Origin of the sequence: Paucibacter sp. B51 (genome assembly GCF_027863535.1) — a bacterium.
Taxonomy (GTDB): Bacteria; Pseudomonadota; Gammaproteobacteria; order Burkholderiales; family Burkholderiaceae_C; genus Paucibacter_A; species Paucibacter_A aquatilis.
This window is the reverse complement of the sequence record NZ_JAPIVN010000002.1, coordinates 625,699-739,550: the sequence shown is the minus strand read 5'-3', so window position 1 is coordinate 739,550 and position 113,852 is coordinate 625,699. Positions and strand designations below refer to the sequence as shown.

The following is a 113,852-nucleotide window of genomic DNA, read 5'->3' as shown; positions in this document are numbered from 1 at the left end:
GGCTTCCAGAACGCCGAGCGCTTTCTTTCTTCGCTTTCTGCCGCTGGACTTTGACGCCAGGGTGGAAACTGCGCTATACTGCTAGCTTCAGTCGCGGGGTGGAGCAGTCTGGTAGCTCGTTGGGCTCATAACCCAAAGGTCGTAGGTTCAAATCCTGCCCCCGCAACCAAATACCAGTGTAGTGCGGCCCGCTTTGAGTGGCGCCCGTGCTGACAGCAAGATCCATGAAACACGCAAGGCTGCCGCATTCGGTGGCCTTTGTTTTCATCACCCATCAGTCGCGGGGTGGAGCAGTCTGGTAGCTCGTTGGGCTCATAACCCAAAGGTCGTAGGTTCAAATCCTGCCCCCGCAACCACCATCAAGTCGCAGCGCCAACCGTGAGGTTGGCGTTTTGCTTTGTGCCTTCGTTTTGCTGGCTGATGCACTGGGATTCGGACGCACTTCCGCGGGTGCCGCGGCGCCCGCTGCTCGCCCAACAGCCGTGCTTTTCTTTGCGCTGTCACACAAGCCCAAGGATGCCCAGGGGCTACGATGCGAGCTTCGCCGCCAGCAGGCGCAGCCGGGTTGTTTAGAGGCTTGCACCTAGAATGCCGGCCCGCGCTGATTTCGCAGCTCCGATCCCTCCACCGACCCTGATTGATGACCCGGCCCTCGAATCTTCTCCTCCGTCTGCTGCCGGCGCCTGTGCGCGGCCTGCTTGCCAGCGTCTTGCTGGCTCTGAACACCGTGATCGGCGTGGCCTTGATGATGCCGCCGGCCCTGTTCAAGCTCATCCTGCCTCTGCTGCCGGTGCGCCGCCTGTGTGACCGCACCCTGAACGCCATCGCGGCCGGCTGGGTGGCTTTCAACAATGGCTGGATTGCCGCCTTGAATCCGCAGGTCTGGGATGTCCAGGGCATGGACGGCCTGCACGAGCGCGGCTGGTACCTGGTCTCGCCCAACCACCAGACCTGGGTGGACATCCTGGTGCTGCAGCGCGTGTTCCATGGCCGCATCCCCTTTTTGAAGTTCTTCCTCAAGCGCGAGTTGATGTGGGTGCCGGTGATCGGCCTGGCCTGGTGGGCGCTCGACTTTCCGTTCATGAAGCGCGGCCGCAACGCCAGCTCCCAGGCGGACGATCTGGAGACCACGCGCAAGGCCTGCGAGCGCTTCAAGACCATCCCGACCACGGTGATCAATTTCGTCGAAGGCACACGTTTCAGCGCTGCCAAGCAGCAGGAGCAGAACAGCCCGTACGAGCATTTGCTCAAACCCAAGGTCGGTGCGCTCAGCATGGCCCTGGCCACCATGGGCGATCAGTTCGAAGCCATGCTCGATGTGACCTTGGCCTACCCCGAGGGAACGCCCAGCTTCTGGGATCTGCTCTGCGGCCGCTGCGGCTCCGTGGTCGTGCGGGTGCAGCAACGCCCGATTCCGGCCGAGCTGGTGGGTGGCAACCCCATGGCCGACAAGCGCCTGCGTGCCGGCATCTCGATGTGGATCAAGCGTCAATGGACCGACAAGGACGAGGTCTTGAAGGGCTTGCTGCCGCCGCGCTGATGCGGCATGTCACTGAACGTCCGAGGGGGCGCTGACCCACCGTCCCACCGGCAAGCGGTGGCTCAGAGTTCTTTGATGTGGTTGTTGGAGCCCACACCGTCCACCTGGGTCTTGAAGCCCTTGGGTACAAAGACGGTGTTCTTGCTGCCCGTGAACTCGATCCGTTCGACCTTGGCGCTGGCCGGGATGCGAACGGTGTTGCCCACGCCGGTGATCAGCAGGCGCTGGATGGTGTTGCCTTCACCGATGGTGACATCGCAGTCGATGCCGTTGATGTCCACGTCATACAGGCCCGGCCGGTCGATGGTGGACTTGACGCGCACCCCGTCCACCTCGGTCAGAGAGCCGCTGCTGCTGGTGCCGCCACAGCCGCCAAGCGCCAGGGTGACGGCGCTCCCCAAGGCCATGAGCAAGGTCAATGCAGTGCGCCGGGACTGCGGGGTTTGCGTGGCAGGCGAGGCGTGATTCAGGTGAAGAGGATTCATGCTGGATGGCTCCGAAATCAATGGGCGGGTGGCGCCGGGACAGCGACCACAACGAGCGTCCGCCCGGCAGGGCTTAGGACGGGCCGCAGTCTGGCCCCTGACGCATGAACACGGGATGAAGGCGCGAGACCTTCGCGCGTCCAGGAAGGCGCTGCGGTCTCGGTCGAAGGGGGGGGCTCAGGCTGGCCATGGGCGTTGGATCGTCTTTGGCAGATGCATTGAAGGCTGGGAATGGCCTCGGAAACCCGGCTACTCCGGGCTGGCGCGGGTGCGCTGAATCTCTACACTAGGCACAGCTCGTGCCCCGCGCCGCTTGCGCGTCCATCACCCGAACTTCCCCTCATGCCCGGCCTGCGTCCGCTCTCTGGTGCAGCCCTTGCCGCCGCCTTGCGACGGCAGCTGCGTCATGGCGGGCCGCGTGCCAGTTTGGCGGCGCTGGGCTTGCTGTTGGCTGGCTTGGCCTTGACGGCCGTGCTCAGCGTGGGCAGTGCGGAGCAGGCCGAGCGCGATGCGCTGGCGCAATTCGACCGCCTCGTCGGCCGCATCGAGCGCGAGATTGAGCGCCGCCTGCTACAGCCCATTTATGGGCTCAAGGGCGCGCGCGGTGTTTACGCCGCCAGCGACGAGGTGTCGCGCATCGACTTCCGCAACTATGTGGATTCGCGCCAGCTGGCGCAGGAGTTTCCGGGCATTCGTGGCTTCGGTTTCATCGAGCGTGTGCCGCGCCCGCATCTGGATCGCTTTCTGGTCCAGGCGCGTGCCGACGGCATGCCGGATTTCCAGGTGAGAACCTCGGGTCAATGGGCCGATCTCTACGTCATCAAGTACCTCGAACCTTTGAGTGACAACCTGGCGGCCCTGGGCTATGACCTGGGCCAGGAGCCGCTGCGGCGCGAAGCCATCGAGCGTGCCGTGCTGACGGGCGAGGACACCATGAGCGGCCGCATCAGCCTGGTGCAGGACGAAGCCAAGCGCCCCGGCTTCATGCTCATGGTGCCGGTCTACCGGCGTGGGGCCGACCCACAGACCGAGGGGCAGCGCCTGCGTGCACTGGTGGGCGTGGTCTATGCCCCGGTGGTGGCGGATGAGCTGTTGGGCCGGGTTGCCGAGGTCGGAGAGCAATTGCTGGATTTCCGCCTGCTTGCCGACGATGGCCCGCAAGCCCAGGATCTGTTGTTTGCATCGGCCACCGGCGCTGCGAATGAGGCCCGTGCGGCGAGACCGTCTCTTGAGCAAGAGCGCCGCATCGATTTCGCCGGCAAGCGTCTGCGCTTGCAACTGGCCAGCACGCCGGCCTTTGAACAGCGCGTGCATCGCGGCGCGCCCTTGTGGATCGCTGTCAGTGGCGCCGGGCTCAGCCTGAGCCTCGCGTTTGCCACCTGGCTGCTGATCTCCGGGCGTCTGCGTGCTGAAGCCCTGGCGGCGGCGCGAACCGCCGATCTGGCCCGGGCCCTGGGCGAGAACCGCTCGTTGCTGGAGACGGTGCATCAGCATTCCATCGTCTCCGTGACCGATGTGGCGGGCACCATCATCGATGTCAACGAAGCCTTCTGCCGCATCAGCGGCTACAGCCGCGACGAGCTGCTGGGCGCCAACCACCGCCTGATCAACTCGGGCCACCATGGCCCGGAGTTCTGGCGCGGCGTCTGGGCCGAGCTGCTGGCCGGGCGCAGCTGGCGAGGCGAGCTCTGCAATATGGCCAAGAGCGGCCAACTCTACTGGGTGGACAGCATCATCGCGCCCATTTTTGACGCCCAGGGCCGCATCGAAAAATACATCTCCATCCGCAGCGACATCAGCGCAGCCAAGCGTGCGGCGCTGCGCCTGCTCAACAATCAGGTGGTGCTGGACCGGGCCGAACGCCTGGCCGGATTGGGGGCCTGGGAGCTGGCGGTGGACACGCAAAAGCTCAGTTGGTCCGACCAGACCTACCGCCTGCACGATGTACCTCTGGGCACGGAAGTGACACTGGATTTGGCCTTGTCCCATTTGTCGGACAGTGGCCGTCGCGCCTTGCAAGACGCGGTCCACCAGGCCGCGTCGGGCCGAGCCTGGGATCTGGAGTTGAGCCTGCGAACAGGTGCGGGGCGCGAACTGTGGGTGCGCTCGGTCGGCGAGTCGTCCTTTGATGACCAGGGCGCGCTGCGTATCTTCGGCACCTACCAGGACATCACCCAGCGCCGCGCCCTCGAGGCGCAGACGCGGCAAGCCAACCAGGTGCTGCGCAGCGTGCTGGAGAACCTGCCTTGTGCGCTCAGCGTCTTCGACGCCGACCTCAATCTCCTGGCTCACAACGGTCAATTCAGGCGTCTTCTGGAATTCCCGGATGAGCTGTTCGCAGGTCCGAACACCACCTTCGAGCAGATCATTCGCTTCAATGCCGCGCGTGGCGAGTACGGTGAGGCCGAGGATGTCGAGGCAACCGTGCAGCAGATCATCGAGCGCGCGCGCCATCCCAGCCTGCATCAGTTCGAACGCACGCGACCCAATGGCCGTACCTTGGAAGTGCGTGGCGCGCCCATGCCCGATGGCGGCTTTGTCACCACCTATGTGGACATCAGCGAGCGCAAGCGTGCCGAGGCCGAGGTGCGCCGCGCCGAGGCTTTGTTGCGCGGCTCCATCGACGCGGTCAACGAGGGCTTTGTGCTCTACGACCCCGAGGATCGCCTGGTCTTCTGCAACGAGAAATACCGCCAGATGTACCCCCGCTCGGCCGATCTGATCGTGCCCGGCGCCAGCTTCGAATCCATCGTGCGGGGCGGAGCCGAGCGCGGCCAGTATGTCGAGGCCATCGGCCGCGTCGAAGAATGGGTGGCCGAGCGTATGGCGGCACATCGAGTCGCCCAGGCCACCTTGGTGCAGAAGCTCGATGACGAGCGCTGGGTGCGCGTGATCGAGCGGCGCATGGACGATGGCCATCTGGTCGGCTTCCGCATCGACATCACCGATCTGATGCGCGCCACCGAAGAAGCGCAAAGCGCTTCACGTGCCAAGAGCCAGTTCCTGGCCAATATGAGCCATGAGATCCGCACGCCCATGAACGCCATCCTGGGCATGCTCAAGCTGCTGCAGAAGACGCCGCTGAGCGAGCGCCAGCAGGACTACGCCAGCAAGACCGAAGGGGCTGCCCGCTCCTTGCTGGGTCTGCTCAACGACATCCTGGACTTCTCCAAGGTCGAGGCGGGCAAGATGACGCTGGACCCGCAGCCTTTCCGCCTGGAGCCCCTGTTCCGCGAGCTCTCGGTCATCCTTTCGGCCAATCTCGGCGCCAAGCCGGTGGAGTTGCTGTTCGATCTGGAACCCGGGCTGCCCGCCCAACTGCTCGGCGATGCCCTGCGCCTGCAGCAGGTGCTGATCAATCTGGGCGGCAATGCGCTCAAGTTCACCCCCCAGGGCGAGGTGGTGCTGGGCTTGCGCCTGCAGGCTTTGACGCAGGACCGTGCGATGCTGGAGTTCTCGGTGCGCGACAGCGGCATCGGCATCGCGCCCGAGCACCAGGCACAGATCTTTTCCGGCTTCACCCAGGCCGAGGCTTCGACGACGCGGCGATTCGGTGGCACGGGCCTGGGCCTGGCCATCAGCCAGCGCCTGGTGCAGCTGATGGGCGGCGAATTGCGCCTGGACAGCGCCCCGGGACGCGGCAGTCACTTCAGCTTCAACTTGCAGCTGCCCGTTCTGCCGCCGGATGCCGAAGCTGCCGGTGGGCCAGCGGCAGCCCGCGTCTTGCGGGCCTTGATCGTGGACGACCACGAAGAGGCCCGGGCGGTCCTGGCCCGCATGGCCACCGCACTCGGCTGGACCGTGCTTCAGGCCGACCGCGGTGAGGCGGCCCTGCTGCAGCTGCAGCAAGCGGCGGCGCAAGGCCAGGCGCTGGACCTGGTCTTGCTGGATGGGCAGATGCCTGGCCAGGATGCGCTGGCCTGCGCGCGCCGGATGCGCGAGTTGCAGCCGGGCTTGCGCGTGCTGCTCATGGTCAGCGCCCATGGCCGCGAGCAACTGGGCCAGCGCAGCGCCGCCGACGCGGAGCTGCTGGAGGACTGCCTGGTCAAGCCCCTGACCCCCGGCATGCTGGCGGATGCCGGGCATGGCGCCGACGCGGCGCCGCGAGCCGGGGCTGCGCCGCAGGCAGCGGCTGCGCTGCCCCTGCTGCCACGGTCCGACCCGCCATCGCAGGCCTTGCAGGGCTTGCGCTTGCTGGTGGTCGAAGACAACCTCAACAACCAGCAAGTGGCACAGGAGCTGCTCGAGGACGCCGGTGCGCGGGTGAGCCTGGCCGCGCATGGCCAGCGCGCCGTCGAGCTCTTGCGCGAGCGGCCGCGTGATTTCGATCTGGTGCTGATGGATGTGCAGATGCCGGTGATGGATGGCTACACCGCCACCCGCTGGATTCGCGAGCAGCTGGGCCTGCGCGAGCTGCCCATCGTGGCCATGACGGCCAATGCCATGGCCTCGGACCGGGCCGAATGCCTGGCCGCCGGCATGAACGAACATGTGGGCAAACCTTTCGATCTCGAGCCGCTGACGCGCTTGATCCTGCAGCTGTGCGCGCCGGCCCGTGCGCCCGGGGCTCAGGCCGACGCGCCCGTGTCGGCGGCAGACCCGGTTGCTGCGGCCGAGCCCGTTGCGGCCTCCAGGAAGCCCCGCAGCTTTCCGACCCTGGCCGTGCCTGCCGAGCTGCGCCAGCGCGCCTTGGCTCAAGGCATCGAGCTGCAGTCGGCCATGGACCGATTCATGGGCAAGATCTCCCTGTTCCAGCGCATGGCCCAGACCTTCGGGCCCTCGGCCGAGGACTTGCAAGCGCAGCTGCGGCAGGCCTTGAGCGACGGTGACGCCGCCGCCGCGGGCATGGCCTTGCACAGCCTCAAAGGCCTGGCGGCCACCCTGGGGGCGCAAGCTCTGGCTGCGCTGGGTGCCGAAGGTGAGGAGCGACTCAAGCGCGGCGAATCGCTGGACCCCGACTGGCTGCAGGGTCTGGCGCAGCAGCTGGAGCGGGGCAGTGCCGATCTGCGCCAGCTGGCCGATGAACTGGCGCGTCACGCTCAGGCCGCGGCCGCGCCGGGCGCGGCGGCTGTTGCCCCCGAGGCGGTGGCTGTTGATGGCGCAACCGTCCCCCCGGCCGCGGCCGAGGCAGCGTTTGCGGCGGAGCTGGCGCAGCTGCGCCAGATGCTGCGAGACTTCGACATGGCCGCCACCGACACCTTGAACCAGATGCTGCAAACCCATGCCTCCCGATTCGCTGCGGTTCGCGATCCGCTTGAAGCGGCCGTCATGGCCCTGGACTTTGAGCGTGCGCTGGCGCTGACCGACGGGCTGCTGCCCGCACCGGGTCTGGCGGAAGGGGCCGCCCGGTGAGTTGGCCCAGTCCTGCCTCGGGCAGCCCTGGCGCCTCGCCCGAGCCCTTCAATCTGCAGCAGCAGCTGGGCCGGCGACCGCGCCTGCTCATCGTCGACGACCAGCCGGCCAATATCCAGGCGCTCTACCAGGTGTTCGCGCAGGACCACCAGGTCTTCATGGCCACCTCGGGCGCGCAGGCCCTGCAGCTCTGCCGTGACAAGCAGCCCGATCTGCTGCTGCTGGACATCCAGATGCCGGGCATGGATGGCTACGAGGTCTGTCGCCAAATCAAGGCCGACCCGGAGCTGGCGGCGCTGCCGGTGGTTTTTGTCACCGCCCACAGCGATGCCGAGGCCGAGACCCGCGGCCTGGACATGGGCGCCGTCGATTTCATCAGCAAGCCCTTCAGCCCGGCCGTGGTGCGGGCCCGTGTGCGTGCCCATCTGACGCTCAAGGTGCAGAGCGATCTGTTGCGCGAGCTGGTCTTCATCGATGGCCTGACGGGCGTCTACAACCGCCGGCATTTTGATGAGCGCCTGGCGCGTGAGTTCCAGCGCGCGCGGCGCCAGGGCAGCAGCTTGGCGCTGATGATGATCGACGTCGATTACTTCAAGCGCTTCAACGACCGCTACGGCCATCTGGCCGGCGATGACGGCCTGCGCCGCGTGGCGGCGACGCTCAAGGCCCAGCTCAAGCGGCCGGCCGATCTGCTCAGCCGTTATGGCGGCGAGGAGTTCGCCTGTGTGTTGCCCGATACCGAGCTGCCCGGCGCGCTGGCGCTGGCCGACGAGATGGGCGCGGCGGTGCTGGCCCTGGGCATTGCGCATGCCGATTCGGATGTGGCGCCCAGCCTCAGTGTCAGCATCGGTGTGGCGGCGCTGCGGCCGCATGGCCCGCTGGGCCCGTCCGAGCTGGTGGTGGCCGCCGATGAGCAGCTCTACCTGGCCAAATCGGGCGGGCGCCGCCGCGCCAGCGGCATCACGCTGTAGCCAGGCCGGCCTCGCGGCTGGCTTCCGTCCCGCTGCTCAGGCGCTTGTAGTAGAGCGCCGAGCCATGCAGCCGGCCTTCGGCACAGGCCTCGTGGTCGGGGATCTCGCCGGCGCGCTGCCAACCCAGGTGCACGAACACCGCCTCGGCCTGCGACGCCGCCGGCGCTTCCAGCACCAGCAAGCTTCGGCCTTGGGCTTGGGCCGTGCACTCGAGTCGGCACATCAGGCGGCTGGCAATGCCTCGGCCGCGCGCCTGGCTGTGCACCATCAGGCGCTGCACCTCACCGCGGTGGTGCGCGTTGCCGTGGGGCGCCAGCGAGAGCTGCACCGCGCCTTGCAGCGGGCCGCAGGGCTCGTGGCCGTCCTGGTCGCCATGCTCGCTGTCGCAGGCGATCCAGAGGCTGTGCTGGGGGCCGAGGCGGGCGAACACGCCGTGCCAGTAGGTCAGGGCGGCATAGCGCGACAGCGGGGCCAGGAAGCCCAGGCTGGCGCCGCGGTGCACGCCGTCGATCAGCAGGTCGCACAGAGCGGGCAGCCACTGCAGGTCTTGCGGGCCGATCTTGCGCACGGTCAGTGCCTGCTGGCCGGCCAGGCTTTGGCGGGCGTGGGCGGTCAGGGATTTGCGCGCCGGCTCGGCGGCCGTGAAGGCGCTGCGCGAGGTGTAGGCGCTGGCGGCGGGTTTGGCAGAGAGCGTGGTGGAAAACATGGCCTGGCCTCCTTGACTTGCATGCGATCGGGTCGGGAACTCGGAGAACGACGCTCCGGGTTTGCCCGAGTTGCATGCAAGCGGCGTGCCAGGCTCAGTCGGCCACCCCGGGTTCGGCCTCCAGGCGGGCGCGGCCACCGCGTTTGGCCTCGTAGAGCGCGGTTTCGGCACGGCGTTTGAGGTCTTCGATGTCGCGGTCGCCATGCCTCAGCTTGGCCCAGCCGCCGCTGTAATCGAGCTCAAAGCCGAGCTCTGCTGGTGCACGCTGCGCCAGGGCGGTGCGCAGGCGGCCGTCCAGGGCCTCGGGGCCTTGGGCGTCGCAACGCGCCATCAGCACCGCAAACTCCTCGGGGCCGATGCGGCCGGCCAGGTCGCCCAGGCGCATCTGCGATTGGATGCAGCTGCCGAACAGGGCCAGGGCGCGGTCGCCGGCCTCCTGGCCGTGGCAGAGGTTGATGCTCTTGAGGTGGTCCAGATCCAGCAGCACCAGGGCCAGCGGCTCCTGGTGGCGGCGCGCCATCGAGATCAGGTCCACCGAGCGGCTGGCAAAGGCCCGCGCATCGACCAGCCCGGTCAGCGGGTCGCTCTGGGCCAGGCGTGCGAGTTCGGCTTCCACCTCGCCGCGCCAGGCCAGCACCAGGCCGAGCAGGGCGGCCGTCAGGCTCCAGTGCACCGCCAGGCCGAGCAGGCTGTTGGCGGCGCTGGCGCCATGCAGGCCGGCCAGGCTGCCGGCATCGATCAGGCCGGCGCTGGCCAGGCCGGCGCGGCCCAGGCAGATCAGGCCGATGGGCAGCACCGCTGCCAGCAGCAGGGCGCGCCAGCGCAGGTTCTGGCTGGCCGGCTGCGCCTCCAGCGGGGCGCGGGCCAGGGCCGGGTGCAGCTCGGCCGCTGGCCTCGGCAGGGCCAGGCTCAGCGTCAGCATCAGGCACTGCAGGCCCAGCCAGCCCTGGCTCCAGGCCAGGCGGAAGGGCACGCTGTCGTGAAAATGGATGGCATAACCCAGGCTCAGTAGCACGGGCGCCGCCAGCATCAACCAACGCCCGGGCCGCGGCGTGAGCCACAGGCGCAGCGCCCACCAGAGCAGGCTCAGGCTGGCGCTGAAGGCCAGCATGGCCAGGCTGTGCAGGCCGCGCGCCAGCTCGGGCAGGCTGGCGCTGGCCTCGATCAGCAGCCAACCCAGGGCCTGGGCCACGGCAAAGCCCTGGGCCCAGCGGGTGGCCGGGCTGGGCCGCCAGCCGGTCAGCAGCAGCAGGATCAGCGCGGCGGCCAGGGCTTGCACCAGAAGCAGATTGAACAGCGTGGGGTTGTCAAACAGCATGGTGCTTTCGAGGCTGGTGGTGTTCTTGTGGAGGGGGTGTTGCCTGCAGGCAGCTGGCCTGATTCTCTACTGGAAGGCCACCTCGGCAAAGCTGCGCAGCTTGCGGCTGTGCAGCTGCGCCGCCGAGCCCTGACGCAGCAGTTCGACGGCACGCAGGCCGATCTGCAGATGCTGGTCGACGCGGGCGCGGTAGAACTGGTCGGCCATGCCGGGCAGCTTGATTTCGCCGTGCAGGGGCTTGTCGCTGACGCAGAGCAGGGTGCCGTAGGGCACGCGCAGGCGCAGGCCGTTGGCGGCGATGGTGGCGCTCTCCATGTCCAGAGCCACGGCCCGGCTCTGGCTGAAGCGGCGCTCGGGGCCGCCGTGGCGGGTCTTGGGCAGCAGCTCCCAGTTGCGGTTGTCGGTGGAGGCCACCGTGCCGGTGCGCAGCAGGCGCTTGAGCTCCAGGCCGCTGAGCTGGGTGATGTCGGCCACGGCGGTTTCCAGCGCCACCTGCACCTCGGCCAGGGGCGGGATGGGCACCCACAGCGGCAGGTCTTCATCCAGCACATGGTCCTCGCGCACGTAGGCATGGGCCAGCACATAGTCGCCCAGTTGCTGGCTGTTGCGCAGGCCGGCGCAGTGGCCCAGCATCAGCCAGGCATGGGGGCGCAGCACGGCCACATGGTCGGTGATGGTCTTGGCATTGGCCGGGCCGACGCCAATATTGATCAGGCTGATGCCGCTGCGGTCGCGCCGGATCAGGTGGTAGGCCGGCATCTGCGGCAGACGCGGTGGCAGCTGGCCCAGGGCGTCGGCGTCCTCGGGGCTGAGGCCCACGCGGCGGGTGATGCGGTTGCCCGGCTCGACCAGGGCGATGCAGTCGTCCAGCTCATGCGGGCGGGCCGGGTCGGGCCGCTCGCGCATCAGCGCCTGGCCCAGTTTGACGAACTCGTCGATGTAGAACTGGTAGTTGGTGAAGAGCACGAAGTTCTGGAAGTGCTCGGGGTTGGTGCCGGTGTAGTGGCGCAGGCGGTGCAGGGAGTAATCCACCCGCGGCGCGGTGAACAGGGCCAGGGGCTGGGGTGCGCCTGGTGGCAGCTCCTGCGTGCCGTTGGCAATGCCGTCGTCCATATCGGCCAGCTCGGGGAAGTCGAACAGGCTGCGCAACAGGCGGCGGCGCTCGGGCGCCAGCTGGCTGTCCAGGCTGGCCTGCTCGTCGAGCGCGAAGTGCAAGGGGATGGGCTGTTTGCTGCTGCAGACTTCCAGCTCCACGCCGTGGTTCTGCAGCAGCAGCTCGAACTGCTCCAGGTAGTAACGCGCAAACAGCTCGGGGCGGGTCAGCGTGGTCTCGAACACGCCGGGGCCGGCTACAAAACCGTAGGCCAGGCGCGAGACCTGGCGCTGCTCGCGCGCGCTGCTGCCCACACGCAGGCGCAGCAGGGGGTAGCAGGCGCGCACCGGGGCGATGTCCTGGCCGGCGAGAAAGTCCTGCAGCGCGCGGCGCAGCTGCTGCAGGCCGGCCTGGTAGATCTGCTGCACATAGGCCAGGGCCGGGGCGGCCTGGTCAAAGGTCTGGGGCGCGAAGAACAGTGAGTCCATGGGCTTGGGTCGGGCGGGCTGGGCGCGGCCGAGGCGCTGCGCCATCGGCCTTGATTGTGGCCCCGGCCAGCACGGCCTCAACCTCTCCGCGACCCAGGGCCAGATCGTTCAGCGCCCGGCCATCCATCTCGCGCAGCTCGGCCCTTGCGCGGCAGGCTTGGCGGCGGGCTTGCCGGCCTTGCGCCAGTAGGCGCAGCAGAGCATGTAGGAGCTGGGCGTGTAGGCGCTGGGATATGGGCTTGGGGTTCATGGCGTTCACCGTGTGGCTTGGGAGTGATCGCCATCTTGGGTTTTGAGGTATGGTTTGAAAAGTTGAATGAACTGATTGGAAAGATCAGGAAACCTGATGCGATGCCTGAGCCTGGACCAGATCCGCACCCTGGTGGCGATTGCCGACCTGGGCAGCTTTGCCGCCGCCGCCCAGGCCCTGCATCTGGCACCGCCGACGGTGAGCCTGCACATCAGCGAGCTGGAGTCGCGCCTCGACGCCACCCTGCTGCTGCGACGCAAAGGCGCGCCACGCGCCGATGCGCGGGCCGCCGGCCTGAGCCTGACCCCGGCCGGCCAGGAACTCGTGCAGCGCGGCCGCCAGCTTTTGCGCGATGCCGAGGACGCCGAGGCCCAGGTGCGCCGCCATGCGCGCGGCCTGGTCGGCCGGGTGCGTCTGGGCACGGCCACGGGCGTGGTGGTGCATTTGCTGCCGCAGGTGCTGGAGTCGCTGGCGCAGCAGCATCCGGGCATCGATGTGGAGCTCAGCGTGCTGGGCTCGGCCGACACCTTGGCGCGGCTCGACGCCGGGCGCCTGGACATCGGCCTGGTCACCTTGCCCCTGCCCGGCGGCACCGGCCTGCGCTGCACGCCCTGGCGGCGCGATCCCATGGTGGCATTCCTGCCGGCCGACTGGGAGGCGCCCGCGCAACTGGATCCGGCCTGGCTGGCCGACAAGCCGCTGATCTTCAACGACAGCAGCACCCAGATGTACCGCATGACCATGGCCTGGTTCGGCCAGGCCGGCTTCAACCCCAGCGCCCGCATCGAGCTCAATTTCACCGAGGCGATGAAGAGCCTGGTGGCGGCCGGTTACGGCGCGGCCCTGCTGCCGCTGGAGAGCGAGCAGGAGGCGCAGCGGCTGGTCGGCCACGAGCGCATGCAGTTGCGCCCCCTGAACCCGCCGCTGAGCCGCGAGCTGGCCCTGGTCCATGCCGACGAGGCCCTGCTGCCGCCGGGCGCGGCGCCGGTGCTGGAGGTGCTGCGGGCTTTTGCTCAGGCTTGAGGGGCGAGGCCTTCGTCAGGTCTTTACACAGTCTTTAGGCGCATGGCTTGTGGCCCGAGCTCCGGGCCGCGATAGTGCGGGCGCATCTGTTCGCCATGAACAGGCCCACCTCCCTTGTTTGCCCATGAGCTCATCCTCGACATCCTCGCGACCCCATGCCCAGTCCATGACGTCTCAGCCTGCGGCCTGGCCGGCCTTGCGCAGCGGCCGCATCCTGGCCATCGACATCTTCCGGGCGCTGACCGTGCTGGTGATGATCACGGTCAATTTCTGGGGCGGGGTGGCGGGATTGGCGCCCTGGATGAAGCACATGCCGGCCCAGGCCGATGCCATGAGTTTTGTCGATGCGGTGTTCCCAGCCTTTCTCTTCATCGTCGGCATGTCCATTCCTTTCGCCCTGCAGCAGCGCCAGCGCCTGGGCGACAGCACCTTGCAGCTGCAACTGCATGTGCTGCAAAGAGCGCTGGGCCTGGTTCTGATCGGCGTTTTCATGGTCAATGCGGAGGGCGGCTTTCATGCGGCGTCCATGCCGCTGCCTGTCGCGGCCTGGACGCTTCTGATCTACCTGGCGGCCTTTCTGGTGTGGGGCTCGCTGCGTGGAGGGGCGCCATTCGGGCGCGCCTGGCGCTGGGCCGGCCTGGGCCTGTTCGCGGGGCTGGCCTGGCTGTACCGTGGTGGTTCCGAAGGGCAGGGCGGCATGAGCCCACAGTGGTGGGGCATTCTGGGTCTGATCGGCTGGGCCTACCTGATCGGCTGCGCGGTCTACCTGCTCGCGCGCGGGCGCCTGGCTGGCGTCTTGCTCGGCCTGTTGTTCAGCGTGGCTTACGCCACCCTGCACTGGCTGCCTGCGGTTCAGGCCTCACCGGGCCTGGCTCTCGTGTTCAGCCAGAACGGCCATTTCGCGCATGCCGTGCTGGTGCTCAGTGGCTGTGCCACGGCCTTGCTGTTCTACGGTGCGCAGCGTGATTCACAACGCGCCCGCCTCTGGCTCCGGGCCTTGATCTTTGCGGCCGTGCTGGCGCTGGCGGCGGCCTTGCTGCGGCCGGAGTTCAAGGTGTCCAAGATCCTGGCCACGCCGAGCTGGGCCTTGTACTGCGCGGCGGCCTGCGTGCTGATCTTTGCCGCGCTGGCGCAGTGGGTCGATGGCTGGGGGCGTTCGCTCTGGCCGGCGCTGCTGGAGCCGGTGGCGGCCCATCCCCTGCTGGCCTATCTGATCCCCTTTGTCATCGGCGCGGCCATGAGCTGGGGCCAGCTGGGCTGGCCCAGCCTGCTGCGCAGCGGGGCGCCGGGGGTGCTGGCGGGAGTGCTCTATGCCTTGCTGGTGGCCGGCCTGGTCAAGTGGCTGGCGGCGCGCGGCGTGCGCCTGCGCATCTGAGCGGGCGCTTGGCGCGACCGATTCAGCGCAGCGCCTGCGGCGCAGGTCGGTGCACCGGCGCGTGAACCAAGGCAATGCTCATCCAGACCGCGACGCTGAAGTAGGCCGACATCCAGAGCATCTCGCCCTGCCAGTCTTCCTGGCGGTGTGACACCACCCAGCGGCCGGCCACATCGATCCAGCCCTGGCTGAGGCTCAGATAAGTGCGACCGGCCAGCTCGTCGGCCAGCCAGCGGCTCCAGTACATGGGCACATCGACCATGAACATGAAGGCCACGTAGACCACACCGGCCGCACACCAGGCCGCCAGCAGGGGGCGCTGGCGCGGGCTGCAGCGCGGCCAGATGGCCACCAAGCTGAGCACCAGCAGGCCCGCGCACAGGCCCCAGATCGACTCTTCCAGCACATGGCCGATATTGGCCGTGGTCAGCACCGAGTACCAGGAGCAGGTCTCCGCCACCGCGATCAGGGGCACGATCCAGAAGGAGGTGATGTGCCCGACCCGGCTGCCAGTGGCCCGGGACACCTCGCGCAGCATCAGCGCCCACTGCGCCACAAAGCAGAGCTCGGCGAGGGTGGCCACCGAGCGGCCCATCAGCACGCTGGACATCCAGCTGTCCACCAGCACAAGGCGCGGCACATCGAAGACCGGCAGAAAGGAGCGGTAGGCACAGCCGAAGACATAGCCGGCCGAGAGCAGCAACTGCCAGCGCCGCATCAGGAAGAGCTCGTCGCCAAGGGCCGCTCGGCGCCGCTGCAGCAGCGCCGTGGCCAGCAGCCAGGCCAGGATGTTGAAGATGGCGACCGTGCTCAGCAGGGTGCGCCATTCGGCGACGGTCAATGTCATCATTTCGTCATGGTGTCACTCCAGGCCCGCGTGGGCAAGCCCGAAACAGGCCGGGAGAGCGCTGTTTCATGAGCCCTTGACGGCAGCCGCGGCCGGCCGATGATGGTGCTTCCCTTCCTGCTCACGCCCCGCCATGCCCGCTTCGGACCCCCATGCCGTCAGCCCGCGCGTGCAGCGCCTGCATCAGATCCTGCTCTGGCCGCTGCGCCTGATGCCGCTGGGCGATGCGCCCGGTGCACCGCGCCGGCCCTGGGAGCGTCTGGCCGCCGTGGCCGACAGCCCCTGGCGCGAAGTCGCTGACGAGTACACCGGCGGGCCGCAGAACTTCCACGAGCGCCACTACCAGGAGTTCGTCACCTTTCTGCCCTATGTGCAGCGCTTTCTCTACGGAGAGGGCGCCGAGGGCGGCGCCGGCTCGGGCATGAAGGTGTTCCGCCGCCACGACGTCAAACAGCTGCGCGTGCAGACGCGGCCGCAGGACGCGCCGCTGCTGCTGGAGGTGGTCCATGTCGACCTCTACTTCTTCTTCGATGTCGATGTGGTGCTGCTGAATGTCGAGGTCAGCAGCGCCGACCTGAGCTTGTCCCAGGCGCAGGAGCTGATGTACCGCCTGGGCCGCGCCTACCCGCCGGGCTGGGACGCCCAAGGCCTGCCCCTGCATTGCCTGGCCCAGGCCGAATGGCTGGACGGCGAGGGTCAGGTCTTGTCCAGCTCGGACAGCCGCGAGCGCGAGCGCTTCATCGAGCATGTGCACCGCCACCGCGCGCCGCGCCTGGCCCGGCACTGGGACTGGCTGCTGCGCCCCCTGGTCAACCATGCCGGGGAGCCGAGCCCCGGGGCGCTCAGCTACCGCCAGATCGAGTACTACCGCATGCCCATGATGGCCTACCTGGCGGTGGACGATCCACGCGCGCTGACGCGCAGCGATTTCGTGCGCCTGGGCCTGGTCACCGGCTCCGGCCCGGTGGCGCAGGAGGGCAGCCTGCCTTACGGCGAAGACCATCTGAGCGACTTTGAGCGGCGCTATTGCTACGACCGATTCTGGAGCGACGTCGGCGCGGCGCCGCAGACGCGCTATCTGTGCAGCGGCCATGCCCTGGTGGTGGTGGGGCGGGCCGATGCGGATTTCTTCGCCTGTCGCGACCGCGGCGTGCTGGCCCAGTTCCGGCACCAGCATTTCCTGATCTTCCTGATTGCGCATTTCCAGAAGGCGGCCCTGCTGATGTTCTCGGACCGCCTGGTCGAGGCGCTGCGTCGGCTCAATGTGCAAGATCCCGAAAACGTGCGCCGCTTCAAGCGCGCCATCCGCTCGGCTTTCGAGGGCTTTCTGCGCTTCACCCACCGCTACTGGTTCCACGATGTGGCCGAACAGGCGCAGTCACGCGCCTTGTTCCGCATGTGCGCCGAGCATCTGGGCCTGGATGCCCTGCATGCCGAGGTCAAGCAACGCGTCACCGACATGAGCGATTACCTGGAGACCGACAGCATCCGTCGTCAGGCCAACACCGTGGTGCGCCTGACCGTGGTCACCATCTTCGGCCTGGTGGGCACCATCACCACCGGTTTCCTGGGCATGAACTTGCTGGCCGCGGCCGATGCGCCCTGGACCGAACGCCTGGCCTATTTCGTCGGTGTGCTGGTGGTGACCTCGGCTTTGACCGTGTACACCATGGTCAAGTCCAAGCGCCTGTCCGATTTTCTCGATGCCTTGTCGGACGAGCGCCTCGGCGCCTGGGACAAGTTGCGGGCCTTTGCGGCGGTCTGGCGGAGTGGCCCGGGCTGATACACGCTGCGCTGGATTTGGCCCGGCCGGCGCGGTGAATTCGCGAGCCTTTATGCTCGCGCGATGAATCGAAATTCCGCTGCCCCGTTTCGCTTGCCGCCGGCCTTGCCCGCCTGGTGTTTGGTTTCGCCTGTGCTGGCCTTGCTGGGCCTGTGGGGCATCAGCCATCTGGGCCAAGACGTGGCCGGTTGGTGGATGTTGCCCCTGGCCTTGCTGCTGATGGCAGCGGTCTTGTCAGCCGTCCACCATGCCGAGGTGGTGGCCCACCGCGTGGGTGAACCGTTCGGTTCCCTGGTGCTGGCCGTGGCGGTGACGGTGATCGAGGTGGCGCTGATCGTGTCCCTGATGCTGGCTGGCGGCGAGAGCTCCAATGCCCTGGCCCGTGACACGGTGTTCTCGGCCCTGATGATTGTCTGCAACGGCGTGGTCGGCTTGTGCCTGCTGCTGGGCGGCCTGCGTCACAAGGTGCTGGCCTTCCGCGTCGAGGCCACCAGCCCGACCCTGGCCGTGCTGGTGGCCCTGGCCACCCTGACCTTGGTGCTGCCCAGCTTCACCACCAGCACACCGGGCCCGACTTTTTCCACCGCCCAGCTGATGTTTGCCGGCCTGGTGTCCCTGGTGCTTTACAGCGCCTTCGTCTTTGTGCAGACGGTGCGGCACCGCGAGTACTTCCTGCCGATTGAAACCGAAGAGGGTGAGCAGGCGGCCGAGCGCCCCTCGGCCGGCGTGGCGGCCTGGAGCGTGGTGCTGCTGCTGGCCTGCCTGGTCGGCGTGGTGGGCCTGGCCAAGCTGCTGGCGCCGGGCATCGAGGCCGGCGTGCGTGCGGCCGGCGCGCCGCCGTCCGTGGTCGGCGTGATCGTGGCCTTGCTGGTGCTGCTGCCCGAGACCGTGGCCGCCGTGCGCGCGGCCCTGCGCAAGCGCCTGCAGACCAGCCTCAACCTGGCCCTGGGCTCGGGTGTGGCAAGCATCGGCCTGACCATCCCGGCCGTGGCCCTGCTGTCCCTGTTCTTCCCCTATCCCCTGGTGCTTGGGCTGTCCAACACCAGCATGGTGCTGTTCCTGCTGACGGTGGTGGTGGCCACCCTGACCCTGGGCAGCGGCCGCGCCACCGTGCTGCAAGGCGCCGTGCATCTGGTGCTGTTTGCCGTCTTCTGTTTCCTGGCCGTGGTGCCCTGATCGATGGGCGCGTGCTCGCGCCTGCCGAGTGATTTGTGTGGTTGGTTCTTTCCCTGATTGATGCAGCAAACCCGACTTCTTCTCGAAGGCGCCGCCGGCGCGCCCCTGCCTGACTGGGCTTTGCTGGAGCCCGGCTACCGCCTGGGCCACTACGCCCGCGGCGACGATGTGTTCAGCATCGGCCAGTGGCAGCCTTTTGTGTATGTGCTGCGCCAGGGCATGGTCAAGCTCAGCTACAGCAATGAGGCGGGCGAGGAGTGGATCAAGTCCTTCATCGGCGAGGGCGACTTTTTCGCCTGCCCCAATGTGCTGGTGGCCGGAGGCAAGACCGACTATGCCGCCGTGGCCCTGGAGGATTGCCAGATCGAGCAGGTGGACTTTGCCGCCATGCATGCGCTGACCGAGCGCCACCCGGCCTGGCAGCGCGCCATCCGTCAGCTCTTGGCCTGGCACATCGTGCGCAAGGAGCAGCGCGAACGCGAGCTGCTGACCCTGCGCCCCGACGAGCGCTACCAGGCTTTTCTGCGCAGCCAGCCGGCCTTGGCCGAGCGGGTGCAGCAGCGCGACCTGGCGCATTACCTGGGCGTGACGCCCGAGGCCTTGAGCCGCATCCGCAAGCGCCTGCGAAGCTGAGGTTTCCTGCTGCGCCTTCGCCATGCGTCGTTGGCCCTCGCTTCAGCATCCTCACGTACAGGAAGTACGTTCCGGTCCTTCAGCTCCTGCCGCCTAGCCTGCCGAGCGCTCGCGACGAAAACCGGGCTCCGTGAGCACGCGGGTTGACCCAAGTCAAAGCTCCGCCACGCCACTCCGGTCGATTGATCCGGATCATTTGTCAGCCGCCTGCGCGGCGCCAAGCTACGCCCATGCCTTCACCTGTTCCCTGGCGAACGGTGAGGTTCAGCGGATTCCTGAAGGATCGGCTGCCACCCCTGACATGAAAGCGAGCTTTGACATGACCACGCCCCAATCGACCCGCCCCATCGATCCCTCGTTCCGCGCCTACCTGCTGGGCGGCGGCATCGGCTCCATGGCCGCCGCGGCCTTCATGATCCGCGATGCCGGCGTGGCCGGCGCGCAGATCCACATCCTGGAAGCCTTGCCCTTGATGGGCGGCAGCCTGGATGGCGCCGGCGATGCCGAGCGCGGCTACTCGCTGCGCGGCGGCCGCATGCTGACCACCGACAACTACGAGTGCACCTGGGACCTGTTCAAGTCCATCCCCTCGCTGGAACACCCGGGCCAGAGCGTGCTCGGCGAAACCCTGGACTTCAACGAAAAGTACAAGGCCCATTCGCAAGCCCGCCTGGTCAACCGCCACCGCGCCAAGGTGCCGGTCGAGTCCATGGGCTTTTCCATGCACGACCGCCTGGAGCTGCTCAAGCTCTCCAATGCCAGCGAAGAAGAACTGGGCACCAGCGCCATCACCGACTGGCTGTCGCCAGCCTTCTTCGAGACCGAGTTCTGGTTCATGTGGGCCACCACCTTTGCCTTCCAACCCTGGCACAGTGCCGTCGAGTTCAAGCGCTATCTGCATCGCTTCATGATGGAGTTCTCGCGCATCGAAACCCTGGGCGGTGTCAAGCGCACGGTCTACAACCAGTACGACTCTTTCGTTCGGCCGCTGCAGGCCTGGCTGCGCGAGCAGGGCGTGAACTTCGTGATGGACTGCCAGGTCACCGACCTGGAGCATGTCGAGACCGAAGGCCAGTTCCAGGTCACCGCCATCTGCTGCCAGCGCGCCGGCCAGGCCGAGCGCATTGCGCTGGGCCCGCAGGACCTGGTGTTTTTCCAGAACGGCTCCATGACCGATGCCTCCAGCCTGGGCTCGATGCACAGCGCGCCGCCGAAGCTGAACAAGCAGGACAGCCAGGGCTGGGCCCTGTGGGAAAAGCTGGCCCAGGGCCGGCCTGAGTTCGGCAATCCGGCGGCCTTCAACAGCAGCATTGCCGAGTCCATGTGGGAGTCCTTCACCGTCACGCTCAAGGACACGGCCTTCTTCGACAAGATGCGCGCCTTCAGCGGCAATGAGCCGGGCACCGGCGGCCTGGTGACTTTCAAGGATTCGAACTGGCTGATGTCCATCGTCCTGGCCCACCAGCCACACTTTGCCAATCAGCCGGCCGATGTCCAGGTGTTCTGGGGTTATGCCTTGTTCCCCGATCGCGTCGGTGACTTCGTGGCCAAGCCCATGTCCGAATGCACGGGCGAAGAGATCCTGCGCGAGCTCTGCGGCCATCTGCGCTTCGATCTCGGGGCCGTTGCCCAGGCCAACTGCATCCCTTGCCGCATGCCTTACATCACCAGCATGTTCATGCCGCGCGCGCTCAGCGACCGGCCGCTGCCGGTGCCCAGGAACTCGCGCAATCTGGCCTTTGTCAGCCAGTTTGTCGAGATCCCGGACGATGTGGTCTTCACCGTCGAATACTCGGTGCGCGCCGCGCAGATGGCCGTCTACCAGCTGCTGAATGTGCCGCGCCCGGTGCCGCCCATCCTGCGCCACGACCATTCGCTCAAGGTGCAGCTGGACGCCTTGGTCAAAGCGCTGAAATGAGGGCTGGTCCTACTTGGTCGATTCGAATGAGTGTTCAAGCTCTTGACAGTTGGGTGGGCCACGCGTTTCAGGCGGGCTAGCACTTCTAGGAGAGCAAGAGGCCTTGTTGTGGCTGGGCTGGGCTGGGCGTGAGGTGTGTTGCCTCGCGCGCAGTTGCGTCGCCGACTGACGGATGGTTTTAGGCGACCCTTTCTTGGCCGCGTTTTCTGAGCTATCGGGTTTTCTCTGGTGCGTGCTATTTAGGAGTTAGCTAGCATTGAGAAAAATTCTGCAAAGCTCGCCGATTGGCGTTGAAATCTATGATGAGTACGCCTTCGCGGCGAAACCTCCCCCCCGCTTGGCTGGCAGTCATTACGGTGCTGAGCGCGACTGTTCTGATGCAATGGGTGTATGCGGCAAATGCTGACTTTGCTTGGGCCTGGCAGCAGGAGCGAGGCGCTTTGAGTCGGGAGCAGGTCATGAGTGTCCTGGCCGGTAAATCGCTGATGTGGCTGTATCTGAAGCACTACTTCTGGTGGCTGGTGTTCTTGGTTGTAGAGCTTGTTTTCCTGACAGGTGTCGCGGTGGCCAGTGCTCTTTTGCTTGGCGCGCACAACGTTCGCAATGCTGTGGTCGACGTTACCAGGGCGGTGTTGTGGGGTAAGGCGGCCTTGGTCTTCACTGTTGTTGCCAGTATGGTCATGGTGCTTGCAATGCCGCATCCAGTGCGGATGTTGCCTTCGCAGGTGGATCCGTTGTCATGGGCGAGTTTGCTGAATATGCCGGCCAATCGGGCCAGTATTATGTTTGCTCAGGCGCACGGCCCAGTGGTTTTGTTTGCAATGGCACTTACCGTATGGATTCTTCAAATGAGAGGAGTGGTCAGTTTGTCGCGCGCTGTCGTCGTGGCACTGTTCTCTCATGGGTCTTGGGCATTGCTGATGGCCTGGGGTGGTCCGAAGTTGATCCTGCTGTTGGTCAATTGAGGCCGTAGTCCGCTGTATAGACTTTCAAACGATCAGCGAAACAAAATTTGTCAATTAATGAATACTAAACGCGCCGTGTTTCTTTCACTGTTTGCAGTGTTTGTTGTGGTCGGATCGTCAATGGCCGCTCCTGTTGATTGCGCTAAGGCGCTGGAGAATTGCAAGAGCAAATGGTGGATGCCTGATTGGGGCTGTGAAAACTTGTATGAACAATGCATGGGGAAGTAGTAGCAAGATTGCTCGGAATCAACACTCAACCAGCCGAGTTTTGGCTGGTTTTTTTTTATGAACTTTGGATCGATGCAGCACTTGTTCAACTATGCATTTCACTAAGAAACTGCTTCTTGGTTTGCTTTTAGGCTTGGTATTGGCGGCTGGCCTCGGATTTGGATTGGCTCGAACAAAGCAGCCCAGTCCGATTGCGATTGTTCACACGATCGACCGCGGTCCAGTGCACGCCGAGTTTCAAGCCCAAGGCAGTTTTCTGTACGCCGAGCAAGCGCGGCTCTCCCCAGAGTTCATGGCTCGTGTACTCAAAGTTCATGTTCGCGAAGGTGATCTGGTCCGCGCACAGCAGTTGCTCCTTGAGCTTGATCCAGCTTTGCAAAAGTTGGAGGCCGAGCAAGTGAATGCGCAGTTGGCCCAGGCCCAGGCCAAACTGGCGCAGAGCCAACTGGCATGGCGCCAGGCGCAAGAGAAGAAGGACCGTGAGGCCGTGCTCTGGCGGGACGGTATGAGTTTTGCTGATCGCTGGAGTGATGCGCAACTCAAGGAAGAGGACGCACGTCTTGGTGTCGAAGCGGCCAAACAGCATGTGCGGCAGATTGCAGCGCAGCGCGAACGAACCCAGGAGTTGGTGCGGCGAGCAGCGGTGCTTGCGCCGATTGGGGGCCGTGTGATCCGCATCGGCATCAAACCTGGTGAAACAGCGGTGCCTAGTGCGACCAGCTTGGCAGGCAGCGACTTGTTGGTCTTGGCAGATCCCGACAGCCTGGAGGTGGAGGCGCTTGTAGCCGAGCAGGATTTGGCTCGCATTCATCAAGGGCAGCCGATCAAGGCTCGGGCCGTGGCGTTTCCGGAGGTGTTGCTGACGGGGCGCGTCAAGCAGATCAGCCCAGCGCCCAAGCCTTTGGGCCCAGCTCCGCAGGAGGCAAGCAAGATGCGACCGGTGGCCGTACGGATTGCCTTGGATCGAGTCCCCGCAGAGCTGAAGCCGCGACTGTGGAGCGATATGGCGGCTGATGTGAGCTTTGGTGCTGGCGGGAAGGACGCTGCACTGCGTGTGCCTTTGCTGGCCTTGCGCCATGAAGAGGAGTCTGCGCTCAGTTCGATGGAGGCTGCGGCCTTTGGAACCCGGCAGCGACCCTATGTCTGGCTGCTGCGCGCAGGTCAGGCCGAGAAGCGCCTGCTTGTACTGGGCATGGCTGATGCCGAGCACCAAGAAGTCATCGAGGGCCTGTCTGCTGGCGATCAGATTGTCGCGGGCCCGCCCGAGTTGCTTGATCGACTTCGTTCGGGTCAAGCCCTGGCGGGGCCTCGTGCGCCATGAGCTCTGCGCGGGAGCAGGGCTATCGTGAGCACCCGTCCTGGCTGGAGTCATTCGAGACTGCGTGGGTCCAGATCCGGCGACATCGACTGAGGAGTGCGTTGACTGCATTGGGTGTCGTGATCGCAGTGGCCGGTTTGATGGCCCTGGCGGCCACCATGGCCGGGCTGGAGGCCGGCGTCAATCGAGCTTTCAAGCAGATTGGTAGCGATTTGCATCAGGTCGGGCCCAACTACCGAAAGGTGATGGCGGGAAAAACGGTTTCTGCTTTGGATGACGCTCAATGGAGAGTCCTTCAAACGCAGCCGGGACTGCGTTGGCCAGTCGCGACCATGGCCGTCAGTGCCGAACTGCAGAATCGGCAAGGTCGCCCGCTTGTCTTGCAGGTCAAGGGTGTCCAGGGTTCCTGGCTGCAGCTGTATCGACAAAGCCTGAGCGAAGGGCGATTCATCTTGCCCAGTGACGTCGAAGCGCATCAGCGTGTCGCCGTGCTCAGCCGCCCTGCGGCTGCCGCGCTGCAGCTCAGTGCGCCATGGCTGGCGCAGACGGTGGTGATTTCTGGCCGCCGCTTGCGGGTGATCGGCATTCTTGGCGACACCGATGTATCCAGCGAAGCCAGTTGGCGGGCCGAGGTGTTTGTGCCACTCAGCTTGGCCCGCGAAATGTCGCCGAAGGCGCAGGAGCTGGATTTCGCTTTCGCCGTGCAGCCTGCTCAAGACCCGGGGCGCGTGGTGCAGGGCTTGACGCAGGCGCTGCGCCAGTCGATGCAGACACCTGCGGGCGAAGAAAGCGATTTCCGCATTCAGAGTGCTTCTGATCTTCAGCGCACCAACCGGACCATCATCGCCATGGTGTCCAGCGTTTTGGCCGTGGTGGTGGCTATTTCCCTGCTGGTTGGTGGCATCGGCATCATGAACGTGATGCTGGTTGCGGTGCAGGAGCGCGTGCAGGAAATTGGCTTGATGAGGGCCTTGGGTGCGACGCAGCGTTGTATCCGGCGGCAGTTCTTGTGTGAAGCGGGTCTGCTGTCTTTGCTGGGCGCCTTGCTGGGAACAGTGATTGGTATTGCTCTGGGCAATTCCATTGTTTTGCTGCTGCCTCAGGCTGAGTTCAGCTTGCCGCCGCTGTGGGCGGTGCTGCTCAGCCTTGGGACTTCGCTTCTGGTGGGGCTGGCAGCGGGTGCACTGCCCGCTCAGCGTGCGGCAGAGTTGGACCCAGTGCTGGCTTTGCATCAACCGTGAGTAGTGACATGAACCCGGTGTTGATTGAGCTGCAAGGCGTATGCAAGACGCATGTCATGGGTGACGATCAAGTTCACGCCTTGCGGGATCTGAGTTTGCAGATCGGTGCCGGTGAATGCGTTGCCGTGACAGGGGCGTCAGGTTCGGGAAAGTCCAGCCTGCTTAACATTCTTGGTTGCCTGGATCGACCGACCCGCGGGCTCTACCTTTTGGATGGGCAAGATGCGGCATCGCTTGAGGACACATCCCTTTCTCGTTTGCGCAATACCCGTATCGGCTTTGTTTTTCAGACCTTTCATTTGCTCGACCACGCGAGCGCTTTGGAAAACGTGATGTTGCCTTTGCGCTGGCGGAGCCTGTCGCCGCAATTGAAGAGAGAGTTGGCCGTCGATGCGCTTGCGCGCGTGGGGTTGCTTGACCGGATGCAACATCGGCCGCATCAACTTTCGGGTGGTCAGCGGCAGCGCGTGGTGATCGCTCGCGCGCTCTGTGCCTCACCGGCGCTTTTGCTCGCCGATGAGCCGACGGGCAATCTGGATCGAGAAACGGCGCAACAGATTCTTTCACTCTTCAGGTCGCTGCATGAATCCGGGCAGACGGTCGTGATCGTCACCCATGACCCCGAGGTGGCGCGTAGCTGCCAGAGGGAGATTCGGCTTTCAGATGGGCGTGTTCTGAACTTGTAGTCGACGAGAACTGGGTGTCAGTGCTTGCTGTGTGTTTCTGCTGCGTAGTGCTTGAATAGCCGCTCAGGCCTCCATCCCTTGCAGCTGCCGCGCCGAACGCGCCATTTCCTCATGCAGCCAGCTGCACAGGGTGCGCAGGGCGGGTTCGTCCCGCAGGGCCGGTGGGTAGACGATGTGATAGCGGCGCTGCACCGCGCCCTCGAGCGCCGGCCCGGGCAGGCGCACCAGGCGGCCGTCCAGCAAGGCATCGGCGGCCAGCAGTTCGCGCACCAGGGCCACGCCCATGCCGGCCTCGGCGGCCTGCACCAGCAGGCCACCGTCGTTGAAGCTGGCGCTGGGCAGCACCCGGCGTGCCAGGCCGCAGCGGGCGAACCACTGCGTCCACTGCTCGGCGTCGCCCAGCAGGGGTTCATCGGCCAGGGCTGCAGGCGGCGCGCCCGTCAGGCGCTGCGCGAGCGCAGGCGCGGCCACCACGATTTGGCGCGATTCCATCATCACCTCGTTGACCAGGCCGGGCCAAGGGCCCACGCCTTGGCGCACGGCCAGGTGAAAGCCTTCCTGCTCCAGATCGATCACCCTTTGCAAGGTGAAGAGTTTGAGCACGATATGGGGATTCGCCGCTTGCCAGCGGCCCAGGCGGGGGATCAGCCAGCGCTGCGCAAACGAGGGCGTGCAAGTGATGTTGAGGCTTTGCATGGCGCTGCCGCTGGCGGCGCTGGCCGCGCGCAGGCCCAGCTCCAGCTCGGTCCAGGCGCGCTCCAGCGCGTTGTGCAGGGCGCGGCCGGCGGCGTTCAGGCGGATGCCACGCCCCTGGCGCTCGAACAGCGGATAGCCCAGCTGCGCCTCCAGCGACTTGATCTGCTGGCTGACGGCGCTGTGCGTGAGGTGCAGTTGCTCGGCGGCGGCGCGCACGTTCTCGCTGCGGGCGGTGGCACGAAATGCGGCCAGGTATCGCAAGGGAAGGCGGGCGGCAGAAATCATCTGGAAAGTTTAACTATCCAATCCGGCCAGAAATTCCTGCTTTTCCCATGCTTATTGAAAACTTAGCATGTCCAGCCATGACTTTTACGAGATTCAGGAGCTGAACATGACGCCACAACCTCAGACCCGTCGGAAGCCGAGAGCGCGCCATGCATGGACCTTGGTGCTGGGGGCCGCCATGCTGTCGGCTCTGGCGCTGGTACTGGCGGTTCCAAGCGGGGCCGCTGACGGTGTGCTGGGCGCCCTCCAGGCCATGCCACCGGCTGCGGCTGGCTCTGGCCCAGCGCTCCTGCGAGATCGGCGCCTTGCCTTCCGCGAGCCTGTGGCATCGGCCCCGGCGCTGAACTCGACGGCAAGCTCCGCCCCTTCTGCGTCCAACGGCCCCGCTGCAAACGCCTTGCTGCCGGGCGCTGTGCAGCCAGCCGCTTGGTCCGAGCATCGCATTGCCACGCCGGATGGCTCGCTGGCCTATGCCAGCATGGGTCAAGGCCCCGTGCTGGTGGTGCTCCCTGGCGGCCCGGGCGGTAGCGGCTACGGCTTGCGGCCCTGGTTCCGCGTGCTGGCGCAAGAACACACTGTGGTGGTGCTGGACAACATCGGCCGGGGCCGGTCGGCCCGCCTGGCCGATCCCTCGCGCTACACGGTGGAACGCGATGCCGAGGATGTGGAACGACTGCGCCGCCACCTCGGTGTGGCCACGCTGGCGGTTTATGGGCATTCCTACGGCGGCCTGGTGGCACAGGCCTACGCCAGCCGCTACCCGCAAGCGGTGGACCATCTGGTTCTGGGCAATACCTTGCACGGGGCACGCAGCTGGCAGGCGCAGATTGACCATTTCGAAGCGCAATTGCAGCGCCACCATCCTGAGCGTTGGCAGGCCTTGCAAACCTTGCGAGAGCAAGGCCTGCTCAGCGGCAGCCGCGAAGTGCAAGGCCTGCTCGGTGAAGCCTTCGCGCCGCTGTACTGGGCCGATCGGGCTGCCAGTCACCCGAAAGCGGCGCCCAGTGGCGACCCGCGCGATGCTCTGAATCTGGATGTCTATCGCGCCATGCTGGGCCCCGATCCGGAGCGCCGCGTCGGCGGCACGCTGGCCGGTGTGGAACTGCTGCCGCGGCTGAAGGCCGTGTCAGCGCCCACCCTGCTGCTGACCGGCCGCTACGACCCGGTGGCGCCGCCCCAGGTGCTGAACGAGATGCGCGAGGCCCTGGGCCCGCAGGCCCGGGCGGAGACTGAGGTGTTTGAGCAATCGGGTCACCGCCCCTTCATCGAGCAAGGCGCGGCCTGGGCAGCGCGGGTGCAGGCTTTCCTGCGCTCCCCGGCCGCTCAGCGCTGAAGCCTGGCCAGGGCCTGCACCGCGACCACGATCTCGGCCGGCGTCAGGGCGGCAAAGCCCAGCAGCCAGCCGTCCAATCGAGCCGGGCCTCGGTAGAGTGCGCTGAGGCTGGGCGTCAGCAAGCCAGCGCCGGCCGCGCGTCGGCTCCAGCGCGCTTCTTCACCCGGCGGCAGCAGGGCGGCGATCTGCAAGCCGCCCGGGCTGGGCTGTGGGCGCAGCCAATCTCCGACCCGGGCCTGCAGCTCGTTCATCAGCACCTCGCGTCGCTGGCGGTAGAGCTGGCGCATCAGGCGCAGATGGGCGGCGAAATGACCCTGGCTGATGAAGTCGGCCGTGACGGCCTGGGGCAGCAGGGCGCTGTGCCCGTCCTGGATGCTGCGTGCGGTGCACAGCGGCGCCACCAGCTCCGGCGGCAGCACCAGATAAGCCAGGCGCAGCGAAGGGAACAAGGCCTTGGAGAAGGTGCCCAGGTAAAGCACCCGGCCCGGCTCCTGCTCGGGCTGCAGGCCTTGCAGCGCGGGCATGGGTCGGCCCTCGTAGTGGAACTCGCTGTCGTAGTCGTCTTCGATCAACCAGCAGCCTTCGCGCCGCGCCAGCTCCAGCAAGGCCTGGCGTCGGGCCAGGCTCAGGGCCACGCCGCTGGGGTATTGGTGCGAGGGCGTCAGGTAGATCAGGCGCGGGGGCGGCTCTGAGCCCCGCTCGGGCGGACACAGACCGTGCGCATCCACCGGCACCGGCCGCAGCCGCGCGCCCGCTGCGGCAAAGGCGGTGGCGGCGCCGCGGTAGCCGGGCTCTTCCATCCAGACGCGGTCGCCCTCGTCGAGCAGCATGCCGGCCAGCAATTGCAAAGCCTGCTGCGAGCTGGTCAGCACCAGCACCTGTTCGGCACTGCAGCGCAGGCCACGCGCCTGGCGCAAGTAGCCGGCAATCGCCTCGCGCAGGCAGGCCAGGCCTTGGGGGTCCCCGTAGCCCAGCAGCTCGCGCCCGCAGCCATCGCTGAGCCTGCGCTTGCTCAGCTGGCGCCAGAGCGGCAGGGGAAAGGCGCGCAGATCGGGGCTGCCGGCGGCAAAGGGCAGGGGGCGCCGCGGGTCCTCGCAGGCGCCGCCATCGGCGATGCGTTGGCCACGCTGCGAGAGCGGGGGCGGGCGCATGTTCAGGTGCGCGACGCGCGCGCCTGCAGAGGGCGGTGGCGCCGGCTGGGGCGTCTGGGCGAAGGCCACAAAGCTGCCCTGGCCGATGCGACGGCTCAAGTAGCCCTCGGCCTCCAACTGGCCGTAGGCCGCCTCCACCGTCACCCGCGACAGGCCCAGGTCGGCGGCCAGCATCCGGCTCGAGGGCAGGCGCTCGCCCAGCTGCAGGTCGCCCTCGCGCATGGCCTGGCGCAAGCTGGCGCAGAGCTGCTCGCGCCGGCCCAGGCCCGGGGCGGCGCCGCGCTCGAACCATTGAAGCCAGAGGCGGGATGGAGGCATGGGTCTTATCGATTTGAAAAAATTGGACTCAATGCTAAGGCCAATGCGGCGCACAGTGGCCGTGTCGTGTGGCGCAGCGCCGGCTGGCCACCACCGGCTTCACTTCGCAAAGGATGTTTTCTGTGAGCACTGTTTCTGAAGAATCGGGCATGTCCCTGGTCTTGTCTCACCCCGCCCCCAGCCCCGCCGAGAGTGCCGCTTTCATGGCCGCCAAGCTGCGCTTTCATGCCGACGCCTGGGATGTGGCCGAGGACTTGAGTGCGGGCATCGCCGCGCTGGTCGTCATCGACACCCGCTCCGAGGCGCAGTACGCCGCCGGCCATGTGCCGGGCGCGCTGAGCCTGCCGCACCGATTGATGAACGCAGCCAGCACCGCCAGCCTGGACCGCAGCAAGACCTATGTGACCTACTGCGATGGCATCGGCTGCAATGGCTCCACCAAGGGGGCGCTCAAGCTGGCTTTGCTGGGCTTCCAGGTCAAGGAAATGCTGGGCGGCCTGGACTTCTGGAAGCGCGACGGCCACCCCGTGGCGCTGGGCGAGGCGCCCGGCAGCATGCGTGGCCACGCGCTGATCGCCTGTGCCTGCTGAGGCGGCGCTCGGGGTGGAGGGGCGAGCGCGGCTTCGGCCTGCGCCCCTGATCGTGCGACGCGCCGTGCCCGGCGACGCCGAGGCCCTGATGCGCTTGGGCGCGGCCCATGCGGCCTTCGAAGGGATCGTGCTGCCCATGGGCCGCCAAGCAGGCGCTGCGCGCCAGCAGCGGCTGGAGCGGGCTTTGCTGCAAGAGCGCCTGCAGGCCTGGCTGCTCTGGGGGCCGCCGCCGTCTCTGCAGCCAGGCCATGCTGCTCAGGCGCTGGGCTATGCCAGCCTGACGCTGGACTTCTCCACCTTGGCCGCCGAGCGATTCGCGCATCTCGACTGCCTCTACCTGGAGCCGGCCGTGCGTGGCCAAGGTTGGGGTCAGGTCTTGCTGCAGCGGGCCAGCCGCCATGCCCGCGCCCAGGGCTGCCGCGAGCTGCAGTGGCAGACGCCGGACTGGAACGAGGCCGCCGCCCGCTTCTACCGCCGCCAGGGCGCGCAGGAGCTGGCCAAGCGGCGCTTCATCCTGGCGCTGCCGGCCTGAAGGCCGCGGCGGCTGGCGACTTCAGGGCGTGGCCTTGCCGAGGTGAAGGCCTTGTGCGTCGATGCGGATCTGCTCGGCCGGCACCTTCAGCGCAGCCTCCAGGCTGGCGCGCGCGGCGGCGCGGTAGTTCTGTTCGGCCGCTGCTTGGGGTTGTTTCAGAAACGCCAGCCGGGCCACGGCCATGAAGGTGCCTTGCATGGCGCTTTGCTCGTAGAGCTTGCGCTTGGCGGCGCCGCTCATGGTGCTGAAACCGGGGTTGCGCGGCAGCGCTTCGCGCAGCTGGGCGGCCAGGCGCACAAAGCTGGCGTCGGGCACCTCGACCTGGTTCAGCGCCATGTAGTTGCCGGCGATGAAGGCGGCCAGGGCATTGGCCACATCGTTCTCGGGCAGGCCCAGCTTGCGTTCGAGCTGGAGGTAGCCTTCGAAGGCCTGGCTGTAGGCCTGCGCCAGCGCCTCGCGCTGCGCCGGCGGCACCAGGGCGGCCAGCTCGCGCGCATGGGCTTGCACCCGTGCCGGCTCGGCTGCCAGCGTGGCCGCGTTAACCGGGCTGACGCTGCTGCTTTTGCCTGCGCTGGTCTTGCTGGAGCTGCTGCTGCCGGATTGGCCCGAGAAAGGCACGGCCGATGAGCCCGGGAAGAGCGGGAAGATCAGTCCTTGGTACATCGGCGGCGGGGGCGGCGGAATGTCAAAGGCCAAGGCCGATTGGCCCGCGCTGGCCAGCAGCAGCAAGCCACCGAGCGCCAGGCGCATGTGTCGCCATGCCGTCGATCCTGTCTGGATGGCTTCAGTTCCTGGATGTGAGTGCATCTTCAACTCCCGATTGGGCCGCACCCTGCGGCCTGCCAAGCTGGCCCGCAGTCTAGTGGCAGGCTGCGTCGAAGCGGCCACTCGACCTAACGGTTTTGTTACAGGACACTTCAGAAACTCGGGATGGACAAATCGGGCCTGTCTGCGCTTGTGGGTTGCGCGGACGCCGCCCTAGCCCGGGGTGACAGCCGCGATGGCTCGCTCCACAATGTGCTGGAAGCTCCTGGTCTTGGCCTTGAGCGCTTGCCACCCGCATCCCTCATGCCTGCCACCTCCGCTGCCCCATGGATCGCCGTCGTGTTTTGCTGAGCTTGGCTGCCACCGGTCTGGGCGCGAGTCCGCTCAGGGCCAGCCCGCGCCAGATCAGCTACCCGGTGTTTGGCGGCCCGGACGATCCGTTTCGGCAGTACTGCATTGAGGTGTTGAGGCTGGCGATTGCGCATTGCGGTGTCAGCTACAGCCTGCAAGCGGTTCCCCAACCCGTGGGGCAGGAGCGCGCAATCCGCGCCCTGGCCACAGGCCAGGGGGCCTTGAATCTGCTGTGGAGCATGACCAGCGATGCGCGCGAGCGCGACTTGCTGCCCTTGCGCATCCCGCTGGATCGAGGCTTGATGGGCTGGCGTTTGCTGCTGGTGCGCAAGCAGGATCAGGCGCGCTTCGCCAGGGTGCGCCACCTCGATGGCTTGCGCGGCGTGGTGGCTGGGCAGATGCATGACTGGCCTGACACGCAAATCCTCCGGGCCAACGGCTTGCAAGTGGGCACCGGCAGCAGCTACGAAAACCTGTTCGCCATGTTGCAGCGCGGCCGTACCGATTTCTTCCCGCGCTCGGTGCTGGAAATCGAGGACGATCTGCAACGCTTTGGTGTCCCTTACCAGCTTGCGATTGCGCCGGGGCTGATGCTGCGCTACCCGACTGCGTTCTATTTCTTTGTCAGCCCGCGTGACCCGGGGCTGGCTGAGGATCTCAGCCGCGGCCTGGAGCGCATCGTCAGCGAAGGTCTCTGGCAAGCGCTGTTCGCTCAGCACATGCGTCCCCAGTTCAAGCGCCTGGCGCTGCACGAACGCCAGGTGCTGAACCTGCACAATCCCTTGCTGCCGGCCGCGACGCCCTTGCGCCGGGCTGAGCTGTGGGAAGAACCCGGCCGCGTGAGCGGGTGAGCGTTCGACGGTCCATGGTGATCCCAGGTGTTTGCACCGCGAGCCGGTGCTCGGCTGCTTTCTTTGGGATCCGCCCCTGCCCTCCCTCGGGCGGCGCCCCTGCCGGCCTGGGCCGCCCCCTACACTGCGCGCCGTGAAGCCTGTCAACTTGTTCGCGCTGTTCCCCGTACTCTCGGCCTGCCTGGCCCTGCTGCTGAGCTCAGCCGCCTCGGCCCAGGTCCCCGCATCGTCAAGCCCCGCGCCCTTGCTGACCCTGGAGCAGCTGCCGCGCCCCAGCGGCCCGCCGCCCGATCGGGCCCTGGTCGTGCCCTCCCAGGTGCTGCGCTGGCGCGAGGAGGCCAAAGCGCTGGAGCATGGCGCCAACGGCATGCCGCGCGACCCGGCGGCGGCGGCGGCGCTGTACTGCCGCGCCTCGCGCTACGGCGATGCCGAGTCGCAGTACAGCCTGGCCTGGATGCTCAGCCACGACCGCGGCATCGCCCGCAACGACGCAGAAGCGGCCCATCTGTTTGCCGCCGCGGCCGAGCAGGGCATCGCCCAGGCCGAGCGCATGCTGGCTGCCATGGGTGGCACGCCGATGGGCGAGCCGCCGCCCTGCCTGCGCCCGCCCGAGGCCGATGTGCTCCCGCCCAAGCCGGTGATTGCGGCTCAGAAACCTGGCGCAAAAGGGTCAGCCCCGGCTCGCTCGCAAGACTGGCCCGCGATGCCGCCGCCGGCGCAGGCACCGGCGGCCATCGTCGATTTCGTCCAGCAGGTGGCGCCCGAGTACCGGCTGGCTCCGGCCTTGGTGCTGGCCGTCATGGCCACTGAATCGAACTTCGACCCGGCAGCCTTGTCGCCCAAGAACGCTCAAGGCTTGATGCAGCTGATGCCCGACACCGCCCGCCGCTTCAAGGTCAGCCGTCTGACCGACCCGACGCAGAACATCCGTGGTGGCATGGCCTATCTGCGCTGGCTGCTGGCTTACTTCGAGGGCGATGTCGCCCTGGCCCTGGCCGGCTACAACGCCGGTGAACGGGCGGTGGAGCGTTACCGCGGCGTGCCGCCCTACGCAGAGACTCGCGCTTATGTGCGACGCATTCTGACCGCCGTGCATGGGCAGCGAAGCCACCCTTTCGATGCCGCGGTGACACCACCCTCGCCGATGCTGGATTTCTGGCGCCCTGTCGCGCCAAAGAGGCCCTGAAACGATGGCGACCCTCGATAAGTTTGACCGGCAGATTCTGGATCTGATGCAACAGGACTGCCGGCAGAGCGCGGAGCAGATCGCTCACAGCGTCGGCCTGTCGGCGACGGCCGTGCAGCGCCGCATCAAGCGCCTGCGCGAGACCGGCGTGATCCGCGCGGAGGTGGCGCTGGTCGACGCGCAGGCGGTGGGCCTGGGCGTCAGCGTGCTGGTCGAGGTGGAACTGGCCGAAGCCAGCCGTGAGGCGGTGATCGATGGCTTCAAGCGCCGCATGGTTGCGCGGCCCGAGGTGCAGCAGTGCTGGTATGTGGCCGGCGCCAGCGACTTCGTGCTCCTGATCGCCGCGGCCGACCTGGCGTCCTTCGAACGCTTGAGCCGTGAGCTGTTCTTTGACGCCCCCAACATCAAGAAGTTTCGCAGCACCTTTGTGCTTGAAAGTGCCAAGCGGGGCCTGGCGCTGCCCTTGGCCGATTGAGTTTGCGGTTTGGCGGCGCGAAGGCCATCGAAAACGCCGCCGGGCGACGCCGGGGCTTGCCGACACTGAGGGCTTTGGCAGATCGAGCCCCTCATGAACAGCCCCGCCCGCTACGAAATCCTGGATCCCCGTTTTGAAGACTGCATTCGCCTGAGTGCGCAACTGGAGCAGCTCCACACGGGCAACCGTTGGTGCGAAGGCCCGGCCTGGTTTCCTGCCCATCGCTCGCTGGTCTGGAGTGATATTCCCAACGAACGCATGCTGCGCCTGGACGAGGCCTCGAACGCGGTCAGTGTGTTTCGCCAGCCCTCGGGCTACAGCAATGGCAATACGGTGGACCGGGAAGGGCGCTTGATCGGCTGCGAGCATGGCGGGCGTCGCGTGCTGCGCACCGAGCATGACGGCAGCTTGACCGTGCTGGCCGAGCGCTACCAAGGCCGCCGGCTCAACAGCCCCAACGATGTGGTGGTCAAGTCCGACGGCACGGTCTGGTTCACCGACCCCAACTACGGCATCAGCTCGAACTATGAGGGGGTCAAGGCCGAGCAGGAACTGCCGGGCTGCGATGTCTACCGGCTGGACCCCCGCAGTGGCGCGCTCACGGTGGTGGCCGATGATTTCGTCAGCCCCAACGGCCTGGCCTTCTCGCCCGATGAGCGCCATCTCTACATCGCTGACACCGGGCTCGACTGCGGCACCATGCGGCGCTTCTCCGTGGGGGAGGGCGGGGTACTGTCCGGCGGCGAGGTGTTCATCCGCTGCCAAACCGGCTTTTATGACGGCTTCCGTTTTGACGAAGAGGGCCGGCTCTGGACCAGTGCCGGCAGCGCCATTCACTGCCACCTGCCTGACGGAACGCTGATCGGGCGCATCCTCATGCCCGAGCGTGTGGCCAATCTGGTGTTCGGGGGCCCCAAGCGCAACCGACTCTTCATCTGCGCCAGCAGCTCGCTTTATGCGCTCTTGCTCGCGGTCAGTGGCGCCAAAACCTTTTGAGGGCGAGGCCCGTCGGGCGCTCGCCTGCAATTCCAGCCCGAGCGTTGCTGCGGGCGGATCTCAGGCCTTCAGGGTTTCAGTTTCGCCTTGAGGCGGGCCAGGCCGAGTTTCAGCTGCTCACCCGTTTGCTGGGCCTGGTTCAGCACTTGCTCCTGGCTGGGCAGGCGCTCGCTGGCCCAGGCTGCGGCCTGAGCTGCGGCCTCAGCGGCCGCCAGGCCCAGCTGCTCGGCCGTCTGACCGGCCTTGTTGGCGCCGACCTTCAGTCGCTGGGTGGATTGCTCGGCCACCTCGCGCAGTTGCTCGGCGGTGGGTAGTCGCTCGGCGGTCCAGCCGGCAGCGTCCACGGTGGCGCGCTTGACCTGCTCGGCCGCTTCGCCGGCCTTGGCCTTGGCGCTGAGCCAGGCCCCGGACAGCTCGCTGGCGGGCGCGGTCCGCAGGGTCTGCGAGACGCGTGCCAGGGCCAGGCTTTCTTGGTTCGAGAGCGGGCCGGCGGCTTCCAGCATCTGCGCCAGAAAGGCAATCAGCTCCTCGACCATCACCTTCTGATTGCAGTCGGGGTTGGTGTGCAGCAGCTCGGAGAGATCCTGGGCCAGCGCCTCCAGATCCGCCCCCGCGAGCTCGGATTCCACGGCGCCGGTGGCCGCGTCGACAAAGCGTGGGTCCAGCCCCCATTCATCGACCAGGTGCTGACGCAGGAATGCGCGCTCGGCGGCGTCGATCGCACCGTCCACCAGGGCCAGGCGCAGGCTCAGCGGCGCGATCAGGTCGAACAGGGCCAGGCCCAGGGTGTCCAGCGGCGTGTTGAGGAACTTGGGGATCTCGATCACGCGGCTGCCCTTGCTGTGGCCCAGCCAGCGGTAGATGCCGTAGCAGGCGCCGCCCGAGGCCAGGGCGGCAAACGCGACCCAGCCGACCGGCGTGGCGGCCGCGCCAATGCCCATGGCGCCCATCAAACCGCTGGGCGCAAAAAAGGTCGAGGCCACCAGGCTGGATTTCGCAATCGCGGCGCCCGCGCCCGCCGCGCCCAGCACATCCCAGACTTCGCGCGCACGGTTGACCATGCGCAAGGAGGTGTAGGCGTCTTCGCCGATGGCCAGCTTGGCCTTGAAGCGCAGCGGCTCGGCCACCACCCGCGTCACGCCGGAGAAGCGTGTCAGGTCATGGGCGGCGGCATCGGCTGGATCGGTTGAAGCGGTCGGATCGGCGGTCACGGTGCGGCGCTCCTTTCGTGCGGCAGGAGCGCCAGCGTAATCGAGCGGCATGTCAGCGGACCTTTTTGTTGACCAGTCTCTTGCGAAGCCTTGCCGCCTTGGTCGGTCGCGGACCCTGAACCGGGCCGCCTCGGCGAGGAACAAGAAAGAAAGAATGAAGGTCGGGCCGGATGTGAGAAGCGGACACAGAAAGTTGCCCGACAGGTGGCTTGCGGAAGACCGCGCAGGGGCCGACGTCGCGCCAACCAGCGCTGATTGCCGGTGGGCGGCTTGTGCGGCACAGAACAGCCGCTGGTTTTTCTCGTGAGGCCCTGCAGCCCGTGCCGCCACCGGGCTCATGGTTCCGGGGTCGGCCCTGATGGGCCGACTTCCCTGCGCTGCTCGCGCCTCGGGGCTGGCGCATAACTCACTCCGCTCCCTGCGTTCGCTTCGTTCAGACAGAAGCGCCAAGTCAGAACTTGAAGCGCACGAGTACATGCGCGCCCCGAGGCGCTGCGCTGCTCGGCCCGGCACAATTCGCCCGGCAGCGGCACGGGCTGCAGGGCGCTTGCATCGCGGTCGATGTGCCTCTTCCACGGTGGAACACGCCACCTCCGGAGGTGGCTCGGCCCGCCGACGGGCGATTTGTGCGCGGCCGAGGGCGCAGCGGAGCGGCTCAGGCGCGCGTACTCGCGCGCTTCAAGAACTGACTCGGCGCCACTGTTTGACCACAGTGAGCGCAGCGAACGGAGGGAGTTTGGCGCCGCTGAGCCGCGGAGTGAGCAGCGAGGGAAGTCGGCTCTCAGAGCCGACCCGCGAACCATGAGCCCGGCGGCGGGCCGAGCCACCGCAGCGAGAGCGACGAGCACAACGAAGGTCCGCAACGTGTCGATTCCAGCCTCGCTCATTGCCGAGCCGCCATGAAAAAGGCCCCCGCAGGGGCCTGGCGCGGAGTGCAGCGAGGTGGCTTACATGCTGCGCCGGTACTGGCCACCGACCTCGAACAGCGCCGAGGTGATCTGGCCCAGGGAGCAGACGCGCACCGCGTCCATCAGCACTTCGAAGACGTTCTTGTTGTCGATCACGGCCCGCTGCAGGCGTTGCAACATGGCCGGGCTCTCAGCAGCGTGGCGCTCGTGGAAGGCGGCCAGACGCGAGAGCTGGCTTTGCTTTTCTTCCTCGGTCGAGCGGGCCAGCTCGATGCTTTCGGGCACGGTGTCGCCCTGCGGATTGCGGAAGGTGTTGACGCCGATGATGGGGTACTCGCCGGTGTGCTTGAGCATCTCGTAGTGCATGCTCTCTTCCTGGATCTTGCTGCGCTGGTAGCCGGTCTCCATCGCGCCCAGCACGCCACCGCGTTCGGCGATCTTTTCGAACTCAGCGAGCACCGCTTCTTCCAGCAGCTCGGTCAGCTCTTCGATGATGAAGGCGCCTTGGCTTGGGTTCTCGTTCTTGGCCAGGCCCCACTCGCGGTTGATGATGAGCTGGATGGCCATGGCGCGGCGCACGGACTCTTCGGTCGGCGTGGTGATGGCCTCGTCGAATGCGTTGGTGTGCAGGCTGTTGCAGTTGTCGTAGATGGCGATCAGGGCCTGCAGCGTGGTGCGGATGTCGTTGAACTGGATCTCCTGCGCGTGCAGGCTTCGGCCCGAAGTCTGGATGTGGTACTTCAGCTTCTGGCTGCGTTCGTTGGCGCCGTATTTGTCGCGCATGGCCACCGCCCAGATGCGGCGGGCGACGCGGCCGAGCACGGTGTACTCGGGGTCCATGCCGTTGGAGAAGAAGAAGCTCAGGTTGGGCGCGAAGTCATCGATGTGCATGCCGCGCGCCAGGTACGCTTCCACAAAGGTGAAGCCGTTGGAGAGCGTCAGCGCGAGCTGGCTGATCGGGTTGGCGCCGGCCTCGGCGATGTGATAACCGCTGATCGAGACGGAGTAGAAGTTGCGCACATTGTGGTGCACGAAGTACTCGGCGATGTCGCCCATCACCTTGAGCGAGAACTCGGTCGAGAAGATGCAGGTGTTCTGGCCCTGGTCTTCCTTCAGGATGTCGGCCTGCACCGTGCCGCGCACATTGGCCAGCACCCAGTCCTTGATCTTGGCGGCTTCGTCGGCGGTCGGGTCGCGGCCGTTGTCGGCCTTGAACTTGGCGATGTTCTGATCGACCGCCGTGTTCATGAACATGGCCAGAATCGTCGGCGCCGGGCCGTTGATGGTCATGGACACGGAGGTCGTCGGACTGCACAGGTCGAAGCCGTCGTACAGCACCTTCATATCGTCCAGCGTGGCAATCGACACGCCGGAGTTGCCGACCTTGCCGTAGATGTCCGGCCGCGGCGCCGGGTCGGCGCCGTAGAGCGTGACCGAGTCGAAGGCGGTGGACAAGCGCTTGGCCGGCATGCCCTCGGACACCAGCTTGAAGCGGCGATTCGTGCGGAAGGCATCACCTTCACCCGCGAACATGCGGGTCGGGTCCTCACCCTCGCGCTTGAAGGCGAACACGCCGGCGGTGTAGGGGAAGCTGCCCGGCACGTTTTCCAGCAGCAGCCACTTGAGCAGCTCGCCATGGCACTCGTAGTGCGGCAGCACGACCTTGCGGATCTTGGTGCCCGACAGGCTGGTGTGGACCAGGTTGGTGCGGATCTCCTTGTCGCGGATCTTCACCACGTACTCGTCGCCGGCATAGGCCTTTTGCATGTCCGGCCATTGCTTGAGCAACTGGCGGGCGCCGCCCTCCATTTGCGCTTCGCGGGCCTCGGCCAGCTCGGCCAGGGCGGTGCGGGCGCCGTTCTTCTCGGGGTTGGCTTCCAGCAGCATGCGCGAGCTGCCCCAGAGCTGCTGGATCTCACGGGCCAGCGTGGCCTGCTGGCGGGCGCGCTTTTTGTAGCCGCGCACGGTGTCGGCGATCTCGGCCAGATAACGCACACGCGCAGCGGGCACCACCGGGGTTTGGTGGGTGCTGTGGCGGGTGTTGACCAGGGGCAGGCGGCCGTCTTGCAGCTGCAGGCCCAGCTCGGCCAGGCGAGGCTTCATGGCTTGGTAGAGGGCGGTGACGCCGTCGTCGTTGAAGCGGCTGGCCATGGTGCCGAAGACCGGCATTTGATCCGGAGCAGTGGTCCAGGCTTCCTTGTTGCGCTGCACCTGCTTGGCGACATCGCGGATGGCATCGAGCGCGCCCTTGCGGTCGAACTTGTTGATGGCCACGAACTCGGCGAAGTCCAGCATGTCGATCTTCTCGAGCTGGCTGGCGGCGCCAAACTCGGGCGTCATCACATACATGGGCACGTCCACATGCGGCACGATGGCCGCATCGCCCTGGCCGATGCCCGAGGTCTCGACCACGATCAGGTCGAAGCCGGCCACCTTGGCTGCGGCGATCGCGTCGGGCAAGGCAGGGGAGATTTCGCTGCCGAAGTCGCGGGTGGCGAGCGAGCGCATGAACACTCTTTGACCTTGGCTCCAGGGGCCGATGGCATTCATCCGGATGCGGTCGCCCAGCAAGGCGCCACCGCTCTTGCGGCGCGAGGGGTCGATGGAGATGACGGCCACGCGCAGGCGGTCGTTCTGGTCCAGGCGCAGGCGGCGGATCAGCTCGTCGGTCAGGCTGCTTTTGCCAGCGCCGCCGGTGCCGGTGATGCCCAGTACGGGCACCTGGATGTTCTTGGCAGCAGCCTGCAACTCGGCCACCAGGCCGGCATCGGCCTTGTCGTTCTCCAGCGCGGTGATCAGCTGGGCCAGGGCGCGCCAGGCGGCTTCGCTATGGCCTTGCAGGGCGCTCAAGGCCTTGGGTGCGTAGACGCTGAAGTCCTGGTCGGCCTTCATCACCATCTCGCCGATCATGCCTTGCAGGCCCATGCGCTGGCCGTCTTCGGGGCTGAAGATGCGCACCCCGTGGGCGGCCAGGTCGCGGATCTCGGCCGGCACGATCACGCCGCCGCCGCCGCCGAAGACCTGGATGTGCGCGCCGCCGCGTTGCTTCAGCAACTCCACCATGTATTTGAAGTACTCGACATGGCCGCCCTGGTAGGAGCTGATGGCGATGCCTTGCGCGTCTTCTTGCAGGGCGGCGGTGACCACTTCATCGACCGAGCGGTTGTGGCCCAGGTGGATGACCTCGGCGCCCATGCCTTGCAGGATGCGACGCATGATGTTGATGGCCGCATCGTGGCCGTCGAAGAGGCTGGCGGCCGTCACGAAGCGCACCTTGTTCGTCGGGCGGTAATTGGCCAGGGCTTTGTTTTCGGCGGACAAATCGGTCATGGCGAGTCTCCTGCGGGCCTTGCGGTGGCGAAGCCCGGTTCTATCAGCAAAGGTGGGCGGATTCTAGGTGTTGATTGACGTTTACGTAAACGTCATCGGCGGCGAAGGCTGGGTTCGTGCCTGCGCCTGCAGCAGGGCGCGGCGCCCATGCGGATGGCGCACGGGCGCGTTGGCACAAGCTGCGATGATGCGGCACCTCTTCGTTTCAACCCTTCTTTTGCAAGTGAGAGCGCGCTGACCATGAGTTCCAAGTTCCAACGTCTGTCTCTTTCGACCACTCTGGCCCTGAGCCTCGGCCTGGTCTGGCTGCCGGCTCAAGCGGCTGAAGAAGCAGCCAAGCCGGCCGTCAAAAAGGTCGTCAAGAAGGCGGCTGACAGCAAAAAGGCCGCGGCTGCGGCTACGGCAGCGACCGCCACCACCGCTGTCGCTGCTGCGGCGGCGGCAAGTGCCGCCGCCTCGGCCGCCGCGCCGACCCCGGTGACCACCGCTTCGGGTTTGCGTTATGAAGAGCTTCGCACCGGCACTGGCGCCCACCCGACGGCGGCCGACAAGGTGCGTGTGCACTATGTCGGCACCTTCCTCGACGGCCGCGAGTTCGACAGCTCGGTCAAGCGCGGCAACCCGGCCGAGTTCCCGCTGGGCCGCGTCATCAAATGCTGGACCGAAGGCGTGCAGCTGATGAAGGTCGGCGGCAAGGCCCGCCTGCACTGCCCCTCGGCCCTGGCCTACGGTGAGCGCGGTGCTGGCGGCGGCGTGATCCCGCCGAACAGCGATCTGCAGTTCGAGGTCGAACTGCTGGACATCGTCGCCCCCTGATCTTGTCGGTCTTACGGGCCGGGACGCCGTCACACCGGCGCCTCAGCCCCCGGTTTCTCCGGGCGGGCGCCGGGCTCAAGTGCTGTTAGGCTGCGCCTTGCAACACCTGACCCCTTCCCATCCCGCGGCCCCTCACTCTGTTTCCTCATGAGTTTTCTCGCCATCGACATCGGCAACACGCGCCTGAAATGGGCGCTCTACGCCTCGCCCCAACCCGGGGCGGTGCTGCTGGCGCATGGAGCCGTGTTCCTGGAAAACATCGACCAGCTGGCCGAGAGCGATTGGCGCGGCCTGCCCGCCCCTCACAGCGTGCTGGGCTGCAATGTGGCCGGCGATGCGGTGCGGCGCCGGGTGGAGGAGCAGCTGGAACTCTGGGACATCGAGCCGCGCTGGGTGGTCAGCAGCGCGCAGGCGGGTGGCGTCACGAACGGCTATGACCACCCGGGGCGCTTGGGCACGGACCGCTTTGTCGCGCTGATCGGCGCACGCGCCCATGTGCTGGCCCGCGCCTCGGCCGAGCGGCCGGCGCAGGCCGCGCTGGTGGTGATGATCGGCACGGCGGTCACGGTCGATGCACTCGACGCCACGGGCCGCTTTCTCGGTGGACTGATCATGCCGGGTCACGGCATCATGCTGCGTGCGCTGGAAGGCGGCACCGCCGGCCTGCGCGTGCCCACCGGTGAGGTGCGCGATTTCCCGACCAACACCTCGGACGCGCTGACCAGCGGCGGCACTTACGCCATCACCGGCGCCATCGAGCGCATGCACCGCCATCTGCGCCAGCGCGAGGGCGCCATGCCTCTGACCTTGATGACCGGCGGCGCCGGCTGGAAGGTCTCACCGACCTTGGATATCGAACATGAGCTGGTCGATTCGCTGATCTTCGACGGCATGCTGGCGCTGCAGTCGCACCGCCTGGCGCTCTGAGCTAGGGCCTGTTTCGGTCGCTGCGCTCTGGGCGCTGCTGACGCAGCTCGTCCTTGAGCTGGGCCAGTTCTTCATGCACGCTGCGCAGCTGGCTGTGCAGATCGCGCAGGATGTCTTGCTCCATGCGCCGCTCCGAGGTTTCCACCCACATGGCGGCGATCGCCGCCGTCACCAGGGACAGCACGGCATAACCGAGCAGAACGACGAACACCGAGAAGATCTTGGACGCGGCCGTGGTCGGCACGATGTCACCAAAGCCCACGGTGGCGGCCGTGGTGAAGGCCAGCCAGAGCCCATCGCCCAGCGTGTTGGCGCGTGGCTCCAGGGCCCAGAAGCCCAAGCCGCAAAGTCCCAGCACCAGCAGGGAGAGCAGCAGCAGATAGCCCAGGCCGCCGCGCGTGACCCAGCTCTTGACCGTCCAGACCATGCGCAGCAGGGTCAGCATGGCAATCGCCAGGCGAATCGCCAGCGAAACCTGTGATTCGATGCTGGGCGGCATCAGCGCCGCCACCGGCAGCAGGGCCACCAGCATCAGGTCCAGCAGATTGCTGCGCAGGTACTGGCGCGGGTGGCTGCATTGCCGCGCCACCCGCCACAGCGAGATCGCCACCAGGGCCGCGGCCGCCAGGTAGATGGCCACGGCCAGGGGCGTGGGCAGGGACTCCAGCAGCTCGATGTAGAAGGCCGGAATCGTGCACAGCAAGGCCATCAGCACCGGCCAGCGCCAGAATTTCTCGGCGCGCACGGCCGCGGCATTGAGGGCGCTGGGGCGGCTCAGGCCCCAGCTGCGGGTGGGCAGGCGGTGTGGCATGGCGCCAGCTTAAGCGTCCGCCGGCCGCTTGGGCTTGATCTAAGACAAGAGGCCGGGCTTGGAACCACCCGGCATCCGCTCACAGGATGAAGCGTGACAGGTCTTCGTTGCGCGACAGCTCGCCCAGCTTGGCATCGACCTCGGCCGCACCCAGCTGCACGGTCTGGCCGCTGAGCTTGGGCGCATCGAAGCTGATTTCGTCGAGCAGGCGCTCCATCACCGTGGACAGGCGGCGGGCGCCGATGTTCTCGGTGCGTTCGTTCACCTCGAACGCGATCTCGGCCAGGCGGCGGATGCCCTCGGGCGTGATCTCCAGCGCCACGCCCTCGGTGGCCAGCAAGGCCTGGTACTGCTTGATCAGGCTGGCGTGGGTGCTGCTGAGGATGGCTTCGAAATCATCGACCGAGAGCGAGCCCAGCTCGACCCGGATCGGGAAACGGCCTTGCAGCTCAGGGATCAGATCGCTGGGCTTGGCCAGGTGGAAGGCGCCCGAGGCGATGAAGAGCATGTGGTCGGTCTTGACCATGCCGTACTTGGTGTTGACCGTCGTGCCCTCGACCAGGGGCAGCAGATCGCGCTGCACGCCCTGACGCGACACTTCAGCGGTTCCTGAGCCTTCGCTGCGCGAGCAGACCTTGTCGATCTCGTCGATGAAGACAATGCCCATCTCCTGCGCGGCCTGCAGAGCGGCGGTCTTGATCTCGTCTTCGTTCAGCAGCTTGGCGGCTTCTTCCTCGGCCAGCAGCTTGAGGGCCTCGCCGATCTTGAGCTTGCGGGTCTTCTTCTTGCCCGCGCCCATCTGCGAGAACATGCTCTTGATCTGCTCGGCCATCTCCTCCATGCCCTGGCCACCCAGGATCTCCATGGTCGGTTTGGCTTCCAGCAGATCGAGCTCGATCTCCTTGTCATGCATGCTGCCTTCACGCAGGCGCTTGCGCATGATCTGGCGGGCGGTGCTGTCTGGGGCCGGGCTGGCGGCGGCATCGCCTTCCAGCCGGGGAGGCGGCACAAGGATGTCCAGCACGCGGTCTTCGGCGGCGTCCTCGGCGCGCAGGCGCTGGCGGCGCAGTTGCACCTCCCGCTCCTGTTTGACGGCCATGTCGATCAGGTCGCGGATGATGGTGTCGACATCCTTGCCGACGTAGCCCACCTCGGTGAACTTGGTCGCCTCGACCTTGATGAAGGGCGCGCCGGCCAGGCGGGCCAGGCGGCGCGCGATCTCGGTCTTGCCGACGCCGGTGGGGCCGATCATCAGGATGTTCTTGGGCGTGATCTCGCCACGCAGCTTGTCATCCACCTGCTGGCGGCGCCAGCGGTTGCGCATGGCAATGGCCACGGCCCGCTTGGCCGCGTTCTGGCCGACGATGTGCTGGTCGAGTTCGGAGACGATTTCTTGCGGGGTCATGGAGCTCATTCGAGCACCTCGATGGTGTGGTTGCCGTTGGTGTAGATGCAGATCTCGCCGGCGATTTCCAGCGATTGCTTGACGATCTCGGGGGCGCTGAGCGTGCTGTGCTGCAGCAGGGCGCGTGCGGCAGCCTGGGCGTAGGCACCGCCCGAGCCGATGGCGACGATGCCCAGCTCGGGCTCCAGCACATCGCCGTTGCCGGTGATGATCAGCGAGGCCGTGCGGTCGGCCACGGCCAGCATGGCTTCCAGGCGGCGCAGCACGCGATCGGTGCGCCAGTCGCGTGTCAGCTCGACGGCGGCGCGCACCAGATGGCCCTGGTGTTTTTCGAGCTTGGCCTCGAAGCGTTCGAACAGGGTGAAGGCATCGGCCGTGGCGCCGGCGAAACCGGCCAGCACCTGATCACGGTGCAGCTTGCGCACCTTGCGCGCGCTGGCCTTGACGACGATGTGGCCCAGGGTCACCTGGCCGTCACCGCCGATGGCGACCTGCATGCGGCCATCGGGCAGGGCACGGCGCACGCTGACGATGGTGGTGCCGTGGAAAGACGGCGGGGCGTTGTTGGAATGTGAGGATGAGTCCATAGCGGCTCCAGATGGGGCTGCGGGTCGCAGCTTTCAAGCATGCGACCCGCAGATGGTGATCTCGAAGATGATGTGGGCGGCCGAGGCGCTAGACCGTCCGGACCTTGATCTTGGCGTGCTCGTTGATGCCCATGGCGGCAAAGAACATGGCCACCAGGCGGTGCGGCTCGCTGAAGCTGACGCTGCGGTTCTCGCTGCGGCGGCTCAGCACCCAGTTCAGCAGATCACCCGCGGCCATGAAATCCAGCCGGATCAGGTGCGGGCAGTTGACGTTGATGACGGTGGCGGTGCCCAGATCACCGGCCAGCTTGCGCAGCAGTTCGGAGATGTCGCCACTGAGCTGGCCGCTGAGCTCCAGGTCCACGCTGGGCTCCAGCCGCGCCTGCTCGCTGATCTGCGACTCCAGGAAGGAGGTCGAGGCGCCCTCGGGCGCGGCGGTGCTGGTGGCCGGGCCGGTGGTCGAGAGCGTGGCACCGCTGACGCCGACGCGGCAGCGCGTGCGTTCCCAGGACGGCGGTGACACCTCGTAGGTGACGCAGTAGTCGATCGCCGCTTCGTCGAACTGATCGGGGCGGTTGACCAGGCGCAGGGCCTCCAGGCGCAGCATCCAGAGCTGGGGGTCGATGTCGCGCACGCCGATCGGGGTCAGCTCGCGCAGGGCTTGCAAAAAAGCCTCGCCCGAGAGCCAGCGCATGTCCACCTGCTGCTTGGCCCATTCGCGGAACACGCCGTGCAGTTGCACGCTGGCGCTGGGGGTGATCTGGCGCGCGGCCGACCAGTCCAGCACCCAGGGCATGGGCAGGTTCTGGCAGCGCTTTTGCAGCAGGGCCACGGCCTCGTCGTCGATGGTTTCGGGCGCCGCCCAACCGACGCCGCCGCTGGCCTTGGCCATGGGGGCACGCTGCTGCTTGGCCGCGGCCTCGGCCACCAGCTTGGGCAGGGAGAACCACTGCGGCGCCGAGCGGCCGAATTGCTGGGCGTAGTTGAGCGCCAGTGCCTCGAACTTGGCCTGCTGGCCGGTGGCGCGGTAGTGGTCGAACAGGACCAGCCAGGTTTCGCCGTCACCGTGGCGGCGGCCGCCGCTTTGGGTCAGCTCGACCAGGGCGCGCTCGCAGCTCTCGTAATCGGCATTGGCGAAGGCGATCACGGCTTCGTCCAGCTCGGGGTCATGGATCAGCTCATGCACCTCGATGGGCTTGCTCTCGACCTTCTTGCCGGCCTTCTCTTCCGCCACATGGAAACTCAGGGGCTGGTCCAGCACGGGCAGGGTGCTGAGGCCGGCCGGCGGCGTGGCGGCGGGTGTGGCCGCTTTGGCTGCGGCCGGCTTGGCGGCCTTGGCCGGTTTGGCCAGGCCGGTGGCCGGCGCCGGTTTGGCTGGCGGGAAGGGCACCGCGGGCAGGGCGCCAAGATTGGGCAGGCGGCTGGGCTTGGCGTCCGAGAGCGGGGCCATGCCCACGCCCATGGTCAGGGCCGAGGCGCCGCCGCCGCCCTTGCTGTCCAGCTTGCTGTCGCGCTGCGTGCTGCTGTGGGCGAACTGGCTGCCGCGGCCGTTGCGGCTGGGCACGCCATCGGCGGGAATGGTGGAGGGCGAGAAATGCACCGGCCGCGTGCTGGTTTCAAAGAAACCGGGCGGATGGGTGGTTTGCAGCTGGGTGGGGGCGAAGCTCTCGCCGGCCATTTGCTGCTCGATCTCATCGATCTTGGCCTTCACGCCCAGATCGATCTTGGAATTGACCTCGCTGTGGCCGCTGGCGCGCTCGACTTCTTCCAGCTTGGAGCTGGAGGAGCCCAGGGCGGCGAGTTGCTCGGGCGTCAGGCCTTCGCGGCGGATGCGGCGCAGCATGTCCAGCTCGCGCTTGCGCACGAAGTCATTGCGGCGCTTGCGCTCGACCATGGCGCGCAGCTCGGCCTTGGCCTGGTCACCTTCCGGGTCGTCTTGGCGCGAGTTGATCTCGGCCCAGTCCGTGGTCGGGTTGGCCACAAAGCGCGCGACCTTGCGGAAGAAGCTCTCGCCGTCTTTCGGTTCTGTCATGCGCGCTGGGCCTTGGGTGGAGGATGTGGGGTGGTGATGAAGGGCGGTTGGTGGCGCCGGAGCGCCCCTGAGTGCGGTATCGGCAGGCCGATTCGCGCTCAGTAGCTCGGCCCTCGATCAGTCACCGAACATCTTTTGCTTCATCTCGCGGCGTTGCTGGGCTTCCAGCGACAGCGAGGCGGTCGGGCGGGCGATCAAACGGCCCAGGCCGATGGGTTCGCCGGTTTCGTCGCAGTAGCCGTACTCGCCGTTGTCCAGGCGAGCCAGGGACTGGATGATCTTCTTCAGCAGCTTGCGCTCGCGGTCGCGGGTGCGCAGCTCCAGGGCGTGCTCTTCCTCGATGGTGGCGCGGTCGGCCGGGTCGGGGACGATGGAGGTGTCTTCGCGCAGGTGCTCGGTGGTTTCGCCGGCATTGGACAGCACGCCGTTCTTCAGCTCATTGAGCTTGGCACGGAAGAACTCGACTTGCTTGGGGCCCATGTACTCGGAGTCGGGCATGGCCAGCACTTCGGCATCGGTCAGTTCGGCGCCAGACTTGGTCTTCCAGGCATTGGCCAGCTTGGGGTCGGCCTTGGCGGCTTTGTTGGAATTCTGAGGGCTTTCGATCACGGGCGTAGTCATTTGTCGGGTGGGCGGCTTCGGGGGAGCGAATCGGTCAGCGAAGCGGCTGTTTCCGGTCGGTGGAGGGCTGGCATCGAGCAAAGCGACAGCTGGCGAGGTCCCTGCGGCATCCACTTTGGACGACTTGGCCGTGGCCTTGCTGGTTTTGCTCGGCTTGGCATCGGCGTCAGGCTTGTTGGCTGACGTCGGGGTCGGGTTCGGGGCCTGGATCTTGCTCACGTTTCTCTCCTCGCTCCGGCAGACGATCTGAATGTCTCTGTCGGGCTAGATTGCAATCGGGACCAGCTGATTCGCTTTTTCGGGCGCCGCGGATTGTAGCCAGCTTGAGTGTGCGCTCTGAATGCCTGAGTTAGGGGAGTTTTCCCCCGGTCTCAAGCCCCTATTTCGCCACTTCGGCCGGCTCTTTTCCGTGCGGTGCTCAGGCCAAGCAGCCTTCCAAACCTTGCAAGAGGATTTCCTTGGGCAGGTCGATGCCGATGAAAACCATTTTGCTCGTCTTTTTCTCGCCGGGCATCCAGCGCGGGCCCAGGTCCGAGCCCATCAGCTGGTGCACGCCCTGGAAGATCACGCGCTTGTCAGTGCCCTTCATATTCAGCACGCCTTTGTAGCGCAGCAGCTTGGGGCCGTAGACCTGGACGATGGCGCCCAGGAAGTCTTCCAGCTTGGCCGGGTTGAAGGCGCGGTCGGATTTGAAGACGAAGGATTTCACGTCATCGTCATGGACATGGTGGTGCGGGTGGTCGCAGTGCTCGCCATGCTCATGGTCGTGATCGTGGTGATGGTGGTGGTCGTCCACCTTCAGGAAATCGGGGTCGATCTCCAGCTTGGCGTTCAGATTGAAGCCTCGCAGGTCCAGCACGCGCGACAGCTCCACTTCACCGAAGTGCACGCGCTGCTGCGGCGCGCGCGGGTTCATGTGCTTGAGGCGGTGGCTCAGGGCGTCGACGGCGGCGCTGTCGACCAGATCGGCCTTGCTGATGAAGATCTGGTCGGCGAAACCCACCTGGCGGCGTGCTTCCTGGCGGCTGTCCAGCTGTTGGGTCGCATGCACAGCGTCCACCAGGGTCAGCACACCGTCCAGCAGATAGGCTTCGGCGATCTCATCGTCCATGAAGAAGGTCTGGGCCACCGGGCCGGGATCGGCCACGCCGGTGGTCTCGATGATGACGCGCTCGAAATCGAGCTCGCCGCGGCGCTTCTTGGCGGCCAGGTCGGACAGGGTGGTGCGCAGGTCTTCACGGATGGTGCAGCAGACGCAGCCGTTGTTCATCTGGATGATCTGTTCCTGGGTGTCGGCCACCAGGATCTCGGTGTCGATGTCCTCTTCACCAAACTCGTTCTCGATCACGGCGATCTTCTGGCCGTGGGCTTCCGAGAGCACGCGCTTGAGCAGGGTGGTCTTGCCGGATCCGAGGAAGCCGGTGAGGATGGTGACGGGGATGAGACCTTTTGACATGATGGGTTCGCGCGCGGCGCTCTGCTAGAAAAACCAGCCCTGGATATGGGGGCGGGTGAATGTCCTGCAAGAGCCTTGTCATGTCAATCGGTTATTCTGCAAGCTTGTGTAACTACGACACGCAGTCCCAGTGTCTGAACCTCAGCCTAGTCGGCCCTCTGCAAATCATGCAAAAGGGGGCGAAAGAAAACCATCCGCAGTGCCGCGCGGCCTCCTGGTGCGCATGTTGGAGTTTCTCCATCCCGGCCCGGATTCCAAGAGTGAGCTGCTGGAGGCCCTGGCCGATGCCGAGCAGCGCGAGCTGATCGAGCCCGAATCCCGTCAGATGCTGGAAGGCGTGCTTCGCATGGCCGAGCTCAGCGCCGGCGATGTGATGGTGGCCGCGCCGCGCATGGATTTGCTCGACATCGATGCGCCCTACGACGAATTGCTGGCAGCGGTGATCGACACCGGCCATTCGCGCTTCCCGGTCTTCGAGGGCCAGCGCGACAACATCATCGGCATCCTGCTGGCCAAAGATCTGCTCAAGATCCAGCGTGCGCCGGAGCTGAACCTGCGCGCCCTGCTGCGGCCGACCGTGTTCGTGCCCGAGAGCAAGGGCCTCAATGATCTGCTGCGCGATTTCCGCTCCAACCGCAACCACCTGGCCATCGTCATCGACGAGTTCGGCAACACCGCCGGCCTGATCACCATCGAGGACGTGCTGGAAGAAATCGTCGGCGAGATCGAAGACGAGTTCGACGACAAGGACGGCGAATCCGGCATCTACACCCTGGCGGATGGCAGCCAGCGTGTGGCCGGTGACACACCCATCGCCCAGGTCAACCAGGCTTTCAGCGTGCAGCTGGCGCTGGACGAGTTCGACACCATCGGCGGCCTGGTGGCCCAGGAGCATGGCCGCGTGCCGCGCCGCGGTGAGATGGTCGAGCTGGCCGGCCTGCGCTTTGCCGTCATGCTGACACGCGGCGGCTCGGTGCGCTGGTTCAAAGTCACCCGCATTCCCAAGACCGAGGCCTGATGCGCAAGCTACTTCCCAACTTCCTGACCTCGAGCAAGGCCGCCCCCCGGGTGGCCTTTTTTGCGGCCCTGCTGGCCGGCTGTCTGCACACGGCCGCTTTTGCGCCGCTCGACGCCTGGTGGCTTCAGATCCTGGCCCTGGCCGGTCTGGCCGGCTTGGCCTGGGGCGCGAGCCCGCGCTGGGCGGCGCTCTTGGGCTTTGGCTTTGGCCTGGGCTGGCTGAGCAGCGGCCTGTGGTGGTTGCACATCAGCATGCACCAGTTCGGCCACATCCCATGGCTGCTGGCCGCGCTGGCCGTGCTCTTGCTGGCCGCGTTTCTGTCCTGCTACTACGCGGCCCTGCTGGCCTTGTGGGCAGCACTGCGGGGGCGAGCACAGCCCGGCCCCGCGCAGCAGGTGTTGATGTTTGCGGCCATCTGGTTGCTGGCCGAGCTGCTGCGCGCCACGGTGTTCGGCGGCTTTCCGTGGATCGCCAGTGGCTATGCCCACACCGTCGGGCCGCTGGCGGCCTGGGCGCCCTGGGTGGGCATCTACGGCATCTCGGCCTTGGCGGCCCTGGCTGCCGCAGCGCTGGCGGCGCTGGCCTTGCCGGCCGTGCGCGCCTGGCGGCCGGCAGCGGCGGTGCTGGTTCTGCTGGCACTGGCGGCGGCGCTGTTGCCGCAGGACTTCACCCGCTCGACGGGCTTCATGAAAGTGTCCCTGCTGCAGCCCAATGTGCCTCAGGATCAGAAGTTCGACCGTGATCGCATTGATGCCAACTTGGAGCATTTGGCCCAGTTGATTGAATCGGCGCGCGGCCAGCTGGTGCTGACGCCGGAATCGGTGGTGCCGGTGCCCATGGCCTTTCTCGACCCTGCCTACCTGACGCGCTTGCAGGCCGCCTCGGTCGACCGGCCGCTGCTGCTGGGCAGTTTTCTCGGCAATGAGCAAGACGGTTTCGTCAATTCCCTGCAGAGCTTCGGCAGCCTGCCCAGCTACAGCTATGGCAAGCGCCACTTGCTGCCCTTCGGTGAGTTCATTCCTTACGGCTTCCACTGGTTCGTGCGCCTGATGCGCATCCCCATGGACGACCAGGCGCGCGGCCAGCACCAGCGCGCCTTTGCCGTGGCCGGCCAGCGCCTGCGGCCCCTGATCTGCTACGAGGATCTGTTCGGCGAGGACTTCGTCGAAAGCGTGCGCGGGCCCGAGGCCGCCACCGTGCTGGCCAATGTCAGCAATCTGGCCTGGTTCGGCACGGCAATGGTGCTGGACCAGCACCTGCAGTTCTCGCGCATGCGCGCGCTTGAGTTCCAGCGCCCCTTCATCCGCTCGACCAACACCGGCGCCACCGTGGTGCTGGACCACCGCGCCGAGCGCACGGCCCAGCTGCCGCCGGGCCAGGCCGGCTTGCTGGAGGCCGAGGTCGAGGGTCGCCTGGGTGACACGCCCTATGCCCGCTGGCTGCAGGCCTGCGGTCTGTGGCCGCTCTGGCTGGCTGCTGTGGCCCTGCTGCTGATCCCCGTGATCCGGGGGAGGGCAGGGGCCCCGGAAGCAGGCCGCCGCGCCTCGTAGAATCGGCGCAGCTCGAGGGCAGCTCTCGTCTGCCTTTTCATCACCTCTTCATTAGCCTGTGGCGCAAGCCCGAGTCCGAACTCTATGCTGAGCTTCCAGCACATCATCTTGACCCTGCAGGACTACTGGTCCAAGCAGGGCTGCGCACTCCTCCAGCCCTACGACATGGAAGTCGGCGCCGGCACCAGCCACACCGCCACCTTTCTGCGCGCCCTGGGCCCTGAGCCCTGGAAGGCCGCCTACGTCCAGCCCAGCCGCCGCCCCAAGGACGGCCGCTATGGCGAGAACCCCAACCGCCTGCAGCATTACTATCAATACCAGGTGGTGCTCAAGCCCGCGCCGGCCAACATCCTGGAGCTCTACCTCGGTTCGCTCGAAGCCCTGGGCTTTGACCTGAAGAAGAACGATGTGCGCTTCGTCGAGGACGATTGGGAAAACCCGACCCTCGGTTGCTGGGGCTTGGGCTGGGAGGTCTGGCTGAACGGCATGGAAGTGACCCAGTTCACCTACTTCCAGCAAGTCGGCGGCATCGACTGCAAGCCCATCACCGGCGAGATCACCTACGGCCTGGAGCGTCTGGCCATGTATTTGCAGGGCGTGGAGTCGGTCTACGACCTGGTCTATGTCGAAGGCAAGGACGGCGCACCGGACATCAAGTACGGCGATGTCTTCCACCAGAACGAGGTCGAGCAATCGACCTACAACTTCGAGCACAGTGACGTCGAGTTCCTGCTGACCGCTTTTGCCGCGCACGAGAAGCAATCCAAGCACCTGATGGAGCAGCAGCTGGCGCTGCCGGCCTACGAGCAGTTGCTCAAGGCCGGCCACAGCTTCAACCTGCTGGACGCCCGCGGCGCCATCAGCGTGACCGAGCGCGCCGCCTACATCGGCCGCATCCGCAATCTGGCACGCGCCGTGGCTCAGAGCTATCTGGAAAGCCGCGCACGCCTGGGCTTCCCCATGGCGCCGAAGGAATGGGCCGATCAAGTCATCGCCCAGATTGAAAAGAAGACAAAGGCGGCCTGAGCCATGACGACGACTGCTGTGAACCAAAACCTGCTGATCGAACTGTTTGTCGAAGAGCTGCCGCCCAAGGCGCTCAAGAAGTTGGGCGAGGCTTTCTCTGCCGTGCTGGTGGACAGCCTCAAGGCCCAGGGCCTGGTGGGCGAGGGCGCGCAAGCGACCGCCATCGCCACGCCGCGCCGCCTCGGTCTGCATCTGACGAACGTGGCACCCAAGGCCGCCGACCGCGCCGTGCAGCAAAAGCTGATGCCGGTGGCCGTGGCGCTGACCGCCGAAGGCCAGGCCACGCCAGCCCTGCTGAAGAAGCTTGCCGGCATCGGTGCCGATGCCTCGGTGCTGCCTCAGCTGAAGCGCTTGCCTGATGGCAAGGCCGAGGCCCTGTTCCTGGACCAGCTGGTGCCCGGCGCCACCCTGGCCGAAGGCTTGCAAAAGGCCCTGGACGAAAGCCTGGCCAAGCTGCCCATCCCCAAGGTCATGACCTACCAGCTGAAAGACGGCTGGACCGATGTGAAGTTCGTGCGCCCGGCCCATGGCATCGTCGCCCTGCACGGCGCCGAGCTCGTGGCGGTGTCGGCCCTGGGCCTGCAATCAGGCCGCACGACACGCGGCCATCGCTTCGAGGCCAGTGCGCCCGAGCTGACGATTGAAAGCGCCGACAGCTATGCCGCGCAGATGCGCGAGCAGGGCGCCGTGATCGCCGGCTTTGCCGAGCGCCGCGCCGAGATCGCGCGCCAGTTGCAGGTCGCAGCGGCCAAGGAGGGCCTCAAGCCCATCGAGGACGAAGCCTTGCTGGACGAGGTGACGGCCCTGGTCGAGCGCCCGAATGTGCTGACCTGCCAGTTCGAGCCCGAGTTCCTGGCCGTGCCGCAGGAATGCCTGATTCTCACGATGAAGGCCAATCAGAAGTACTTCCCCCTGCTCGACGCCGCCGGCAAGCTGACGCACAAATTCCTCGTCGTCAGCGCCATCAGCCCGGCCGACGCCAGCGCGGTGATCGAAGGCAATGAGCGCGTCGTGCGCCCGCGCCTGGCCGATGCGAAGTTCTTCTTCGACCAAGACCGCAAGAAGACCTTGGCCGATCGGGTGCCAGGTCTTGCCAAGGTGGTCTACCACGGCAAGCTGGGCACGCAGGGTGAGCGCGTCGAACGTGTGCGAGCCATCGCGCGCGCCATCGCCGGCCTGCTGGGCGGCGGCGCGCTGACCGAGCAAGCCGACCAGGCGGCGCTGCTGGCCAAGTCCGACCTGCTGACCGATATGGTCGGCGAGTTCCCCGAGCTGCAAGGCATCATGGGCGGCTACTACGCCCGCCACGACGGCCTCAGCGAGGCCGTGGCCCTGGCCGTGGAAGACCACTACAAACCTCGCTTTGCCGGCGACGAGTTGCCGCGCAACGAGGTCGGCCTGGTGGTGGCCCTGGCCGACAAGCTGGAGACCCTGGTCGGCCTGTTCGGCATCGGCCAGCTGCCCACCGGCGACAAGGACCCGTTTGCCCTGCGCCGCCATGCCCTGGGCCTGGTGCGCATGCTCAGCGAGCGCGCGCCCACGCTGGCGCTGGACGCCTTGATCGAAGCAGCCGTGCCGGCCTTCGGTGCCCTGATCCAGAACCCCGCCGGCCCGCTGGCCGACTTTGTTTTCGACCGCCTCTCCGGCCCGCTGCGCGAGCAGGGTTACAGCGCCCAGGAAGTCGACGCCGTGCTGGCCCTGCGCCCGCAGCGCCTGGCCGATGTGGCCACGCGCCTGACGGCCGTGCGCGCCTTTGCTGCCCTGCCGGAAGCCGCCGCCCTGGCCGCCGCCAACAAGCGCATCGGCAACATCCTGAAGAAGAGCGAAGAGCCGGTGCAAGCCCAGATCAATGAGGCCTTGTTGGTCGAGCCCGGTGAGCAGCATCTGGCCGCGGCGCTGACGAATGCCAAGCCGATTGCCGATGGCCTGTTCCACAACGGCGAGTACGCGGCTTCCCTGCGCGAGCTGGCTGTGCTCAAGGCCCCGGTCGATGCCTTCTTCGATGGCGTCATGGTCAATGCCGAAGACCCGGCCCTGCGCGCCAACCGTCTGGGCCTGCTCAAGACCTTGCACGAAGCCATGAACCGCGTGGCTGAGCTGGCGCGTTTGGCCTCCTGATCCTTTCCGCACCGCCACAAATGGTCGCCACCCTATGCGCTCAGATCACAGCCACAGCATGAAGCTGGTCATCCTGGGCCGTGATGGCACGCTCAACGAGTACCGCGACGACCACGTCAAATCGGTGGATGAGCTGGTGCCCGTGCCCGGTGCGCTGGAAGCGGTGGCGCGGCTCAACCATGCCGGCTGGCACACGGTGATGGCCACCAACCAGCCCGGCATCGGCCGTGGCCTGCTGGATATGGCTTCACTGAACGCCATCCACATCCGCCTCAACCAGCTCCTGGCCGAGAAGGGTGGGCGCCTCGACGCCGCCTTCTTCTGCCCGCACACGCCCGAGGAAGGCTGCGATTGCCGCAAGCCCCTGCCGGGCCTGGTGCAGCAGATCGGTGAGCGCTTCGGCGTCGAGCTGCCCACCATCCATATGGTTGGCGCCAGCCTGCGCGATGTGCAGACGGCTCAGGCGGCCGGCTGCGTGCCCCATCTGGTGCGTGGCGCGCGCCTCGGTGATCTGGACGAGGCGCAGCTGGCGGCCCTCCTGGCCAAGGTCCCGGGCGTGCGGGTCCACGCCAGCCTGGGCGCATTTGCCGAGCATCTGATTCAAAAAGACCGGCGCAGCAAGGCCGATGCCCGCGGTCAGGCCCTGGCGCCCGACACCGCCCCGGGGGCGCTCACTTGAAGATCGGTGCCAGTGCGCCACCACCGCCGGGGGCTGTATCGGCGGCTCCGCTGGCCAGCTTGCTGGCAGCGCTGCGTTCCGCCGTGTTTGTGCTCTGGCTGACGGCCACCGTCATCCCCTGGGCGCTGGCGGTGCTTTTGATCTCGCTGTTCGCAAAGGGCGACACGGTGTACTGGGCCTGTGCCGGCTGGCTGCGTCTGGCCATTCACAGCGCGCGCCTGATCTGCGGCGTGCAGTGGCGCATCCAGGGCATGCAGCACCTGCCCAGCCAGGCCGACCGCCGCTCCGCCGTCATCCTGCTGCCCAAGCACCAGAGCACCTGGGAGACCTTTGCCTTCCCGGCCCTGATGTCGCATCCGCTGGCCTATGTCTTCAAACGTGAGCTGCTCTACGTGCCCTTCTTCGGCTGGGCCATGGCGCGCATGGACATGATCCACATCGACCGCAGCAAGCGCGCCGAGGCCTGGGCGAAAGTGGCCGCGCAAGGCAAGCGCCTGGCGGCCCAGGGCAACTGGGTCATCATGTTCCCCGAGGGCACGCGCACCGCGCGCGGCCAGAAGGGCGAGTACAAGACCGGCGGCACCCGCCTGGCCATCGAGACCGGTGTGCCCGTGGTGCCGATCGCCGCCACCTCCGCCCGCTGCTGGCCGCGCAAGAGCTTTTTGCTGCGCCCCGGCGTGGTGGACATCTCCATCGGCCGGCCGATCGCGCCGCAGGGCCGCGAGGCCGGCGAGCTGATGCGCGAGGTGGAAAGCTGGATCGAGTCCGAAATGCAGCGCCTCGACCCCGAGGCCTATCCCCAGACCCAGGCCGGCGCCCGCCGCGCCGCTGCCGCCCCGCCGCCGGCGGGTGCGATGCAGGCCTGAGCCCGGGCGCTTGATCACCACCATGCTCAAGAATCTCTTGCAAGGCGCCCAGCTGAGCCTGTTCGGTCAAGAGGCCGCACCGGCCCGCAGCGAGGTCGAGGTGCTGCAAAATCCGCGCGCCCAGCGCGAGCTCAGCCTGGGTGAACACCGTGTGGCCTATGAGCTCAAGCGGGCGCGCCGGCGCAGCATCGGCTTTGTTGTGGGCGCCCAGGGCCTGCGCGTCAGTGCGCCGCGCTGGCTGCCGCAGGCCGATATCGAGCGCGCCCTGCAGCACAAGGCTGATTGGATCCTGCGCAAGCTGGTGGAGCAGCGCGAGCGCGCCCGCCGGGTCGAGGCCTCTCGCATCGAGTGGCGCGACGGTGCCAGCCTGCCTTACCTCGGCGCGCCCATCACCCTGCGCCTGGAGCCGCAGCGCAACGGCGTGCTCTTCGACGAGGCCGAACGCGTGCTGCGCATCGGCCTGCCTCTGGCAGCCAGCGAGGAGCAGCTGCGCGACACCGTGCAAGCCTGGCTCAAGCGCCGCGCGCGCGCTGATTTCGAGCCGCGTTGCCAGCGCTTCGGCGCCGCCCTGGGCGTGCAGATGACCCAGCTGCGCCTGAGCTCGGCCCAGACGCGCTGGGGCAGCGCCAGTGCCGACGGCTCCATCCGCCTGAACTGGCGCCTGATCCATTTCGCGCCGGCCATCATCGATTACGTGGTGGCCCACGAGCTGGCCCATCTGCGCGAGATGAACCACAGCCCGGCCTTCTGGGCCGTGGTGCGCTCGGTGCTGCCGGACTTCGAAACCGCCCGCGGCCGCCTGCGCGAAGAGTCCATCGTCAGCGAGTGAGCGCGCGGCCGTTTCAGGTTCACCGGTTCACCTGTTCACGTGTTCACCCCTCCCGCAAAGTGAACAGGTGAACGGGTGAACAGGTGAGGGGCGGGCTCGGGTGGGGTCTTATCCCTCTTTGGGGGGGCTTGTCCCCTAAGAGGGTGACGATAGACACTCTGGGCCAACGCTGTCATCACCCGCACCCAGTTCTAGATTCCATACGGCGTGGAATCACTCGCAGCCCGGCTGCCGAGGGGTGCTAAAAGGGGCCGAGTGTCCGCCATCCTTGACGTTGCCTTCGCCGGCAGCCTCAGTGATGGCGGATTTCTTTTGGGCGCAGCGCTTCGGGCTGCTTCAGGTCTTGGGCGCCGCTGCCGGCGTGGCCAGGGTGCGGAAGCGGTAGATGCCGTCGGCACCGCGCTCGCGGCGCAGCTGCCCGCCCAGCCAGAGTGAGTTCAGGTGGGCCACCGATTCGCCCATGGCAAAGGTGGTCTGGTGCAGATCCAGATTGCGCTTGAACAGCAGCTCCAGCAGCTCGGCTGCATGGCAGGGCTTGTCGGCGCAGGCCTGGCGTACATCGGCCAGGCGCTCGACATGGTGCTCCTGCAGCTGCTCGATGCGCGCATGCAGGCCGCGGAAGGGCAGGCCATGGGCCGGCAGCACCAGAGTGTCGGCCGGCAGGCTGAGCAGGCGCTGCAGCGAGTCGAGGTAGAGGCGCAGCGGGTCGGCCTCGGGCTCGACATCGACCACCGAGACATTGGTCGAGATGCGCGGCAGCACCATATCGCCCGAGATCATCAGGCCGAGTGCGGCGCAGTAGAGGCTGATGTGCTCGGGCGCATGGCCGTAGCCGACCAGGCATTGCCAGCTCTGGCCGCCGATCTGCAAGGTCTTGCCGCCCATCAGGCGGCGAAAGCTGGCCGGCACCTGCGGCACCATGCTCGGGTAGTAGCTGCTGCGGGCGCGGATTCTGGCCAGGGCCTCCGGGTCGCTCAGGCCATGGCTGGCGAAAAAAGCCGCGGCGGTCTCGCCGCCCATGCCCACGGTCGAGCCGCTGGCCAGGCGGGCCAGGTGAAAGTCGGTGGCGCTGATCCAGAGCCGGCATTCGTGGTGCGCCGGCAGGCCCGGCGCCACGGCGCCGCTCCAGCGCTGACAGAGCCATTGGGCCAGGCCGATGTGGTCGGGGTGGAAATGGGTGACGATCACGCGCAGCACCGGCAGGCCCTCGAGCTGATCGGCAAAGATGGCTTCCCAGTTCGCCTGCGTCGCTTCATTGGCCACGCCGCAATCGACGATGGTCCAGCCCTGGATCTTGGCCCCCTCGCTGCCGTCGATCTCGTCGCGCAGCAGCCAGAGGTTGATGTGGTCCAGCGCAAACGGCAGGCCCATGCGCAGCCAGCGCACGCCGGGCGCCAGCTCGATCAGTTCGCCCGGGCCGGGACGGGCGTCGCCGAGCGGGTAGTGCAGTTCCGATTCGCGGGGATTGGCCATGGTCGTTCAGCAAGAAGCAGAAATTGGGAGGGGAGAGGGCAAGGCCCGACGCGGCGCCGCCTCGCAGGTGCATAGAATTGCCGCTTACGTCAACGTCAATGCGAGCGAGCCCCAGTTTAGCCATGAGCACCGTCACCCCACCGAATGCCGCGAGCGAGGGTGCCCGCCAGTTCACCATCACCGAGCTGGCCCATGAGTTCGACATCACCCCGCGGGCCATTCGCTTTTACGAAGACATGGGCCTGCTCGAGCCCTCGCGCGCCGGCCGCAACCGGGTCTACACCCACCGCGACCGCACCCGCCTCAAGCTGACCCTGCGCGGCAAGCGCCTGGGCCTGAGCTTGCAGGAGATCAAGCAGCTGGTCGATATGTACGACGCCTCCAGCGGCGCCGCCCCACAGCTGCGCGCCTTTCTGGAGGTGCTGCAGCAGCACCGCCGCCAGCTCGAGCAGCAGCTCGACGACATCGAGGTCACCCTGGCCGAGATCGCCCAGCACGAGGACCGCTGCAAGAGCCTGCTCAAGCAGGTCAAGTAAGAGCCCGGAAGAAGAAAGGGCCGCGGATCAGCGGCCCTGTTTCTAACGGCTTTTTCCCTCAGCTTTTCAGGGCCAGCACCGGCCGCATGGCCATGGCCTGCAAGCCATGGTGCAGGCTGGCGATCAGGCTCACCAGCAGCAAGCCCAGCAGGGCCAGGGCTTGCGGCCACAAACCCATGGCCGCCCGGTCGGCAAACTGGCTCAGATAGCTTTGACCCAGCCACCAGGATAGCGGCAGGGCCAGCAGGGCCGCGATCAGCAGCAGGCCGGCGAACTCACGCAGCAGCCGCGTCAAGGCCTGGCCGGCTGAGGCACCGTAGAGCTTGCGCAGCACCAACTCGCGTGCATGGCGCTGCACCAGAAAGGCGGCCAAGGCATAGACGCCGAAGCCCGCCAGGGCCAGGGCCAGCACGCTGCTGGCCGTGACCAGCTCGGCCAGGCGCAGGTCGGCGCGGTAGGGCTCCTGCATGGCCGCTTCCACGGCTTCCAGCTGCAGGGCTTGGTCCGGCACATAGCGCTTCCAGATCGGTGCGATCAAGGCCTCGGCCCGCGCCAGGCTGGCGGGTTCTCCCTCGCGCAGGCGCAGATTGAGCACCCAGGCGCCGCGGCCCGTGGCCAGCACCTGTTCGCTGCGCTTGAGTGCGAAGGCATGGGGCTGGCTGGGCTGGCGGGTGCTTTCCAGCACCAGCTGCGGCACCACGGCGGCTATGCGCCAACTCTGCTGGCGCTGGGCCAGGCCGGTGTAGGCCAGACGCAGATCCTGGCCCACGGCCTGCTCAGCCCGAGCCCAGCCGAGAGCGCGCAGCGCCGGCAAGTCCAGCACCACCGTGTCTTGCTCGCCCGTGCGCAACTGGCCGGCCAGCAGGGGAATCCGGTAGAGGGTGAAGAAATCGGCGTCGACATGGACGACCCGCAGCTTGCGGGCCTCCCCCCCGTCGCTGCCCAGGTCCGCGCGCAGAAAGCCACCCTCGCGCTCGATCCGACCGCTGCCGGGCACGCTGTCGCTCCAGGCCAGGGCCTGCACCTCGGGGCGCTGTGCCAGGGCCTGGCGCAGGTCTTCCGCCAGCGCCGGGCTGGCGCCGTCGGGCAAGCGCAGGGCCAGCACGCCGTGGGGGTCAAAGCCCAGGTCACGCGCCAGCACATGGCGGTTCTGCAAGCTCAGGATCAAGGCCAGGCTGCAGACCAGGAGCGCCACGCCGAACTGCAGCACGGTCAGGGTGCGGCGCAGCCAGCGGCCTGAAGCGCCCTCACTGGCTTGCCGGCCTTGCAGGGCGGCGGCCGCATTCTGCCGCCAGGCCAGCCAGGCCGGATAGAGGCAGACCAGGCCACCCAGCAGCGTGCAGCCCGCGGCCAGGCCCAGCAGGGGCAAGGCTTGCAAGAGGCTGTCCGGCACCGGCAGCTGCAGCACGCCGGCCAGCCAGGGCACCATCAACCAGGCCAGCAGCACCGCCAGCGCGGCCGCCAGCGCGATGCTCAGTTGCGCTTCGGCCGCGAACTGCAGCAGCAGGCGGCGCGGGCCCAGGCCCAGGCTTTTGCGCACGGCAATCTCGCGCTGGCGTTGCACCGTGCGCACGCTGCTGAGGTTGATGAAATTGAGCAGGGCCAGGCTCAACAGCAGGACCGCCACGCCGCCCAAGGCCCACAGGGCTTGCACCCGCAGGCGCCCTTCGCGGCCTTCGAAGGGCAGGCGGGTGATGGGCAGGGCGCGCATGAAGGCCGCTTTGCGGCCGTCGGCCGTCCAGTCGGGCGGCAGCTGCTTCATGATGGGGCTGGCATCGAGCAGGGCTTGAGCCAAGGCGCCGACCTGAGCGGCGCTGGCGCCGGGTGCCAGACGGCCATAGATGCGCCCGGTGATCTGGAACCAGGCGCTGCGCATTTCCTCGTCGAGCTCGGCGGCGGGCGAGTCGAAGCCGATGAAGGCCGGCTCGCGCAGCGTGCTTTGTGAGCCCGGGTCGGCCAAGAGAGCGCAGACGCTGAGCATGTGCTTGCCCGCGTGCAGAAGCTGACCCAGGGCGGGCCGCTCGCCGAAGAGCTGGCGGGCCAGGCTCTGTCTCAGGACGATGGTGTCGGGCCGGGACAGGCAGGCCTTCAAGTCGCCTTGCAGGCTGCGCAAGCCGAACAGCTCGACGGCGCTGACATCCAGGGCCAGCACGGCGCTGCGCTGCTGGCGCTCGCCCACGCGCAAGGTCAGCCAGTCGCTGCTGCTGCGGCTCAAGTGCTGGAGCGGCGCGCCGGATTTCTGCAGAGCTTCGTGTAGGGCAAAAGGCGCCCCCAGAAACCAGTCCTCCTGGCGGCCCGGCATATTGCCGTGGAAATCGAGCATCACGATGCGCTCGGGCTCGTGAAGCGCCGGGTCAGGCCGGTAGCGTTCGCCCAGCATCACGGCCAGCAGGTAGCTGGCTGCCAGAGCCAGGGCCAGGCCCAGGATCAGCACCGAGGCATTGAAAGGGTCCGCCCGCAATTGCCGGGCCGCCACGCGGAGGTCGAGCAGTCTCATGCTTGGCAGGTCGCTTCAGTCGCGCAAGGCCATGATGGGCCGCATGGACATGGCCGCCAGGGCATGGCGCAGGCCGGCCAGCGCGCTCATCAGCAAGGTGCCGAGCAGCGCGGCCAGCAGCGGCCAGCCGCCCATCTGGGCGCGCTCGACAAAGCCGCTCAGGTACTGCTGGGCGATCCACCAGATCAGCGGCAGGCTGATCAGGGCGGCCAGGCCCAGCAGGGGCGCGAACTCCTTGATCAAGAGCGCGGCGATGTGGCGGTGGCCCGCGCCGTGCAGCTTGCGGATGACGATCTCCAGCGCCGCGCGCCGTACCGTGTAGGCCGCGAGGGCGTAGACCCCAAAAGCGGCCAGCAAGAGCGCCAGGAGGCTGGTGACGGCGATCAGGCGGCCGATATTGCGGTCCAGGCGGTAGCGCTGGGCCAGTTCTTCATGCACGCTGCTCAGCAGCAGCACATCCTCAGGAAAGTAGCGAGGCCATGCTTCTTGGGCCGCTGCACGCAGGGCAGGCAGGTCGGACCCGGCCAGCGTGAGCACGCTGTGGCCATGCTTGAGCAGCATGAAGAGCTGGGGCTGGCGGAGATCGCGGGCCGATTCTTGCCGGATCGGGCCGCTCACTGCCTGCACCCGCACCTCAAGATCCTCGGCCAGCATCACCTGTCCGAGCGCGTCGTTCGGCGAAGCAAAGCCCATGGCTTGGGCCGACGTGGCGTCGATCAGCACGGGCCAGACTTGTTTGGGCACGCTCGGATCAAAAGGTGAAACCTCGGGCACGTTGACGCCATCGAGACTGCCTGCCAGCAGAGGGATGCCGTAGGTGTCCACGAAGCTGCCGTCGGCCAGACTGCGACGGGTGGAGACCTTGGTCGCACCGCGCGTCAGGCTGACCACGGCCCCAATGCCGTTCCGGCCAGGGATGTCGTCACTCATGCTCAGGCGCTGCACGCTCGCGTGCCCTCGCAGGGCTTCGTACAGGCCGAGCTTGGCTTCGCGCTTGGCACTTGGCGGTAGTTCGATGGCCAACAGACCTTCGGTCTTGAAACCTGGGTTCAGGCGGGCCACGAACTCGCTCTGCCAGACCACCACCACGGCCGCGCCCGACAGGGTCAGCGCCGCGCTGAATTGCAGCACCGTCATGGCGCGGCGCAGGCGCCGGCCGGCCGCGCCCTCGCTTTGCTTGCGGCCTTGCAAGGCCGGTGCGCAATGCACGCCCAGGGCCACGCGCGCCGGGTAGAGCCCGGTCAGCGCACCCAGCAGCAGGCAGCCCAGGGCCAGGCTGATCAGCTGCGCCGGGGCGAACAACTTGGTGGCGAACTGCACATCGAGCAGGTCGGCAAAGCCTGGCGCCAACAGCCAGGCCAGCAGCAGGCCGACGACGCCGGCCAGCGAGGCCACCAGGCTGGACTCCAGTACAAACTGCAGGCCCAGGCGCGCCGGGCTGGCGCCCAGGCTCTTGCGCACGGCGATCTCGCGCTGGCGGTGCAGGGTGCGCACGCTGCTGAGGTTGACGTAGTTGATGGCGGCCAGGGCCAACATCGTCAGCGCCATGAGGCTGAGCGCGCTGTAGAGCATCAGCCGGGTCTGGCTGCCGCCGCCCTCGAAGGGAATGCGGGTCAGTGGCATGGCACGCACGAAAGCGCTCTTGCGACCGCCGGCGCGCCATTCGGGCGGTACCTCGGTGGTGCCAGGGCTGCGGTCGAAGATGGACTGCATCAAGGTGCCGAGCTGAGCCGCGCTGGCGCCATCGGCCAGGCGGGCGTAGACATTGCCGTTGATGAAGTACCAGGCGCGCAGCATCCAGGGGGCTTGGTCGGAGGCGGGCGACTCGAAGTTGGCCAGCACATCGAACTCCAGCTCGCTGTTCGCGGCCTGGCGAGGCAGCAGGGCCGCGACCGTCATCTCCTGCCCGCGCATGCGCAGGCGTTGGCCCAGCACATCGCTGCTGCGGCCGAACAGACGCTCCGCAGCGCCGGTGGTGAGGGCCACCGTGTCGGGCTTGCTCAGCGCCGCCCGCACATCGCCGCTCAGGGCCTTGAGGCCGAAGATGTCGACGAGCTCCGGGTCAGCGAACATGACATGGTTCTTGCTGACCTGCTCGCCGACGCGCAAGCCGAGGTCGCTTTCCGCCACCCGTGCCACATGGCTTACCGGTGCTTTCGCATCGAGCAAGGCATGGCGAAAGACAAAGGGCATGGAGCTGAACCAGTCGTCGTTGCGACCGGGGATGTTGCCTTTGAACTCCAGGCGCACCACGCGATCCGGCCGCGGCACGCTGGGGTCAGGCAGCCAGCGGTCGTTGAGCAGCAGGGCGATCAGGTAGGCGGCGGCGATGGCCACAGCCAGGCCCAGCACCACCACCAGGGAGTAGGCAGGTTCGGCCAGCAGCTGGCGCCAGCTGACGCGCAGGTCTTTGAGTTTCATGAGAGTCCTTTCTGGCCTGAGCTTGAGAATTTTTGTAGCGAGCGGCTGTCAGGCTAGGCGGACGGAGCACAGGAACCGGAACGTACTTCCTGTACGTGAGGATTCCGAGCACCGGACCAACGACGCATGGCAGTCGCGCAGTAGAAAATTCACAAGCTCTCAAGCCGCCATGGCATCGACGAGGATGCGGCCGTCCAGCAGTCGCAGGCAGCGCGAGGCCTGGGCCGCGTGCTCGGGTGAGTGCGTCACCATCACCAGGGTCGTGCCTTCCTCATTGAGCTCGCGCAGGATGCGCATCACCTCGTCGCCTTGGGCGCTGTCGAGGTTGCCGGTCGGCTCGTCGGCCAGCAGCAGGGCCGGGCGCGAGACGATGGCGCGGGCGATGGCCACGCGCTGCTGCTGGCCGCCCGAGAGCTGCGAGGGCCGGTGATTGGCGCGGTGGTCGATGCCCAGGCGCAGCATGGCGGCGTCCACACGGCCGGCGTGTTCGCGGCGCGGCACATCGCCGTACTCCAGGGCCAGCTCGATGTTCTCGCGCACGCTCAGGTCGTCGATCAGATTGAAGCTCTGGAACACAAAGCCGATGCGGCCGCGGCGCAGGGCGCTGAGCTGGCGCTCGTTCCAGCCGGTGACGTTCCGGCCCTCGAACCAGTACTCGCCGCTGCTCGGTGCATCGAGCAGGCCCAGGATGGACAGCAGGCTCGATTTGCCGCAGCCCGAGGGGCCGGTGATGGCCAGGTACTCCCCCGCTTCAATTTCCAGGTTGATCTGATTCAGGGCGGTGGTTTCGACCTCGCTGTTGCGGTGCAGCTTGCTGAGGTTTTTCAGTTGGATCATGGGGTGTTCCTTCCTCGTGGAGTGTTCGGTGCAAATGGGGTGGGCTCAGGTCTTGAGCTTGAGCAGGGTCGCGTCGCCGTAGGCGCGCACCTTGGAGACGATCACGCGCTCGCCGGGCTGCAGGCCGTCCAGCACCTCGATGCGGCCGGCCGCGCGGCGGCCCAGGCGCACCGGGCGGCGTTCGGCTGCGGTGCCTGCCGCATTCAGCACATAGACCCAGGCGCCGCCGCTGTCGCCGTAGAAGGCGCCGTCTTCGATCAGGCGGGCGCGGCTGGGCTGGCCCAGCACGATGCGTGCGTCCAGGCTCTGGCCGGCCTGCAGGGCTGGCGGCATGGCCTGACTGAACTCCAGCTCGACGCCGAAGCGGCCGTCCTTCACCTGCGGCAGGCGCTGGCTGACGGTCAAGGGCCAGGTCTTGCCACCGGCCTCCAGCGTGGCCTGCAGGCCTTTTTGCACGCGCGCCAGGTAGAACTCATCGACATTGCCGGCCAGCTTGAAGCTGGCGATGTCGTCGATGCGGCCGAGCCGGTCGCCCGGCTTGACGCTGCTGCCCACCTGCAGGCTGAAGCCGCTGAGCTGGCCGTCGCGCGGCGCCCGGGCGGAGAGGCCGGCGGCGGCCTGGCGCACCACGGCCAGGCCTTCGCTGAGGCCTTTGACCGCGCGCTCCATCTCTGCCACGGCCTGCTCACGGGTGCGGATCTCGGCGGCGCCGTCTTCGCGCGCCTGGGCCAGCAGGCGCTGCTGCTGTTCGCGCTTGAGCTGGGCATCCTCCAGCACCGATTTGGAGACAAAGCCCTGGGCAGCCAGGCTTTGCTGGCGGGCCAGATCGTTCTCGGCCCGGGTCAGCTCATGCTGCAGGCTGCTGAGGTCGCGGCGCAGCATGCTCTGTGCATTGGCGAGCGACGTGCGCTGCATGGCCAAGTTGGCCTGCTGCTGGGCCACCTCGGCCGAGCGCTGCAGCACCTCCTGCTCGCGCTGCGGGTTGGACAGGCGGTAGAGCAGGGCACCGGCCTTGAGCATGTCGCCGTCGCGCACCAGCACCGCGTCGACGCGGCCGGCGTCGGTCGCATCCAGCAGCACCTGGTGGGCGGGCACGACCTGGGCGCGCAGGGTCAGCTCGTCGCGGAACTCCCCGTCGGCCACGGTCGAGATGCTCAGCTCGGCCAGCGGCACCGACAGGCCGCGCGGCACGCTGAGGTAGAGCGCGGAGGCCACGGCCAGCGCGGCCAGGCTGAAGCCGGCCCAGCGCAGGGCACGGGCGTACTTCTTCTTCGGCAGGGGGCGGTCCATGGCGGCGCCGGTGACGGGGGGCAGGCGGTGCAAATTCGCGTTCATGGCCGCTGTGTTTGCAAAGCGCGTGCCAGGCTGAGCACCGCTGTTTCCCATGCCGTTGCCGGGGCGACTGTCCGGGAGCGGACACCCGGCCGCCATGTCGCCCGAGCAGCTGTCCGGAATCGGACAGGTGCGCGCCCCAGCGCGCTGCTAACCTCGCGCCATGGCGATCTTGATACTGGACGACGACCCCGATGTGGCCCTGGCAGCGCGCTTGCTGCTGCAGCGCCGCTTCGGCCCGGTGCGTCTGCTGCATCAGCCCGAAGCGCTGCTGCCGGCCCTGGATGCGGGCGATGTGGAACTGCTGCTGCTGGACATGAACTTCCTGCCCGGCCGCACCGATGGGGCTCAGGGTTTGGAGCTCTTGCAGCGTGCCCTGGCCCACAGCCCCGAGCTGCCGTTGATTGTGATGACGGCCTATGCCGAAGTGAACCTGGCCGTGGCCGCGCTCAAGGCCGGCGCCTTCGACTTCGTCACCAAGCCCTGGGACAACGCCAAGCTCTGCGCCACCGTGGCCGCAGCCCTGGCCCGACGCGCGCCGCAGGGCGGGGTGGGCCAGCCCTCGGCCCTGCTCGGCGAGGCGCCGGCCATGCGCGAGCTGCGCGCTCTGATCCAGAGCGTGGCGCCGACCGAGGCCAATGTGCTGGTGCTGGGCGAGATGGGCTCGGGCAAGGAGCTGGTGGCGCGCGAGATCCATGCCGGGAGCAAACGCGTCGGCGAGATCTTTCTCGCCGTGGACCTGGGCGCCCTGTCCGAGACCACGCTGGAGAGTGAGCTCTTCGGTCACAAGCGCGGCAGCTTCACCGATGCGCGCCAGGAGCGGCCCGGCCGTTTTCAGGCCGCGGCCGGCGGCACGCTCTTTCTCGACGAGGTGGCCAATCTGCCCCTGGCCGGCCAGGCCAAGCTGCTCACCGTGCTGGAGCGCCGCGAGGTGACGCCGCTGGGCGCCGATCGGGCGCTGCCGGTCGATGTGCGCATCGTCAGCGCCACCAATCTCGACGAGGCGGCGCTGTTCGACCCGCTGCGCTTCCGCCCCGATCTGCTCTACCGCCTCAACACCATCGTGCTGCGCGTGCCGCCCCTGCGTGAGCGCCGCGAAGACATTCCGCTGCTCGCTCGCCACTACTTGGCCGCCTATGCCCATCAGTACGGCAAACCGCAGCGCGACTGCAGTGCCGCCGCCTGGCAGGCCCTGCAGGCGAACGACTGGCCGGGCAATGTGCGGGCTCTGCGCCACGCCTGCGAGCGGGCCGTGATCCTGGGGCAGGGCATGCAGCTGGAGGCGGCAGACTTTGGCTTGAGCGCCGCCATCATTCAAGCCCCAGCGGCTGCGACTGCGGCGACTTCGAGCGCCGGTCCGAGCCTCAGCCTGCATGAGCGTGAGCGCGAGGCCCTGGACCAAGCCCTGCGCCAGGCCGAGGGCAATATCAGCCAGGCCGCGCGCCTGCTGGGCCTGAGCCGCGCAGCGCTCTACCGACGCATGGAAAAGCATGGGCTCTGAGCACCCGCCGCTGTCGCCGGCACAGCTTCAGCTGCGACGCAGCCAGCAGCTGCGGGGCCAGGTGCTGCTCGCCGCCCTGCTGCTGGCGCTGGGTGCGGCCGGCCTGGTCTGGCAGCAAGGCTCGCCGCGCTGGCAGGTGCTGATTGTGCTGGCCCAGTTGGCCGTGGCGCGCTGGGGCTGGCTGGCTTTGGGGCGTTTGCAGCTGCCCGCACCCGCCCTCGATCAGCCGCAGGGCAACCCGGCGCTGCAGGCCGATCTGCAGCAGAAGCTGAGCCTGCTGGAGGGCGAGCTGGAGCATGTGCCGGTGGCCTTGCTGCGCATCAGCGGCGAGCAGGTGACGGCGCTGAACGTGCGTGCGCGCCGCCTGCTGGCGCCCGGCGGGGCGCTGGAGCGCGTGGCCCTGCTGGCGCAGCTGCGCGAGGCCCGCGGCGAGGCCGGACGCGAGCTGCTCAGCATCGCCACCGAGCGCGGCCAGGAGCGCTGGCTGCTGGCCGGCAGCCGCCTGAGCCTGGGCGGTGTGGACGCGCGGTTGCTGGCCTTGCTGCCTCTGGAGTCCGAGCTGGAGGCCGAAACCCTCAAGGCCTGGCGCCAGCTGGTCCATGTGCTGACACATGAGATCATGAACTCGCTCACGCCGATTGCCTCGCTCTCGCGCAGCGCGCGCGAGATGCTGGGCGACCCCGAGGCCGGGCCCGACCTCAACCTGGCCCTGGACACCATCGCCCGCCGCGCCGCCTCGCTCGCGGCCTTCGTCGGTCATTACCGCAGCATCAGCGAGCTGCCGGCGCCCCAAGCCGAGGTGCTGCAGCTGTCCGAGCTGTTTGCGCGTTTGGAGCAGCTGGTGGCGGCCGACTGGCGCGCCCGTGGCGGCGAGGCCAGCTTCACGGTCGAGCCCGAGAGCTTGAGCCTGCGCGCCGACCCGGGTCAGCTGGAGCAGGCCTTGCTTAACCTGATCAAGAACGCCGCCCAGGCCACGGCCGGTGTGCCGCAGCCGCGCCTGCAGGTGCGTGCCCGTCTGGTGCGCGGCGGCCGCCTGGCCCTGGAGGTGCGCGACAACGGCCCCGGCGTGCCTGCGGGTCTGGAGAACGACATCTTCCTGCCTTTCTTCAGCACCCGCAGCGCGACTCAGGCGCGCGAGGATGGCAGCCACGGCATCGGCCTGGCCCTGGTGCGCAAGCTGATCCACGGCATGGGCGGCACGGTGCGCTACGTCAAGCCGGTGACGGGTGGGGCCTGCTTTGTGCTGAGCTTTTAGAGCGTCGAACAGCAGCTCAGGCCAGGGGCAGGTCCTGGCGCAGGGCCCGCGACTCCTCGTCATGCAGCGCCACCACGGCCTGCAGCTCGGGGTGGATGAAGCCACTGCCCAGGGTTTCGAGATAGCGGCAGGCGGCGTAGCTGGCGGCCTGGCTTTCGTAGCGCGCGATCCAGTCCTGGCGCGCCGGCATCTGCTCCGGCGACACCGGCCAGGTGCCGGAGCGCGGGCGGATGCGGCCGGCGAGGCCCATGCGCCAGGGCTTGCCGCTCAGCCGTGCGCGAAAGCAGTTCTGGTTCAAACACATGCGCACATAGTTCTCATCGGCGCCGACGGCCTGGAAGAAGGCGCGGCTGAGGTCGGAACGTGCTGCCATGGTCTCGTGCGTGGCCAGCAGGCGCAGTCCGGCCGGTGTCTGGTAGAGGCGCAGACTCCAGTTGGGGTGCTCGGCCAGAAAGGCCTGGATGCGCCGACGCTGGACTTGCAGCGGCCCCCCGCGCACGGCCAGCCACAGGCGCCGGACTTGCTGCGTGGCGGGCGCCGCCAGCAGCAGGGACAGAAACAACAGCAGGACAAAGGTGCCAGAACTGCGAAACAGCCAGGCCAGCAGCCCCGACCCCAGACACAGCAGCGCCCAGCCGAGCAAGCCCTGCCAGAGACGGACTTCAGTCTTGAAATCGATGTCGGCGAACAGGGCATGTTCGGTGTTCAGGCAGCGCGCGCCGTAGGCATTGCGAGTCACGACCAGTTCGCCCTGGCGTGCCAGGACCTCTTCGCGAATGGGCACGCCCTCGCTGCCGTTGTAGGGCATCTTCAGCTCACGCGCCGTCAAGGCCTCGCCGGCCATGCGGCGCCGCACAGCCTCCTCGACCCGGGCTTCGGCCATGGCCTGCGCATCCTCGGGGCTGAGGCTAGACCAGCCGAAACGCCTCACGGTGACGGCATGGCCTCTCCTTGTTTGTGTGCGACGGGCTTCGGCCCAGTGGTCGGGAATGATCATGGTGGCAGGTGTTCTGCGAGGCAGGGGTGGCGTGGGTTCTGGAGATTATGTGGCTCCAGCCGGATCGCAGAAGCTTGCCCCGGGTTTGCCCCGATCCTCAGTCCGAGAGCCTCAGCCCGCGAACCTCAAGGGCCACACCACGCGAAAGCGCTCGCAGGCGATCAGGAGGTCTTCGCTGAACACCCGCCCGGCGCGTTCGCATTCGCGCGTGAAATACTCGCGGTGTGCGCGCCGCCAGAACGCCAGTGATCCGTCGCCTTCGCCCTCGGTGGCAGCGAACTCGGCCGTGACCTGCTCAAAAGGCGTCAGATCCACCTGGAGGGTTTCGATGATGCACAGGGCGCGGTCTTGCGAATTGGTGACGATGCTGAGCAGGCCCGGCCGAGGCAGGCCCAGGCCCGAGGCCTCGTAGAACCAGACGGCGTCGGCGGTCGCACGCTTGCGGCCGGCCAGCACCAGTTGAGCGAGTTCATCGACCAGCTCGGGCGTGTCCCCGAACTGGCAGACCTCGTAAAAGCGTTCGTCGTCGAGCCCCTCCTGGCCGCCGCGATGAGCGGCGTAGGCTTGCCAGAATTCCTGCAGATGCGCCGGGATGCGTGGATTCATCGTCCTTGAGGGGGCGTGTCGTGGGCGCCGCTCAAGGCAGCAGATCGGCCACATCGTTCCAGGCCTCGGGGGCGACGCGGCCCTCGTAGCGGCGCACCACGCGGTTCTGCGCGTCCACGACCAGGGTCAAGGGCAGGCGGGCAGGCGCGGGCCCGGCGTCCAGGCGCAGAGACAGCAGGCCCGGTGGCGGCTTGTGCATGACGTTGCGGATCTGCTCATAGCTGCGCCAGTCCTCGGCCTGCTTGTCGACATTGACCTGCACCACGGACACCGGCTTCTTGCGCCAGCCTTCCAGGTTGGCGCGCAGCTCGGCCAGGGTGTCGCGGCAGACCGCGCAGGCGGTGGACCAGTAGAAGACCACGGCCACGCGGCCTTTCAGCTCGCTGGGCGCAAAGGCTTCGCCACTGAGCTTGCTGGCCTGCAGCTGCCAGTTGCTGGGCAGGCCGGCGCCAGTGGGGCTGTTCATCAAGAGCTGGGCCGGGTCGTTGGCGATGGTGTTGCTGGCAGTGCTGCTGGCCTTGGCATGCAGGGTGGCGGCGGGTTTGCTTGGGGTCACCACACCGGCGGTCGGGGGCGTCTGGCTGAAAGCGCTGGAGTGCAGGCTGGCCAGCGCGATCCATGCGGGGAGCATCAGGCAAGCGCGCAAGTGGCGAGGGGGAGAAGCGCAAAGCGCTGTGCAGCAGGAGGCAGAAGAACAGGAGGCGGCCGAAGACAGGGGGAGACGGGTCTTGAGGGATGACGTCAGTGGCATCGCTGAGTGTCCTGGGGTGGAGGGGTGAGCTCAGGATGCTCAGTTGAGGCGCGGAATTCAACTGCGATTTTGGGGGTGGGTAATATCACCCGAGCATCACTGTAAACTTATCCAGTGATTCCCTCTGATGCCCCTTTGCCCGCGCCGCCTGCATCGACTGCCGCGACTGCCGCGACTGCCGCGAGCGCCCCCCCGGCGCTCAGCCGCCCCCAGCTCAGCCGCTTGATGAAGGTCTGGCGCTCGGGCGGCTGGCCCTGCCGCGATCCGCTGGAGATCGACCTGCTGGCCGGTGGTTGGGTGGAGTTGCGTTGCCCGCCCGGCGGCCACGAAACCCTGCAGCTGACGCCCGCCGGCATTGCCGCCCTGGCCGCCTCGCGCCAGCGTGGCCAGCGGGCGCTGAGCCTGCATGACCGCCTCGCCTGCCGCATGAGTGAACAGCTGATGCGCCAGGACGGCCGCATCGTCTGGCGCGAGTTGTCGCTGCGGGCCCAGGTTCAGGCCGAAGCTTCATCACCGCTCAGGGCTTCTTCCACGCCGCTGTTTGGCGAGGACTTGCTTGATGCGCCCCGCGAGGCCGCGCCCAAGCAGCCCTGGCGCATGGCCCGCCCCGATCTTTTTTCGGTGCGCAACACCTCGGTGGCGGCTTATCTGCAGCCCGTGGTGCACGAGATCAAGGCCAGCCGGGCCGATCTGCAGTCCGATCTGCGCCATGCGGCCAAGCGCGAGTCCTACCAATGGCTGTGCAGCGCCTGCTACTACGTGTTCCCGGCGGGGGTGGCCGAGCCCGAGGAGTTGCCGCCTGAATTCGGCGTTTGGGTGCTGCACGGCGAGGTCGAGACCGGTCGGCTGGAACTGCTGCGCCCGGCACGCTACCAGCCCTGCGAGCTGCCTTTTGCCGTCTGGATGGCGCTGGCCAAGGCCACGCCCGATCGGCTGGAGGGCGAGAGCCCGCAAGCCCATCTGGGTGAGCCGGGGATGCAGCCCGAGGCGGATCTGCCCGGCGACCCGGGCAGCCCGGCGTGAGCGAGACTGCCGCAGCTGCCGAGCTGGTCGTCGCCGTCCGCGCCCTGTGCGAGTTCAGCGCCAAGGCCGGCGATCTGGACCTGCGCTTCACGCCGGCACCCACCGCGCTGGAGGGCATGGCCGGCCATGCCCTGGTGGCCGGCCGGCGCGGCAGCGGCTACCAGACCGAGCTGAGCCTCAGTGGCGTGTTTGTTGAACCGGAGTGTGGTGCACGTTTGCGGGTGCGCGGCCGCGCCGATGGCTGGGATGCCGGCCGCCAGCGCCTGGAGGAAATCAAGACCCACAAAGGCAGCCTGGACGCCCAGCCCGCCAACCACCGCGCCCTGCACTGGGCCCAGCTCAAGGTCTACGGCGCCCTGCTGTGTCAGCAGGAAGGCCTGGCGCGGGTCGAGCTGGCCCTGGTGTACTTCGACGTCTTGGCGCAGAGCGAAACCGTGTTTGCGGAGACCCACAGCGCCGCTGATCTGCAGGCATTCTTTGCCGAACAATGCGGGCGTTATGTCGCTTGGGCGCAGCAGGAGCAGGCGCACCGCGAGGCGCGCGATGCAGCCCTGCTGGCCCTGGCTTTTCCCCATGCCGACTTTCGCCGCGGGCAACGTGCCTTGGCCGAGGGTGTCTACAAGGCCGCGGTCTCGGGCCGGGTGCTGCTGGCTCAGGCGCCCACCGGCATCGGCAAGACGGTGGGCACCATCTTTCCCATGCTCAAAGCCATGCCGGGCCAGAAGCTGGACAAGCTGTTTTTCCTGACGGCGAAGAGCTCCGGTCGCCAGCTGGCATTGGAAGGCGTGGCGAAGCTCAAGACCCCACCAGGCAGCCTGCGCGTGCTGGAGCTGGTGGCGCGCGACAAGGCCTGCGAGCACCCCGACAAGGCCTGCCACGGCGAGAGCTGCCCGCTGGCTCAGGGCTTTTACGACCGCCTGCCGCAGGCCCGTGCTGCCGCCGTGCAAAGCGGTTTGGCGCTTGAGCGTGCGGCCGTGCGCGCCCTGGCTCTGGCCTTCGAGGTCTGCCCCTATTACCTGAGCCAGGAGCTGGTGCGTTGGGCCGATGCGGTGGTGGGCGACTACAACTACTTCTTCGACAGCAGCGCGCTCCTGCATGGCCTGACGCAGCAGAACGGCTGGCGCGTGGGCCTGCTGGCCGACGAGGCGCACAACCTGCTCGAGCGTGGCCGCAAGATGTACTCGGCCGAGCTGGAGCAGGACAGCTTGCGTGGCGCCAAGCTGGTGGCGCCGCCCTCGCTGAAAGCGCCGCTCGATCGCCTGCAGCGGGCCTGGACCAAGCTCAGCAAAAGCACGGCCGGCGATGAGGCAGCCGAGCCCTATCAAGTCGTGAAAGAGTTGCCCGAGGCCTGGATGCAGTCCTTGCAGCAAGCCACCGCGGCCATCAGCGAGCAACAACAGGCGGGCTCGGCCAAGCCACTGGAGCCGGCGCTGCAGAACTTCTTCTTCGAAGCCCTGGCTTTTGCCCGCTTGGCCGAGCAACTCGATGCCCACTCGCTGTGTGACCTGACCCTGCGCAACAGCAATGCCCCCGGCTTTGCCAAGAGCCAGGCCAAGCTGCACACCACCCTGGCCATCCGCAACATCGTGCCCGCGCCCTTTTTGCGGCCGCGCCTGCTGGCGGCCCACACGGCCACCTTGTTCTCGGCTACGGTGCAGCCGGCCGGCTTTTACGCCGACCTGCTGGGCCTGCCCGAGAACTGGGCCTATCTGGAGGTGGAATCGCCGTTTGAGGCGGCGCAGCTGGAAGTGAAGGTGGCGCGCCAGATCTCCACCCGCTATGCCGACCGCCAGCGTTCCCTGGCCGCCCTGGTCGCCCAGATCGGCGCACAGTTCCAGGCCTGGCCCGGCAACTACCTGGCCTTTTTCAGCAGCCACGATTACCTGCAGCAGGCGGCCGAGCTGTTCTCCCGCGAGCATCCGGGCGTGCCGCTCTGGCCGCAGGCGCGGCGCATGAGCGAGGCCGAGCAACAGGCCTTTCTGCAGCGCTTCACGCCCGAAGGCCAGGGCATCGGCTTTGTGGTGCTGGGCGGCTCCTTCTCGGAAGGCGTGGACCTGCCCGGCGCGCGCCTGATCGGCGCCTTCATCGCCACCCTGGGCCTGCCCCAGGTCAACCCGGTCAACGAGCAGTTTCGCGCCCGGCTGGAACAGCTCAAGGGCGCGGGTTATGACTACACCTACCTCTACCCGGGCCTGCAGAAAGTGGTGCAGGCCGCCGGCCGTGTGATCCGCACCACCGAAGACCGCGGCGTGATCCATTTGCTGGACGACCGCTTTGCGCGGCGCGAGGTGCGGGCTTTGTTGCCGAGCTGGTGGCGGGTGGAGGGCTGAACCAGATGCCGTGCCGCGATAGGGGCTGCGGCTCGCGCCCTGCATTCACGGCAGGACATGAAGCCGCTCACAAATCCAGGTTCGACGGCAAGCGCAGCGAATCACAGCGACAAGGCCTCTTTCTCGGCGGGGAGTCCTTGAGTTTCGGTCAGCGTGATTGAGGCGTCAGGGTCGGGCTTGCGAAGCCGGGGCGATGGCCCGATTGCGCAAGGCCTCGATGCGGTCGAGGCTCATCTCAAGCACCACATTGCTGTCTGACGCGATCAGGCTCACGATGGCCTCGCGCGGTCCCTGGCGCCAGGCGGGGCTTGCATAGAACGCGGCCTGGTCGGCCTCAAGGGCGGCCATGTCGCGGAAAGCGCGCATGAGGAAATAGCTGTCTGCGTCATGCAGCGAGGGGCCCAAGTCGACGACGTCGAAGCCCCATTCCCGCATCAGAGGCAAGCTGTGTTGGCTGATCAGACCATGGAAGCGATCTCGGCTGCCTGGCACCAGCTGGTAGCCGCGAATTTCGATCACGGGCATGCGGGTTCCCCTGCGAGGGACTCGGCAGGGCGGAAGTCCATCACCCAGTTGACTTCCCAGCTGACACCACCATCGGTGGAGAACGCCTGCTCCCAACGCGGCTGGCCCAGTTCAGAGCACTGGGTCCACAGGAAGCGAACGCGGATGGCTTGGCCTCTGAGCGTGTCGTCGGCGTAAAAGTAGCCTTTGCCATCCTTGAAACTGCCCACAACGGGCACATCGAGCCGATCGGGATGGCGCCCATCCAGCCACCAAATCGACCACAAGCCCGTCGCTGCATTGAAGCTGCGAAGCGTCAAGGCCCGGTAGTCGCCATCGGGCAGGTGGATCAGGTTGTCATCGATATTGGCATGGCCCCCGAGCAGCGTCTGCATGCTTGAGCTGCCATCGAACTGCTCCCATTCCTGGCAGCCCGTCAGCCGCTCCTTGAGCCGGCGGTGCTGTATCTGCCAGGAGCCGACGAAGAAGTCGAAGTCAGCGGCGGCGCCGATGCTGGGGGGAACTGGGATGCTGGTGCTTGGATGTGCCATGCCTGTGTGCTCACGGGGTCTGGGGGGTGAAGTCCGAAGCCTAATTGGCCGGCCGACCTTGTGATCGTTTGTTCATGCAAGCCACGCTGTCAAAATTGCAAGCCATCAACGCCCTCGCCGTGATACATCGCCATGACTCAAAGCCCCGCTTCCTGGGATGACTTGCGCGTCTTCCTGCACATTGGCCGTGCGGGCTCCCTGACCGCGGCCGCCGAAACGCTGCAGGTCAGCCATGCCACCGTGTTTCGACGCCTGGGTTCCCTGGAAGCTGAACTGGGCGTGCGCTTGTTTGTGCGCAGCCGGGCTGGCTATGCGCTGACAGACGCGGGGCAGGAACTCATGAAGGTGGCCGCTGAGATGGAGACCGGGCTGGCCTCTGCCACTCGGCAACTCGGCAGGCGTGCGGCCTGGCCGGGAGGGGTGGTGAGGCTGACCACCACCGACACCCTCATGCATGCCGCCCTGGCCCCCATGCTCAGCGCCTACCAGCGCCAAGCCGGCGTGCAGCTCTTGATCAACACCTCGACGGTGCAACAAGACATCTTGAAGGGCGAGGCTGATGTGGCGATTCGCGCGGGCGGCCGGCCGGCCGACCCGCTGGTGGCACGGCGTCTGTGCCGCATCGAGTCCACGGTGTACCGATCGCGCAAGATCGGTGGCGCAAGCCCCAGCAATCTGGCCGATTTTCCCTGGGTCGCGGGTGACGAAACCTTCGCGCATCTGGACTCATCCAAATGGCTGCATCAGCAAGGCCTGGACGCCAAGGCCATGTTGCGCACCAACAGCCACGTCAATGTCTTGAACCTGGTCAAAGCCGGCGCGGGCCTGGCTGTCCTGCCCTGCTATCTCGGCGATCTGGAGCCCGGCATCTGCCGCGTGATCGCGACCCCGCCCAGAGCCTGGCGCAGCGATCTGTGGCTGCTCACCCGCGTGGACCTGCGGCATGTGCCCCGTATCAAACAGCTCTTTGATGCGGTGTTCGAGGGCACACGCCCTATGGTCGAACTGTTTGAGGGGCGGGCGGCATTGCCTTGAGCGCGATGCAGAAAATGTGCGCGCCTCAGAGCGGAAGCCTGCTCTTGCTCAACGAGGCCCGTGATCGATAGGCGCTGCTGCCGCCAACATCGCCGCGTCAGCCTCGCATGGCCAGGGCCTGCCGGCCTTTCAGTCGCGTTGATACGCCGGCAGAGTCGCCCCGCAATGCCGGCAGAACTTGGAGTCGGCCTGGTGCCCCTCGCTGAGGCAGACATGGCAGCTGCGCGTGGTGGCCTTGGGTGCGCTGGCCAGGCGTTGTGCGCTCATTTCGGCTGTCACGATGCCGGTGGGCACGGCCAGCACGCCCCAGCCCAGCAGCATCATCAGCGAGGCAATCGCCCGGCCCAGATCGGTCTTGGGGGTGATGTCGCCGAAGCCCACGGTGGTCATGGTGGTGATGGCCCAGTAGACGGAGGTCGGGATGCTGCTGAAGCCGTTGATCGGGCCCTCGACCACATACATCACCGTGCCCATCACCAGCACGATCATCAGCACCGCGGTGATGAAGACCGAGATCTTGCGCGAGCTGGCCCGCAGAGCCTGGGCCAGGCTGGCGTACTCGGCCACATAGGCATTGAGCTTGAGGATACGGAACACCCGCAGCAGGCGCAGCACCCGCACATCGACCAGGGCGTAGAGCTCCGGCACGAAGAAGGCCAGATAGGTGGGCAGCACGGCCAGCAGATCGACGATGCCGTAGAAGCTCAGCGCATAGCGCAGCGGCTGGCGCACGCAGGCCAGGCGCAGCAGGTACTCGACCGTGAAGACGGCGGTAAAGAAGATCTCCAGCCCGGTCAGCCAGCGGCCATGCTCGTTGTGAATGCTGGCCACGCTGTCCAGCATCACGGTCAACAGGCTCAGCAGCACCATGGCGATCAGGCCCAGGTCAAAGAGCCGGCCGGCGTGAGTGTCGGCCTCAAAGATGATGGTGTAGCAGCGCAGGCGCCAGCCTTGCAGGGGGCGGCCGAACTCGGGTGTCTTGGCGGAGGAGCTGGAGGGCGAGGTCATGCGGGCGATTGTGCCGCCGCCAGGTCGTCAGAGTCCGGCTTCCCAGGCCGTTTGCCAGTGCGCGGCATCCGCCTGCTCGAGCGCTCTCACCAGGCAGGCGGACGACGCGCCGGCCCGGCGCGCGGCCGTCACACGCTCCGCTTCGGTGATGCCGCCAATCGCCACCACAGGCCGACCGGCCATGCGCACCCACCAGGTCAGGTTGTCCAGGCCTTGCGGTCGCCAGGGCATGTCTTTGGTGACCGTGGCCCAGACCGGGCCGCAGGCGATGTAGTGCGGCGCCAGGCTGCGCGCGCGCGCCAGCTCCCAGAGGCTGTGGCTGGAGATGCCCAGATGCACGCCGCTGACCAGGATCCGCTGCCGTTGGTCGTCCGTCAGTGCGGCCCAATCCTCCTGGCCCAGGTGCAGGGCGCGGGCGCCGGCCTGCAAGGCCAGCTGCCAGTGGTCGTTGATCCACAGGGTGGCGCGTGGGTGCGAGCCCAAGCCGTCGACTGCTGAGGCGATGGCGTGGCGCAGCGCCGCTTCGCTCAGGCTCGGGCCTGACTTGATGCGCAGCTGCAACTGCGCATAGCCGGCTTGGGCCAGCGCGGGCAGGCGCTGCGAGTCCTCGGTGATGGCGTACAGGCCCATCTCTGACGGCTGACCGTTTGTTGCTGCTTCCAGCACCTGACGCCAACGTTGCACGGTGCCGGCATTGAGCGGCTCGGCGCCGAAGCTCAGCACCGGCATGGCCCTGGGGTCGGCCATGAAGTCGGGCGTGGCACGCACCGGCCCGGCGCCTGCACCTGCGGCGTGCCCGTCGCGCAGGGTGCTCCAGGTCGCCATCTTGGCGAGCACCAGGGCATCGGCCATCGGGAAGCCTCGCGCCAAGGCTGCGGCGGCAGACGTGGCAAACGTGCAGCCCGTGCCATGGTGGTGGCGGCTGGGCAGGCGGGGCAGGGCCAGCCAACCCTGGGCTTGATGGTCGGGTGCCTGCACATCGATCCAGTCCAGGGCCAGTTCGCGCTGGGCCGGGGCGGAGGCGTCGTCACCGCCGGTGATGCAGACCGCGCGCGGGCCCAGCTCGCGCAGGGCTGCGGCCAGGGCTGGCGGGCTGGTGGGGCTGCCAGGCGGCAGGCCCAGCAGGCGCTCGGCCTCGCGGCGGTTAGGGGTCAGCAGGTCGCAGCGCGGTAGCAGTTGCGCGCGGTAGGCTTGCAGCAAGGCCTCGTCGCAGAAGGCTGCGCCGCCGGCTGTGGCGCCCAGCACCGGGTCGATGACCAGCAGCACGGTGCGGTCGCGCCGCAGCGCGTCCAGCTGCTCGCACAAGGCCTGCACGGCGGCGACCGAGGCCAGCAAACCGGTCTTGATCACCCGCGGGCTCAGGTCTTGTACCAAAGATTGCAGCTGGGCGCGGAGCTGCTCGGCCGGCAGCGGGTAAACCGCGCTCACCCCCAGCGAGTTCTGCGCCGTCACGGCGGCCAGTACCGGGCAGAGATGCACGCCAAAGGCTGCCGCCGCGCGCGTGTCGGCCGAGAGTCCCGCGCCGCCGCCGCTGTCGTGGCCGGCCAGGCTCCAGATCACCGGCGGCGCCGGGTCTTGCAGCCAGTCGGCCAGCGGCGGCTCGGCCGCCCACGGCGAGGGCAGGCTGGGGTGGGGGTAGCGCCTCGTGCCCGGGGTTTCGCTCATGGCGCACTCCCGAGCAGGAAGGCATGGCCGCTGACCGGGGTCGAGGGCACGGCGAAGTCCTGGGTGGCCATCAGCCCGGCCCGGTAGGCTGCGCGGCCGGCCTCGATGGCGGCCTTGAAAGCGCCGGCCATGGCCACCGGGTCGCGCGCCTGCGAGACCGCTGAATTGAGGAGTACGGCATCGAAGCCCAGCTCCAGGGCTTGGGCCGCATGCGAGGGCGCGCCGATGCCGGCGTCGATGATCAAGGTGGTGTCCGGCAGGCGCTGCCGCAGGCTGCGCAGGCCGGCAATATTGTTCAGGCCTTGGCCCGAGCCGATCGGTGCGCCCCAGGGCATGAGCAGGGGGCAGCCCGCGTCGAGCAGGCGGCGGCACAGCACCAGGTCTTCGGTGCAGTAGGGGAAGACCTCAAAGCCTTCGCGCACCAGGGTCTGGGCGGCGCAGAGCAGCTCGAAGGGATCGGGCTGCAGGGTGTGCTCGTCGCCGATCACTTCCAGCTTGATCCAGCGCGTGCCGTAGAGCTCACGTGCCATCTGTGCCAGATTGATGGCCTCGCGCGCGCTGCGACAGCCGGCGGTGTTGGGCAGCAGGCGTGCGCCCTGCGCTTGCGCCGCTTGCAGGGCTCCGGCGACAAAGCCGTTGTCGCCTGCCTGCAGGGTGCGCTTGAGGCCGACCGTCAGCACTTGCGTGCCCGAGGCGGCAATCGCGCGCGCCAGGGTCTGCGGGTCTGGGTAGCCGGCGCTGCCGAGCAGAAAGCGGCTGCTCAGTGCGGCGCCGGGGAGTTGAAAGAGATCGGTGTGGGTGCTCATGGCGGAGGTGTATGGCAATCGGATTCAACCGCCGACGATGGGTTGAAACAGCAGCACTTGATCGCCCGCTTGCAGCGTGGTGCCGGCCCGCGCTTCGCGGCGCAGGAACTGGCCGTTCAAGGCCGTGCCCACACTCTCGGGCGGGCGCTGCAGCTGGGCCAGCAGATCGGCCACGGTGTGGCCTGCAGGCAGGCTCAGGTCTTGCTCGTCGAGGCGAATGGTGATCTGGGGGGCGGCGTTCATGTCGGGGCGGTGCAAGATTCTTCGTGGGCCGCGAGCGAGGCCAGGCCGCAATGCAGTAGGAGCTGCTGCACCAGGGCGGGGGCCAGCAACCAGCCGTGGCGGTAGAGGCCGTTCAGGCGCAGCAGGCCGGGCTCGGCCAGGCTCAGCGGGCGGTGGTCGGGCAGGGCGGGGCGCAGATTGACATCGAGCCGTGTGATGCGCGCCTCGGCCAGCGCGGGCATGACGCTGTGGGCGGCGGCCATCAGCTCGACGGCACTTTGCAGGCTGACCGGCGAGCGGTCCTCGCTTTCGATCTCGCTGGCGCCCAGCACCAGGCTGTCCGGCGTGCGCGGCACGAGGTAGATGCGTTGGCGCGGATGCAGCAAGCGCAGCGGTCGCTGCAGGCCGTGACCGCTGAGGCTCAGATGCACGACCTCGCCACGCACGCCACGCAGGCCCGCGACCTGTGGCCGGGCGCCCAGGCCGCGGCAGTCGATGGCCCAGTCCGCGGCGACGCGTGCTCCGCTGCTCAGCTGAAGTTCGCCGGCATGCAAAGCATTCACGGGCGATTGCCAGTGCCAGCGCACGTCAGGGGATTGATCTTGCAGCGCAGCCATCAGTCCAGGTGGATGGATCAAGCCCTCGCCCGGCAGCAGCCAGGCGCGCGGGCCACGCAGGAGGCTGGGCTCCAGGTCCTGCAGCTCGGCCTCGCTCAAGGACTGAGCCCGGCCGAGTTCGGGGTGCTCGCCCAGGCGAGCCAGCACCCGCTCGGCCGCACCCAGGTCCTGGCGGTGCGCGAGCAGCAGGCTGCCCTGGGTTTGCAGGCAAGACCTGACCCCCAGCGCCTCGCAGACCTGCGGCCAGAGCTGCAGCGAGCGCCAACCCAGCGCCGCCACCTCGGCCTCGGCCCGGTCCAGCTCGGCCAGGGGGCTGAGCATGCCGGCGGCGGTGAAGGCGGCGGCGCCCTGGCCGTCGAAGCGCGGCTCGGGGCCGGGGCCGGCCTCGAAGACCTGCACGGCGTGGCCGGCGCGGCTCAGCGCCCAGGCGAACAGGCGCCCGGCCAGGCCGGCGCCCGCGATGGCGATCTGCAAGCCCATCTCAGACGGGCTGGATGGGGATGTAGATCTCACTGCCCTGGGCCTTGAACTCGGCGCTCTTGGCCGCCATGCCGGCCTCGGCTTCCAATTGGGCTGAGTACTCGCGCACGTCCTGCGTGATCTTCATCGAGCAGAACTTGGGGCCGCACATGGAACAGAAGTGGGCGACCTTGGCGCTGTCCTTGGGCAGGGTTTCGTCGTGGAAATCGCGTGCGGTTTCGGGGTCCAGGCCGAGGTTGAACTGGTCTTGCCAGCGGAACTCGAAGCGGGCCTTGGACAGCGCGTCATCGCGGGCGCGGGCGCCTGGGTGGCCCTTGGCGATGTCGGCGGCGTGAGCGGCGATCTTGTAGGCCATCAGGCCGGCTTTCACATCGTCTCGGTTGGGCAGGCCCAGGTGTTCCTTGGGCGTGACGTAGCAGAGCATGGCGCAGCCGAACCAGCCGATCATCGCCGCGCCGATGCCGCTGGTGATGTGGTCGTAGCCGGGGGCGATGTCGGTGGTCAAGGGGCCGAGTGTGTAGAAGGGCGCCTCGTCGCAGTGCTTGAGCTGCTCGGTCATGTTCGCCTGGATCATGTGCATGGGCACATGGCCGGGGCCTTCGATCATGGTCTGCACATCGTGCTTCCAGGCGATCTTGGTCAGCTCGCCCAGCGTGCGCAACTCGGCGAACTGGGCCTCATCGTTGGCGTCTGACAAGCTGCCGGGGCGCAGGCCATCGCCGAGTGAGAAGCTGACGTCGTAGGCCTTCATGATTTCGCAGATCTCTTCGAAGTGCGTGTAGAGGAAGTTCTCCTGGTGGTGGGCAATGCACCACTTGGCCAGGATGGAGCCGCCACGCGAGACGATGCCAGTGCGGCGCTTGACCGTCATCGGGATGAAGGGCAGGCGCACGCCGGCGTGGATGGTGAAGTAGTCGACGCCTTGCTCGGCTTGCTCGATCAGCGTGTCGCGGAACAGGGCCCAGGTCAGGTCTTCGGCCACGCCGCCGACCTTCTCCAGAGCCTGGTAGATGGGCACGGTGCCGATGGGCACGGGGCTGTTGCGGATGATCCAGTCGCGGGTGGTGTGGATGTTGCGGCCGGTGGACAGGTCCATCACCGTGTCGGCGCCCCAGCGGGTGCTCCAGACCAGCTTTTCCACTTCCTCCTCAATGGAGGAGGTGACGGCCGAGTTGCCGATATTGGCGTTGACCTTCACCAGGAAGTTGCGGCCGATGATCATCGGCTCCAGCTCGGTGTGGTTGATATTGGCCGGGATGATGGCGCGGCCTCGCGCCACCTCTTCGCGCACGAACTCGGGCGTGATGATGCGCGGGATGGCCGCACCCATGGGCGTGCCGGCCAGGCGGGCTTCGCGCTCGGCATCGGCCTCGTACTCGCGCATCCATTCATGGCGCTGGTTCTCGCGGATGGCGATGTACTCCATTTCGGGCGTGACGATGCCGCGGCGGGCGTAGTGCAGCTGGGTGACATTGAAGCCAGCCTTGGCGCGGCGTGGCGTGCGGCGCAGGCCGGCGCTCAGGGCCAGCAAGGCCTCTTGCTGTGCGCTTTCACGCAGGCCGTCGTCCATCAGCTGTATGGCGCGGCCGGCGTAGGGCTCGGTGTCTTGGCGCGCCTCGACCCAGGCGGCGCGGGGCGTGGGCAGGCCTTGCTTCACATCGATCGTGGCGTTGGCATCGGTGTAGGGGCCGGAGGCGTCGTAGACCGTGACCGTCTCGCCATTCGTGAGTGCGATGGCGCGCATGGGCACGCGCAGCTCGGGGTGTTGCTGGCCGGCGAGATAGATCTTGCTGGAGCCGGGCAGGGGCGTGCGGGTCAGCTCCAGGCTGGTGTTGAGGCTGTCGCTGGCGCTGGCTGTTTGCAGGCCGGGGTCGGTGATGCTGTTCATGGGGATGCAATCCTCGCTGTGCTGGTGGGGCTGCGAGGGCTGGCATCGAAACGGCGGAGGCCTGGCACAAGGGCGGGCGCGACCGGCAGCGTTGGCGCTTTCGCTTCAACGGCGCTGGGATGGAGGGAGCCCAGGACGGGCGTCGGGTCAGGGTGTCGCAGCGGCGGTGAGGGCGGATCGGGGGCCACCTTTGAGGCGTGGTCTCGTTCGCGTTCACTGCGGCTGGCCCTGGTGCGATGCATGTCCAGGGCCCGCACCCCAGGCGGGGGTCGGGCTCTTCTTACGCCGGTATCAACCGGATCAAGTTCAGCGGGTCCGTGGCTTCCACCACATCTCAGCCCGGTGCATCGTGAACGACTGCACAACAGGGCCCCCCGGAGCGTGTCCGCAGTATATCCACATTAGGTTGGGCTCTCTGGACTGCGGGCAAACCCGAGCAAGGGAGGCCCTGGGCCTTCCCTAAACTCCCGCCTGCCGCGACCAGCGGTTTCGCTGACCCCCCAACACAATTTCAAGGAGCACAGCATGTGTCGAAGCAAGCGCCGGGCCTTGAGTCTGGTGGGTGTGGCCGTAACCCTGGCCACGACATTGAGCACCAGCCCTCTGGCACAAGCCCAAGGCAGTGAAGCCGGCAAGGCCGATGCTGGCAAAAGCAGCACCAGCAACAAGGCGGAAATGACCCCGGCCGAGCGCGCGCAGCGCGATGCCGACAAGGTCTTCCAATGGATCCGCCTGCATGCCGACAAGCCGGGCGCCAAGCCGACCATCATCTTGCCGGGTCAGGGGGCGGCCGCAGCACCGGCGCCGGTGGCGGCCAAAGCCGCCAGCAATCGCACGCCTGAGCGCAATGGTGGAAGCGATGTGGCATCGGCCAAACGCGCGGGCACGCCGGCCGACCGCAAAGGCATCACCGAAACCGTGACCGATATCGTGCCCGAGCGTGGCGCCGCCACGCAGACCGCGGCAGCCCCGTCACAGCTCAATGAACCGGCCCCGGAGCCCACCCGCCTGGCTGCCGCCAGTTTGAGCGCCGCGTCGGTTCCGCCGACTCTGCCCGAGACCCTGGCTGCACCGCCGGCCTCCGCCTCGCCCGCCTTCGCCGAACCCCCGGCGCCGCCACTTGAAACCCCGCTCAAGGCCATCAAGATGGTCGAGCCCGAGTTCCCTCGGCAGCTGCAATCGACCCTGCGCTCGGGCTCGGTGCAGGTGCGTTTCACCGTCAACCCGGATGGCACGGTGGGCCGTGCCGAAGCGATCCAAACCACCCATCGTCGGCTCAGCCCCGCCGCGCTGGAAGCTGTCAACCAATGGCGTTTCGAACCCATTGCCAAGGCTCGTGAGGCGACGGTGGAGTTGGTGTTCCGCCTGGAGTGATCCGGTTCGCCGTTGCGCTGGCGCTGGTTGCTGGAGGGGGGGCGGTGTTTGTTTGATTGCGAAAATAGCCATGTAGCGCTTGATCGACCCGGCGGCGCGTAAAATCGGTACTTCCTCAGCCTTTTGGCGACCCACCCGATCATGGAAGACCTGCCACTTGCCGCATTGACCCAGGTTGCGGCCTATTTCCAGGCCTTGTCTGAGCCCACGCGCTTGCAGATCCTCAATCTGCTGCGGCAGCAGGAGCGCAAGGTGGGTGAGTTGGCCGAGTTGTGTGGCTTCAGCATCGCCAACATCTCGCGCCACCTGAGCCTGCTGCAGCAGCAAGGTCTGGTGGAGCGAGAGAGCCGCGGTACCAGTGCTTACTACCGCATCGCCGATCCGGCGGTCTATCAGCTCTGCGATCTGGTCTGCGGCAGCATTGCCCAGAGCAATGCGCGTGCCGCCAAGATCAACGCGGCCTTTGTTCAGAACCGCTGACATATCCCGTTACAAAAACGGCACTCGTTTGCAGGTGGTTTCACGGGCTTGCGGCGTTGACGCGGCCTGCGCTTTGACGGAACCTCGCTTTCTTTTGTCGGGCCCGTGAACGATTGCGCTTCGAAGCCGGGGCGTCGTGATGGGCCCTTTTGAGGGAGAAGCGGTATGAGCAAGCGAAACAGCTGGGTCCTGAAACCTTTGGCCGCCAGCCTGATGGTCTGGGCCTGTGGGCTGCTGGCGGCGCAGACGGCGCCCTCCAGTTCGTATGCCAGCCTGGTCGTGTTCGGTGACAGCCTGGCCGACAGCGGCAACAATGCCCGTCTGGTCGGGGCGGACCCAGGGCAGGTGATCAGCGGGGATGCTTATTTCGCGTCCCGCCCCTTTGCCTCGGGTCGTTACAGCAATGGGCCGGTCTGGGCCGAGCGCTTCGCCGATCGGCTGGGCCTCAGCGCCCAGGCCTCGCAGCTGGGCGGCAGCAACTTTGCTTACGGCGGCGGGGCCTCCGGGCAGGACGGCTCGGGGACGCCCATCCCTGGTTTCCCTTTCAGCATGCGCACACAGTTGGACCAGTATCTGGCCACGCTGCCCCTGAGTGGCAGTACCGCGCCCGCGCAATCCTTGTTTGTGCTGTCGGGCGGCGCCGTCAATGTGAGCCAAACCATGGAGGCGGCAGCCATGAATCCGGCTGCCGCCGCCGCAATTGTGGATGCCGCTGCGCGCAGCTTTGCCGAGGACATCGGCGCCATGGTCGACACCTTGCAAGCGGCCGGAGCACAGCACATCCTGGTGCTCAATGTGGCCGACTTCGGTCTCACACCGCGTGCACAGAGCTATGGCGCGCCGGTGGCCGCACTCGGTTCCTGGGCCGCGAACGCCATGAATCTTTCCCTGGCCCAGCGGCTCACCGGGGAGGCCGGCGTGCAGGTGTTTGATCTTTTCGGCACCTTGGGTCGGGTGGTGGCCCAGCCTTCGGCGTATGGCCTCAGCAATGTCAGCCATGCCTGTGGCGCTGCACACAACGGCTGCGATCCGGCCACCGCCCTGTTCTACGACGGCCAGCACCCCACCGCCTTTGGCCACCAGCTGATTGCCGATCAGGTGTATGCGGCGGCCGTGCCCGAGCCGGCATCGGCGGCTCTGCTCTTGGCGGGCCTGGCCGGCGTGTTGACCCTTGCGAGCCGGCGGCGGCGCACGGAGGCGGCCGGCGCCTGATCAGCGGCGCGGGTCGGGCGCCTGGCCCGGGCATTGCGCCATGCGTGCGGCCAGGGCTTCGAGAAACACCCGGGTGCGCAGCGGCATCAGCCGCCGCTCGGGGAAGACCGCCCAGCAGGTGACGTCCGGCAGCTGCCAGTCCGGCAGCACGTGCTGCAACTGCCCGCTGGCCAGCCAAGGGCCGGCGAAATGGTTGCCCACGGCCGTGATGCCCACGCCGGCGCAGGCCAGGCGCAGCAGCATGTCGGGCGCGTTGACCAGGCTGCGCCGGGCGGGCGTGCCGCTCCAGCTTTCTTCGCTGCCGTCGGGGCGAAGGCGTTGCAGGCGCCAGGGCGGGGCCTCACCCGCGCGGTTCAGGATCATCAAGCCATGCTGGTCGAGCAAGTCTTCGGGTTGTCGTGGTTCGCCATGGGCCTGCAGATAGCTCGGCGAGGCATAGAGCCCGTTGCTGAACACGGCCAGGCGGCGCGCGGCCAGCTGGCTGTCGGCCGGCAGCTCGCCGATGCGCACGGCCAGGTCAAAGCCCTCGGCGATCAGGTCCACGCGACGCGGCGACAGGTCCAGCATCAGCGTGATGTCGGGGTAGCGCAGGGTGAAATCCGCCAGCATGCCACCAAAGGCATGGTGGGCCAGATCGGCCGGCATGGACACGCGCAGCCGGCCGCTGGGCCGCAGCTGGCGCTGCGAGGCCAGGGCCAGGGCGCCCTCGACCTCGGCGCTCAGCGCGCGCGCATGCTCCAGAACGCCGGCGCCGAATTCGGTCAGCGCCAGGCGCCGGGTGCTGCGCTGCAGCAGCTTTTCGCCCAGGCGCTGCTCCAGCGCGGCAATGCGCCGGGACACGCTGGATTTGGGCAGCTGCACCCGCTCGGCAGCGCGGCTGAAGCTGCCGCTGTCCATCACGCGGGCAAACAGCAGCAGGTCGTCGGCGTCGGGGCTCATGGGTGGAGGATCTCTTTGGATTGATGCTTTGGTGGAACAATCTTATCCAGATCGATGGCTTCTGTCGCTCGGGTGTTCTCAATACAGTGAGCCCATCGCTTCACCACGGGGTGCAGCGCAACTGGCCACCTTGAGAGGAATCCACCATGAGCGACATCAGCAACGCCTCCACCACCCGCATCCTGCAAATCAACTCCAGCGCCCGCCGCGTCGTCGAGGGTCAAGGCTCCGTCTCCACCCGTCTGGCCCAGGAACTGGTGGCCCGCCTGCAGGCTCAGCATCCGGCCAGCGCGCTGACCGTGCGCGACCTGGCCCTGCAGCCCCAGCCGGTGCTCGACGAAGCGGCCCTGCAAGCCCTGTTCACCCCGGCCGAGCAGCGCAGCGCCGAGCAAGCTGCCCGCGTCGCCCTGGACGATGCCTTGATCGCCGAGGTGCAGGCCGCCGATGTGCTGGTGATCGGCTCGCCCATGATCAACTTTGGCGTCAGCGCCCAGCTGAAGAACTGGATCGATGCCATCTCGCGCGCCCGCGTCACGTTTCAGTACACCGCCAACGGCCCCGAAGGCCTGCTGAAGAACAAGAAGGTCTATGTCGTGCTGTCGCGCGGTGGCATCCATCGTGACCAGCCCAGCGACACCGTCGTGCCTTATCTGCGCAATGTGCTGGCCTTCCTCGGCATGACCGATGTGCAGTTCATCTACGCCGAAGGTCTGGCCATGGGCCCCGAGGCCGAAGCGGCCGGCTGGGCCGCAGCACGCGAGCAGATCGACGAAGCCCTCGCTACCATCGCCCGAGCGCGATCCAGCCCCAAGCCCACCCACTTCGAAGACTTCAGAAAGGTCGTCCCCGATGAGCAGCCCGTCCCCCGTTCGCCAACCCGTCCACAGCCCTCGTGCGGTGGAGCGCCTGGTCGCCGGCCAGGCCACCAGCGATGGGGCGGGCGTCAAGCTCACCCGGGTGCTGACGCAGGACCTGCAGCGCCGGCTCGACCCCTTTCTGATGCTCGATGCATTTGGCTCGGACCAGGCCGATGACTACATCGCCGGCTTCCCCAACCACCCGCACCGTGGTTTTGAAACCGTCACCTACATGCTCGAAGGCCGCATGCGCCACCGTGACTCCGCCGGCAACGAGGGCTTGCTCGGCAACGGCGGGGTGCAATGGATGACGGCCGGTCGCGGCGTCATCCACAGCGAGCTGCCCGAGCAGGAAGAGGGGCGCATGGAGGGCTTCCAGCTCTGGCTCAACCTGCCCAGCCACGACAAAATGCGCGCGCCCTGGTACCGCGACATCCCCACGGCCGAGATCCCTGAGTTCCAGACCGAGGCGGGCGTCACCGTGCGCGTGATCGCAGGCAGCAGCCACGGCGTGAGCGGTGCCATGCAGCGCGAACACACCGAGCCGCTCTACCTGGACCTGCACCTGCCTGCCGGCGCCCGTTTCGAGCAGGCCTTGCCCGAGGGGCATAACGCCTTTGTGTATGTGTACCGCGGTGCGCTGGAGTTCCCGGGCGGCTGCCGCGTGCCGGCCCAGCGCATGGCCATTCTGGCCAACACGCCGGGCAGCGACGGGCTGGTCTTGCAGGCGGCAGCGGATGCGCCCAGCCGCGCCATCCTGATCGCCGGCCGGCCGCTGCGCGAGCCGATCGCCCAGCACGGCCCCTTCGTGATGAACACGCACGAGGAGCTGGTGCAGGCGGTGCGCGACTACCAGGCCGGCGTGCTGGCTTGATGGCCGATCCGGGCGAGTCGCAGCGGCTCGCCTTTGCGGACGCGGTGAACGCGCGCCCTCGATCAGCGATTGCGAGTGGCGCGCTCGAACGCGGGCACGCGGAAGTTCTTGGCGAACAGCTCTCGGGTGTGCAAGCTGAATCGCATCGAAACCTGGCCCTCGACCGGGCGGTCGTTGACACGCTGGGCGTCGAAGACCCAGCCCTCGAACGAGGCCTTGGCAAAGCGCCGCACCGATTCCGGCATGCCCGGCAGCATCTGCACATCGATCTTGTGACACAGGCCCTCGGGGCTGACATGGCAGGTCGCCTGCACCCCACCCTCCCATCCGGGCGTGCGCAGCAGCTCCCGTGGGTAGCTGGCCATATAGCGCTTGACCTTGCCTTCATAGATGGAGGCGGAGCCGGAGGTGTCGGCGTCGTCCTGGGCCCGGGTGGCGCTGGGGCTTGCCAGCAGGAGTGCGCTCAAGATCGCCGTCCAAAGCTTGCGGGGGGCGGAGCGAGATTGGGGCGGGAACATCATGGCGTTTTTTTATGCAGATGCGGGCCGTGGTCGTGTCCGTGTGCATTCTGCGTCAGCCGCCCCATGGGCCATGCTTGAACTGCATCACTCCGAAGAGGGGGAACGGCTCACAAGAGCATGGTCCGCAGCGAATCGAACTGCCAGCGCAGGAAGCGGCCCAGGCCGACCACGTCCGGGAAGATGCTGCTGGCAGTGATCTGGTGGTGCTCGGCCAGGAACTGCAGGGCCCGGCTTTTGCAAGCGGCGGTGATGGTGGCGCGACCGAAGTGCGGCTGTGCTTCGAAACCGCTAGCGGCATCCAGCTTTTGCCGCTCCAGGTCGAGCGTGCGAATCAGGCGAGCATGGTCCGAAAACACCTCGCTGGCCACCGTGTGATGGCCTTGCTGGGTGCGCATGCGCGGCGAAATCTTCGGGTCCAGCTCCACCAGGGCTGGCACCTCAGGCTGGTAAAGGTAGGCCGGCTCGGCAGGTGGCTGCGGGCTGGCATCGATCAGGGCGCTCCAGCGCCCATCCTGGTCCCGCTGCTCGATGAAAATGTTGCGGTCATAGAACCAGAGCTCGGCGTCCTCGCCCGGGTCGCTGGCGCAGGCGAAGTAGAGCGAAGTCCAGTAGCTGGCGCTCCAGTCCAGCAGGCGTGTCGGGATCTCGTAGTGCTGCATGACGCTCAGGCAGCGCAGGGTGTGAAAGGCGTCGATCTGCTGGGTGTTGGGCATGTCGCCATGGCGATCCGGCAGCTTGGCGTAGTGATCGCGAAAGGCTTGCACCAGATGCCGCTCGATCAGCTCGGCCGTGGCGCTGGACGGGCGGGTGAACTGGCGCTGGAACGAGGGCTGCAAGCTGCCGAAGGGCCGCGACTGGCCGCGGTAGGCCCAGACGCGGCCTTGGCTGCGGTGGGTTTCGAACAGGTCGATCAGTTCCGCCACGGCGGTGATGGGGGCGGGCACCGTGATGGCTTGCAGTTCCTGGGCGTCGAGTTTCATGGGGCAGGGTCTCCGGTCGGGCGATGCGCGCCCGCAGCCGGCAGCATGCCTTCAGACCCGGCGGCTGCCGAGCTGAACATTCCCCAAGCCCTGTCCCTGAAAGAGGGCTCAGGTGAACCCGCCCGCCGGCAGGTGGTGAATCGTCAGCGGCGTGCCTCGTTGCCCGTCGGCCGCCAACGCCGCAGCAGCAAGGCATTGCTGACCACCGACACGCTGGAAAAAGCCATGGCCGCACCGGCCAGCACCGGGTTCAGCAAACCGAAAGCCGCGAGCGGAATGCCGACGGCGTTGTAGGCGAAGGCCCAGAACAGGTTCTGGCGGATCTTGGCGTAGGTCCGGCGCGAGATGGCGATGGCATCGGCCACCAGGGCCGGGTCGCCGCGCATCAGGGTGATGCCGGCCGCGGCCATGGCCACCTCGGTGCCGCTGGACATGGCCAGGCCCACATCGGCCGCGGCCAGGGCCGGCGCGTCATTGATGCCGTCGCCCACCATGGCGACACGGCGCGGCTCACCTTGCGGGCCGGTCTTGAGCGCGCTGACGATGCGCGCCTTGTCCTGCGGCAGCACTTCGGCATGGACTTCATCGATGCCCAGCTGGCGGGCCACGGCAGCGGCCGCGCCACGGTTGTCGCCGCTGATCAGGGCGGTCTGCACGCCCATGGCGTGCAGGCGATCGACCGCCTGCCGCGCGCTGGGCTTGAGCCGGTCGCCAAAGGCCAGCAGGCCCAGCAGCTGAGGGCTTTCTTCGTTGCCGCGACCCAGGGCGGCCAGCCAGGACAGGCTGTGGCCCTGCGCCTGCAGCGTCTCCGCACGGGCTTGCAAGGGGCTCAGGTCCAGGCCCAGTTCCTGCATGAAACGGCTGCTGCCCAGGCGCAGCTCGCGCGCCTGGCCTTGCCAATCGACCTCCGCGGCCACGCCGCGGCCGGCCACGGCGCGCATCTCGCGTGCCGTCGGGATGGGCAGTTCGGGGCGCTCTGCGGCGGCCTCGCGCACGGCGCGGGCCAGGGGGTGTTCGCTGCCGGCCTGCACGGCCGCAGCCAGGGCCAGCAAGTCGGCATGGCCTTCGTGGGCCAGCAGGCGAGGGCGGCCCTCGGTCAGGGTGCCGGTCTTGTCGAAGGCCACCAGGTTCAGACCGTGCGCCAGCTCCAAGGCTTGTGCGTCCTTGATCAGGATGCCGTGGCGTGCCGCCACGCCGGTGCCGGCCATGATGGCCGTGGGTGTGGCCAGGCCGAGCGCGCAAGGGCAGGCAATCACCAGCACCGAGACGGCATGCAGCAGGGCGGGCCCCCACTGCCCCGTGCCCAGCCCCCAGCCCAGCAGGGTCAGCAGGGCGAGCAGCAGCACCACGGGCACGAAGACGGCGCTGACCTGGTCGACCAGGCGCTGGATCGGCGCCTTGTGGCCTTGTGCGTCTTCCACCATGCGGGCGATGCGGGCCAGCGTCGATTCGGCGCCGAGCGCGGTGCAGCGCAGGCGCAGCAGGCCTTCGCCGTTGACGGCGCCGCCGGTCAGATGATCGCCGACCTGCTTGGCCACCGGCAGGCTCTCGCCCGTGATCAGCGATTCATCGACCTGGCTGCGGCCTTCCAGCACCAGGCCATCCACCGGGATGCGCTCGCCCGGCCGCACCAGGACCTCGTCGCCCAGATTCAGTTGCTCAAGCGGCAGCTCTTGCTCGCGACCCTCGCGCAGCACGCGGGCGCTCTGCGGCTGCAGGGCCTGCAGGGCGCGGATGGCCTCGGTGGTCTGGCGCTTAGCCCGTGCCTCCAGCCATTTGCCCAGCAGCACCAGGCAGATGACCACCGCCGCCGATTCGAAGTACAGCGCCATGCTCATCGGCCCATGGGCCCAGAGCTCGTAGAGCGACAAACCAAACGCGGCGCTGGTGCCCAGGGCCACCAGCAGGTCCATATTGCCGCTGCCGGCGCGCAGCGCGGCCCAGCCGGCCTTGTAAAAGCGTGCGCCCAGCCAGAACTGCACCGGCGCCGCCAGGGCCAGCTGCCCGTAGCCATTCAGCATCCAGTGCTGGCCGACCAGCATGCCCAGCATGGGCAGCACCAGGGGCGCGCACAGCAGGGCCGCAATCAGCACCGGCCAGACGCTTTGGGCCCAGGGTGTCGTTGCCGCTGACGCTGCCGCGTCGGACCCGCTCTCGTCCAACCTTCGCGCGCCATAACCGGCTTTCTCCACGGCCTGGATCAGGACGCGCGCCTCCAGGCCGGCCAGGGTGCGCAGCGTCGCCGTCTCGGTGGCCAGATTGACCTCGGCGGAGATCACGCCGGGAATCTTGCCCAGCGCGCGCTCGACCCGCCCGCTGCACGAGGCGCAGGTCATGCCCTCGATCTTCAGCCGCAGCGTCTGCTCGCGCAGCGGATAGCCCGCCTGCGCCAGGACCACAGCCAGCGGCGCCAGCGCCACCGCGCCCTCGATCAGGGCCGTCTCCGTGGCGAGATTGACCTCAGCCCGGCTCACCCCTGGCTGCTTGATCAATAGCTTCTCCACCCGCGCAACGCAGGATGCGCAACTCATGCCGGACAAAGGCAGGCGCAGAGCTGAAAGAGTGGTCGGTGTCGCTGTCATGGCTCCAGTGTCGCCCCAAGCGCCATGGCTTGTCCTAGACTTGCGGCAAGTTCTTTGCTGCCTTGATTCCACCCATGCTTGAATTCACCCTTCCCGATATGAGTTGCGGCCATTGCGCCGCCGCGATCACTCAAGCCTTGGCGGCAGCCGATCCTCAAGCGCGGCTGCAGTTCGACCTACCCCAGCATCGGCTGGCGGTCGATGGAGGGCAGCTCGATGAGGCCGCGCTGGCGGCAGCCTTGCGTGAGGCGGGCTACCCGCCGGCTTGACGGCCGGCGAGTTGGTGCTGCTTGGGCTTGATCGCGAGGATCAGGCTCTGGGCCAGAACCTGATGTGCGATCTGCGGCGCGGCCTCAGCCCGTCTTCTTGACGACCAGCAGCGCCGGGTCGATCGGCAGCTGGCGCAGGCGCACGCCGGTGGCGGCGAAGATGGCATTGGCCACCGCCGGTGCCAGCGGCGGCGTGCCGGGCTCGCCGATGCCGCCGGGCGCTTCCTGGCTGGCCACCAGATGCACCTCGATCTTGGGCATCTCGCTCAGGCGCAGCACCGGGTAGTCGTGGAAGTTGCTCTGCTCGACCCGGCCATCCTTGTGCGTGATCTTGCCGTAGAGCGCCGCCGAGAGGCCGTAGCAGATGGCGCTCTCGACCTGGTGCTGGATGGTCAGCGGGTTGACCGTCTGGCCGCAGTCCACCGCGGCCACCACGCGGTGCACCTTGGGCACACCGTCCTTGCCCACCGAGACCTCCGCCACCTCGGCGACAAAGCTGCCAAAGCTCTCGGCCGCCGCAATGCCCCGGTACACGCCCTTGGCCGGCTTCTTGCCCCAGCCGGCCTTGGCCGCGGCCAGGCGCAACACGGCTTGCAGACGCGGCTGCTTGCTCAGCGCGGCCAGGCGGAACTGCAGCGGGTCGGCGCCGGCCGCGTGGGCCATCTCGTCGATGAAGCTCTCCAGGAAGAAGGCGTTCTGCGAGTGCCCCACCGAGCGCCAGAACCAGACCTGCGGGCCGGGCTCGGCGCGGCCGTAGGCGATGCGCAGATTGGCGATGTCGTAGGGCTGGTCGGCCAGACCCTCCACGGCCATGGAGTCGACGCCGCTCTCGGGGATCTTCATGAAGCCCGAGGCCGCCATGATGGAGGGCGAACCCACATCGGCACGCAGCATGGTGGGCCGACCCTGGGCGTCCAGCGCGCCTTCGAACTGCACCACCGAGGCAGGGCGGTAGAAGCCGGCGGCCATGTCGTCGGCGCGGTCGTAGATCAGCTTGACCGGCCGGCCGCTGATCTTGGACAACAGGGTCGCGGCAATGGTCACATCATGGGCAAAGCGCCGGCCGAAGCCGCCGCCCAGCAAGCTGGTGTTGACCTTGACATTGGCCTGCGGCACGCCGGCCACCTGGGCCACCACCATTTGTGTCGGCCCGGAGCCTTGGGTGCCGGTCCAGACCTCGGCCCGGTCGGCCTGCACCCAGGCCAGGCAGTTGAGCGGCTCCATGCAGGCATGGGCCAGGTAGGGCACCTCGTAGCGCGCGCTCAAGGTCTTGGCCGCCTGGGCGGAGGCGTCCTTGAGATTGCCCTGGTCCACGGCCACGGCCGAGGCCTGCTCTGCGCCTTGCTGTAGCAGGGCGCTGACCTGGGATGCAGACAGCGCCGCCTGCTCGGGCTTGGCACTCAGATCCCATTCCAGCTTGAGGGCCTGGCGGCCTTGCTGGGCAGACCAGTAGCCCTGGGCCAGCACGGCCACGCCAAAAGGCAGGGTGATGACCTGCACCACGCCCTTGACGGCGCGCGCTGCGGCCTCGTCCATGCGCCTGGGTTTGGCGCCCTCGAAGGGCGCGCGCGACAGCACGGCGATCACCATGCCCTCGACCTGGGCGTCGATGCCGTAGCGGGCCGTGCCATTGGTCTTGGCCGGGGTGTCGAGGCGGCGGGTGGGGCGGCCCAAAATCTTGAAGTCGGCCGAGGCCTTGAGCTTGGGGGCGCTGGGCACGGCTTGCTGAGAGGCGGCGGCGACCAGGGCGCCGTAGGCCACTTTCTGCCCGGCCGGGCCCAGCACATGGCCGCGCTCGGTGCGCAGCTGGGCGGCAGGCAGCTGCCACTGGGCCGCGGCGGCGGCCACCAGCATCTCGCGTGCGGCGGCGCCGGCCTGGCGCAGCGGGGTCCAGTGCGCGCGCACGGTCGTGCTGCCGCCGGTGGCCTGCATGCCGAACATGGGGTTGTTGTAGCGGCCATCGGCCGGCGCCTGCTCGACGCCGACCAGGCGCCAATCGGCATCGAGCTCTTCGGCCAGCAGCATGGGGATGGCGGTAAGCACGCCCTGGCCCATTTCCGAGCTGCCGCATAGCACGGTGACGCGGTTGTCCGGCGTCAGCCGCAGCCAGGCATGGGGAGCAAAGGTGTTGCTGGCCTGGGCCTGCGCCTGGCGCGGGCTCAGCGGCAGGGCGAAGCCGATGCTGAGAGCGGCGGCGCTGCCGGCGCCGGCTTGCAGCAGCTGGCGGCGGTTCAGCGTGGGGCTCAGCGAGCTGGGGTGGCGTGCGTCCATCTCAGGCTCCCTTCTGGCTCAGCGTGGCCGAGGCGTCATGGATGGCGGCCCGGATCTGGTTGTAGGTGCCGCAGCGGCAGATATTGCCGCTCATGGCCTGATCGATGTCGGCATCGTTGGGCTTTTTCTTGGCGGCCAGCAGGGCGCAGGCGCTCATGATCTGGCCGCTCTGGCAATAGCCGCATTGCGGCACATCGAGCTTGACCCAGGAAGCCTGCACCGCCCGCCCGGTCTTGCTGGCACCGACCCCTTCGATGGTGGTGATCTTCTTGCCGGCCGCGGCCGACAGCGGGGTCGAGCAGGCGCGCACCGGCTGGCCGTCCAGGTGCACGGTGCAGGCGCCACACAGGGCCATGCCGCAGCCGAACTTGGTGCCGGTCAGGCGCAAGTCCTCGCGCAGCGCCCACAGCAGGGGCATGTCTGGGTCGGCGTCGAGTGAGGTGGCCTGGCCGTTCACGGTCAGCGGGATGCTCATGGGCGTCTCCTGGGGTGGGGAGGATGGCAAAAATGGGGCGAGGGTCGGGGGGCGAATGCAGGCGGTCGGCGGTTGCCGAGCGCTGCACCGCGCCGCACGCAGCTTACACAGACTGGGCTGTTTCTGCAGGGCCTGGTGTTTTCGCCGGGGCGCTGCATGTCCGCCCTGGGACGAAACCCCGGGCCGCTGCCACCAAGCCCGCCGGTGTGGCTGCGGCCATCCTCTACAGTAGCCCGATCTGCGATCTTCCGACCTGCTGTTTGGCCTGAGGCTGTTTCGTCCAAGCTCGCTTCGCTCCCTCCCTCCCTCCCTCCCTCCCTCCCTCCTTCCTGCCTCGCGGCCGCCTGCCCTCACACGACCCTCGTCGCGCCCGGACTCCATCGATGTCAGCTCCCCTGCCGCTCCCGCTGATCCCGCCACAGGCTGAGGCCGAAGCGGCTGCGCGCAGCCCCGCGGCCAAGGGCGTGCGCTCGCTGATCTGGGCCTTGCTGGCCTGGTCGGGGGTGGGCTTGCTGATGGGGGCCACGCTGTATGCGGATGCCGCCCGCCGTGGTGCGGGCGGCGGATCTCCTTGGCAGGGCCTGCTGGATTCGCTCGGCGCCTTGGGCCTGATGGCGCTCTACACCTGGCTGCTGCATCTGTGCATCGAGCGCTGGCCCCAGCGCTGGAGCCAGCCCCGCCAACTGGCCGGCCTCTACCTGCTTTGCGTCGGTGTGATGGTGCCGCTGGCCATCACGGCTAAGGTGGTGGTGGTGATGTGGCGGCTGGATCGCCCCTGGGGCCGACTCCTGGCCAATCTGGGGCGTCAGGAGGGGGTGCTCTGGTGGTTTGAGTTCATGGTGGTCACGGGCACGTTTGCGGCCGTGGTCGGCCTTAGCGCCTGGCAGCGCAGCCGTCGGCGAGAGCGCGACTGGGCACTCGCCCAGAGCGACAACCTGCGTCTGCGCCTGACCCTGCTGCAAGGTCAGCTGGAGCCCCATTTTTTGTTCAACACCTTGAACGGTGTGTCATCGCTGGTGCGTGCCGGTGAGCGCGGCCAGGCCTTGTCGGCGCTGAGTCGGGTCAGCGAATTGTTGCGTTATGCGCTGCGCGTCAGCCGCCTGGATTGGGTGACGGTGCAGGATGAGCTAGATTTTGTGCGCGACTACCTGGCCTTGCAAAGCCTTCGCTTTGGTGCCGGCCTGCGCTTGAGCTGGCAGCTCGATGAGGCCGCGGGCTGGGATCTGCTCGCCTGCCCGCCCTTGCTTTTGCAGCCTCTGGTCGAGAACGCCATCCGCCACGGTCTGGAGGCCAGCGGCGGCGCAGGCCGGGTGCACATCGCCTTGCATCGCCAGGGTGAGCGCTGGCATCTGCGCATCGAGAACGCGTGCGGCGAAGCCAGCACGCCGAGCGCCGGTCATGGCCTGGGCTTGAGTGCCACACGCGAGCGCCTGGCCATGCTGTACGGGCCGGCGGCGCAGTTGCACACGCGGATTGAGGCCGATGCCGACGCTGAAGCCGACGGCACGGGCGAGCGGTTTGTGTTGGAGATGAGCCTGCCCTGGCGCGATGCGAGTGAAGATGTGGAACGCACTGATCGTTGATGACGAGGCGCTGGCGCGCAGCAATTTGCAGCTGGCCCTGGCCGAACACCCGGACTGGCGCTGTGTGGGTGCTTGTGCCAGCGCCGCCGAGGCGCGTGTGACTCTGGCCCAGCGCGAGGTCGATCTGCTGCTGCTGGACATCCAGATGCCGCGGCAGAACGGCCTGGCCTTTGCGGCCGAGCTGGCGCAGCAGCCGGGGGCGCCTCTGGTGGTGTTTGTCACTGCCTACGACGAGCATGCGCTGAGCGCCTTCGATGTGTTCGCGCTGGACTACCTGCTCAAGCCATTCGACGACCAGCGCTTCGCGGCCATGTTGGGCCGGGCGGAGCAGATGCTGGGCCTCAAGCAGGGCGCGGCTTTGCAGGCCGAGGCCTTGCAGGCCTTTGTGCGCGAGCAGCACAGCCGGGCGGCCGGCACCGGCCTGCCCGAGCTGCCTTTCCTGACGGTACGCTCGGTGGGCCTGGTCGAGCGCATCGCCGTGGCCGAGATCGAGTGGATCGCGGCCGCGGGGAATTATGTGGAGCTGCATCTGCAGTCGCCCTCGGCGGGTGTGCCCGGGCGCATGGTGCTGCATCGCTCGACCCTGTCGGCCCTCGAGGCGCGCCTGCCGCAGGGGCAGTTTCTGCGCGTTCATCGCACGGCCCTGGTGCGCCCCAAGGCCTTTGCCAGCCTGGCGGTCACCGGTGACAGCACCTATGCCCTGAGCTTGCGCAGCGGGGTGCAGGTGCCGGTCAGCGAGCGTTTCGTCAAGGAGGTGCGGGCGCACTTCGATTGACACGGGGCCGGGCATGCGGGCAGACCCTCTTGCCGCACGCGGCTGTGCGACCTAACGTGGCGCTTCTTCGCACTCCGGCGCGAGGCCGGCTGCCGGCCTCGCCGATCCGCCATGTCTGTTCAGCTTCCCCTGCTTCCCGTGCCCAGCTTGCGCCAGGCCCTGTGGGTCCTGCGCCTGGGCATCCCGGCCTTGTTCATGGCCCATGCCGTGACGCGCATCTTCAACGGCACGATTCCGCGCTTCGCGACTTATCTTTCCCAGTTCAGCTTCCTGCCTGAACCCCTGCTCTGGGTCTGGCTGATCACGGCCACCGAGATCATCGCTGGCAGCTGCCTGATCTTGGGGATCGCCGTCCGCTGGGCTGCCGCCGCCCTGGCCGTGATCGCCCTCGGTGGCATCGCCTTGATCCATATGCACCGCGGCTGGTTTGTCGGCGAGCATGGCTCGGGTGGCGCGGAGTACAGCGTCTGTCTGCTGCTGGGCCTGCTGGTGCTGGCGGCGGCGGACCGGGAGCGGGTCTGGCGCGCTCGCTGAGGCTGAACGTGCCGCTGCCGCTGCCTCGCTGGGCCCTGGCGCTCGGCCTTCTGCTTCTGCCTCTGCTTCTGCAGCACCTGGGGCAGGCACCCGTTCGCATGTTCGGGCAGGGCTTGCTCTATGTGCTGCTGGCCTTGGGGCTCAATGTGGTGGTCGGCTTCGCCGGCCTGCTGGACCTGGGATTTGTAGCCTTCTATGCCATCGGCGCCTATGTGGTGGCGCTCGCCGCCTCGCCCCATCTGTTCGAGCATTTCGCCTGGGTGAGGGCTTGTTTTCCGGCCGGCATGCACGCGCCCTGGTGGCTGCTGCTGCCGGCGGGCGCCATCTTGGCTGCGGGCTTGGGCTGCCTGCTGGGTGCGCCCACCTTGCGCCTGCGTGGCGACTATCTGGCCGTGGTGACCTTGGCGTTTGGCGAACTCATCCGGCTTTTGCTCAACAACCTCGGCCACCCGGTCAATCTGACCAACGGCGCGCGCGGCATCAGCCAGATCGACGATCCGCACATCGCCGGATTGAGTTTCGGCCAGCCCCTGGATTTGTTCGCGGGGCTGCGGCTGGCCCCGGTGACCTTGCATGCCTATCTGTTCCTGGCTTTGGTACTGCTGGCGGTCTTGATCAGTCTGCGTCTGGAAGATTCGCGCCTGGGCCGGGCCTGGAAGGCCTTGCGCGAGGATGAGATGGCGGCCCAGGCCATGGGTTTGAACACCCCCCGGCTCAAGCTCATGGCCTTCGCCGTGGGTGCCAGTTTTGGTGGTGTGGCTGGCTGCCTGTTCGCCGGATTTCAGGGCTATGTTTCGCCCGAGTCCTTCAGCCTGCAGGAGTCGGTGCTGATCGTGGCCATGGTGGTGCTGGGCGGCTCGGGTCATGTGCCGGGCGTGGTGCTGGGTGCGCTGCTGCTGTCGGTCTTGCCCGAGGCCTTGCGCTACCTGACCGGGCCGCTTCAGGCCTGGAGCGATGGCCGCCTCGATGCGCCCATCCTGCGCCAGCTGCTGGTGGCCGTGGTGATGGTGGGGGTGATGTTGTGGCGGCCCAGGGGCTTGTGGCCGGGGAAGGGGTGAGGAAGGCATTTCTGCCTTCATCGAGGCTGTCTCAGCCTGGGCGCTGGTAGGCGCCCAGTCCTTCGACAGGCGTCGGACAGGCCGCAGGGCCTGTCCTCGGTTCTGTCTCAGCCAAGCTGCTTGCAAGCAGCTTGGCCTAAGTACGTCGTCGAGAAGGCCTCAAGGCCTTCTCTCGGCACGTACTTAGAACTTCACGTCGTAGGAGACGGTGAGCTTGACGGCGCGCGCGGCGGCGGTGGCGAGGGTGCCGTTGGCCACTGCGTCCACGGCCACCGAGTTGGGCACATTGCGGTCTTCGCGCACGGTGATGGCTTGCTGCCGGTTCAGCACATTGAACACATCGACTTTCAGGCCCAGTCCTTTGAGCGCGCGCGGCTGGTAGCTGAGGTTCAGATCCAGGCGCTGTTCCATGGGCAGATTGCCGAGGGCGCCGCGTGGCGAGATCTGGCCCTCGCAGTAGTGGAAGCGGTACGACGGTGAGCCCGCGCCCTGCCCCGGGGCGGTTGTGAAATTGTTCAGGCAGCTGATGGGGCGGCCTGAAGACAAGATCGCGGCGCCGCCGATGGTCCACTCGTCGTTGAGCTGATAGAAGCCGTAGGCCTTGAGCTGGTGGGTGCGGTGGTTGGCCAGGGGGCCGTAGGCGCCAATCATCACGTCGCCGTTGTCCCAGGTCTGGGTGGCCGACACATCGGTCTGCGCCACATCCGACAGGGTCTGCCCCTCGGTGTTGCCGTAGTTGCGCGACCAGGTGTAGTTGACCTTGCCGTACCAGCCATTGCGCAGCGCGTGCTCCAGGAACAGGTCCAGGGCCACATAGCTGCGCTTGGCCTTGGGCAGGCCCATCTCTTCCGGCGTCAGGCTCACGCGGTGGTATTTCTTGCCGTCGCCAGCGAAGTCCACATCCAGATCAACCTTCTCGCCCGGGTTGACCGAGGCGCAGTTGAAGCCGGGGTAGTGCGAGTTGTCCACACCATTGGCCACGGCCCAGGCGTCGATCGGCGTCTGGTCGCAGTAGTCGTCGATGGTCGAGCGCAGCTTGCGGTAGGTCAGGCGGGCACCGAAGGCCAGGTCCTTCTGCAGCGCCTTCTCAAAACCGAGGACGATCTCGTCCTGGTAGGTCGGCTTCAGATTCGTGGCGGTGATCTGGCGCACGTCCTTGCGCTGACCCAGCTCGTTATTGGCCGAGCGGGGCTCGGAGACCTGGTTCAGGCCGGTCGGTGCACCGGTCGTCGGGTCGATGCCGGTGTAGCCGAAGATCTGGCTGGTGCCGGTGGAAGGGCTGGCGCCACGCACGGCGAGGTGGGTCGGGATCTGGATGAAATAGCGGCCGGCCGAAGCGAAGAGCTTGAGCGAGCCGTCGCCGTTCACGTCAAAGGCGGCGGCCAGGCGCGGCGCGATCTGGTTCTTCTGGTCGATGAACTTCTCGTTGAAGTGATTGCGGTTGTTGTAGTCCTCCTTGCGGATGCCGGCCGTCAGCAGCAGCTGTTTGTTGACCTGCCAGCGGTCTTCCAGATACAGCGCAGATTGGTCCGAGTAAGCGTCGGTCAGGTCGTTGAACAGGGTTCGCAAGACATAGAAGCCCTGCTTTTGCAGCGCGGTCGGCGCCGGGCCGCCGGTCAGCAGGTCGAAGGTCTTGCCGGCCAGGCGCACGGCGCTGGGGTTCGAGGCCTTGCGGAATGCCCAGGTGCCGCCGCCGGCGGTGAAGTCACCCGCGGCTGTGGAGGCCAGCTTGTTGTCGTCGATGCCGGCGCGCAGGGAATGGCGGCCCAGCTGGTACTCGATGTCGATGCGCTTGCTCTTGATGGTGTCTCGTGCGTCCTTGCCGCTCATCAAGGAGCCCACCAGCGGGTTGGGGTTGAAGTAGTTCAGCCCGGGTGCCTGGGTGCCAGCCGGGAACTGCACGCCGAACAGGGCCTTGGACGGGTCATAGATGTCGGCGCCGGCGATGCCGTTGCTGTGCTTGACGCGGCTTTCGCCGACCAGGGCCGTCACGGTCAGATCCGGCGTGAGGTAGCCGGTGTACTTCAGGATGTTGACGTCGCCGCCATCGGGGGTCTCACCGGCGATGTTCTTGTAGTTCAGGGTGATGGGCGCGCCGGCCACGCGGCTGAGGGTGCTGTAGTCATAGCCCGAGTAGCTGCTGTCGCGGGTGGAGTTGTCGCGGATGGCGCTCAGCTCCAGACGGTGTTCGTCGCTGAGGTTCCAGTCCAGCTTGGAAAACAGGCGCTGGCTGCGGTCCTTGTCCTCCGTCCAGCCCCACTTGAGCACCGAGGCGTTGTCGGTCGACAGATTGTTCAAGCGCACGCGGCTGAACTTGTTGTCGTTCTGCTGGGCCGCGATGAAGAGGAAGAGCTTGTCCTTGATCAGCGGGCCACCGACATAGGCGCCCACTTCGGTCTTGCTCAGGCGGTCATCGGCGCGGAAGCGGCGCAGCTTGCCGTCGGTCGCGGCATTCACCGCCGCGCCGGTCATCGGGTAGTCCAGGTTCACGCTCTTGCCGCGCAGCCCGGCCGGCTCGGTGCTGAACATCACGCCGCCTTCCCAGCGGTTGCTGCCGCTCTTGGTGATGATGTTGACCACGCCGCCCACCGAGCGGCCGAACTCGGCGCCCATGCCGCCGGTCAGCACCTGCAGTTCTTGGATGGCACCGAAAGGCAGCTCGCTCGCGCCCAGCTGGGTGAGGGGGTTGGTGACCGGGAAGCCGTTGATGTAGGAGGCGTTCTCCGAAGCCGCACCGCCGGCGAAGCTGGAGCCGCCCGAGTAGCGGCTGTCGGCCGCCGTGGTGTTGGGGGCCAGCAGCACGACGGCGGTGACGTTCTTGGCCACCGGCAAGGCGGCCAGCTTCTCGGCAGAGAAGCTGGTGCTGCTGCTGGTCTTGGTCACGTCGATGACCTTGCGCGTGCCGGTCACCAGCACCGCCTCCAGGGTGTTGCCGGCGCTGGTGAAGCTGATCTCCTGGTTCTGGCTGGCCGAGAGCTCGATGTCATCCCGGGTTTCGATCACCTTGCCATCACGCAGCAGCTGCAGCCGGTAGCTGCCCGGTGGCACCGAGGCGAAGTTGAAGCGGCCGTTGGCATCACCGGGCACGCTGCGCTTGACGCCCGTGGCCTTGTTCTCGAGCTGGATCAGGGTGCCCGGTGCAGCGCTGACCGTGCCGTAGATGGAGCCGGCGGTGTTGGACTGTGCCTGTGCCGGCGTGGGCACGCTGAGCATCAGCACCGTGCTGCCGAAGGCCAGGGCCAGCGCGCGAGCCAGATGGGTTTTCTTGACCATGGTTCATTCCCCCGAGTAGTTTGGAAGTGGGTTGGAGTGCTTGCTGCCGGAGGCGATCGTTTGGAGATCGCCTCCACCGTTCCATGTCCGACCGGCTTTGCGGCCAGGGGCAGGGCGGTGCCGCGACTCTAAAAATCGGGGCATCCAGGGCCGAAGTCCTGGGATCAAGTGCCGACCTGCTGCCACCACGGGCGGGCCGCCGTTGCAAAAGGGAACAAACCCCGCCGGGCTGGGGCCAATCCCCGAACTTCGACCGGTGGCGAGGCCTTGCTCCCGCCACCACCCGGCTTGGTCCCAGTAGGCTGGAACTGGCGGGCCTCTGCGTTCACAGTGCGGACGGCAAGGCGGGCATCGCCCAAATTCGCGCTCGAAAACCCCGGTTTCGTCCCCGGCCTGGCCGGCTCGGTCACATCCGGCTTGAGGCGCGTGCCTGCCCTCGCCACAGTCCGCTCAACGATCGAGTCAGGAGACCTTCGCCATGGCCAACACACCCGGAAAACGCCCCGCTTGGAATCGACTCAGCGCCAGTGAGCTGGAGCGCGAGCGCGCCTTGGTGCGCGAGAAGGAGCGCCTTCTGCGGCAGCGCCTGGCGCGCCAGGAAAAGCTCTTGAGCGCGCGCCGACCCTGCCCGCAGCAGCAACAGGGGCTTGAGCTGCTGCGTGAACGGGTCGAGGGCATGCAAACCACAGCCCAGGCTCTGCGCGCACGCTCCCAGCAGCGCTGAACCGTGAGGAACTTGGCACTGTTTACAGCGCCTTACCCCTTGTTGCAGCCTTGCGCGGCCAACAAGCGCAGCATCCGCCCCATACAGATCCACAAGAACAAGAACTGAGGCCCGATGGTTCGTGACCGCGGCCTCAGCCCGGAGAGTCGGTCAGGGTCCGCGCTCTCCCCGGAGTCGATTGGGGTGCATCATGAGATTTGAAGGCCGTTTGACTGCCTGGGCTGCCTTGCGCGGCTACGGCAGCATCGCGCCGCTGGAGGGCGGCGAGGAGTTGTTTGTCCACATTTCCGCGTTCCCGCCCGATGGTGAACAGCCCTTGCTGGGCGAGGTGCTGAGCTTTGAGCTGGTGATCGGTCGCGACGGCCGCAAGCAGGCCGTGCGAGTGCAGCGCTCCAAGCGCCGCCCGGACGCGGCCGTTCCAGTACCCGCGCCCAAGGTCCCGTTGCAGGGCGCGGCCTACCATCAGCGCCGCCAGCTGCAGCGCCGCCTGCGCTGGGCCTCGGTGTGCGCTGCCTTGCTGCTGGCGCTTGGAACCGTGGTCTGGCTGGACATGAGCCGGGCCAACACGCCGGCGCAGGTGCTGCACAAGCTGGCCCTGGCCTGGGGCCACTGATTCCGGCGTCTGCTCAGCCGGCGGGGGGGCATCGTGTCAGTCCCGGACCCAGGCCATGGCGCCGCCACCGCCGCCCTTGCGTTCGGCGTTCTTGCGCGTGCGCAGCACCGCTTCGAAGGCCTGCTGCGCACCGTTGTTCAGCGCCACCAGCAAGCCGCTCATATCCTCGACGCTGAGGGTGTCGGTGTCGCGGCGGAACTGTTTGATGGCCGGCGCCAGCATCTCCTTGGCCACGGCCGGGTGCGTGACCGCCACCACCAGCATGGCGCTGAAGAGATCCGGGAAGCGCGTGCACAAGGCCTTGATGCGCTTGAGTGCCTGGGCCGGCGAGCTGCGATGGCCCGGGGCAATCCACTGCACCTCGTCATTGGCCTGGATCAGCTCGGCCTCGAGGATGCGGATGCGGGTCAGCAGGTACTCGCAGTCGCGCGCCGCCATGGCTTGCAGCTCGGCTTCGTCGTCGCTCTCCGCGTGGGGGTAACGCTCTTGCACCATCTGGGCAAGCGCAGCTTCGAGCTCGGGCAGGGTCGGGGCGGGAACTTCAGCCATGACGACAAAAGGCCTGGGCGACAGGCCGAGGGAGCGCGGCAGACGGCGGCGGGATTCATCGGCTTTCGGCCGCCTTGGGCCGAACTTGAGTGCAGCCGACCTGATCCGCCGGATTTTTATGACGCCACTGCGACGCCCCGGCCCGGGCATGCCCTAGGGCGCAAGCGGGGGCGGTCTCGGCACAATGCCCGCTCCTGTCTTGTCGCGCAGTCCTGGAACAAGCCAGCCCGCCGTGAATCCTCGCCCTTCGATTCGGACAAGACGCCATGAACGCTCCCGCCAATTTCCTCAACCGCCGCGGTTTTGTCGCCGGCTCCCTGACCCTGGGCGCGGGCCTGGCCCAGGCCGGCGCCGCCAGCCAGCTGCCGGTGGCCCCCATGCCCTCGGCGCGCTTTGACGCCCTGGATCTGCAGGCCATCCAGCAAGGCCTGGCCGGCGGCCAGCTCAGCTGCGAAAGCCTGACCCGCCACTACCTGCGCCGCATCAACACGCTTGATCGCCAGGGCCCGCAGCTGCGCTCGGTGATCGAGCTCAACCCCCATGCCCTGGCCGAAGCCCAGGCCCTGGACCGCGAGCGCCGCGACAAGCGCCGCGGCCCGCGTGGCCCGCTGCACGGTGTGCCGGTGCTGATCAAGGACAACATCGCCACCGCCGATGCCATGAGCACCACGGCCGGCTCCCTGATGCTGGCCGGCCTGCATGCCAGCCGCGATGCGTTTCTGGTCACCCGCCTGCGCGCGGCCGGCGCTCTGATCCTGGGCAAGACCAACCTCAGCGAGTGGGCCAATATCCGTTCGAGCCGCTCGACCAGCGGCTGGAGCAGCCGCGGCGGCCAGACCCGCCACCCCCATGTGCTGGCGCGCAACCCCAGCGGCTCCAGCTCCGGTTCGGCCGTGGCCGTAGCGGCCGGCTTGTGCGCCCTGGCCGTGGGCACCGAGACCGATGGCTCCATCACCTCACCCGCCAGCATCTGCGGCATCGTCGGCCTCAAGCCGACCGTGGGCCTGGTCAGCCGCAGCGGCATCATCCCTATCTCGGCCAGCCAGGACACGGCCGGCCCCATGACCCGCCATGTGCGCGATGCCGCCGCCCTGCTGCAGGTGCTGGCCGCGCCCGATGCCGAAGACCGCGCCACTGCCGCCGCGCCCAAGCCGGTCGACTACCTCGCCGGCCTGCGCAAGGATGCGCTGCGCGGCGCCCGCATCGGCGTGCTGCGCAGCGCCCAATCCTTGCAGCCGCAGGTCAATGTCTTGTTTGAAGAGGCGCTGGCCGTGCTCAAGGCCCAGGGCGCGGTGCTGGTGGATCAGGACCTCAAGATCCCGCACCAAGAGAAGTACGGCGAGAGCGAGTTCGCCGTCCTGCTCCACGAGCTCAAGGTGGGCTTGGCTGAGTACCTGGCCAGCTACCAAGCTGATGCGCCGGCCAAGGATCTGGCCGGTCTGATCGAGTGGAACAAGGCCCATGCCAAGACCGTGATGCCGTTCTTCGATCAGGAGACCTTGGAGGCCGCGCAAGCCACACAGGGCCTGGAGGCTGAAGCCTACCGTCAGGCGCTTGAAACCTGCCAGCGCTATGCCCGCAAGGAAGGCCTGGACGCCTTGTTCGCCGAACACCAGCTCGACGCCGTGGTCGCGCCCACCGGCGGCCTGGCCTGGCTGACCGACCCCCTGTTGGGCGATCATTTCAGCGGCGGCGGCTTCATCTCGCCCTTCGCCGTGGCCGGCTACCCGCACCTGACCGTGCCCATGGGCCTGGTGTCCGAGCTGCCCGCCGGCATTTCCTTCGGCGGCCTGGCCTGGCAAGAGGCCAAGATCCTGGCCTACGGTTACGCCTACGAGCAGGCCAGCCTCAAGCGGGCGGCGCCGAAGTTCTTGAGCAAGGTCTAAGCACGGCCGCAGTGGCCCAAAAGAAAAGCCCGGCGTGACCGGGCTTCTTTTCGGCTGCTTGGCCGTCGCGCAAGCATGCGCTGAGGCCTGAATGATGCACGCGCTGCTGTGTATGCAGCGGGACCAGTCCGCAATCAGCCTTCGCGCAAGCATGCGCTCAGGCCTGATTGAGGCAGAGCCCCCTGCGCAGGCAGGGGGCTCTGTCCGCAATCAGTCCTCGTTGCTGAAGACCAGTTTGACTTCGTGGTGCTGCTTTTCGCCGCTGGCTTCGAAGCGCCAGTCCATCAGGGCGTTGGTGACCGAACGGTCGAAGACCTTGCGCGGTTGCGCTTCCAGGATGTCCACGCCGGTGACCTTGCCGTCGCCGTCGATGGCCATCTTGGCGGTCACGGTGCCGCGGGTGATGGATTGCTTTTCGGCTTCACGCGGGAACTCGGGCGGCACCTTCTTGATGATCTTCGGGGCTGCAGCCTGGGCGCTGAAGGCCAGGGCCAGGGCGCCGCAGAACAGGGTGGCAGCGCGCAGGATGGAAGAAGAGGAGGTGCGGTTCAGGTTCGTCATCATGGTGGTCTTGGACTGCAGGAAGGAAAGAGAAAAGAAGGGGGTGAAAAAGAGAAGACGGGGAGGTGCGTGCGGCGCTTGGCCTGTCCACTGATCAATCAAGCCGGCACGGCGCGGAAGAAGCCCACGGCATCGAGCAGGCGCGAGGAGCTGGACTTGAGCGCATCGGTCGAGCGGCCCAGTTCGTCGACCAGGGTGGTGTTCTGCTGGGTGGTGCGGTCCAGCTCGTTCATGGCGTTGTTGACCACGCCCACACCGGCGGCCTGTTCCTGGGCCGAGTGCGAGATCTCTTCGATCAGCTGGCCCATATTGTTGACCTCGTCGACCACGCTGCGGATGGTGACGCCGGCGTTGTTGACCAGGGCGGTGCCGTTCTCGACCTTGACGGACGATTCCTGGATCAGCACCTTGATCTCCTTGGCCGCCGAGGCCGAGCGCGAGGCCAGGGCGCGCACTTCCGAAGCCACCACCGCGAAGCCGCGGCCATGTTCGCCGGCACGCGCCGCTTCCACGGCCGCGTTCAGGGCCAGGATGTTGGTCTGGAAGGCGATGCCGTCGATCACGCCGATGATGTCGCCGATCTTGCGCGAGCTGGCGCTGATCTCTTCCATGGTGTCCACCACCTTGGCCACCACCGCACCGCCGGCCGAGGCCGATTGGCGCGCCTTGGTGGCGATGCCGGCGGCGCGGCGGGTCAGGTCGCTGGCGCCGTTCAGATTGGCGGCGATCTGTTCCACCGAGGCGGCGGTGTTTTGCAGGCTGGCCGCCGAGCGGGCGGTGCGATCGGACAGATTGACATTGCTGTCGGCGATGTCCGAGGAGTTCTGGGCCACTTCGCCGGCGGCATCGCTGACGCTGCTGACCACGCCGGTCAGCGCCGCCTGCATGTCCTTCATGGCGCGCAGCATCTGGCTCAGTTCGTCATGGCCTTCGGCCTGGATGTGCAGGGTCAGGTCGCCCGAGCTGATGGCTTCGGCGGCTTCCTGGGCGCGGCGGGCCGGCAGCACGATGGAGCGGGCAATCACCAGGCCGCCGCCGACGCCGATGACCACGGCCACCGCCACCAGCACACCGGTCAGCAGCACCGCGTTGCGGGCCATTTCGCCGCCGCTGACGGCCAGATCACGCGCACTCTCGAACTGCAGCTCGACCAGGCCCTTCAAGCCATCTTGGTAGGCCTGCTGGGCCGGGCGCACATCGGTGATCAGGCTCTCGCGGGCCTCGTCCGGGCTGCCGTCCTTCTGGATCTTCTGGAACTTGGCCACGGCCGCCACGAAGGCGGTCTTGCGCTCGCGCACCTGGGCCACCAGCTGCTTTTCCTTGTCGCCATCGAGGGCGGCCTCGACGGCCTCGATCTGCTTGTCGCTCTCGGCCAGGGCGGCTTCGATGGCGGCCTTTTGCTTCTTGATCTGGCGCGCTTCGTCGAGCAGCAGCAGATCGCGCGAGGCGCGGGCGATCACATTGACTTGTTCTTCCAGGGCGTTCGCCGAGGCGATCTTGACCAGGCTGGAGTTGGCTGTCAGGTCCAGGTCCTTGGCCAGATGGCTGGCGGTACGGGCGCCGTAGCTGCCGATGGCGATGAGCAGCAGGATCAACAGACCGTAACTCACGGCCAGGCGCTGGCTGATGCGCAGCTGGGTCAGAAAGTTCATGGATGAATCCCTCGTCTTCAAGAACTGGTTGTTGTGGCGGCCAGGCCGGCCTCGTGGACTGCCATCGGGCGCTTTGCCGCGCCTGGGAAGCTTTCGGCGCCAGCGCTGAAGTTCTTGATGCGGGATTTCATCGATTCCTGACCGGCTTGTGACATATGTCGCAGTGGCGGGTCGGGGCCGGAGGGGCCGGTCCAAAAAGGCGATCCGCACGGAAACTGCGGACGCCAGTCTGCCGCCGCGGCTGCCTCTCGGCACAGCGCGGCGACAGGGGGCCGTGAAGAATTGCGCGGGCTCGCCGCGCATCTGCGCCCCAGCCCCTGGATCAGGGGCTTGTCGTCGGCACGGAAGCGACAGCCGGGCGGTCAAGCCCGTGGCTGAGCGCCGTGCCCTGACGCCGAATTCAGGCGGCGGTGCGGAACTGCCGCATATTGGCGGCCAGTCCGTGGGCCTGGTGGTGCAGGGCCGCGGAGGCGGCGGTGGACTGCTCGACCAGGGCGGCGTTCTGCTCGGTCATCTGCTCCAGGGCCTGCATGGCCTGTTCGACCTGGTCGACATGCTGGCTTTGTTCCTGCGCGGCGGTCTGCATGCTGTGCATGAGATCGCGCACCTCGAACACGCCGGCGACGATGGCGGCCATCTGCGTGCCGGCGCCGGCTGCGCGCGCCGCGCCGGCTTCGGCCTTGTCCACCGAGGCGGCAATCAGCTGCTTGATCTCCTGCGCGGCCTGGCTGCTGCGCTGGGCCAGCTGGCGCACCTCGGCGGCCACGACGGCAAAGCCCTTGCCCTGGGCACCGGCGCGTGCGGCTTCGATGGCGGCGTTGAGGGCCAGGATGTTGGTCTGGCGGGCGATGCCGTCGATCACGCCGGTGATCTCGCCGATCTGGTGGGCGGTGGCGCGGATCTCGCCCATGTCCTGCACCATCTGCTGCACGGCGCTGCCGCCGGCCTCGGCCTGGGCGGCGGCGGCGGCGCTCATGCGTGCGGCGGTGGCCGCGCTGCCCTGGCTCTGGCGCAGGCTGGCGGCCATGGCGCTCATGCGCAAGGTGGTGGCGTGCAGGCGCTCGGCCGAGCTTTCGGTGCGGCGCGACAGGTCCTGGTTGCCGCTGGAGATCTGGGTCGAGGTGATGCTGACCGTCTCCACGCCCTGGCGCACGGCTTCGACCATGTCGCGCAGGCGCAGGGTCATGGTGGCCAGGGCGCGGTTCATGCGGCCCAGCTCGGTGTTGTGCGCCTCGGCGCCGGCCGGCGTGCTGCGGCTCAGATTGCCCGCCGCCACATCGCTGGCCAGCTGCACCACATCGCGCAAGGGCCGGGTGATTGCACGCGTGACCCGCCAGCCGAGCAGGGTGGCCGTGAGCACCAGGGCGGCAATCAGCCCCAGCATCTGGCGCCGGCTTTGCTGGTAGGTGGCATGGGCCTGGGCGGCCTCGGACCGCGCTGCCTGCAGGTTGAGATCGGTTAGCTGCAGCAGCAGGCTGCGCGCATCGGCAAAACGGCGCGCGCCTTCGCTGCTGATCAGGTCGATGGCCGCGCCGCTGGCGCCCATCTTGGCAAAGGCCTGCACGCCCTGGCGCAAGCTGCCGTAGTGGCGCAAGGCCTGCTCAGCATCGGCCAGGATGCGGCGCTCCGGGTGCTCGGGGGTCAGGTCTTGCTTCTGTGCGGCGTAGCGGCTGCGCAGCTGTTCCAGCTCGGCATCCACGGCTTGCAGCTGCGCCTCCACTTCGGGCAGGCGTTCGCGCTCGCTCATGGCCATCAGGTAGTCGAGGGAGTGCCGGCGCGTGGCCAGCTCGGCCAGACGCAGGCTGTCGGCCACGCCTTGCAGGTGCACGGCGCTGATGGCCTGGGCTTTGGCATCGATCTCCTGCTGGCGCAGGATGGACAGGGCGCCCAGGCCGGCCAGGGCCATTACCAGCAGGCCGAAGGACAGGGCCAGGCTGTGGGCAATCGACAGGCCGGCCCAGAACTTCAGGGCGGGCAGGCGGGACAAAAAGGCCGATCGCGAGGATCGAACCGGGGGCCGGGGATGCGGCATCACAACTCCAAGACGGGCAGCAGGCATCGGCTTGATGCCTGGAAACGCCGCGCAGTCTGAAGTTGCCGTGTGACGCTGCGGTTACGCGCAGGCCGGGCACGCGAGGCGAGCCGGCCTCGCGTGAAGAACTACCGTTTCGCGGGCCGCTCCGTCAGTCGACCCGCTGGTCCTTGGCCTGCAGCACATCGAGCGGCCGCACATCGGGCGCGCCCTGGGGCTGGTTGCCCCAGGCGGTGCGCACATAGCTGGCCACCGCCGCCAGCTCGGTGTCGCTGAGCACGCCGGCGAAGGGCGGCATGCCGAAGGGCCTCGGGTTGCCGGCGGTCGAGGGCGCGAAGCCGCCGCGCTGGATGATGCGCAGCAGATTGGCCGGGTTGGCCATCAGCAGCGCGCGGTTGCCGGCCAGGGCCGGGTAGATGCCGGGCACGCCCTGGCCCTGCCCGCCGTGGCAGCTGGCGCAGTGGTCGGCAAACAGCTGGGCGCCTTGCTCGCGCAGCTTGAGCTCGGGGCGGCGCTCCGGCGCTGCGGCGGGCTTGCTGTGCTGCGGCAGGCTTTGCAGATAACTGGCCATGGCGGACAGATCGGCATCGCTGAGGTGCTGGGTGCTGCCGCGGATCACCTCGCTCATGGGCCCGAGCGCGCTGGCCTGATCGTTGCGGCCGCTTTTCAGCCATTGCTGCAGGGCGGGTGCGCTCCAGTTGGCGACGCTGCCTTCGGCCGGATCGTGCAACGAGGGCGCGTACCAGCCCAGCGCATCGAGCATGCCGCCGGAGAAATCGTTCAGGCCAGCGGTGGCGCCCAGGCTGTTGCGGCTGGCGTGGCAGGCATTGCAGTGGCCCAGGCCCTGGCTCAGGTAGGCGCCACGGTTCCATTCGGCCGAGCGCTGCGCATCGGGCTGGAACACGGCCGGCCGGAAGTACAGCGCCCGCCAGACCGCCAGCGCCGCCTGCGTGTTGTAGGGGAAGCGCAGCTCATGTTCGCGCCGCGGCTGGGCCACGACGGGCAGGCTTTGCAGGTAGGCGAACAGCGCATCTGCGTCTTCGCGCGTGACCAGGGCGTAGTTGTCGTAGGGGAAGGCGGGCGTCAGCAAGCGGCCGTCGCGGCCACGGCCGTTGTGCAGGGCGGCCCAGAATTCATCGGCACTCCAGCGGCCCAGGCCGGTCTCGGCATCGGGTGTGAGGTTGGAGCTGAAGACGCTGCCGAAGGGCGTGGGGATGGCGCGGCCGCCGGCGTACTCGGCGCCGCCACGGGCGGTGTGGCAGCCCATGCAGTTGCCGGCGCGGGCCAGGTAGGCGCCGCGCTCGACCAGGGCCGGGCTCGATTGGAAGGGTGTGCTGCGTGGCGCGCTCTCGTCCAGGTGGTTGAGGCGCTGTACCGCCAGGGCGGCGAGCAGCAGACCGGCGGCGAGCGCGGCGAGGATCTTGTAGCGGAGCTTCATTTACTTGAGCCCCCCGCATTCCATGGGCAGGGGCGCAGGCAGGCTCTCGGCCGGGCGGGCACCGGCGGGCATGGGCTGGCCGGCCAGCCAATGCGAGATGGCGTTGATCTCATCTTCTTTGAGCTGCTTGGCAATCCAGGCCATGCAGTCGGGCGCCACGGCGCGGCGCTGGCCGCTGCGCCAGGCGCCGAGCTGGCCGTTGAGGTAGTCGCGCGGCAGGCTCAGCAGGCCGGGGATGAAGGGCTGCACGCCGGTCAGCTGCTGGCCATGGCATTGCACGCAGGCCGGCAGCTTGCGCGCCGGGTCACCCTTGAGCACCAGCTCCTGGCCGCGGCTCAGCGCTGCAGCCGGCAGGGCCGGGGTTTGCGGCGGTGGGTAGGGCAGGTGCAGGTTGGCGAAGTAGCCCGCCAGCTCGTTCAGATAGGCATCGCTCAAGGGGTCGACCAGATCGCTCATCAAGCCGTAGTGGCGCCGGCCATCGCGGAAGTTGAGCAGCTGCTTGTAGAGATAGCCCTGCGGCTTGCCGGCCAGGCGCGGGTAGTAACCGTCGGCGGCGGCGCGGCCTTGCTGGCCATGGCATTGGGTGCAGGCCAGGGCGCGCTGGGCGATCGTGTCTTCGACGGTGGCGGCGGGGGCCGGGGAAACTGGAGCGGCGGAGGCTGAGGCGGCGCAGAACAGGCTCAGCAGCAGGCCCGCTGCGGCCAGGCGCGCACGGGCAAGAATCGGTAAGGAAGGCATGGCGGGATTATCCCCGTCACCTCCGGCCGGGCACAGGCGCAGAGCTGCCAGAAAACATATGGAGCAGCGGGTGCTCAGCGCTGCGCCAGCTGCGCTCGGGCCATGTCGCCGAGCGCGGCGATGGCAGTTTCCCAAGCCGGGCCCCAGGGGTG

General features: G+C 67.5%; 93 protein-coding genes, 2 tRNA genes, 2 pseudogenes and 1 riboswitch (2 of these 98 only partly in view). Of the genes and pseudogenes, 51 read left to right on the top strand and 46 right to left on the bottom strand.

Annotated features, from left to right (window positions below; genetic code table 11):
* From dsbD to OOB33_RS24090, 4 genes are all read left to right on the top strand, one after another.
* Positions 1-54: the final stretch of a protein-disulfide reductase DsbD gene (gene dsbD / locus OOB33_RS24105; protein WP_333780352.1), read on the top strand. It extends 1,809 nt beyond the left edge of the window; 54 of the gene's 1,863 nt are visible here — the last part of the coding sequence; its start codon lies off the left edge, out of view; it ends in the stop codon at positions 52-54.
* Positions 55-92: 38 nt separating this feature from the next.
* Positions 93-169, top strand: a tRNA-Met gene (locus tag OOB33_RS24100).
* Between the two features lie 110 nt (positions 170-279).
* A tRNA-Met gene (locus OOB33_RS24095) sits at positions 280-356 on the top strand.
* Positions 357-640: 284 nt separating this feature from the next.
* Positions 641-1,540 (top strand): acyltransferase, encoded by a 900-nt coding sequence (locus OOB33_RS24090; protein ID WP_102766041.1) that lies wholly within the window; start codon positions 641-643, stop codon positions 1,538-1,540.
* 62 nt (positions 1,541-1,602) lie between these two features.
* On the opposite strand, the gene OOB33_RS24085 is transcribed toward OOB33_RS24090, so the two are convergent.
* Entirely contained in the window at positions 1,603-2,025 is a 423-nt protein-coding gene (locus OOB33_RS24085; protein ID WP_271010490.1) for a hypothetical protein, read from the bottom strand.
* Between the two features lie 342 nt (positions 2,026-2,367).
* On the opposite strand from OOB33_RS24085, the gene OOB33_RS24080 reads away from it, so the two are divergent.
* Positions 2,368-7,377 carry a CHASE domain-containing hybrid sensor histidine kinase/response regulator gene (locus tag OOB33_RS24080; RefSeq protein ID WP_271010489.1) on the top strand — a complete coding sequence of 1,670 codons (5,010 nt, stop codon included), beginning with the start codon at positions 2,368-2,370 and terminating at the stop codon, positions 7,375-7,377.
* Positions 7,374-8,348, top strand: coding sequence for a diguanylate cyclase (locus OOB33_RS24075; RefSeq protein ID WP_271010488.1), 975 nt, complete (start codon positions 7,374-7,376; stop codon positions 8,346-8,348). Before OOB33_RS24080 ends, OOB33_RS24075 begins: the two co-directional genes overlap by 4 nt.
* On the opposite strand, the gene OOB33_RS24070 is transcribed toward OOB33_RS24075, so the two are convergent.
* The 3 genes from OOB33_RS24070 to OOB33_RS24060 form a co-directional block, all read right to left on the bottom strand.
* On the bottom strand, positions 8,338-9,054 hold the full coding sequence (locus tag OOB33_RS24070; protein WP_207795872.1) for a GNAT family N-acetyltransferase: 717 nt from the start codon (positions 9,052-9,054) through the stop codon (positions 8,338-8,340). The genes OOB33_RS24075 and OOB33_RS24070 overlap by 11 nt on opposite strands.
* A gap of 94 nt (positions 9,055-9,148) precedes the next feature.
* Complete coding sequence (locus tag OOB33_RS24065) at positions 9,149-10,372, bottom strand: GGDEF domain-containing protein (protein WP_271010487.1); 1,224 nt, start codon at positions 10,370-10,372, stop codon at positions 9,149-9,151.
* 66 nt (positions 10,373-10,438) lie between these two features.
* Positions 10,439-11,953, bottom strand: coding sequence for an AMP nucleosidase (locus tag OOB33_RS24060; RefSeq protein WP_271010486.1), 1,515 nt, complete (start codon positions 11,951-11,953; stop codon positions 10,439-10,441).
* A 346-nt stretch (positions 11,954-12,299) separates the two neighbouring features.
* Between OOB33_RS24060 and OOB33_RS24055 the strand changes: the two genes are divergently transcribed.
* Both OOB33_RS24055 and OOB33_RS24050 read left to right on the top strand, forming a co-directional pair.
* Positions 12,300-13,226: a LysR family transcriptional regulator gene (locus OOB33_RS24055; protein ID WP_271010485.1), complete on the top strand. Its 927-nt coding sequence runs from the start codon at positions 12,300-12,302 to the stop codon at positions 13,224-13,226.
* Positions 13,227-13,392: 166 nt separating this feature from the next.
* Positions 13,393-14,601: a DUF5009 domain-containing protein gene (locus OOB33_RS24050; protein WP_271010484.1), complete on the top strand. Its 1,209-nt coding sequence runs from the start codon at positions 13,393-13,395 to the stop codon at positions 14,599-14,601.
* Between the two features lie 22 nt (positions 14,602-14,623).
* Here OOB33_RS24050 and OOB33_RS24045 read toward each other — a convergent pair whose 3' ends face one another.
* A complete protein-coding gene (locus OOB33_RS24045) occupies positions 14,624-15,451 on the bottom strand; it encodes a hypothetical protein (RefSeq protein WP_271010483.1) in 828 nt (275 codons plus the stop codon).
* Positions 15,452-15,581: 130 nt separating this feature from the next.
* Here OOB33_RS24045 and OOB33_RS24040 point away from each other — a divergent pair, with 130 nt between their 5' ends.
* The 8 genes from OOB33_RS24040 to OOB33_RS24005 all read left to right on the top strand — a co-directional run bounded on the left by OOB33_RS24040 (position 15,582) and on the right by OOB33_RS24005 (position 25,396).
* Positions 15,582-17,231: a hypothetical protein gene (locus tag OOB33_RS24040; protein WP_102766049.1), complete on the top strand. Its 1,650-nt coding sequence runs from the start codon at positions 15,582-15,584 to the stop codon at positions 17,229-17,231.
* A gap of 63 nt (positions 17,232-17,294) precedes the next feature.
* Entirely contained in the window at positions 17,295-18,407 is a 1,113-nt protein-coding gene (locus tag OOB33_RS24035; protein WP_271010482.1) for a calcium:proton antiporter, read from the top strand.
* A 60-nt stretch (positions 18,408-18,467) separates the two neighbouring features.
* Positions 18,468-19,040: a Crp/Fnr family transcriptional regulator gene (locus OOB33_RS24030; RefSeq protein WP_102766051.1), complete on the top strand. Its 573-nt coding sequence runs from the start codon at positions 18,468-18,470 to the stop codon at positions 19,038-19,040.
* A gap of 319 nt (positions 19,041-19,359) precedes the next feature.
* Positions 19,360-20,958, top strand: a complete 1,599-nt coding sequence (locus OOB33_RS24025) for an oleate hydratase (RefSeq protein ID WP_271010481.1) — start codon at positions 19,360-19,362, stop codon at positions 20,956-20,958.
* A gap of 458 nt (positions 20,959-21,416) precedes the next feature.
* A complete protein-coding gene (locus OOB33_RS24020; protein ID WP_271010480.1) occupies positions 21,417-21,923 on the top strand; it encodes a hypothetical protein in 507 nt (168 codons plus the stop codon).
* A 319-nt stretch (positions 21,924-22,242) separates the two neighbouring features.
* Positions 22,243-23,472, top strand: a complete 1,230-nt coding sequence (locus OOB33_RS24015) for an efflux RND transporter periplasmic adaptor subunit (protein ID WP_271010479.1) — start codon at positions 22,243-22,245, stop codon at positions 23,470-23,472.
* 98 nt (positions 23,473-23,570) lie between these two features.
* The gene (locus OOB33_RS24010) at positions 23,571-24,710 is read left to right on the top strand and encodes an ABC transporter permease (RefSeq protein ID WP_271010478.1); all 1,140 of its coding nucleotides are present in this window, start codon (positions 23,571-23,573) and stop codon (positions 24,708-24,710) included.
* Positions 24,711-24,718: 8 nt separating this feature from the next.
* Positions 24,719-25,396, top strand: a complete 678-nt coding sequence (locus OOB33_RS24005) for an ABC transporter ATP-binding protein (protein ID WP_271010477.1) — start codon at positions 24,719-24,721, stop codon at positions 25,394-25,396.
* Positions 25,397-25,459: 63 nt separating this feature from the next.
* On the opposite strand, the gene OOB33_RS24000 is transcribed toward OOB33_RS24005, so the two are convergent.
* A complete protein-coding gene (locus OOB33_RS24000) occupies positions 25,460-26,353 on the bottom strand; it encodes a LysR substrate-binding domain-containing protein (protein ID WP_271010476.1) in 894 nt (297 codons plus the stop codon).
* A gap of 421 nt (positions 26,354-26,774) precedes the next feature.
* On the opposite strand from OOB33_RS24000, the gene OOB33_RS23995 reads away from it, so the two are divergent.
* Complete coding sequence (locus OOB33_RS23995) at positions 26,775-27,710, top strand: alpha/beta fold hydrolase (RefSeq protein WP_271010475.1); 936 nt, start codon at positions 26,775-26,777, stop codon at positions 27,708-27,710.
* Here OOB33_RS23995 and pdxR read toward each other — a convergent pair.
* Positions 27,701-29,179, bottom strand: a complete 1,479-nt coding sequence (gene pdxR, locus OOB33_RS23990; RefSeq protein ID WP_271010474.1) for a MocR-like pyridoxine biosynthesis transcription factor PdxR — start codon at positions 29,177-29,179, stop codon at positions 27,701-27,703. The genes OOB33_RS23995 and pdxR overlap by 10 nt on opposite strands.
* Positions 29,180-29,301: 122 nt before the next feature.
* Here pdxR and OOB33_RS23985 point away from each other — a divergent pair, with 122 nt between their 5' ends.
* Positions 29,302-29,769 carry a rhodanese-like domain-containing protein gene (locus tag OOB33_RS23985; protein WP_243392649.1) on the top strand — a complete coding sequence of 156 codons (468 nt, stop codon included), beginning with the start codon at positions 29,302-29,304 and terminating at the stop codon, positions 29,767-29,769.
* A gap of 52 nt (positions 29,770-29,821) precedes the next feature.
* Positions 29,822-30,301, top strand: a complete 480-nt coding sequence (locus OOB33_RS23980) for a GNAT family N-acetyltransferase (protein ID WP_271010473.1) — start codon at positions 29,822-29,824, stop codon at positions 30,299-30,301.
* 21 nt (positions 30,302-30,322) lie between these two features.
* Here the strand turns inward: OOB33_RS23980 and OOB33_RS23975 are convergent, their stop codons facing one another.
* Positions 30,323-31,051 carry a DUF6683 family protein gene (locus OOB33_RS23975; protein ID WP_271010472.1) on the bottom strand — a complete coding sequence of 243 codons (729 nt, stop codon included), beginning with the start codon at positions 31,049-31,051 and terminating at the stop codon, positions 30,323-30,325.
* A gap of 341 nt (positions 31,052-31,392) precedes the next feature.
* Here OOB33_RS23975 and OOB33_RS23970 point away from each other — a divergent pair, with 341 nt between their 5' ends.
* The 4 genes from OOB33_RS23970 to OOB33_RS23955 all read left to right on the top strand — a co-directional run bounded on the left by OOB33_RS23970 (position 31,393) and on the right by OOB33_RS23955 (position 34,925).
* Complete coding sequence (locus OOB33_RS23970) at positions 31,393-32,268, top strand: substrate-binding periplasmic protein (RefSeq protein WP_171827763.1); 876 nt, start codon at positions 31,393-31,395, stop codon at positions 32,266-32,268.
* A 133-nt stretch (positions 32,269-32,401) separates the two neighbouring features.
* Complete coding sequence (locus OOB33_RS23965; RefSeq protein WP_243392650.1) at positions 32,402-33,454, top strand: transglycosylase SLT domain-containing protein; 1,053 nt, start codon at positions 32,402-32,404, stop codon at positions 33,452-33,454.
* Positions 33,455-33,458: 4 nt separating this feature from the next.
* Positions 33,459-33,929, top strand: a complete 471-nt coding sequence (locus OOB33_RS23960; protein WP_271010471.1) for an Lrp/AsnC family transcriptional regulator — start codon at positions 33,459-33,461, stop codon at positions 33,927-33,929.
* Between the two features lie 93 nt (positions 33,930-34,022).
* Entirely contained in the window at positions 34,023-34,925 is a 903-nt protein-coding gene (locus OOB33_RS23955; RefSeq protein WP_271010470.1) for an SMP-30/gluconolactonase/LRE family protein, read from the top strand.
* Positions 34,926-34,993: 68 nt separating this feature from the next.
* Here OOB33_RS23955 and OOB33_RS23950 read toward each other — a convergent pair whose 3' ends face one another.
* Both OOB33_RS23950 and icmF read right to left on the bottom strand, forming a co-directional pair.
* Positions 34,994-36,187: a hypothetical protein gene (locus OOB33_RS23950; protein ID WP_271010469.1), complete on the bottom strand. Its 1,194-nt coding sequence runs from the start codon at positions 36,185-36,187 to the stop codon at positions 34,994-34,996.
* A gap of 896 nt (positions 36,188-37,083) precedes the next feature.
* Positions 37,084-40,374: a fused isobutyryl-CoA mutase/GTPase IcmF gene (gene icmF / locus OOB33_RS23945; protein WP_271010468.1), complete on the bottom strand. Its 3,291-nt coding sequence runs from the start codon at positions 40,372-40,374 to the stop codon at positions 37,084-37,086.
* A gap of 420 nt (positions 40,375-40,794) precedes the next feature.
* On the opposite strand from icmF, the pseudogene OOB33_RS23940 reads away from it, so the two are divergent.
* Both OOB33_RS23940 and OOB33_RS23935 read left to right on the top strand, forming a co-directional pair.
* Positions 40,795-41,190, top strand: a pseudogene (locus OOB33_RS23940) (FKBP-type peptidyl-prolyl cis-trans isomerase); the annotation flags it as partial.
* Between the two features lie 147 nt (positions 41,191-41,337).
* Positions 41,338-42,117: a type III pantothenate kinase gene (locus OOB33_RS23935; protein ID WP_102766061.1), complete on the top strand. Its 780-nt coding sequence runs from the start codon at positions 41,338-41,340 to the stop codon at positions 42,115-42,117.
* Between the two features lies 1 nt (position 42,118).
* Here OOB33_RS23935 and OOB33_RS23930 read toward each other — a convergent pair whose 3' ends face one another.
* From OOB33_RS23930 to OOB33_RS23905, 6 genes are all read right to left on the bottom strand, one after another.
* Positions 42,119-42,928, bottom strand: a complete 810-nt coding sequence (locus tag OOB33_RS23930) for a potassium channel family protein (protein WP_271010467.1) — start codon at positions 42,926-42,928, stop codon at positions 42,119-42,121.
* Between the two features lie 79 nt (positions 42,929-43,007).
* Positions 43,008-44,342 carry an ATP-dependent protease ATPase subunit HslU gene (gene hslU, locus OOB33_RS23925; protein WP_271010466.1) on the bottom strand — a complete coding sequence of 445 codons (1,335 nt, stop codon included), beginning with the start codon at positions 44,340-44,342 and terminating at the stop codon, positions 43,008-43,010.
* The gene (hslV, locus tag OOB33_RS23920; RefSeq protein ID WP_102766064.1) at positions 44,339-44,920 is read right to left on the bottom strand and encodes an ATP-dependent protease subunit HslV; all 582 of its coding nucleotides are present in this window, start codon (positions 44,918-44,920) and stop codon (positions 44,339-44,341) included. Before hslV ends, hslU begins: the two co-directional genes overlap by 4 nt.
* 88 nt (positions 44,921-45,008) lie before the next feature.
* Positions 45,009-46,952: an STAS domain-containing protein gene (locus tag OOB33_RS23915; protein WP_271010465.1), complete on the bottom strand. Its 1,944-nt coding sequence runs from the start codon at positions 46,950-46,952 to the stop codon at positions 45,009-45,011.
* Positions 46,953-47,069: 117 nt separating this feature from the next.
* Positions 47,070-47,792, bottom strand: a complete 723-nt coding sequence (dksA, locus tag OOB33_RS23910; protein ID WP_394341011.1) for an RNA polymerase-binding protein DksA — start codon at positions 47,790-47,792, stop codon at positions 47,070-47,072.
* A 199-nt stretch (positions 47,793-47,991) separates the two neighbouring features.
* A complete protein-coding gene (locus OOB33_RS23905; protein ID WP_102766067.1) occupies positions 47,992-49,029 on the bottom strand; it encodes a CobW family GTP-binding protein in 1,038 nt (345 codons plus the stop codon).
* A 223-nt stretch (positions 49,030-49,252) separates the two neighbouring features.
* Here OOB33_RS23905 and OOB33_RS23900 point away from each other — a divergent pair, with 223 nt between their 5' ends.
* From OOB33_RS23900 to OOB33_RS23870, 7 genes are all read left to right on the top strand, one after another.
* Positions 49,253-50,047: an HlyC/CorC family transporter gene (locus tag OOB33_RS23900; RefSeq protein ID WP_442953064.1), complete on the top strand. Its 795-nt coding sequence runs from the start codon at positions 49,253-49,255 to the stop codon at positions 50,045-50,047.
* Positions 50,047-51,597 carry an apolipoprotein N-acyltransferase gene (gene lnt, locus OOB33_RS23895; RefSeq protein ID WP_271010463.1) on the top strand — a complete coding sequence of 517 codons (1,551 nt, stop codon included), beginning with the start codon at positions 50,047-50,049 and terminating at the stop codon, positions 51,595-51,597. Before OOB33_RS23900 ends, lnt begins: the two co-directional genes overlap by 1 nt.
* A gap of 84 nt (positions 51,598-51,681) precedes the next feature.
* On the top strand, positions 51,682-52,623 hold the full coding sequence (gene glyQ / locus OOB33_RS23890) for a glycine--tRNA ligase subunit alpha (protein WP_102766069.1): 942 nt from the start codon (positions 51,682-51,684) through the stop codon (positions 52,621-52,623).
* A gap of 3 nt (positions 52,624-52,626) precedes the next feature.
* On the top strand, positions 52,627-54,741 hold the full coding sequence (gene glyS / locus OOB33_RS23885; protein WP_271010462.1) for a glycine--tRNA ligase subunit beta: 2,115 nt from the start codon (positions 52,627-52,629) through the stop codon (positions 54,739-54,741).
* A gap of 34 nt (positions 54,742-54,775) precedes the next feature.
* The gene (gene gmhB, locus OOB33_RS23880) at positions 54,776-55,420 is read left to right on the top strand and encodes a D-glycero-beta-D-manno-heptose 1,7-bisphosphate 7-phosphatase (RefSeq protein ID WP_271010461.1); all 645 of its coding nucleotides are present in this window, start codon (positions 54,776-54,778) and stop codon (positions 55,418-55,420) included.
* 62 nt (positions 55,421-55,482) lie between these two features.
* Positions 55,483-56,286, top strand: coding sequence for a lysophospholipid acyltransferase family protein (locus tag OOB33_RS23875; RefSeq protein WP_171827802.1), 804 nt, complete (start codon positions 55,483-55,485; stop codon positions 56,284-56,286).
* Between the two features lie 22 nt (positions 56,287-56,308).
* Positions 56,309-57,115 carry a M48 family metallopeptidase gene (locus OOB33_RS23870; protein ID WP_271010460.1) on the top strand — a complete coding sequence of 269 codons (807 nt, stop codon included), beginning with the start codon at positions 56,309-56,311 and terminating at the stop codon, positions 57,113-57,115.
* A gap of 336 nt (positions 57,116-57,451) precedes the next feature.
* Here the strand turns inward: OOB33_RS23870 and OOB33_RS23865 are convergent, their stop codons facing one another.
* The gene (locus tag OOB33_RS23865; protein WP_271010459.1) at positions 57,452-58,588 is read right to left on the bottom strand and encodes an MBL fold metallo-hydrolase; all 1,137 of its coding nucleotides are present in this window, start codon (positions 58,586-58,588) and stop codon (positions 57,452-57,454) included.
* Positions 58,589-58,686: 98 nt separating this feature from the next.
* On the opposite strand from OOB33_RS23865, the gene OOB33_RS23860 reads away from it, so the two are divergent.
* Entirely contained in the window at positions 58,687-59,124 is a 438-nt protein-coding gene (locus OOB33_RS23860; protein WP_102766072.1) for a MerR family transcriptional regulator, read from the top strand.
* Positions 59,125-59,182: 58 nt separating this feature from the next.
* Here OOB33_RS23860 and OOB33_RS23855 read toward each other — a convergent pair whose 3' ends face one another.
* From OOB33_RS23855 to OOB33_RS23840, 4 genes are all read right to left on the bottom strand, one after another.
* Complete coding sequence (locus OOB33_RS23855) at positions 59,183-61,621, bottom strand: FtsX-like permease family protein (RefSeq protein WP_271010458.1); 2,439 nt, start codon at positions 61,619-61,621, stop codon at positions 59,183-59,185.
* A gap of 15 nt (positions 61,622-61,636) precedes the next feature.
* Positions 61,637-64,042 carry an FtsX-like permease family protein gene (locus OOB33_RS23850; protein WP_271010457.1) on the bottom strand — a complete coding sequence of 802 codons (2,406 nt, stop codon included), beginning with the start codon at positions 64,040-64,042 and terminating at the stop codon, positions 61,637-61,639.
* Positions 64,043-64,201: 159 nt separating this feature from the next.
* On the bottom strand, positions 64,202-64,879 hold the full coding sequence (locus tag OOB33_RS23845) for an ABC transporter ATP-binding protein (RefSeq protein ID WP_102766075.1): 678 nt from the start codon (positions 64,877-64,879) through the stop codon (positions 64,202-64,204).
* Positions 64,880-64,924: 45 nt separating this feature from the next.
* Positions 64,925-66,214: an efflux RND transporter periplasmic adaptor subunit gene (locus tag OOB33_RS23840; protein ID WP_271010456.1), complete on the bottom strand. Its 1,290-nt coding sequence runs from the start codon at positions 66,212-66,214 to the stop codon at positions 64,925-64,927.
* Positions 66,215-66,374: 160 nt separating this feature from the next.
* On the opposite strand from OOB33_RS23840, the gene OOB33_RS23835 reads away from it, so the two are divergent.
* Together OOB33_RS23835 and OOB33_RS23830 are read left to right on the top strand one after the other, a co-directional pair.
* Complete coding sequence (locus OOB33_RS23835; RefSeq protein ID WP_271010455.1) at positions 66,375-67,712, top strand: sigma-54-dependent transcriptional regulator; 1,338 nt, start codon at positions 66,375-66,377, stop codon at positions 67,710-67,712.
* Entirely contained in the window at positions 67,702-68,967 is a 1,266-nt protein-coding gene (locus tag OOB33_RS23830) for a sensor histidine kinase (RefSeq protein ID WP_271010454.1), read from the top strand. Before OOB33_RS23835 ends, OOB33_RS23830 begins: the two co-directional genes overlap by 11 nt.
* A gap of 16 nt (positions 68,968-68,983) precedes the next feature.
* Here the strand turns inward: OOB33_RS23830 and OOB33_RS23825 are convergent, their stop codons facing one another.
* The 3 genes from OOB33_RS23825 to OOB33_RS23815 form a co-directional block, all read right to left on the bottom strand.
* On the bottom strand, positions 68,984-69,964 hold the full coding sequence (locus tag OOB33_RS23825) for a hypothetical protein (protein ID WP_271010453.1): 981 nt from the start codon (positions 69,962-69,964) through the stop codon (positions 68,984-68,986).
* Between the two features lie 111 nt (positions 69,965-70,075).
* Positions 70,076-70,570, bottom strand: coding sequence for an ASCH domain-containing protein (locus OOB33_RS23820; RefSeq protein ID WP_271010452.1), 495 nt, complete (start codon positions 70,568-70,570; stop codon positions 70,076-70,078).
* 31 nt (positions 70,571-70,601) lie between these two features.
* The gene (locus OOB33_RS23815) at positions 70,602-71,201 is read right to left on the bottom strand and encodes a TlpA family protein disulfide reductase (protein ID WP_171827745.1); all 600 of its coding nucleotides are present in this window, start codon (positions 71,199-71,201) and stop codon (positions 70,602-70,604) included.
* A gap of 345 nt (positions 71,202-71,546) precedes the next feature.
* Between OOB33_RS23815 and OOB33_RS23810 the strand changes: the two genes are divergently transcribed.
* Both OOB33_RS23810 and OOB33_RS23805 read left to right on the top strand, forming a co-directional pair.
* Positions 71,547-72,344, top strand: a complete 798-nt coding sequence (locus OOB33_RS23810; RefSeq protein ID WP_271010451.1) for a hypothetical protein — start codon at positions 71,547-71,549, stop codon at positions 72,342-72,344.
* The gene (locus OOB33_RS23805) at positions 72,341-74,674 is read left to right on the top strand and encodes an ATP-dependent DNA helicase (protein ID WP_271010450.1); all 2,334 of its coding nucleotides are present in this window, start codon (positions 72,341-72,343) and stop codon (positions 74,672-74,674) included. The genes OOB33_RS23810 and OOB33_RS23805 overlap by 4 nt, the downstream gene beginning before the upstream one ends.
* Positions 74,675-74,839: 165 nt before the next feature.
* Here OOB33_RS23805 and OOB33_RS23800 read toward each other — a convergent pair whose 3' ends face one another.
* On the bottom strand, positions 74,840-75,199 hold the full coding sequence (locus OOB33_RS23800) for an NIPSNAP family protein (protein WP_271010449.1): 360 nt from the start codon (positions 75,197-75,199) through the stop codon (positions 74,840-74,842).
* Complete coding sequence (locus OOB33_RS23795; RefSeq protein ID WP_271010448.1) at positions 75,190-75,729, bottom strand: DUF1579 domain-containing protein; 540 nt, start codon at positions 75,727-75,729, stop codon at positions 75,190-75,192. Before OOB33_RS23795 ends, OOB33_RS23800 begins: the two co-directional genes overlap by 10 nt.
* 132 nt (positions 75,730-75,861) lie before the next feature.
* On the opposite strand from OOB33_RS23795, the gene OOB33_RS23790 reads away from it, so the two are divergent.
* The gene (locus OOB33_RS23790) at positions 75,862-76,764 is read left to right on the top strand and encodes a LysR family transcriptional regulator (RefSeq protein ID WP_271010447.1); all 903 of its coding nucleotides are present in this window, start codon (positions 75,862-75,864) and stop codon (positions 76,762-76,764) included.
* 129 nt (positions 76,765-76,893) lie between these two features.
* On the opposite strand, the gene OOB33_RS23785 is transcribed toward OOB33_RS23790, so the two are convergent.
* The 6 genes from OOB33_RS23785 to thiC are packed head-to-tail and all read right to left on the bottom strand — an operon-like array spanning position 76,894 to position 83,450.
* Complete coding sequence (locus OOB33_RS23785) at positions 76,894-77,772, bottom strand: ion transporter (RefSeq protein WP_271010446.1); 879 nt, start codon at positions 77,770-77,772, stop codon at positions 76,894-76,896.
* Between the two features lie 27 nt (positions 77,773-77,799).
* Positions 77,800-79,437 (bottom strand): bifunctional hydroxymethylpyrimidine kinase/phosphomethylpyrimidine kinase, encoded by a 1,638-nt coding sequence (locus OOB33_RS23780; RefSeq protein ID WP_271010445.1) that lies wholly within the window; start codon positions 79,435-79,437, stop codon positions 77,800-77,802.
* Complete coding sequence (locus OOB33_RS23775) at positions 79,434-80,243, bottom strand: thiazole synthase (RefSeq protein WP_271010444.1); 810 nt, start codon at positions 80,241-80,243, stop codon at positions 79,434-79,436. Before OOB33_RS23775 ends, OOB33_RS23780 begins: the two co-directional genes overlap by 4 nt.
* 24 nt (positions 80,244-80,267) lie before the next feature.
* Complete coding sequence (gene thiS / locus OOB33_RS23770) at positions 80,268-80,486, bottom strand: sulfur carrier protein ThiS (protein ID WP_271010443.1); 219 nt, start codon at positions 80,484-80,486, stop codon at positions 80,268-80,270.
* Positions 80,483-81,562 (bottom strand): FAD-dependent oxidoreductase, encoded by a 1,080-nt coding sequence (locus OOB33_RS23765; RefSeq protein WP_271010442.1) that lies wholly within the window; start codon positions 81,560-81,562, stop codon positions 80,483-80,485. Before OOB33_RS23765 ends, thiS begins: the two co-directional genes overlap by 4 nt.
* A gap of 1 nt (position 81,563) precedes the next feature.
* A complete protein-coding gene (gene thiC / locus OOB33_RS23760; protein WP_271010441.1) occupies positions 81,564-83,450 on the bottom strand; it encodes a phosphomethylpyrimidine synthase ThiC in 1,887 nt (628 codons plus the stop codon).
* A gap of 260 nt (positions 83,451-83,710) precedes the next feature.
* A riboswitch (TPP riboswitch) is annotated at positions 83,711-83,837 on the bottom strand.
* Between the two features lie 138 nt (positions 83,838-83,975).
* On the opposite strand from thiC, the gene OOB33_RS23755 reads away from it, so the two are divergent.
* The 3 genes from OOB33_RS23755 (at position 83,976) to OOB33_RS23745 (ending at position 86,516) form a co-directional block, all read left to right on the top strand.
* Positions 83,976-84,824 (top strand): energy transducer TonB, encoded by an 849-nt coding sequence (locus OOB33_RS23755; RefSeq protein WP_102766091.1) that lies wholly within the window; start codon positions 83,976-83,978, stop codon positions 84,822-84,824.
* Positions 84,825-84,965: 141 nt separating this feature from the next.
* Positions 84,966-85,304: an ArsR/SmtB family transcription factor gene (locus OOB33_RS23750; RefSeq protein WP_102766092.1), complete on the top strand. Its 339-nt coding sequence runs from the start codon at positions 84,966-84,968 to the stop codon at positions 85,302-85,304.
* Positions 85,305-85,469: 165 nt separating this feature from the next.
* Entirely contained in the window at positions 85,470-86,516 is a 1,047-nt protein-coding gene (locus OOB33_RS23745) for an SGNH/GDSL hydrolase family protein (protein ID WP_271010440.1), read from the top strand.
* On the opposite strand, the gene OOB33_RS23740 is transcribed toward OOB33_RS23745, so the two are convergent.
* The gene (locus tag OOB33_RS23740) at positions 86,517-87,455 is read right to left on the bottom strand and encodes a LysR family transcriptional regulator (protein WP_271010439.1); all 939 of its coding nucleotides are present in this window, start codon (positions 87,453-87,455) and stop codon (positions 86,517-86,519) included.
* Positions 87,456-87,601: 146 nt separating this feature from the next.
* Between OOB33_RS23740 and OOB33_RS23735 the strand changes: the two are divergent.
* Together OOB33_RS23735 and OOB33_RS23730 are read left to right on the top strand one after the other, a co-directional pair.
* Positions 87,602-88,234 (top strand): annotated as a pseudogene (locus OOB33_RS23735) (FMN-dependent NADH-azoreductase); the annotation flags it as partial.
* A gap of 70 nt (positions 88,235-88,304) precedes the next feature.
* Positions 88,305-89,186, top strand: a complete 882-nt coding sequence (locus OOB33_RS23730) for a pirin family protein (RefSeq protein ID WP_271010438.1) — start codon at positions 88,305-88,307, stop codon at positions 89,184-89,186.
* A 62-nt stretch (positions 89,187-89,248) separates the two neighbouring features.
* On the opposite strand, the gene OOB33_RS23725 is transcribed toward OOB33_RS23730, so the two are convergent.
* From OOB33_RS23725 to OOB33_RS23715, 3 genes are all read right to left on the bottom strand, one after another.
* On the bottom strand, positions 89,249-89,653 hold the full coding sequence (locus OOB33_RS23725; protein WP_271010437.1) for a hypothetical protein: 405 nt from the start codon (positions 89,651-89,653) through the stop codon (positions 89,249-89,251).
* A gap of 161 nt (positions 89,654-89,814) precedes the next feature.
* Positions 89,815-90,687, bottom strand: a complete 873-nt coding sequence (locus tag OOB33_RS23720) for an FRG domain-containing protein (RefSeq protein ID WP_271010436.1) — start codon at positions 90,685-90,687, stop codon at positions 89,815-89,817.
* 143 nt (positions 90,688-90,830) lie between these two features.
* Positions 90,831-93,269, bottom strand: a complete 2,439-nt coding sequence (locus OOB33_RS23715) for a heavy metal translocating P-type ATPase (RefSeq protein ID WP_271010435.1) — start codon at positions 93,267-93,269, stop codon at positions 90,831-90,833.
* A gap of 74 nt (positions 93,270-93,343) precedes the next feature.
* On the opposite strand from OOB33_RS23715, the gene OOB33_RS23710 reads away from it, so the two are divergent.
* Positions 93,344-93,538, top strand: a complete 195-nt coding sequence (locus OOB33_RS23710; protein ID WP_102766100.1) for a cation transporter — start codon at positions 93,344-93,346, stop codon at positions 93,536-93,538.
* A gap of 84 nt (positions 93,539-93,622) precedes the next feature.
* On the opposite strand, the gene OOB33_RS23705 is transcribed toward OOB33_RS23710, so the two are convergent.
* Both OOB33_RS23705 and OOB33_RS23700 read right to left on the bottom strand, forming a co-directional pair.
* Entirely contained in the window at positions 93,623-95,809 is a 2,187-nt protein-coding gene (locus OOB33_RS23705) for a xanthine dehydrogenase family protein molybdopterin-binding subunit (protein WP_271010434.1), read from the bottom strand.
* Between the two features lies 1 nt (position 95,810).
* Positions 95,811-96,284: a (2Fe-2S)-binding protein gene (locus tag OOB33_RS23700; protein WP_171827724.1), complete on the bottom strand. Its 474-nt coding sequence runs from the start codon at positions 96,282-96,284 to the stop codon at positions 95,811-95,813.
* A 383-nt stretch (positions 96,285-96,667) separates the two neighbouring features.
* Here OOB33_RS23700 and OOB33_RS23695 point away from each other — a divergent pair, with 383 nt between their 5' ends.
* The 4 genes from OOB33_RS23695 (at position 96,668) to OOB33_RS23680 (ending at position 100,234) form a co-directional block, all read left to right on the top strand.
* A complete protein-coding gene (locus OOB33_RS23695; protein WP_271010433.1) occupies positions 96,668-97,867 on the top strand; it encodes a sensor histidine kinase in 1,200 nt (399 codons plus the stop codon).
* A complete protein-coding gene (locus OOB33_RS23690) occupies positions 97,845-98,642 on the top strand; it encodes a LytR/AlgR family response regulator transcription factor (protein WP_271010432.1) in 798 nt (265 codons plus the stop codon). Before OOB33_RS23695 ends, OOB33_RS23690 begins: the two co-directional genes overlap by 23 nt.
* Positions 98,643-98,753: 111 nt before the next feature.
* The gene (locus OOB33_RS23685) at positions 98,754-99,176 is read left to right on the top strand and encodes a DoxX family protein (RefSeq protein WP_271010431.1); all 423 of its coding nucleotides are present in this window, start codon (positions 98,754-98,756) and stop codon (positions 99,174-99,176) included.
* Between the two features lie 98 nt (positions 99,177-99,274).
* Positions 99,275-100,234 (top strand): branched-chain amino acid ABC transporter permease, encoded by a 960-nt coding sequence (locus tag OOB33_RS23680; RefSeq protein WP_271010430.1) that lies wholly within the window; start codon positions 99,275-99,277, stop codon positions 100,232-100,234.
* 183 nt (positions 100,235-100,417) lie between these two features.
* Here the strand turns inward: OOB33_RS23680 and OOB33_RS23675 are convergent, their stop codons facing one another.
* Complete coding sequence (locus tag OOB33_RS23675; RefSeq protein ID WP_271010429.1) at positions 100,418-103,507, bottom strand: TonB-dependent receptor; 3,090 nt, start codon at positions 103,505-103,507, stop codon at positions 100,418-100,420.
* 478 nt (positions 103,508-103,985) lie between these two features.
* On the opposite strand from OOB33_RS23675, the gene OOB33_RS23670 reads away from it, so the two are divergent.
* Both OOB33_RS23670 and OOB33_RS23665 read left to right on the top strand, forming a co-directional pair.
* A complete protein-coding gene (locus OOB33_RS23670) occupies positions 103,986-104,231 on the top strand; it encodes a hypothetical protein (RefSeq protein ID WP_133155053.1) in 246 nt (81 codons plus the stop codon).
* A gap of 190 nt (positions 104,232-104,421) precedes the next feature.
* On the top strand, positions 104,422-104,844 hold the full coding sequence (locus OOB33_RS23665; protein ID WP_102766107.1) for a cold shock domain-containing protein: 423 nt from the start codon (positions 104,422-104,424) through the stop codon (positions 104,842-104,844).
* 36 nt (positions 104,845-104,880) lie between these two features.
* Here OOB33_RS23665 and OOB33_RS23660 read toward each other — a convergent pair whose 3' ends face one another.
* A complete protein-coding gene (locus OOB33_RS23660) occupies positions 104,881-105,393 on the bottom strand; it encodes a hypothetical protein (protein ID WP_102766108.1) in 513 nt (170 codons plus the stop codon).
* A 266-nt stretch (positions 105,394-105,659) separates the two neighbouring features.
* Here OOB33_RS23660 and OOB33_RS23655 point away from each other — a divergent pair, with 266 nt between their 5' ends.
* Positions 105,660-107,279, top strand: a complete 1,620-nt coding sequence (locus OOB33_RS23655; RefSeq protein WP_271010428.1) for an amidase — start codon at positions 105,660-105,662, stop codon at positions 107,277-107,279.
* A gap of 210 nt (positions 107,280-107,489) precedes the next feature.
* Here OOB33_RS23655 and OOB33_RS23650 read toward each other — a convergent pair whose 3' ends face one another.
* From OOB33_RS23650 to OOB33_RS23625, 6 genes are all read right to left on the bottom strand, one after another.
* Entirely contained in the window at positions 107,490-107,843 is a 354-nt protein-coding gene (locus OOB33_RS23650) for a TonB family protein (RefSeq protein WP_102766110.1), read from the bottom strand.
* A 95-nt stretch (positions 107,844-107,938) separates the two neighbouring features.
* Entirely contained in the window at positions 107,939-109,492 is a 1,554-nt protein-coding gene (locus OOB33_RS23645) for a methyl-accepting chemotaxis protein (protein WP_165794409.1), read from the bottom strand.
* A gap of 400 nt (positions 109,493-109,892) precedes the next feature.
* Entirely contained in the window at positions 109,893-111,479 is a 1,587-nt protein-coding gene (locus tag OOB33_RS23640) for a methyl-accepting chemotaxis protein (RefSeq protein WP_271010427.1), read from the bottom strand.
* A 196-nt stretch (positions 111,480-111,675) separates the two neighbouring features.
* On the bottom strand, positions 111,676-112,962 hold the full coding sequence (locus OOB33_RS23635; RefSeq protein WP_271010426.1) for a c-type cytochrome: 1,287 nt from the start codon (positions 112,960-112,962) through the stop codon (positions 111,676-111,678).
* Entirely contained in the window at positions 112,963-113,700 is a 738-nt protein-coding gene (locus OOB33_RS23630) for a c-type cytochrome (protein WP_271010425.1), read from the bottom strand. It lies immediately after the preceding gene.
* A gap of 74 nt (positions 113,701-113,774) precedes the next feature.
* Positions 113,775-113,852, bottom strand: the 3' portion of a protein-coding gene (locus OOB33_RS23625) for an aminotransferase-like domain-containing protein (RefSeq protein ID WP_333780351.1). It continues 1,344 nt past the right edge of the window; 78 of the gene's 1,422 nt are visible here — the last part of the coding sequence; the start codon falls outside the window, past its right edge; it ends in the stop codon at positions 113,775-113,777.

Bases quoted from the DNA above. Each gene is read 5' to 3' on its own strand.
- OOB33_RS24090 (WP_102766041.1), top strand. From the start codon at position 641: ATGACCCGGCCCTCGAATCTTCTCCTCCGTCTGCTGCCGGCGCCTGTG.
- OOB33_RS24085 (WP_271010490.1), bottom strand. From the start codon at position 2,025: ATGAATCCTCTTCACCTGAATCACGCCTCGCCTGCCACGCAAACCCCG.
- OOB33_RS24080 (WP_271010489.1), top strand. From the start codon at position 2,368: ATGCCCGGCCTGCGTCCGCTCTCTGGTGCAGCCCTTGCCGCCGCCTTG.
- OOB33_RS24070 (WP_207795872.1), bottom strand. From the start codon at position 9,054: ATGTTTTCCACCACGCTCTCTGCCAAACCCGCCGCCAGCGCCTACACC.
- OOB33_RS24065 (WP_271010487.1), bottom strand. From the start codon at position 10,372: ATGCTGTTTGACAACCCCACGCTGTTCAATCTGCTTCTGGTGCAAGCC.
- OOB33_RS24060 (WP_271010486.1), bottom strand. From the start codon at position 11,953: ATGGACTCACTGTTCTTCGCGCCCCAGACCTTTGACCAGGCCGCCCCG.
- OOB33_RS24055 (WP_271010485.1), top strand. From the start codon at position 12,300: ATGCGATGCCTGAGCCTGGACCAGATCCGCACCCTGGTGGCGATTGCC.
- OOB33_RS24050 (WP_271010484.1), top strand. From the start codon at position 13,393: ATGACGTCTCAGCCTGCGGCCTGGCCGGCCTTGCGCAGCGGCCGCATC.
- OOB33_RS24045 (WP_271010483.1), bottom strand. From the start codon at position 15,451: ATGATGACATTGACCGTCGCCGAATGGCGCACCCTGCTGAGCACGGTC.
- OOB33_RS24040 (WP_102766049.1), top strand. From the start codon at position 15,582: ATGCCCGCTTCGGACCCCCATGCCGTCAGCCCGCGCGTGCAGCGCCTG.
- OOB33_RS24035 (WP_271010482.1), top strand. From the start codon at position 17,295: ATGAATCGAAATTCCGCTGCCCCGTTTCGCTTGCCGCCGGCCTTGCCC.
- OOB33_RS24030 (WP_102766051.1), top strand. From the start codon at position 18,468: ATGCAGCAAACCCGACTTCTTCTCGAAGGCGCCGCCGGCGCGCCCCTG.
- OOB33_RS24025 (WP_271010481.1), top strand. From the start codon at position 19,360: ATGACCACGCCCCAATCGACCCGCCCCATCGATCCCTCGTTCCGCGCC.
- OOB33_RS24020 (WP_271010480.1), top strand. From the start codon at position 21,417: ATGAGTGTCCTGGCCGGTAAATCGCTGATGTGGCTGTATCTGAAGCAC.
- OOB33_RS24015 (WP_271010479.1), top strand. From the start codon at position 22,243: ATGCATTTCACTAAGAAACTGCTTCTTGGTTTGCTTTTAGGCTTGGTA.
- OOB33_RS24005 (WP_271010477.1), top strand. From the start codon at position 24,719: ATGAACCCGGTGTTGATTGAGCTGCAAGGCGTATGCAAGACGCATGTC.
- pdxR (WP_271010474.1), bottom strand. From the start codon at position 29,179: ATGCCTCCATCCCGCCTCTGGCTTCAATGGTTCGAGCGCGGCGCCGCC.
- OOB33_RS23975 (WP_271010472.1), bottom strand. From the start codon at position 31,051: ATGCGCCTGGCGCTCGGTGGCTTGCTGCTGCTGGCCAGCGCGGGCCAA.
- OOB33_RS23970 (WP_171827763.1), top strand. From the start codon at position 31,393: ATGGATCGCCGTCGTGTTTTGCTGAGCTTGGCTGCCACCGGTCTGGGC.
- OOB33_RS23960 (WP_271010471.1), top strand. From the start codon at position 33,459: ATGGCGACCCTCGATAAGTTTGACCGGCAGATTCTGGATCTGATGCAA.
- OOB33_RS23955 (WP_271010470.1), top strand. From the start codon at position 34,023: ATGAACAGCCCCGCCCGCTACGAAATCCTGGATCCCCGTTTTGAAGAC.
- OOB33_RS23950 (WP_271010469.1), bottom strand. From the start codon at position 36,187: ATGCCGCTCGATTACGCTGGCGCTCCTGCCGCACGAAAGGAGCGCCGC.
- icmF (WP_271010468.1), bottom strand. From the start codon at position 40,374: ATGACCGATTTGTCCGCCGAAAACAAAGCCCTGGCCAATTACCGCCCG.
- OOB33_RS23935 (WP_102766061.1), top strand. From the start codon at position 41,338: ATGAGTTTTCTCGCCATCGACATCGGCAACACGCGCCTGAAATGGGCG.
- OOB33_RS23930 (WP_271010467.1), bottom strand. From the start codon at position 42,928: ATGCCACACCGCCTGCCCACCCGCAGCTGGGGCCTGAGCCGCCCCAGC.
- hslU (WP_271010466.1), bottom strand. From the start codon at position 44,342: ATGAGCTCCATGACCCCGCAAGAAATCGTCTCCGAACTCGACCAGCAC.
- hslV (WP_102766064.1), bottom strand. From the start codon at position 44,920: ATGGACTCATCCTCACATTCCAACAACGCCCCGCCGTCTTTCCACGGC.
- OOB33_RS23915 (WP_271010465.1), bottom strand. From the start codon at position 46,952: ATGACAGAACCGAAAGACGGCGAGAGCTTCTTCCGCAAGGTCGCGCGC.
- OOB33_RS23905 (WP_102766067.1), bottom strand. From the start codon at position 49,029: ATGTCAAAAGGTCTCATCCCCGTCACCATCCTCACCGGCTTCCTCGGA.
- OOB33_RS23900 (WP_442953064.1), top strand. From the start codon at position 49,253: ATGTTGGAGTTTCTCCATCCCGGCCCGGATTCCAAGAGTGAGCTGCTG.
- lnt (WP_271010463.1), top strand. From the start codon at position 50,047: ATGCGCAAGCTACTTCCCAACTTCCTGACCTCGAGCAAGGCCGCCCCC.
- glyQ (WP_102766069.1), top strand. From the start codon at position 51,682: ATGCTGAGCTTCCAGCACATCATCTTGACCCTGCAGGACTACTGGTCC.
- glyS (WP_271010462.1), top strand. From the start codon at position 52,627: ATGACGACGACTGCTGTGAACCAAAACCTGCTGATCGAACTGTTTGTC.
- gmhB (WP_271010461.1), top strand. From the start codon at position 54,776: ATGCGCTCAGATCACAGCCACAGCATGAAGCTGGTCATCCTGGGCCGT.
- OOB33_RS23870 (WP_271010460.1), top strand. From the start codon at position 56,309: ATGCTCAAGAATCTCTTGCAAGGCGCCCAGCTGAGCCTGTTCGGTCAA.
- OOB33_RS23865 (WP_271010459.1), bottom strand. From the start codon at position 58,588: ATGGCCAATCCCCGCGAATCGGAACTGCACTACCCGCTCGGCGACGCC.
- OOB33_RS23860 (WP_102766072.1), top strand. From the start codon at position 58,687: ATGCGAGCGAGCCCCAGTTTAGCCATGAGCACCGTCACCCCACCGAAT.
- OOB33_RS23855 (WP_271010458.1), bottom strand. From the start codon at position 61,621: ATGAGACTGCTCGACCTCCGCGTGGCGGCCCGGCAATTGCGGGCGGAC.
- OOB33_RS23850 (WP_271010457.1), bottom strand. From the start codon at position 64,042: ATGAAACTCAAAGACCTGCGCGTCAGCTGGCGCCAGCTGCTGGCCGAA.
- OOB33_RS23845 (WP_102766075.1), bottom strand. From the start codon at position 64,879: ATGATCCAACTGAAAAACCTCAGCAAGCTGCACCGCAACAGCGAGGTC.
- OOB33_RS23840 (WP_271010456.1), bottom strand. From the start codon at position 66,214: ATGAACGCGAATTTGCACCGCCTGCCCCCCGTCACCGGCGCCGCCATG.
- OOB33_RS23835 (WP_271010455.1), top strand. From the start codon at position 66,375: ATGGCGATCTTGATACTGGACGACGACCCCGATGTGGCCCTGGCAGCG.
- OOB33_RS23830 (WP_271010454.1), top strand. From the start codon at position 67,702: ATGGGCTCTGAGCACCCGCCGCTGTCGCCGGCACAGCTTCAGCTGCGA.
- OOB33_RS23825 (WP_271010453.1), bottom strand. From the start codon at position 69,964: ATGATCATTCCCGACCACTGGGCCGAAGCCCGTCGCACACAAACAAGG.
- OOB33_RS23820 (WP_271010452.1), bottom strand. From the start codon at position 70,570: ATGAATCCACGCATCCCGGCGCATCTGCAGGAATTCTGGCAAGCCTAC.
- OOB33_RS23815 (WP_171827745.1), bottom strand. From the start codon at position 71,201: ATGCTCCCCGCATGGATCGCGCTGGCCAGCCTGCACTCCAGCGCTTTC.
- OOB33_RS23810 (WP_271010451.1), top strand. From the start codon at position 71,547: ATGAAGGTCTGGCGCTCGGGCGGCTGGCCCTGCCGCGATCCGCTGGAG.
- OOB33_RS23800 (WP_271010449.1), bottom strand. From the start codon at position 75,199: ATGCCCGTGATCGAAATTCGCGGCTACCAGCTGGTGCCAGGCAGCCGA.
- OOB33_RS23795 (WP_271010448.1), bottom strand. From the start codon at position 75,729: ATGGCACATCCAAGCACCAGCATCCCAGTTCCCCCCAGCATCGGCGCC.
- OOB33_RS23790 (WP_271010447.1), top strand. From the start codon at position 75,862: ATGACTCAAAGCCCCGCTTCCTGGGATGACTTGCGCGTCTTCCTGCAC.
- OOB33_RS23785 (WP_271010446.1), bottom strand. From the start codon at position 77,772: ATGACCTCGCCCTCCAGCTCCTCCGCCAAGACACCCGAGTTCGGCCGC.
- OOB33_RS23780 (WP_271010445.1), bottom strand. From the start codon at position 79,437: ATGAGCGAAACCCCGGGCACGAGGCGCTACCCCCACCCCAGCCTGCCC.
- OOB33_RS23775 (WP_271010444.1), bottom strand. From the start codon at position 80,243: ATGAGCACCCACACCGATCTCTTTCAACTCCCCGGCGCCGCACTGAGC.
- thiS (WP_271010443.1), bottom strand. From the start codon at position 80,486: ATGAACGCCGCCCCCCAGATCACCATTCGCCTCGACGAGCAAGACCTG.
- OOB33_RS23765 (WP_271010442.1), bottom strand. From the start codon at position 81,562: ATGGGCTTGCAGATCGCCATCGCGGGCGCCGGCCTGGCCGGGCGCCTG.
- thiC (WP_271010441.1), bottom strand. From the start codon at position 83,450: ATGAACAGCATCACCGACCCCGGCCTGCAAACAGCCAGCGCCAGCGAC.
- OOB33_RS23755 (WP_102766091.1), top strand. From the start codon at position 83,976: ATGTGTCGAAGCAAGCGCCGGGCCTTGAGTCTGGTGGGTGTGGCCGTA.
- OOB33_RS23750 (WP_102766092.1), top strand. From the start codon at position 84,966: ATGGAAGACCTGCCACTTGCCGCATTGACCCAGGTTGCGGCCTATTTC.
- OOB33_RS23745 (WP_271010440.1), top strand. From the start codon at position 85,470: ATGAGCAAGCGAAACAGCTGGGTCCTGAAACCTTTGGCCGCCAGCCTG.
- OOB33_RS23740 (WP_271010439.1), bottom strand. From the start codon at position 87,455: ATGAGCCCCGACGCCGACGACCTGCTGCTGTTTGCCCGCGTGATGGAC.
- OOB33_RS23730 (WP_271010438.1), top strand. From the start codon at position 88,305: ATGAGCAGCCCGTCCCCCGTTCGCCAACCCGTCCACAGCCCTCGTGCG.
- OOB33_RS23720 (WP_271010436.1), bottom strand. From the start codon at position 90,687: ATGAAACTCGACGCCCAGGAACTGCAAGCCATCACGGTGCCCGCCCCC.
- OOB33_RS23715 (WP_271010435.1), bottom strand. From the start codon at position 93,269: ATGACAGCGACACCGACCACTCTTTCAGCTCTGCGCCTGCCTTTGTCC.
- OOB33_RS23710 (WP_102766100.1), top strand. From the start codon at position 93,344: ATGCTTGAATTCACCCTTCCCGATATGAGTTGCGGCCATTGCGCCGCC.
- OOB33_RS23705 (WP_271010434.1), bottom strand. From the start codon at position 95,809: ATGGACGCACGCCACCCCAGCTCGCTGAGCCCCACGCTGAACCGCCGC.
- OOB33_RS23700 (WP_171827724.1), bottom strand. From the start codon at position 96,284: ATGAGCATCCCGCTGACCGTGAACGGCCAGGCCACCTCACTCGACGCC.
- OOB33_RS23695 (WP_271010433.1), top strand. From the start codon at position 96,668: ATGTCAGCTCCCCTGCCGCTCCCGCTGATCCCGCCACAGGCTGAGGCC.
- OOB33_RS23690 (WP_271010432.1), top strand. From the start codon at position 97,845: ATGTGGAACGCACTGATCGTTGATGACGAGGCGCTGGCGCGCAGCAAT.
- OOB33_RS23685 (WP_271010431.1), top strand. From the start codon at position 98,754: ATGTCTGTTCAGCTTCCCCTGCTTCCCGTGCCCAGCTTGCGCCAGGCC.
- OOB33_RS23680 (WP_271010430.1), top strand. From the start codon at position 99,275: ATGTTCGGGCAGGGCTTGCTCTATGTGCTGCTGGCCTTGGGGCTCAAT.
- OOB33_RS23675 (WP_271010429.1), bottom strand. From the start codon at position 103,507: ATGGTCAAGAAAACCCATCTGGCTCGCGCGCTGGCCCTGGCCTTCGGC.
- OOB33_RS23670 (WP_133155053.1), top strand. From the start codon at position 103,986: ATGGCCAACACACCCGGAAAACGCCCCGCTTGGAATCGACTCAGCGCC.
- OOB33_RS23665 (WP_102766107.1), top strand. From the start codon at position 104,422: ATGAGATTTGAAGGCCGTTTGACTGCCTGGGCTGCCTTGCGCGGCTAC.
- OOB33_RS23660 (WP_102766108.1), bottom strand. From the start codon at position 105,393: ATGGCTGAAGTTCCCGCCCCGACCCTGCCCGAGCTCGAAGCTGCGCTT.
- OOB33_RS23655 (WP_271010428.1), top strand. From the start codon at position 105,660: ATGAACGCTCCCGCCAATTTCCTCAACCGCCGCGGTTTTGTCGCCGGC.
- OOB33_RS23650 (WP_102766110.1), bottom strand. From the start codon at position 107,843: ATGATGACGAACCTGAACCGCACCTCCTCTTCTTCCATCCTGCGCGCT.
- OOB33_RS23645 (WP_165794409.1), bottom strand. From the start codon at position 109,492: ATGAACTTTCTGACCCAGCTGCGCATCAGCCAGCGCCTGGCCGTGAGT.
- OOB33_RS23635 (WP_271010426.1), bottom strand. From the start codon at position 112,962: ATGAAGCTCCGCTACAAGATCCTCGCCGCGCTCGCCGCCGGTCTGCTG.
- OOB33_RS23630 (WP_271010425.1), bottom strand. From the start codon at position 113,700: ATGCCTTCCTTACCGATTCTTGCCCGTGCGCGCCTGGCCGCAGCGGGC.